The sequence below is a fragment of the Acidovorax sp. FJL06 genome (genome assembly GCF_003852545.1).
Classification (GTDB): domain Bacteria; phylum Pseudomonadota; class Gammaproteobacteria; order Burkholderiales; family Burkholderiaceae_C; genus Acidovorax.
Map to the genome: position 1 here is coordinate 13,056 of NZ_QAJR01000017.1, position 111,919 is coordinate 124,974.

Genomic DNA, 111,919 nt, shown 5'->3' on the forward strand with positions numbered 1-111,919 from the left:
GCCCTGGGGCGCGATCTGGCCGGCACGGCGCTCCAGCAGCAGCGCCACAGCGCCCACCGCAAAGTAGAGCAGGACCAGTTCCAGCAGTCGTCCCACCAGCGGCTTGGCAGGGGCCGCCACCGGCCCCGCCACCAGCCAGCGCTGGTTGACAAAGGGCAGGTTGGCGGCCACGAAGGCCGCCACGATGATGAGCCAGACCGATCCGGTAAGAGACACGAAAGAACGAGCCCGCGATCGGTCAGCGACCGAAGAAAGCAGAAGCAGCGCGCGGCTGCAGCGTCAGCATGTGGATCAGCGCCAGATCAGGTCGCCAACGCACGCACCACGGCGTCCGCACACAGGGCCATGAGGCCGCCAGGCAGCAGGCCCAGCCCCAGGACCAGGGCGCCGTTGATGGTCAGCACCACGCGCACATCCACGGGGGCCGACACGTTGGTGGCCGTCAGGGGTGCATCGAAATACATGACCTTGACCACGCGCAGGTAATAGAAGGCGCCGATCAGCGACATGATGACGGCAAACACGGCCATGGCGATGTACAGGCCCTGGCCCGAGGCGACCAGCGCCTGCAAGACCGACAGCTTGGCATAGAAGCCCACCATGGGCGGGATACCGGCCATCGAAAACAGGCATACGGCCATCACGCCGGCATACAGCGGGCTGCGCTGGTTCAGGCCGGCGAAGTCGGAAATCTCTTCGCTCTCGAAACCTTCACGCGCCAGCAGCAGGATCACGCCGAACGCGGCCAAGGTGGTCAGCACGTAGGTGATGACATAGAACATCGACGCGCTGTAGGCGTTTTCGACCGCCGTGGCATCCACATTGCCGTTGATAACACCCGACATCAGGCCCAGCAGCACGAAGCCCATCTGCGAAATGGTCGAGTACGCCAGCATGCGCTTGAGGTTGGTCTGTGCAATGGCTGCCAGGTTACCCACCAGCAGCGAGCCAATGGCCAACACCGCCAGCATTTGCTGCCAGTCGATGGCCAACGGCAGCAGGCCGTCCACCAGCAGGCGGATGGTGATGGCAAACGCCGCCAGCTTGGGCGCGCCGCCGATCATCAGCGTCACGGCCGTGGGAGCGCCCTGGTACACGTCGGGGATCCACATGTGGAAGGGCACCACACCCAGCTTGAAGGCCAGGCCCGCCACCACAAACACGAGGCCGAACACCAGCACCTGGTGCTTGATCTGACCGGAGTTGACGGCCTTGAACACCTGGCCGATATCGAGCGAACCCGTAGCACCGTAGACCATCGACAGACCATACAGCAGGAAACCGCTGGCCATGGCGCCGAGCACGAAGTACTTCATGGCGGCTTCCGTGGCGGTGGCGTTGTCGCGGCGCAGGGCCACCAGCGCATAGCTCGACAGCGTGAGCAGCTCCAGGCCCAGGTAGATCACTAGGAAGTTGTTGCCCGAGATCATGATGAACATGCCCAGCAGCGCAAACATCGACAAGGTGAACATCTCGCCGCCGCGCATCATGTCACGGTCGGCCGCATAGGGGCGGCCATAGACCAGCGTGACCATCATGGCCACGGTGGCAAAACACTTGAGCCAGTTGCCCATGGCGTCGCTCACCACCATGTTGCCGAAGCCATAGAAGGTGTTGCCGCTGCTGGCATACATGGCCTGCAGGGCGGCCACCACGGCCAGCGTGAGCATGGTCAGCACATAGGTGCCGGTGCGGCGAGCGCTGTGGACACCCAGATCGACCAGCGCAATGACGCAGGCCATGGTCAACAGCACGATTTCAGGGTAAATCGCGAGCCAGCTGATGTTGTCAATCATCTCGAATCTCTCAGTTCAGTCTGGTCAGTTCAGCTTGGTCAATGCGACATGCTTGAGCAGTTCCGCGACCGAGGTGTCCATCACGTCCGTGAAGGGGCGTGGGTACAGGCCCATGGCCAGGACGGCAATCGCCAGCAGCGACATCACCAGGAACTCGCGGCTGTTGATGTCGGTGAGTTCCTTGACATGGTCGTTGGCCACCGGCCCCAGGTACACGCGCTTGAACATCCACAGGGTGTAGGCGGCACCAAAGATCAGCGCCGTGGCCGAGGCCAGGCCGATCCAGAAGTTGGCCTTGGTCGCGCCCAGAATCACCATCCACTCGCCCACGAAACCGGCAGTGCCCGGCAGGCCGCAGTTGGCCATGGCGAACAGCAGCGCAAAGGCCGTGAAATTGGGCATGGTGTTGACCACGCCGCCATAGGCTGCGATTTCACGCGAATGCACGCGGTCGTACAGCACGCCGATGGACAGGAACATCGCGCCCGACACGAAGCCGTGGGCGATCATCTGCACCAAGCCGCCGGAGACACCCAGGTCATTGAAGATGAAGAAGCCCAGGGTCACGAAGCCCATGTGGGCCACGGACGAGTAGGCCACCAGCTTCTTCATGTCCTTCTGGACCATGGCCACCAAGCCCACGTAGATCACGGCGATCAGCGACAGCGCGATCATCAGCCACGCCCACTCGCGTGCGGCATCGGGAGCGATGGGCATCGAGAAACGCAGGAAGCCGTAGGCACCCAGCTTGAGCATGATGGCCGCCAGCACGGCAGAACCGCCGGTGGGCGCTTCCACGTGCACGTCGGGCAGCCAGGTGTGCACCGGCCACATGGGCACCTTCACGGCAAAGGCAGCAAAGAAGGCAAAGAACAGCAGGGTCTGTGCACGGCCGCTCAGGGGCAGCTGGTGCCAGGCCGCGATGTCGAAGCTGCCGCCCGACTGGTTGTACAGGTAGATCAGCGCGATCAGCATCAAGAGCGAGCCAAGCAGCGTGTACAGGAAGAACTTGAACGCCGCGTAGATCTTGTTGGGGCCGCCCCAGATCCCGATGATGAGGTACATCGGGATCAGCGTGGCTTCGAAGAACACGTAGAACAGGATGCCGTCGAGCGCACTGAACACGCCGATCATCAGGCCCGACAGGATCAGGAAAGCGCCCATGTACTGGTTCACGCGCTCGGTGATGGCCTCCCACGAGGCGATCACCACGATCACCGTGATGAACGCGGTGAGCGGCACAAACCAGAACGAAATGCCATCCACGCCCAGGTGGTAGTGCACATTGAAGCGCTCGATCCACGAGGCCTTCTCGACAAACTGCATGGCTGCAGTGCCCAGCTTGAAGCCATCGTACAAAGGCAGCGTGACCAGGAAGCCCAGCAGCGCCCCCAGCAATGCCAGCCAGCGCACGGCGCGCGCGTGCTCATCCCGCCCAATGGCAAGCAGCAGCACACCGAAGGCAATCGGTGTCCAGATTGCAAGACTCAACAGACCCATTTGTTGTTTTCCTTATTTGATGAGCTGCAGGAACGTATCGCCCCAGACGAACCAGGTCATCAGTGCGAAGACACCCAGAATCATCACCAGCGCATAGTGGAAGATGAAACCCGACTGCACCCAACGGACAGCGCCGGCTACCCCACGCACCAACTTCCACGAGCCGTTCACCAGGGCGCCATCAATGATGGCCTGATCGCCGCCCTTCCAGAGGCCGACACCCAGCGCCCGTGCACCACGGGCCAGGATGTTCTCGTTGATCCAGTCAAGGTAGTACTTGTTCTCGAGCAGCGTGTAGATCGGCATGCAGAGGCGCTTGATGGCCGCAGGCAGCGCAGGGTTGACCATGTACATGTAGTACGACAGCGCCACACCCGACAGTGCCAGCCAGAACGGCGCCGTCTGCAGACCGTGCAGGGCCATGGCCCAGGCGCTGTGGAAATGCTCTGCCATGTGTGCCATCGATGGATGCTTGGCTGCATCCACAAAGATCACATCCTTGAAGAAGTCACCGAACAGCATGGGCTGGATGAACATGAAGCCCACCACCACCGAGGGAATGGCCAGCAGCACCAGAGGCACGGTCACGACCCAGGGCGATTCATGGGGTTCGTGGTGGTCGTCGTGGCCATGGCCGTGGTGGTCGTCATGGTGTGCATCGGGGTTCTGGTCGTAGCGCTCCTTGCCATGGAAGACCAGGAAGTACATGCGGAACGAATAGAACGCGGTGATGAACACCCCTGCCAGCACCGCAAAGTGCGCGAAACCGGCGGCGGGCAGGTGGCTGAAGTGCACCGCCTCGATGATGCTGTCCTTGGAGTAGAAGCCCGAGAACAGGGGCGTGCCGATCAGCGCCAGCGAGCCCAGCAGCGAAGTGATCCAGGTGATGGGCATGTACTTGCGCACGCCACCCATCCAACGGATGTCCTGGTTGTGGTGCATGCCCATGATGACCGAACCGGCACCGAGGAACAGCAGCGCCTTGAAGAACGCGTGGGTCATCAGGTGGAACACCGCGACCGAGTAGGCCGAGGCGCCCAGCGCCACGGTCATGTACCCGAGCTGCGACAGCGTGGAATACGCCACCACACGCTTGATGTCGTTCTGGATGATGCCCAGGAAGCCCATGAACAGCGCCGTAATGGCACCGATCACCAGGATGAAGTTGAGCGCGGTGTCCGACAGTTCGAACAGCGGCGACATGCGCGACACCATGAAGATGCCGGCGGTCACCATGGTGGCCGCGTGGATCAGCGCCGAGATGGGGGTCGGGCCTTCCATCGAATCGGGCAGCCAAACATGCAACGGAAACTGGGCGGACTTGCCCATGGCGCCGATGAACAGGCAGATGCAGATCACGGTGATCAGCAGCCAGTCGGTGCCAGGGAAGGGCAAACCGCCGAGTTCGCCGGACTTGGCGAAGATTTCGCTGTAATTCAATGTGCCGGTGTAGGCGGCAATCAGGCCAATGCCCAGGATGAAGCCGAAGTCCCCCACGCGGTTGACCAGGAAAGCCTTCATGTTGGCGAAGATCGCCGTGGGCTTGTTGAACCAGAAGCCGATCAGCAGGTAGGACACCAGGCCCACCGCTTCCCAGCCGAAGAACAGCTGCAGCAGGTTGTTGCTCATGACCAGCATGAGCATGGAGAACGTGAACAGCGAGATGTAGGCGAAGAAGCGGTTGTAGCCGTCGTCCTCTTCCATGTAGCCAATGGTGTAGATGTGCACCATCAGCGACACGAAGGTCACCACCACCATCATCATGGCCGTGAGGCTGTCGATGAGGAAGCCCACCTCCATCTTCAGGCCGCCCACCACCATCCAGGTGTAAAGCGTCTCGTTGAAACGGGCACCATCCAGGGCCACGCTTTTGAGCGTCATGGCCGACAGGATGAACGCAACGAGCACGCCAAGAATCGTCAGCGTGTGGCTCAGGCGGCGACCAATCCAGTTACCGCCAAAGGTTGTACCGAAGATACCGGCCAGCAGAGCGCCCGCCAGCGGAGCCAGCGGCACGGCCAGGAGCGTTGAAGCAGAGAGGGTTTGACTCATTCTTGAGAACCTTGGGAATACGGGTGGCTCATCAGCCCTTGAGGGTGTTGAGGTCTTCCGCGTTGATGCTGGACTTGTTGCGGAACAGCAGCACCAGGATGGCCAGGCCAATGGCCGACTCGGCCGCAGCCACCGTCAGGATGAAGAACACGAACACCTGCCCATGCATGTCACCCAGGTAGTACGAGAACGCCACGAAGTTCATGTTCACCGCCAGCAGCATCAGCTCGATCGCCATCAGCAGCACGATCAGGTTCTTGCGGTTCAGGAAGATGCCGATCACGGCCAGCGCGAAGAGCATGGCCCCCAGGGAGAGGAAATGGCCCAAAGTCAGCGTCATGCTTTTTTCTCCTCGGCAACAGGTTCGGCAGGCACTTCGGCCGCGGCCTTCTGGGTGACTGCCACCTTCACGACCTCCAGGCGATCACTGGCACGCACACGGATCTGCAGCGAAGGATTGATGGCCTTGCTGTCCTTGCGCTGGCGCAGCGTCAAGGCAATGGCCGCAATCATGGCCACCAGCAGAATCACGGCGGCGATTTCTACCGGGAACAGGTACTGGGTATAGAGCAGCTTGCCCAGGGCCTTGGTGTTCGAGTACTGCACCACCTGCCCTGCGGCATCCAGCACCGCAACGGCGGCCTTGGGCTCGTCCATGCCACGGAAACCGCCCATCAGCACAGCGGCCATTTCCAGGGCGATCATCGCGCCCACAAAGGCGGCGAGCGGGAAATGCTTCCAGAAGCCCTTGCGCACGGTATCGATGTGGATGTCCAGCATCATCACCACGAACAGGAACAGCACCATCACCGCGCCCAGGTACACCAGCACCAGGGCGATGGCCAGGAACTCGGCCTTGAGCAGCAACCACACGGCGGCGGCCTGAGAAAAGGCGAGGATGAGATAGAGCACGGCATGCACGGGATTGCGCGCAGTGATCACCCGGAAGGCCGCAAACAGCAGCACCACCGAGAAGAGATAGAAGAAACCGGTCTTGGCGTCCATGAATCGGGTCTTTATAGAAAGTCTGGCAAAGAGGCCGCGCTCAGCACCGCTCAGCGGTACTTGGCATCCGCAGCCTTGGCCGCCGCAATTTCACCTTCGTACCGGTCGCCCACGGCCAGCAGCATGTCTTTCGTGAAATACAAATCACCACGCTTTTCTCCGTGGTACTCAAAGATGTGCGTTTCAACGATGGAATCGACAGGGCAGCTTTCTTCGCAGAAGCCGCAGAAAATGCACTTGGTCAGGTCGATGTCGTAGCGTGTGGTGCGGCGGGAGCCGTCAGCACGCACATCCGACTCGATCGTGATGGCCATGGCGGGGCACACGGCCTCGCACAGCTTGCAGGCGATACAGCGCTCTTCGCCATTGTCGTAGCGGCGCAGCGCGTGCAAACCACGGAAACGGGGCGACAGAGGCGTTTTCTCTTCAGGGAACTGCACGGTCACCTTGCGGCGGAACGCGTAGCGGCCAGTCAGGGCCATGCCCTTGAGCAGCTCCACGAGCATGAAGCTCTTGAAGAAGTCTTTGATCGAAAAAGGTGCAGCAGCAACAACGGCAGTCATTTGTGATGTCCCGCTTATTTCCAGATGTTCCAGGGCGAGAGCAGCCACCCACCCACAAAGAGCAAGTACACCAGCGTCACCGGGATGAAGATCTTCCAGCCCAGACGCATGATCTGGTCATAACGGAAGCGTGGGAAGGTGGCGCGGATCCAGATGAACATGGACACCACGAGGAAGGTCTTGAGGCCCAGCCAGATCCAGCCAGGAATCCAGTTGAACAGCGCGCTGTCGATGGGCGACAGCCAGCCGCCCAGGAACATGAGCGCGGCCAGGATGGACACGAGCCACATGCTGGCGTACTCGGCCAGGAAGAAGATCGCAAAGCCCATGCCCGAATACTCGACCATGTGGCCCGCCACGATTTCGGCTTCGCCTTCGACCACGTCGAAGGGGTGGCGGTTGGTCTCGGCCACGCCAGAGATCAGGTACACCAGGAAGATCGGCAGCAGGGGCAGCCAGTTCCAGGACAGAAAGGTCAGGCCCTTGTCCGCCGCCATGCCCTTGGCCTGCGACATCACGATCTCTGTCAGGTTCATGCTGCCCGATACCATGATGACCACGAGGAAGCAGAAACCCATCGCGATTTCATAGCTCACCATCTGGGCCGAGGCGCGCAGCGCCCCCAGGAAAGCGTACTTGGAGTTCGAGGCCCAGCCGGCAATGATCACGCCATAGACTTCGATGGAGGTAATGGCCATCACCAGCAGCAGGCCGGCATTGACGTTGGCCAGCGCGACGTCGGGGCCGAAGGGGATCGCCACCCAGGCAGCCAGCGCCGGCATGATGGCCATGACGGGGCCGAGCACGAACAACCCCTTGCTGGCCGCAGTCGGCTGGATGATTTCCTTGGTCAGCAGCTTCAGCGCATCGGCAATAGGCTGCAACAGCCCCATGGGGCCCACGCGGTTGGGGCCGTGGCGCACTTGCATGAAGCCCAGCAGCTTGCGCTCCCACAAGGTGAGGTAGGCCACCGCGCCCATCAGGGGCGCCAGGATGCAGACGATCTTGATCAGGATCCAGAGCACTGGCCAGACGATGCCAGTCCACCAGCCAAAGGAAAGCAGGTTCAGGCCCGCGTTGTAGATCGCGTCGATCATGCGGCCACTCCTTCACGTGCCATGCGCGCGTCGGCAGTGAGCTGCAGCGACGTGGAACGGCGCACCAGGCCGTCCAGTTGATAGATGGAAGCCACCACGGGCTCGCCGGCAGCCGCTGCCGTGGCAGCAGGCACTGCCTTCACAGCATTCGACAGCTGCACGGCCGGCACTTGCGTGACCATGCCTGCGGGGGCATTCGTGGCGCGGGCCAGCACATCCTGCGAGGTTTCGAAGTCGAAGCCCGGCACCCCCAGCAGGTTGGCCAGAACACGCAGAACCTTCCAAGCCGGGCGGGTATCGCCCAGAGGCCGCACCACGGCGTGGAAGCTTTGCAGGAGGCCTTCGGCATTGACGAAGCTGCCAGACGTTTCCGTGAACGGAGCAATTGGCAACAAAACGTCACTGAACTCCAGGTTGGCCTTGAAGGGGCTCAAGGTCACCACCATGTCTGCACCAGACAGCGCTGCGGCAGCGTTGGCACCCGCTGCAGAGTCATGCACCGGCTCGGTGTTCAGCAGCAACGCCGCCTTCAACCCACCGGAGAGCATCTGACCCGCATTCAAGCCACCGTTGACAGGATGAGCACCCGCAAACTGCGCGCCCACCGTGTTGGCGGCTTCCGTGAGGTAGCCCACGGAGGCACCCGTGTGCTCACCAATCCAGTGGGCCAGCGCCAGCAATTGCGTGGCCTGCGCGTGGTGTGCCGCGGCATTGCCCAGCAGCACGGCCTTGCGGTCACCGCTCAGCAAAGAGCGTGCTATGGCTTGGGCAGCGTCACTGGCTGCGGTCGCACCTTGCGGAGCGGCGATACCCTTTTCCAGGGCGATGGCAGAGGCGACGCCTCCGAGCGTCAGGGTCCACTCACCGGCGCCTTGTGCAACGAACGATTGCACGGGCATGGCCCAGTCCTGGGCCGCCGAAGCGATGGCGCTGACCTGGCAGCCATGGCGGGCGGCCTGGCGGATGCGCTGGGCAAACAGCGGATGGTCCTTGCGCAGGTTGGACCCCACCACCAGCACGCGCTGCAGCGTGGACAGGGAGGCGATGGACGTACCGAGCCAGCGGATGCCTTCAGGTGCCGCGAACTCGGCGTTGCGCAGGCGGTAGTCGATGTTGTCGCTGCCGATGCCACGCACCAACGCAGAGGCCAGGTACAGCTCTTCGAGCGTGCTGTGCGGACTCACCAGCGCGCCGATGCTGCCGGCACCATGGTCATTCTTGATGTTCTTGAGGCCATTGGCCACGTACTCGAGCGCGGTCTGCCAATCGACTTCCTTCCACACGCCGCCCTGCTTGAGCATGGGCTGGGTCAGGCGGTCTTCACCGTTGAGGGCTTCGTAGGAGAAGCGGTCACGGTCGGCAATCCAGCATTCGTTGACGGCTTCGTTTTCCAACGGCACCACGCGCATGACCTTGTGGTTCTTGACCTGGACAATCAGGTTGGAACCCGTCGAGTCGTGCGGACTCACCGAGCGGCGGCGCGACAGCTCCCAGGTGCGGGCGCTATAGCGGAAAGGCTTGCTGGTCAGGGCTCCGACGGGGCAGATGTCGATCATGTTGCCCGACAGCTCGGAGTCCACCGTGTCGCCCGTCACCGTGGTGATCTCGGAATGCTCGCCGCGATGGATCATGCCCAGCTCCATCACGCCGGCCACTTCCTGGCCAAAACGCACGCAGCGGGTGCAGTGGATGCAGCGGCTCATTTCCTGCATGGAAATCAGCGGCCCAACGTCCTTGACGGGCACCACGCGCTTTTCTTCTTCGTAGCGCGAAGAAGAGCCACCATAGCCCACAGCCAGATCCTGCAACTGGCATTCACCGCCCTGGTCGCAGATGGGGCAATCCAGCGGGTGGTTGATGAGCAGGAATTCCATGACCGACTGCTGGGCCTTGATGGCCTTGTCGCTCTTGGTGCGCACGATCATGCCCTGCGTCACGGGCGTGGCGCAGGCAGGCATGGGCTTGGGGGCTTTTTCCACGTCCACCAGGCACATGCGGCAGTTGGCGGCGATGGAAAGCTTCTTGTGGTAGCAGAAATGCGGAATGTAGGTGCCAGCCTTCTCGGCTGCATGCATCACCATGCAGCCTTCGGCGACTTCTACTTTCTGCCCGTCGAGTTCGATTTCAACCATATGCGTTTCTCGCGATCAGGCGGAGGTGGAAGCCTGAGGGGTCTTCTCTTTGCGGATCAGCGCTTCGAATTCCGGACGGAAGTGCTTGATCATGGCGCGCACCGGCATGGCCGCGGCGTCACCCAGCGCACAAATGGTGCGGCCCTGGATGTTGTCTGCCACCGAATTGAGCAGGTTCAGGTCGCCATCGCGCCCCTGGCCATGCTGGATCCGGTCAATCACGCGCCACATCCAGCCCGTGCCTTCACGGCAGGGCGTGCACTGGCCACAGGATTCATGCGAATAGAAATAGGACAGGCGCAACAGGCTCTCGACCATGCTGCGGGAATCGTCCATCACGATGACGGCACCCGAGCCCAGCATGGAACCGGCCTTGGCGATGGAGTCGTAGTCCATCGTGCATTCCATGATGACGGACGCGGGCAGCACCGGGGCGGACGAGCCGCCGGGAATCACGGCCTTGAGCTGGCGGCCTTTGCGCACGCCACCGGCCAATTCAAGCAGCTTGGCGAACGGCGTGCCCAGAGGCACTTCGTAGTTGCCGGGCTTTTCCACGTCACCCGAGACCGAGAAGATCTTGGTGCCGCCATTGTTGGGTTTGCCACATTCGAGGTAAGCAGCACCACCGTTGCGGATGATCCACGGCACGGCTGCGAAGGTCTCGGTGTTGTTGATGGTGGTGGGCTTGCCGTACAAACCGAAGCTGGCGGGGAACGGTGGCTTGAAGCGCGGCTGCCCCTTCTTGCCTTCCAGCGATTCGAGCAGCGCCGTTTCTTCGCCGCAGATGTAAGCGCCGAATCCGTGCGCAGCATGCAGCTGGAAGCTGAAATTGCTGCCCAGGATCTTGTCGCCCAGATAGCCCGCAGCGCGTGCTTCTTCCAGCGCGGCTTCAAAGCGGTCGTAGGTCTGGAAGATCTCGCCGTGGATGTAGTTGTAGCCGACGGAGATGCCCATTGCGTAAGCCGCGATGATCATGCCTTCGATGACAATGTGCGGGTTGAACTGCAGGATGTCGCGGTCCTTGCAGGTGCCAGGCTCGCCTTCATCCGAATTGCAGACAAGGTACTTCTGGCCCGGGAACGAGCGGGGCATGAAGCTCCACTTGAGGCCGGTGGGGAAGCCCGCACCGCCGCGGCCGCGCAGGCCCGATTCCTTGACGGTGGCGATCACCTGGTCTTGCGTGAGGCCTGCGCCCTCACCCTGGGCCAGGATCTTGCGCAGCGCGGCGTAACCGCCACGCGCTTCGTAGTCCTTGATGCTCCAGTTTGTGCCATCCAGGCCCGCAACGATCTGCGGATTGATGTGGCGGTCGTGGAAGCAGGTCTGGACGCCCGTGGCCTGAAACTGCGAGAGGATCTGTGCGGCGGTGGTCATGCTTGCCCTTCCGCTGCCTTGAGGCCGTCGACCAACTGATCGAGCTTGTCGTTGTCCATGAAGCTGCACATGGTGCGGTCGTTGACCAGCATCACAGGCGCATCGGCGCAGGCGCCCAGACACTCGCACTGCTGCAGCGTGAACAGGCCGTCGGGCGTGGTTTCGCCCATGGCCACGCCGAGCTTCTTCTCGAGGTGGTGCAGCGCCTTCTGGCCGTCACGCAGCTGGCAAGGCAGGTTGGTACAGACGTTCAGCTTGTACTTGCCCGTGGGCTGCTGGTTGTACATGTTGTAGAACGTGGTGACTTCGTGCACCGCAATCTGGGCCATGCCCAGGTAATCGGCGATCACAGCCTCGCTCTCGGCGCTGACCCAACCCTGCTCCTGCTGCACGATGGACAGGCAGGCCATCACGGCGGACTGCGCCTGCTCGGGCGGGTACTTGGCCACTTCGCGCGCAAAGCGCGCCAGCGTGGCTTCGGTGATCTTGGTATTGCTGTTGCTCATCGGTCGATCTCTCCGAACACGATATCCATGGTGCCGATGATGGCCACGGCATCGGCGATCATGTGGCCGCGGGCCATTTCGTCCAGCGTGGCCAGGTGCGCAAAGCCCGGCGCCCGGATCTTCAGGCGGTAAGGTTTGTTGGCGCCGTCGCTGATCAGATAGATGCCGAATTCACCCTTGGGATGTTCGACCGCCGCGTAGGCCTCCCCTTCGGGCACGTGGAAGCCTTCGGTGAAGAGCTTGAAATGGTGAATCAGCTCTTCCATGTTCGACTTCATGGATTCACGATCGGGCGCAGCCACCTTGTGGTTGTCGGTAATGACAGGACCGGGGTTGGCGCGCAGCCAGTCCACGCACTGCTTGATGATGCGGTTGGACTCGCGCATCTCCTGCACACGCACGAGATAGCGGTCATAGCAATCACCCGTCTTGCCCACCGGAATGTCGAAGTCCATGCGGTCGTAGACATCGTAGGGCTGCGTCTTGCGCAGGTCCCAGGCGATGCCGGAGCCACGGATCATGGGGCCGGTCATGCCCAGGTTGAGCGCGCGCTCGGGCGGCACCACGCCGATGCCCACAGTGCGCTGCTTCCAGATGCGGTTGTCGGTCAGCAGGGTCTCGTACTCGTCCACGCAAGCGGGAAAGCGCTTCGTGAAATCGTCGATGAAATCCAGCAGCGAACCCTGGCGGTTCTGGTTCAGAGCCTCCAACGCCTTGGCGTTCTTGATCTTGCTGACCTTGTACTGCGGCATGGAGTCCGGCAGGTCACGGTAGACGCCGCCCGGGCGGAAATAGGCTGCATGCATGCGCGCGCCGGAAACGGCTTCGTACATGTCAAACAGGTCTTCGCGCTCACGGAAGGTGTAGATCAGGATGGTGGAGCTGCCGCAGTCGTTGCCGTGCGAACCCAGCCACATCAGATGGTTCAGCAGGCGCGTGATCTCGGAGAACATCACGCGGATGTACTGCGCGCGCTCGGGCACTTCCAGGCCCAGCAGCTTCTCGATGGCCAGGCAGTAGGCGTGCTCGTTGGACATCATGGACACGTAGTCCAGGCGGTCCATGTAGGGCAGCGACTGGATGTAGGTCTTGTGCTCGGCCAGCTTTTCGGTGGCGCGGTGCAACAGGCCGATGTGCGGGTCGGCGCGTTGCACGACTTCGCCGTCGAGCTCGAGCACCAGGCGCAGCACGCCGTGCGCTGCAGGGTGCTGCGGTCCGAAGTTCAGGGAGTAGTTCTTGATTTCAGCCATGGTGGGTCACGTGGGGCGCAGGGCGCCTTAGTGCAGGCCTCCGTACTTGTCTTCGCGGATGATGCGTGGCGTGATTTCACGCGGCTCGATCGAGACGGGCTCGTAGACCACCCGGCGTTGCTCGGCGTCGTAACGCATCTCGACATGGCCCGACAGGGGGAAGTCCTTGCGGAACGGATGGCCGATGAAGCCATAGTCAGTCAGGATGCGGCGCAGGTCGTTGTGGCCATCGAACACGATACCAAACAGGTCGAACGCCTCGCGCTCATACCAGTTGGCCGAATTCCACAGGTCAGAGACCGATGCCACCACCGGAAAGTCATCGTCGGCGCAAAACACCTTCACGCGCACGCGCTGATTGAGGCTGACGGACAGCAGGTGTGACACCACACAGTAGCGCGCACCCTCGTTCACCGCATCGCCATACGCGGAGTAGTCCACACCACACAGATCCACCAGTTGCTCAAAGCGGCAACCCTCGGCGTCACGCAACAGGCGCATGGCCTCCAGGTAGTCGGCTGCAGACACCACCACCGTGACCTCATCCAGGGCCACCGTGATCTGACGCACCTTGGCGCCCAACGCCGCAGCAATGTTGTCTTTGAGTTTTTCAGGCCGAATGGCAACAGCAGTCATCATCAACCCTTCAGACACGAGCAATGGTGTTGGTGCGGCGAATCTTCTGCTGCAACTGGATGATCCCGTAGATCAGCGCTTCTGCCGTGGGCGGGCAGCCCGGCACATACACATCCACAGGCACGATGCGGTCACACCCACGCACCACGGAATAGCTGTAGTGGTAGTAGCCACCACCATTGGCGCACGAGCCCATCGAGAGCACCCAGCGGGGCTCGGACATCTGGTCGTACACCTTGCGCAACGCAGGCGCCATCTTGTTGCACAGCGTGCCCGCCACGATCATCAGATCAGACTGCCGGGGGCTGGCACGAAACACTTCGGCGCCGAAGCGGCCGATGTCATAACGGGCCGCCGCCGCGTGCATCATCTCGACAGCACAGCAGGCCAGGCCAAACGTCATCGGCCACAGGGAACCGGTCTTGGCCCAATTCACCACGGAGTCGTAACTCGTGGTGATGAAGCCTTCCTTCATCACGCCTTCAATCATTGCATCGATCCTTGTTGAAGCCCGCTCATTCCCAATCCAGGGCACCCTTTTTCCACTCGTAGGCAAAGCCCACGACCAGGATGGCCAGGAAGATCACGACCGCCACGAAGCCTGCCATGCCCACTTCATGCAGCGTCACCGCCCAGGGGAAGAGGAATGCGATTTCGAGGTCGAACAGAATGAAGAGAATGGCCACGAGGTAGTAGCGCACGTCAAACTTCATGCGCGCATCCTCGAAGGCTTCAAAGCCACATTCGTAGGGGGAGTTCTTTGCGGCATCCGGGCGATTGGGGCCCAGTATGTAGCCGAGTACGAGGGGGACAACGCCTACGGCGATGCCGACCAAGATGAACAAAAGGACGGGGAGGTACTGATCGAGGTTCATCTTGAGGATGTGCTCACCGCTGTGGCCTTGCCCGACATGAGCCCGGATGGGTCATGCGGGGAGGCCTTTGTTTTGGTGCCGTCGGCGAGACTCGAACTCGCACAGCTTTCGCCACTACCCCCTCAAGATAGCGTGTCTACCAATTTCACCACGACGGCTGGTTGCTGTATCTGGATGGCATGAGGAACCTTGCGGTTTTGGCTTTCCAGACAATCCAGAATTCTACTCCGGAAAAACCCTGCTTCAGCTTTCAGGGCCCAAATTAGTGCAGATTATTTGGTCGGAATCTGCGCTGCGCCCGATGCAGGCGCGGCAGGCACCGCAGCAGCCTCCGGAGCTGCAGGCGCGGCGCCAGCAGGGGCCGCAGCAGCAGGCGCTTCCAACACGCTGCCAGAACTGGCAGGACGGGCGTTGCCAAAGTAGGCCAGCGCCAGCGTGGACACAAAAAAGACCGCCGCCAGCACCGCCGTGGTGCGGGACAAAAAGTTGGCACTGCCACTGGCGCCAAACAGGCTGCCAGAGCTCCCGCTGCCAAATGCAGCCCCCATGTCCGCCCCCTTGCCATGCTGAATGAGGATCAGGCCAATCATCACCAGGGCCGCCAACATCTGCACCGCCAAAATCACATTCACGATCACGTTCATTCTCTGTTCACTCCTGATTGAATAGCTTCAGCAGCCTTACCGGGCTGCCGCAATGATTTGCAAAAAGTCGGGGGCCTTCAACGAGGCGCCCCCCACCAACCCACCGTCAATGTCCGGCTGGGCCAGCAGTTGCGCCGCGTTGGCCGCATTCATGCTGCCGCCATAGAGCAGGCGGATGCGGTCGGCGTGCCCGCTCGCCGCCGAAAGCTGTGCACGCAACACGGCGTGGACGGCCTGCGCCTGCTCCGGCGAGGCCGTGCGGCCCGTGCCAATGGCCCAGACGGGCTCATACGCCACCACGATCTCGCTGATGCAATGGCCATTGAGGTGGATCACGGCCGCGAGCTGGCGCTTGACAACCGCTTCGGTCTGACCCGCCTCGCGCTCCTGCAGGGTCTCGCCCACGCACACGATGGGGGTGACACCCGCCGCCAGGGCACGCTGCGCCTTCTCCGCCACCACCACGTCGGTTTCGCCATGGTACTGGCGGCGCTCCGAGTGCCCCACCAAGGCATAGCGCACACCAAAATCCTTGAGCATGGCCACGGAGATTTCACCGGTATAGGCCCCCGACTCGTGCCGGGACACATCCTGCGCCGCTGTAGCGACCACGCTTCCGGCAGTGAGCGCCTGCACCTGCGCCAAATACGGCGCAGGCACGGCCACGGCCACATCGCAGGCCCCATCACCCAAGCCCGCGACGAGCGCTTTCAGCAATGCCTCGTTGGCAGTCAGGCTGCCGTTCATCTTCCAGTTGCCTGCGATGAGTTTTTTCTTGCTGTTCATGATTACCACGTCAAAACAATCTTGCCGATATGCTGATTCGACTCCATCAGGGCGTGGGCCTGCGATGCGTCTGCCGCAGCAAACACGCTGTGGACAACCGGGCGCACCTGGCCCGCCGCCAGCAAGGGCCACACCCGCTCACGCAGCGCGCGGGCAATCGCCCCCTTGAAGGCCACGGGACGCGGACGCAGCGTAGATCCGGTGATGGTCAGGCGGCGCCGCAGAACCAGCCCCGCATTGAAGTCACTCTTGACCCCACCCTGCACCGCGATGATGACCAGGCGGCCATCTTCCGCGAGACACTCCACCTCCCGCGCCACATAGTCGCCCGCGACCATGTCGAGCACCACGTCAACACCCCGCCCTTCCGTGATGCGCTTGGCCTCCGCCACAAAGTCCTGCGACTTGTAGTTGATGGCATGGTGCGCACCCAGCGCAAGGCAGGCCGCGCATTTGTCGTCGCTGCCCGCCGTGGCAATGACCACCGCACCCAGGGCCCGTGCCAACTGGATCGCCGTAACGCCGATGCCACTGGTACCGCCCTGCACCAACAGGGTCTCCCCCGCCTGCAGGCGGCCACGGTCGAAGACATTGCTCCACACCGTGAAGAAGGTCTCGGGCAGCGACGCGGCATCCACATCGCTCAACCCTTCCGGCACAGGCAAACACTGCGCCACCGGAGCGATACACCATTCGGCATAACCACCACCAGCCACCAGTGCGCACACGCGGTCACCCACTTGGATGCCCGCATCGGCCAGCGCCACGGCATCGCCGGACTCCACCACGCCCGCCACCTCCAGACCCGGCAGGTCCGACGTGCCCGGCGGGGGGGCGTAGTGCCCCATGCGCTGCAGCACGTCGGGGCGGTTGATGCCACTAGCGGCAACGCGGATCAGCAGCTCACCCGCGCCAGGCTGCGGCTTGGGGCGATCCCCCAGGGCCAGCACCTGCGGCCCGCCAAAAGATGTGATCTCGACTGCGCGCATATTGCAATCCAATGAAATAAAGCCCCAATGATTCATGCCGCCAGCGCTTTACCCAAAAGCGCCAGCAGCTACAAAATCAATAGCAACCAAGCCGATCAGCCAACCACCTGCTCGGACGCACCATCCGACAGCAGGGATTGCTGTTGTTGCTGCTGCTGTTCAGCCGGCTGGCGGCTGGCATCACGGCCACCGTCACGACCATGGTCGCGGCGCGGCTCGCGCTCACCGCGCTCGGCCGGGGCCGGACGGTCGCTGCCGCCGGCTGGACGCTCGGCCAACACCTTCATCGACAGCTTGATACGGCCCTTTTCGTCGGTTTCCATGACCTTGACCTTCACGATCTGGCCTTCGGTCAGGTAGTCGGACACCCGCTCGACGCGCTCGTGCGCGATCTGGCTGATGTGCAGCAGACCATCCTTGCCGGGCAGCAGGTTGATCAGTGCGCCGAAGTCCAGGATCTTCGTCACAGGGCCTTCGTAGATCTTGCCGATCTCGACTTCGGCCGTGATCTGCTCGATGCGCTTCTTGGCCTCGTCGGCCTTCGCTGCATCGGTGGCGGCGATGGTGATGGTGCCGTCTTCCTCGATGTTGATCTGGCAGCCGGTTTCTTCGGTCAGCGCGCGGATCACGGCACCGCCCTTGCCGATCACGTCGCGGATCTTCTCGGGGTTGATCTTCATCGTGTAAAGCTTGGGCGCGAAGTTGGACACCTCGGTCTTGGCTTCACCCATGGCTTCCTGCATCTTGCCCAGGATGTGCATGCGCGCCTCCTTGGCTTGGGCCAAAGCGACTTGCATGATTTCCTTGGTGATGCCCTGGATCTTGATGTCCATCTGCAGCGCGGTGATACCGCCGGTGGTACCGGCCACCTTGAAGTCCATGTCGCCCAGGTGATCTTCGTCACCCAGGATGTCGGTCAGCACGGCAAAGCGGTTGTCTTCCTTGATCAGCCCCATGGCGATGCCGGCCACGTGGGCCTTCATGGGCACGCCAGCATCCATCATGGACAGGCAGCCGCCGCAGACCGACGCCATCGACGACGAACCGTTGGACTCGGTGATCTCCGACACCACGCGGATGGTGTACGGGAACTCTTCCTTGGTCGGCAGCACGGCCACGAGGGCGCGCTTGGCCAGGCGGCCGTGGCCGATTTCGCGGCGCTTGGTCGAGCCCATGCGGCCCACTTCGCCGGTGGCAAAGGGAGGCATGTTGTAGTGGAACATGAAGCGGTCTTCGAACTCGCCGGCCAGCGCGTCGATGCGCTGCGCGTCGCGCTCGGTGCCCAGCGTGGAGATCACCAGCGCCTGGGTTTCGCCGCGCGTGAACAGCGCGGAGCCGTGGGTGCGGGGCAGCACGGAGTTGCGGATCTCGATGGGACGCACGGTGCGCGTGTCGCGGCCGTCGATGCGGGGCTCACCCGCCAGGATCTGGCTGCGCACGATCTTGGCTTCGATGTCGAACAGCAGGCCTTCAACCTTCACGGAATCAAACTCCACGCCTTCGGCCTTCAGCGAGGCGAACACGGAAGCGGTGGCTTCACGCAAGGCGTGCGTACGGGCTTGCTTGCTGCGGATCTGGTAGGCAGCGCGCAGCTTTTCTTCGGCCAGGCCGGCGACCTTGGCAATGAAGGGCTCGTCCTTGGCGGGAGCCTGCCAGTCCCACACGGGCTTGCCGGCTTCGCGGACCAGCTCATGGATAGCATTGATGGCCGCCTTGCCTTGCTCGTGGCCGAACACCACGGCGCCCAGCATCACGTCTTCGGGCAGTTGCTGCGCTTCGGACTCGACCATCAGCACGGCGGCTTCGGTACCGGCAACAACCAGGTCCATCTGCGAGCTCTTGCGCAGGGTCTGGCCAGGGTTCAGCACGTATTCGCCATTGATGTAGCCCACGCGCGCGGCACCGATGGGGCCATTGAACGGAATGCCGGAGATCGACAGCGCCGCGCTCACAGCGATCATGGCGGCGATGTCAGCGTCCACTTCGGGGTTCAGCGAGATGGTGTGAATGACCACATGCACATCGTTGTAGAAACCTTCGGGGAACAGCGGGCGGATCGGGCGGTCGATCAGGCGGCTGGTCAGGGTTTCGAGTTCACTGGGCTTGGCTTCGCGCTTGAAGAAGCTGCCGGGGATCTTGCCGGCGGCATACGTCTTCTCGATGTAGTCGACCGTCAGGGGGAAGAAGTCCTGGCCTGCCTTGGCGATCTTGGAGCCGACCACGGTGGCCAGCACCACGGTATCCTCGATGTTGACCAGCACGGCGCCGGAGGCCTGGCGGGCGATTTCGCCCGTTTCCATGACGACGGTCTTGCCGCCCCATTGGAAGGACTTGGTGACTTTATTGAAAATGCTCATGTTCAGCTCCTGTTTTAATAGCTGGTAGCGCGCTACCAGATTGTCGCGGAGGGCAATTCAGAACACGATGCCATTCCAGGGAACCTGCCCGCCAGCCTGCGGCGGCAACTTCATTGGAATGACACAGCTTCGCTCTGTTTTGCGGCTCCGAAGTAAAAAACGCCTGAGCTAGCGGACTAACCCAGGCGTTTTCGCATGCAATGAAAATTACTTGCGCAGACCCAACTTGGCGATCAGCGCGGTGTAACGGTCAGCGTCCTTGGCCTTCAGATAGTCCAGCAGCTTGCGACGACGGCTCACCATGCGCAGCAGGCCGCGGCGACCGTGGTGGTCCTTGGCGTGCGTCTTGAAGTGGGGGGTCAGTTCGTTGATGCGGGCGGTCAGCAGGGCCACTTGCACTTCTGGGCTACCAGTGTCATTGGCAGCACGGGCGTTCGCCTTGACGACTTCGGCCTTGATGGAGGATGCGATCATGTTTTTCCTTGAAAGTGACCCACCGTGAAAGCAGGCCATGGTTTTACTTGCGCCAGCAGCTGGAACGGCCGCTGGCGTGCGTCTTGCACCATGCAAAACCTTTGGATTATACCCCGAGCCAGGTTTTCAGCCGCCCAGCCCCCTGGACAAGCCGCTCCGGGTCTTTGGAGGCAAAGCACCATCGCAACCAGCCCTGCGCCTCGGGACCGAATGCACTGCCCGGTGCCAGGCCCAGCCCGGCCTCCACCACCAGCCGCTTGGCCACCTCCAGGGAGTCCCCCTGCCCCACCATGCGAAAGAAGGCATACATTCCGCCGGGCGCCGCAGCCACCTCCACACCGGGTACCGCCTGCAAAAGCGGCACCAAGGTGTCGCTGCAACGCTTCAGATGCGCCACCACCCGCGGCGTGATCTCCTCCGCATGCGCCAGCGCCGCCAGCCCGGCGCGCTGCGTGAACACACTGACGCAGGAGGTGTTGAACTCAATCAGCTTGCCCATGTGAGGGGCCATGGACGCAGGCATGACCATCCACCCCAGACGCCAGCCTGTCATCAAAAAGCTCTTGGAGAAACTGTGCACCACAACCAGCCGGTCTTCCGGCTCCGCAAAGTCCAAAAAGCTGGGCGCACAACCGTGGGAGGAGTCTGCGTAGTAAAGGCGTTCATACACCTCATCCGCCAGGATCCAGGTGCCGGTTTCGCGGCAGCGGGCCAGAATGGCGCGCTGCTCATCGTGCGACAGGGTCCACCCCGTTGGGTTGTTGGGAGCGTTGACAATCAACAGGCGGGTTTGCGGAGTGATGGCGGCCAGCAGTTCCTGCAGATCCAGCCCCCAGGCGCCATCAGGCCGGGGCCGCAGCGAAACACAGCGCAGATTCGCCCCCATGACCAAGGGCTGCGCCGTGAGGTTGGGCCACACGGGCGTCACGGCGACCACCTCATCCCCCGCCTCGACCAAGGCCTGCACAGCCAGCATCAGCGCATTGACGCCACCCGAAGTCACCGCAATGCGATCGGACGCCACGGGCCGGTGCAGCCGACTCATATAGGCCGCGATCTCCGCGCGCAACTCCGGCAGCCCCAGGTTGGGAGAATAAAAAGTCTCCCCCCTCCGCAACGAATCCACCGCAGCCTGCCGGACCACCTCCGGAGTGTCTTCATCGCTCTCGCCGAACCAGAACGCCAGCACACCGTCGCGCCCCATGCCTGCGTTGGCGACTTCACGGATGCGGGATTCTTCGAGATTCAGGACCGTAAAGCGCATGGCAACATCCCAATAGTCACAAGATATACAAGAATCGCCATCGTACCGACTCCAGAAACCGCCATGCACTCATCCGCCCATCCATCCACACAGCGTCATCCACAAATCTGGTTTTTTTGCCTGATCCTATTGCTTGCCATCAGCGTTGGCAGCCCAAAAACCGCATTTGCCAAGCGCAAAAGCAGCCCCAAAACGGCGGTCGCATCAACAAAGACAAAGCAGCCCAAGGCGAAACACCAGCGCAGCCCCTCCGAAGAAAGCACCGCAGAGCGCGACCGCAGGCTACTGCGGGAATGCAAGGGGATACCCAATGCAGGAGCCTGCCTGGGATACGCAAAGCCCTGAAAACCAAAACCTGGCGATGGGCACCCCCTTCAATAAAACCGGCCGTCATGCAACAAAAGCCACTCATCCCCACCAACCCGCCTCTTAGGCAATACACACCTACCATAGTTCAATGCCCGCATCCTCCTCTTTAAAGCCCACTCACATCCGAGGCTTCACCGCCATCGAACTGTTGGTGACGGTAGCCATCATCGCGGTACTGGCCGCCCTGGCGGCCCCGAGCTTTACGCCCATCATCGAACGATGGCGAGTTCGTGACGCCACGGAAAGCCTCACGACCGCGTTGTATTTCGCCCGCTCGGAGGCCATCAAGCTAGGCGGGAACATCATCATCGCCAAAAACTCCAGCGACAGCGGGTGCACATCATCGGGAAATACCGATTGGAGTTGCGGTTGGCATGTGTTCTACGACGCCAACAACAATGGAACGCAGGACACATGCAATACCGCCAGCACTCCAAATGAATGCGATCTAAAAATTAGCTCCAATCCGTCACGGCTAAGCATCACCCTGGCAGGCAGCACCGGGATCATTGCGATCAACCGATGGGGCATGCTGGCCAGCACAGTGAATGCAACAGCCCCGTCCTCCATGGATTTCCTGGTCACCCCCCTGGGCAAAGACTCTACCGCCATCAGCGCGGCACGGCTGTGTGCAGGAACAGGAGGAAGAATCACTCAAAAGAAGGGGAGTGATACGTGCTGATAGCGTCTCCTTCATCCTCAGCACGAGGCTTTACTGCCATAGAGCTTATGGTCGTAGTCGCCACTTTAGGGGCGCTCACCGTGCTGGCGGCCCCCAGATTTACGGCACTTATGGATCGCTGGCGGGTGCGCAATGTAACGGAGACACTGGTCAACACGCTGTATTTCGCAAAATCCGAAGCCATTAGAAGAGGAATAAAAATCGGCATTCAAAAATTGCCCAATATTACTGGTGGCTGCCAACTGGCGGGCACCAATCAAGAGTGGGGGTGCGGCTGGATTGTTTTTGTGGACAGTGACGGAAACGGAAAATACAAAACAGGCGAAGAGATTTTGCAGACCTTTGGCACATCCACCAATATTGATGTTATTCACCAATCCGGCGGCTCCGCGATTGCAGTGGATCGAAATGGGAAGATGGACGGACTGAATGCCAAAGGTTTTGTCATTTCTCCTGCATCCACCGGCATTTCATCCCCTGCTACACGCGGCATCTGCATGGCAGCAGGTGGTCGAATCAGAATTATTGAGGACGTTCCATGCTCCAACTGAAAGCTGCGAGATCAACCCAAGCCCAGGGCGGGTTCAGTCTGATGGAGGCTTTGGTTGCTATCGTTGTCATGACCCTTGGCATTCTTGGCATTCTTGGCGTGCAAATGCGCACACTCACGGACACCCAGGCGGGCGTGCGTCGCGCCCAAGCCATCCGGTTTATTGAAGACCTTGGCGAACGACTGGAAAACAGTCCAGATGCACTGAACAACTTGGATGCTTACAAGATAGCGCTTACTGACGCCCTGCCGACAGATACCAGCGACTGCTGCTCCAGCGCCGTCTGCACCCCCTCTGCTTTGGCAGCCTGCGACATCAGGCTGTGGCGCCTTCGTGTAGACCAGGCTTTGCCTGGCGCAAAGATGGCCGTCTTTGCGCCCCAGGGCGGCCCGCGCCAATTGGGAGTGATGATCGGCTGGAATGAAAACCGCTACAACCAAAATGGCCAGAGTTTTAGCGCCAGTGATGTATCGACGCTGATCGCCCCCCTTTCCGTATCGGGAACAGACTCTACCGGCGCGACCGTTAGCTGCCCAAGCAACTTTATCTGCCACCTTCAATATATCCAGCCTACCCAACGCTGCACCCCCGGGGATGCAGCGGGCACTCTGTACTGCCCCAATTGAGCAGCCAGCCCATGAAACACCAACCCGTCACACTTATGCCTGCAACACCGTCCATGCCACGTCAACGCGGCGTGACACTGGTGGAGCTCATGGTCGGTATCGCCGTAGGGCTGCTTGTCGTCGCCATCGCCTTGGGCGCACTCATGGCATCGCGCGGCGTATCCGGCACGGTCTCAGAAGCCACATCCTTACAGCAACAGGCATCATATGCATTCAGGGTGATAGGACAGCAAATTCGGCAAGCAGGCAGCCTTGAGCTCAGCCTCAGCCCCAGCATCGCGCCCGTAGCCTCAGACGCCAATGCGGCCATGACCCCTGTCGCCTTTGACCCACCGGACCCCGCTGGGGTTCGCCCCCCTTTCAGCCGAGCCTCCAGCACCCTGGTGGCAGACACCGTGCCCAGCTTCACTTTGGGCTACCAAAATTACATTGAAACCGTTACACCGCCAGCACCAGCGTCCACACCGGTTTCATCCTCCCTGCTGCGCGACTGCCTGGGCCAGAACCCCGCACTGGCAGCCAGTGGCAGTGTCGGTGCTACGCCGGTACTCAGCAGCAAATTCCAGCGCAACACCAGCACAAACGAACTGACCTGCGTAGGCTCAGGCGGAACAAGCCAACCCATCATCGGCAACTTGACCGACATGCAAGTGCGGTATGTACAGCAGGCGCCCAATACGACCAACCTGCAATATTTACCGGCATCTGGCGTTATTGCCAATGCGGCCAGCGCAGCAGGCACCTGGACCAACGTCTATGCCGTAGAGGTGTGCCTCGAACTCACTGGCACGGAGCCAGCCCCCACCGCCGGGGCCACCTACACAAACTGCAGCGGCGCATCCACCGCCTATGGAGACCGTATCAAGATGGTCTTTCGCAACATCTACCAAATCCGCAGCCAAGGACAGGTGTGATGGAGCCCTTTCGCCCTACAAAGCATCTCACCATGCACACAACCCCCATGCCCAACCCATCCGCCAGGCGCAACAGCCAGCGCGGCATGGCGCTGTACGTTGTCATCGTCTTTGTGCTTCTGTCCATGCTGCTGGCGCTGTGGGCTGCACGCACTGCACTGTTCAACGAAATCCTCGTGGGCAACGATGCAGATTACCGCCGCACCTTTGAGGCCGCTCAAGCCATGTTGCAGGATGCAGAGTTTGACATTCGCGGGGTTCAACCCAACGGTGGTGCGTGCACGCGTTCGGCCGGCAACAGCGATATTTGTCGCCCCCCGCCATCCCCCGCCATCCCCGCAAGCGGAGCGGCACCGGCCGTGCCCGCAACCATTGGCGCCGACGTGTACTTTGACTTTGAAACCAAAGACCTTGGGAACATGCTGTCTACCGTGCAGACCCTCAGCCCCAACAGCGCTGGTTGCTACAAAGGTATTTGCCCAAAACGAAATGATCCTCAGGATTTTTGGAATAACAGCACCGCAATGACAGCAATGATTGCAACCAACGTGGGAGCCCGGTACGGCCAATTCACGGGGGTCAGTGCCGCAACAACAGCCAACCCCATATTGGCCGAAGCAACCGCCGGCAAAGGTGCTTGGTATTGGGTGGAAATACTTCCCTATCTAGATCCCAATGTATCACTGCTTTCCGGAATGCCGCCTGGCGCCAATGTGGAACGATTCGCACCAATGCGCACAAAATTGTTTGTCTATCGCATTACAGCCATAGCGCGCGGAAACAAGCCTGGCAGCGAAGTGGTTCTGCAGTCTACGTTGTCGCTGCAAGACCCCAACAACGCCAAATAGCCTCAAGATTCATTTATCAATTTTTATTATTGGAGTTCCGCCATGCGAATCACCAATCACCCGCAACGCACGACCCTTGCCATTCTCATCGCAGCCATCTGGGCGCCATTGACTGCTTGGTCTGCACAAATTCCTCTGGTTCAATACCCCGCAGGTACGGCCTACAAGGCTCCGGTCCCCAATGTTATTTTGACTGTTGATACCTCGGGAAGCATGGGAACCGTTGATTCTGGGCAAACAAAAAGCCGACTCAAAAATGTGATTGATGGCCTCAATGGCACACTGATCAACAGCACAAAATACGATGGCCAGTTTCGCCTGGCATGGCAATCTTTCACATGCAACAATATTCCATCCAATGGAGGAAATTGTGCCGGAAAGAATGCCATGGGGAAATTTGAAAGCACACATAAAACAGATTTTGGAACCTGGGTTTCAAAGCTTGTCACGGGCACATCTTCCGGCACCACAAATACACCGTCTCACATGGTTGTTTGGAATGCCGGCGAATACCTGAAAACCACAGGAAGCGACAACCCTTGGAATGCCACCCCCGGCACCGCCGACTCCAGCCCGCTGGCCTGCCGCCGTGCCTACCATATTTTTCTGACCGATGGCGGCTGGAATTACAGCACACCAACAACCTACTACCCAGCCAACCCCCCCAGCAAAGCCGGTGCGGCAGATGGCTTCTCATTCAACACAAAAATCAGAGCCAGCGACCCTCTTGCGCAGAGCATGCAAAATGCCGACGGCAAGGCTGCAACCTTTCCCGATGGCACAACCTACTCCATAGCATCCAACCAAACAAAAATATACAGGGATGCCTATGGCGCAAACAGAACCATCAAAAATACAAATGACAACATAACTTACGCCTATCCAACCCTGGCCGACATGGCGTTTTATCACTGGGCTACAGACCTGCAACCAGGAATTAACAACAGTGTTATTTCAAAAATAAGAAAGACAGGCACCGAAACTTACAACAACGGTACTGGGGCCAGTGCAAAATCAGTCACCTTTGACGAATACTGGAACCCCAAAAACGATCCCGCAAACTGGCAGCATCTGGTGCAATACACCATTGGCTATGGCGATACCGCCGCCAGCTTAACAAAGATCAACACCACATCACCCCAATGGGCGGGAGGGATGTTCTCTATGTACAACACCGACAGCAACGGTGTTGGCTATGCCAGCCTTGCCGTGGGTAACACCACCTGGGATGACGTTACCTCTGCAGCGGCAGATGGCAATTATGATGGCTACCGACCACAAGAAATGTGGCACATGTCCATTAATAGCCGTGGCAAATATTACCCCGTTACCGGCGATCTGACGGCCGTTTTCGCAGATATTTTTGATGATATTGTTGTAGATACAACGGCCCCCATTTCAGGCTTCACCTCTGCATCTGGCTCTGTGAGTCGTGTGGGCACACAATCATTCCAAACAAACTACATCGCAGCAGACGATGGGAATTCGAATGACAATCGCTGGTATGGCCATGTCACATCCAGTTCTATCGACACATCAGGAAATTTCACCCCCAACGCCGATTGGGGGCTGGCGAGCGGCAGCACCACCAAAGGCTTATCCACCGCAGACAAACTGGCAACCGTGGACATTAACACCCGGTTGATACTTTCATACAAAGTTCAAACCACACCTGCCTCCACGGGCATTTCTTTCAAATGGGCCAATTTGAGCACATCGACGACTGGTGCATCGCAGCAGATGTGGCTCAACAACGGAACGGTGGGCTCGACCAGCACCATTGCAGGAGATAGCAGAGGTCAGGATCGACTCGATTTCATTCGCGGCGACCGCACCAAAGAGGCAAGCAACTACAGCGGATCCAATACCACGGCCACATTCCGCAATCGCAAAAACCGCCAGGGGGACATCGTCAACTCGGCGATCTGGTATGTCGGCCCCCCAGCCAGCGGTAACTCCGCAAGTTCTTACAGCACGTTTGCAGCCAATAACCGCGGGCGCTTGCCCATGCTGTATGTAGGCGGCAATGATGGCATGCTGCATGGTTTTTCCGCAAAAGATGGCACAGAGAAAATTGCCTATGTACCCCATGGTGCAGTTCAGAACCTTTCCTCACTGACAAACACCAGCTATGACCACCGCTACTACGTAGATGGATCACCGCTGTCCGGAGATATTAATATTGGCACTACCGCCAGTCCAGACTGGCGCAGTTACCTTGTTGGAACAATGGGGGCCGGTGGCAGAGGATTTTTCGTTTTAGATGTAACAAAGCCCGGGCCATTGGACTCATCCTCTTCGGTACCCTCCCCGGCCACCAACTTCTCAGAAGCCAATGCAGCCAGCCTCGTGGTAATGGACAAAACGGCGGCCCCCATCAGCGATGCAGTCCCCCCCGCAAAACCCGCTGACGCAAATGCAAGCCCTGATATTGGTCACATTTTTGGGGCTCCCGTGGTGGCAGAGAGCAATCAGCAGCTTGCCCTACAAATTACCCGCACCAATGATGGCCGATGGGCCTACATCACAGGCAATGGCTACAACAGCGCCAATGAGCGTCCCGTCTTACTCATTCAGTACCTGGATGGAGACAAGTCGCTCAAGACCATTCCTGCGGTGGCTGTTGGTGCTGCAGAAGCCGTGGGCAATGGCCTCTCGACCCCGCAATTTCTGGATGTGAATGGTGATGGTTCGCCAGACTTTGTCTATGCGGGCGACTTGCGTGGAAACATGTGGAAATTTGACATTTCCAATATCGATGCGACTCAGTGGGGCGTGGCATTCAGCGGCAGCCCATTGTTTACAGCAACTTATACCTCTGGAGGGTCAACGAGTCGACAGCCCATCACAGCACCACCGGTTCTTCGCCCCAATCGCACCGTGGGAGGGTTGATGGTGGCTTTCGGTACTGGGCAGAACTTGACGGAAGGGGACCGCAGTGACACCTCCGTACAAACCGTTTATTCCATACTCGATAACACCAGTTATCTCATTGAAAATACGGGGGCGAATGCAGGCAAGGTAAAGGTCAAAACGTCCGGCCCAACCCCCGCCACAGTGAGCGGCCGCAGTGCCCTGCAGGCAGAAGCCGTGAATGATGGAGCAGACAACACCACCGCGGGAACAGGCTTGGGCACTGCGGGTGCAGGTGTCAGCACTGGCCGTTCTTTCTGGACCCTCACCACCCAGGAGGTGAAATATGTCTGCAAACCCACCGACGCTGGATGCACAGTCAAGATGGGTTGGTATATGGATTTGCCGGTGGCAGGTGAACGCGTTACCTCCAGCTTCGCTTTCTATAATGGTGGCAATACGCTAGAGATCATCAGCGAGAAGCCCGCTTCTGGCAGCGCCACCGCGACAGGGCAGGAAGTGTGCGCCCCCCAGCCAAGCGCTGCAAAAACATACCGGACGCTTGTCAACATTGCCTCTGGTGCGCCTGCCCCGCTGCCCATCATGGATGTGAATGGTGATGGGTTGTACAACAGTTCAGACATGAGCGGCACCACAAACTATGCACGCATGTCTTCCTCCAGCAAAGAATTGCGCTTTACCACGGGGACGAAACAGATCCGCAAGGGCAATGACGGCAAGAGCGATGCTCTTAAAATTTATCCGCCCTTGTTGCTGCGCCCTGGCTGGCGGCAGTTGAAGTAATCATTGCCGTACTAATGAGAAATTTTATGTACTACAGCTCATCACCAAGAAATTCTCGGGGTTTCACACTGATCGAATTGATGATCACTGTGGCGATTGTGAGCGTTCTCTCTGCCATCGCTTACCCTAGTTATCAAGAGTATGTCCGCAGAGGTCATCGCGCAGATGCTCGCGCGGGTCTGCTCCAGGCACAGCAATGGCTCGAGCGAGCGGCGACTGCCACAGGCAGTTACCCTACAGCCTCACTCCCATCAGCGCTAACCTGGTCATCGGACGGTAATAAGCGATACACCATTGCACTTGCGGCAAGCAATACAGCAACGGCCTACACTTTGACGGCAACACCCAAATCCGGCCCCCAAGCCAGCGATAAATGCGGAACCTACACACTAAGCAATGCAGGCCTGCGCGGAGCGGCAAGCAAGACATCCGACCAAGCAGGCTATAACACAGACTGTTGGGGCAAGTAGTCGCGCATGGCGCGCTAACATCGTGGCGCCATGACAGATACCTCTCGCCATATCCACCAAGCGCTTGGGCTCGCCGCCCAGGCGCTTTTTGTTTCCAACCCCAATCCGCGCGTTGGCTGCGTGCTGATGGCACCAGATGGCCAGGAAATAGGCCGGGGCCACACCCAGCAGGCCGGAGGCCCCCACGCGGAAGTGATGGCGCTGCGCTCGGCGCAAGAGGCGGGGCACAGCACACTCGGCGCCACGGCCTATGTGACCCTGGAGCCCTGTGCGCACCAGGGGCGCACAGGGCCGTGCTGCGATGCACTGGTGGCCGCCGGGGTGGGCAAGGTGGTGGCGTCTCTCACGGACCCCAACCCCTTGGTGGCGGGGCAGGGATTTGCCCGGCTGCGCGCTGCGGGCGTGGCGGTGGAGGTGGGCCCGGGGGCGGCCGAATCACGCGAACTCAATATCGGGTTTTTCAGCCGGATGGTCCGGGGCACGCCGTGGGTGCGCCTCAAGGCAGCGGCTTCGCTCGATGGCACCACGGCGTTGCCCAACGGGGTCAGCCAGTGGATCACCTCGCCCATTGCGCGCGCCGACGGCCATGCCTGGCGTGCACGCGCCTGCGCGGTGCTTACCGGCATCGGCACCGTGCTGGACGACGACCCGCGCCTCGACGTGCGCGAAGTGCCCACCCCGCGCCAGCCCCACATAGTGGTGGTGGACAGCCAGCTGCAAACCCCGCTGGATGCTCGCCTTTTCATAGCTGGTCGCGCTTGCTACATATACGCTGCCATTGGAAATGAGGAAAAAAAGGCTGCACTGGAGGCCCGTGGTGCGACCGTGGTCTGCCTGCCCAATGCCCAAGGCAAGGTGGACTTGCCGGCGATGCTGCGTGATCTGGCCGCCCGTGGCGTCAACGAATTGCATGTAGAAGCCGGCCACAAGCTCAATGGCTCATTGGTGCGGGAGGGGCTGGTGGACGAAATGCTGGTCTATGTGGCGCCCCTGCTGCTGGGGCCCGGCCTCGGGCTGGCCCATGTGGGGCCCTTTGAAGCCCTGTCCCAGGGGTTGGCGCTGAACTTCCTGTCCGTGGAACGGATGGGGCCCGACCTGCGCATCGTGGCCCGGGTGCCGGGGCGCGACGCCTTCTGACGACCTGCGCTGGCACGGGGCACATGCCCCTGCACCGCCCCGCCGCCCGATCGGTCCCTGTACCGCCGCGGGATGGGACAGGATAGGGCGCAGCGCCATCCCTTGATCGAGATCGCGTCGAACTCGAGAGCGTTTTGCCAAGCAGGCACTCGTCGCCCCCCCCATCCACGCTCATCGCACCGCGACACCGCCCCATAACAGTGCAACACACCGCACCAATAATTGGCACGACTTTTGCATCAATCTGGTGCAAATCTGCTGCAGACACCCAAAATGCACCAGAGTCGATCAATCTACTAACGCGAGGATGTTATGGAAGCACTCAAACAGGGCACGGACGCCCTGTTCATTCTGCTCGGGGCGATCATGGTGTTGGCCATGCATGCCGGTTTTGCCTTTCTGGAGCTGGGCACGGTCCGCAAGAAGAACCAGGTGAACGCGCTGGTGAAGATCCTGGTGGACTTCTCGGTGTCCACGGTCGTTTACTTCGCAGTGGGGTACAGCGTGGCCTATGGCACGCATTTCTTCATGGGGGCGGAGTCGCTGGTGCAGCAAAGCGGCTATGCGCTGGTCAAGTTCTTCTTCCTGCTCACGTTTGCGGCGGCGATTCCGGCCATCGTGTCCGGGGGGATTGCCGAGCGGGCCAAGTTCTGGCCCCAGCTCCTGGCCACGGCGGTCATCGTGGGTTTTGTGTACCCCTTCTTTGAAGGCATTGCCTGGAACCAGCATTTCGGCGTGCAGGCCTGGATCAAGGCCGTCACGGGCGAAGAGTTTCACGACTTTGCCGGCTCGGTGGTGGTGCACGCCATGGGCGGCTGGATCGCCCTGCCCGCGGTGATCCTGCTGGGCTCGCGCGCCAACCGCTACCGCAAGGACGGCGCGATCTCGGCCCATCCGCCGTCCAACATCCCCTTCCTGGCGCTGGGTGCCTGGATCCTGGTGGTGGGCTGGTTTGGCTTCAACGTGATGAGCGCACAGACCCTGGACAAGATCTCGGGCCTGGTGGCGGTGAATTCGCTCATGGCCATGGTGGGCGGCACGCTGGCCGCGCTGGTGCTGGGCAAGAATGACCCGGGCTTCGTGCACAACGGCCCGCTGGCCGGGCTGGTGGCGGTGTGTGCAGGCTCGGACCTGATGCACCCCCTGGGGGCACTGGTGGTGGGCGCGGTGGCGGGCGCCATCTTTGTGCTGATGTTCACGCTTACCCAGAACAAATGGAAGATTGACGACGTGCTGGGCGTCTGGCCCCTGCACGGCCTGTGCGGCACCTGGGGGGGGCTGGCGGCCGGCATCTTCGGCAGCAAGGCGCTGGGCGGCCTGGGCGGCGTCAGCCTGTCGGCGCAGCTCATTGGCACGGGGCTGGGGGTGGTCTGGGCGCTGGTGGGCGGCACCATCGTGTACGGCATCCTCAAACAAACGGTGGGCCTGCGGTTGACGCAGGAGGAAGAGTTCGACGGGGCCGATCTGTCCATCCACAAGATCAGCGCCACGCCCGACCGCGAAGTGAGCTGGTAAGCCAGCACCGGGCCTCCCAGGTTGCGGCACGCCGATCTGTCGGATGGGCAGACTTCGGCTTCTTCCGGCCGGCTTGGGCCGGAGCCCGGTGGCGGGATACACCTTGGCGCAGCGCTCCCGCGGCGCCAGGGTCACAATCCCCCATCGCGCCATGCCCCACCTGCAACCCCCCCTCCCACCCCTGGCATCCCTGGCCCGCTGCTGTCGGCGGGCCGTCGCCGTGGTGACCACCGTGGCTGTGCTGGGTTGCGCGGGCTTGCCCAAGGATGTGGACCGGCCGGTCTCCACCGCCTTGCAGAACCCCGGCGACACCGCATTGGGTCAGCTGGTGGAAGCCCGCCGGGCAGCCCAGGGGGCGCGGCACCCCTCGGGCTTTGTGCTGCTCAGCGGGCCCCAGGCGGCCTACAGCAGCCGCCTGGCCTTGGTCGATGCCGCCCAGAAAACGCTGGACTTGCAGTACTACGCCATCCATGCCGACGCCAGCAGTGAGCGCCTGCTGCTCAGCGTGGCGGCCGCCGCCCGGCGCGGCGTGCGGGTGCGGGTGCTGCTGGACGACTTCCACAGCACCGGGCGCGACGCGCTGGTGATGCGCCTGGCCTTTGTGCCCAATGTCGAGATGCGCATGTTCAACCCGCTCACCGGCGCACGGGGATCGCCCCTGGTCCGCGTGTTCAGCCTGCTGGGCGACTTTGCGCGCGTGCAGCAGCGCATGCACAACAAGCTCTTCATTGCCGACAACGCGCTGGGCGTGACCGGGGGCCGCAACCTGGGCGATGCCTACTTCGGCAACTCCGAATCCGGCAATTTCGTGGACCTGGACGTGCTGGCGGCGGGAAGCATCGTGCAGGATCTTTCGCGCAGCTTCGACAGCTACTGGAACAACGAGCGCGCCTACCCCGTGCAGTCGCTCATCACCCGCGAGGAACTGAACCGCCTGCGCGAGAGCATCCTCGCCGCCGACGCTGCACAGCGCGAGCGCATTCCGGGCCAGGGCAGCGCCGCGGCCACGCAGCGCGCACGCATCTGGAACCACGAACCCATGGACCTGGAACAGGCACCGTTCGTCTGGGCGCCCGCCGCCGTGCTGGTGGACCACCCTGCCAAGATCCCTGCCGATGGCGCGTCCGCGCCCACGCTGCCCGCACAAGCCCCACCCAAGGCCTCACCGGCCACCATCGCCGCGCTGGTGCGCCCCCGTGCCACGGCAGCGGCCGCTGCCGCTGCAACGACCCCGCCCCCCAGTACCATCCCGGCAGCAGGGCCACCCGCGCCACAGCTCCCAAGGCCTGGGGCGGGCACCGCTCCAGAGCCTCCAAAAACCGGCAATGGCAATGGCAACGGCAGCACGGACAAGCCCACGCCCTTTCCTGCCCCCGACAGTGAACCGTCCGACGCGCAGGCCGATACCGTGGTGGACGGCTTGTTGCAGCTCATGGGCCAGGCCCGGCGCGATCTGCTCATCATCTCGCCCTACTTCGTGCCCGGCCCCGACATGGAGCGCGCCTTCGCCGCCGCCCGTGCGCGCGGCGTGCGCGTGCGGGTGCTCACCAACTCCCTGGCCTCCAACGACGCGCCCATCGCCCATGCCGGCTACGCGCGCCACCGCCCCGCGCTGCTGGCCATGGGGGTGGAGCTGTATGAAATGCGCAGCGAACTCACCGGGGTGCTGCGCGGCGCACTGGGTGCGACCGGGAGCACGGGGAGCATGGGCAGTGCCGGGGCCAGCGGCAGCGCGCGCGCCATGCTGCACTCCAAGCTGCTGATCCTGGACGGCCGCCTGCTCGCCATCGGCTCCATGAACCTGGACATGCGTTCCCAGCGGCAGAACACCGAGGTGGCGCTGTTGATACGCAGCGCCGACCTGTCACGACGGGCCACGGCACAAATCGACGCCGCCCTGCAAAATGCCGCCTGGCAGGTGCAGCAGACGGACAAGGGCCTGGTATGGCGTGCCCCCCAAGGCAGCGGCCTGCCCGATGCCACCACCGAACCCGATGCCAGCACCCCCTTGCGGCTGATGCTGCAGCTGCTGGGCCCCCTCGCGCCCGACCATCTGCTGTAGCGTCCCAGGGGCTGGATGGCGGCTTCATCGGCTCCAGTCCCTGCGCCGATCTCCACGCCGGGGCGAATGCCGCAGTGCCAGCAGGCGCCGCCCACAGCTGGCACCGGGAATCAAACGCCGACGGTAGCCTCGGCCTGCAGTGCAAGCACCCAGGCAGTGATCGCGCGCTGGTCCGTCATGGTGCGCACATGCTGGTAGGCCACCTCGGCCTCCACAAAACGCCTGCGCAGCAGGTTGAGCCACTGCTTGAGGCGCCCCGCGCGCTGGCGGGGCTCCAGGTCATCGCACACCAGTTGCCAGAAGGCTGCCAGATGGGGAATCAAATCGACCCACATCACGGTGTCGGTGCCGGGCTGTCCTGCGTCAAAAGCGCGGATGGCACGGGCCAGGCCCGGGTCGGCCACCATGCCGCGCCCCAGCATCAGCGCATCACACCCGGACACATCCCGGCAGCGCAACGCGTCAGCCACCGTCCATATTTCGCCATTGGCCACCACCGGGATCGCCACGGCGGCACGGATGGCCGGGATGTGTTCCCAATACGCAGGCGGGCGATAACCATCGGCCTTGGTGCGCGCGTGCACCACCAGCTCAGACGCCCCTCCCGCCTGCATGGCCTGGGCACATTCGCGCATCAGCCCGGTGTCGTTGAAGCCCAGGCGCATCTTGGCCGACACCGGCAGGTGCGCCGGCACGGCACGGCGCACAGCCCCCACCACGGCGGCAATGCACTCGGGCTCCTGCAGCAGCGCGGCACCACCGCCGTGGCGGTTGACCACCTTGGCGGGGCAGCCGAAGTTCAGGTCGATCCCCTCGGGGCCCAGCGCGGCCAGGCGCGCAGCATTCTCGGCCATGCTGACCGGATCGGAGCCCAGCAGCTGCGCCCGCACGGGCACCCCGGCCAGCGTGCGGCTGCCGTTGCGCAGCTCGGGCACATAGCGCAAGAACACCTTGTCGGGCAGCAGCGTGCCCGTGATGCGGATGAACTCCGACACGCAGCGGTCCACCCCGCCCACGCGGGTCAACACATCGCGCAGCACAAAATCCAGAAGCCCTTCCATGGGGGCAAGCAGCAGGGTCATCGCAGTCGGGGGCTGTGCAGGGCCGGGCGCAGACCGGGGCACCCTGCATAAATATCAAAACAGGCTACAGCGCTTGACAGACAAGCGCACAAAGCTATCAAAAAATGAGCAACCTCTCATTCGCCCGCTGGGGGTGCCAAGAGCGCCACCCCGGATTGTGCGGCAAAGGGTCATCACGGCGTCATGGCAGGCGGCTGCAATCACGGACATCCATCCGTGACCGGAGCCCCCCCATGCTGCTGCAAAAAACCGACAAAGCCCGCCTGGAGCTCTCGCCCGGTGTGCGCACCCTGAGCCTGCGCGAACGCTCGCTGCTGCTGCTGGCCGACGGCAAGCCGCTGTCCGACCTGCAGGCCATGTACAACGGCATCGGCGCGCAGATCGTGGACAACCTCATGCGCCAGGGCTACCTCACGGGGCCCGCTGAGCTGCCACCACCCACCATGGCCCCCGATCCTCACAGGACCGAGGCCACCAGCCATGGCCCGTCCATCGAGCGGCCGGAACCGGGCGAATCCCTGCGCTCGCTCGCCGGTGCGCGCATGTACCTGTTCGACACCTGCGAACGCTTGTTTGCCCGCCGCGACCCGGTGCTGGCGCAGCATTTCCGCGAGGCCCTGCGCACGGCACGGGACCGCAGCAGCATGCTGGACGTGGGGGACGCCATGTTCGAGGAAGTGGGCCTGACCGCAGGGGCTGAGCGCGCCGCCAGCCTGCGCGAGCGGCTGGAACAACTGCTGCCCCGCTCCCCCGAAGCCGCCCCCGGCCTCTATACCGCCACGCAGCCCGCGCTGCTGGAGGGCTGAGCGCCGGAGGCCGCCTCAGCCGGCCGCAGCCAGCCGCCAGAGCGAAGTCACCTCGGCCGCCCGCGCCGCATGCAAGGCATCGCCCGCATCGGCCGCCTTGGCATGGACCGGTTTGACATCGTGCCGCCCACGGACCACCAGGCCGGCCTCGGCAATCCAGCCCAGCAGCTGCTCGCGCGGGCGCAGGCCCAGGTGCTCGGCCAGGTCCGACAGGATCAGCCAGCCTTCGCCACCGGGCTCCAGGTGCTCGGCCAGGCCCGCCAGAAAACCGCGCAGCATGCGGCTGCCTTCGTCGTACACCGCATGTTCGATGGGCGAGCTGGCGCGCGCCGGCACCCAGGGCGGGTTGCACACCACCAGCGGAGCACGGCCGGGCGGAAACAGGTGGGCCTGCTGCAGATCGACCTGGGGCAGCACGCCCAGGCGCTGCAGGTTGTCGTGCGCACAGGCCAGGGCCCGGGGGTCCTGGTCAGTGGCAACCACCCGCTGCACGCCCCGGCGCACCAGCACGGCAGACAGCACCCCGGTGCCCACACCGATGTCAAAGGCCAGGGCCTGGCTGGGCAGCGGGGTGGTGGCCACCAGGTCCACGTACTCCCCACGCACGGGCGAGAAAACACCGTAATGCGGGTGGATCCGGTCACGCGGCGCGGCCCCCAGCGCGGGCACCTCCACGCCCTTCTTGCGCCACTCGTAGGCGCCCACCAGGCCCAGCAGCTCGCGCAGCGTGGCCACGCAGCGCTGCCCCGTGGCCGGCCCCCAGGCCTGGGTGCAGGCCTCGCGCCAGTCGGGCGCACGGCGCAGCGCAATGCCGTAGTCGCCCTCCAGCGGAATCAGCACCGACGCCAACACCCGCGCGCGCTGCGCCTGGGCCTGGCGGTGCAGGTGAAAAGCCTCGGAGGGCGTGGCCACCACGGCTTTCTGGGCGGCCTTGGCGGCAGCGCGGCGGTGCCTGCCGGTCTTGGAGTCGGTGCGCCGCATGAGCGCCTGCAGCAAATGCCTGGCGTTCTGGAAATCGCCCTGCCACAGCAGGCCGGTGCCCTCGCAGGCCATTCGGTAGGCCGTGTCGGCCGCCAGGGTGTCATCGGCCACCACGACCCGGCGCGGCGCCGGGGCCCCGCTCTCGGAGCGCCACAGGGCTTCTTGGGATTGGCCCTGATGGGTCCAAGGAATCACGGAATGGGGTGTAGGCATCAGGATCTGACAGTGCCGCGCACAGTCCGCAATGTTTGAAACGGGCGCGCGGCAGGCCAGGGATGCCGAGCAAGGGCCGCCCCGCCGCGATGGCATCGTCCCCCTGCCCGCGCAGCGCAGCGCAGCGAGAACGGGGGGAAGGAGCGCAGCAACGCAGGGGGGTGGTGTCGCACTTTATGCGTTGATCGGGCGCTTCAGGCGCACTTCTTCGATCTTCACGCCGCCAATCACGGCGGTCTTGGCGGTGGAGAGTTCTTGCTTGAAGCCTGCCAGCTCGTGGAAACGAATGGCGCGCTCGTTGCGCAGCGGCACCCATGCGGTGACGTTGGTGCAGCCTTCTTCGTGCAGGCCGTCGCGGGCGGCATCCCACAGCGCCAGGCCCACGCCCTGGTTCCAGTGGGTGGGGGCTGCGTAGATGGCCCAGATTTCACCGGTGGTGGGGCGAGACTTCTCATCGCGCGAGCGGTCGTAGCCCACAAAGCCGACGATCTTCTCGCCATCGACCGCCACCTGCACCTGGGGCTCGCAATATTCAATGGCCTCGCGCCAGTAGGCCTGGCGCTTTTCGACCGACGACATGGATTTCAACTGCTCGTCTGGCACCAGCCCTTTGTAAGCCTCATGGGCGGAAACGGTGTGGATCTGGGCGATGGCTTTGGCATCGCGAAGCGTGGCGGGACGAACCTGGATACTGGACATGAAAAAACCGAACGAAAACAGGGAATGAAAATGCGAAAGGACGGCATTGTCGCCGCAAACGGTTTTTCACCCCCCGGAGGGCCCCGCTTTGCCCTCGCCAAACGTTCGGCTTCGCGCCCCAAAATGCGGTCTTTGTGGCAGGCGTCGCCAGGCGCCCGGCCTTGCTGCACAACGGCCCAAGCCCATTGACCGTGTCAGGCCATGGCCATCGAACCCGACAGCGAAGCACCAACCCCCACCGAGGCCGCCGCGCGCTGCACCATGGCCCGCTTGTTGCGCGGGCGCGGCACATGCACCACCGGCGGCGCGCCATTGATGGCCGCCAGGCTGAGCACCAGGGTCACCGTGCGCGAGCCCGCATCCCGCTCGTCGGGGGCATAGGCGCGGTAGCTGCCGTTGCCCGGTCCATGGCTGCGCTGCACCGCATGAAAAGCCACCCGGGCCCCCGTCACCCGGTGGCCGCCAAAGGGCAGCACCCGCAGGCGCGCATCGCGGTCGAGCGCCAGGCCCAGATTGCCCGGGCGGTTGATCAGGTCGGTGCGGATCGCACGCCAGGTCTGCCCCTGGTCGGCAGAAAACTGCCAGGTCCCGGCCTGGGCATCCAGGTGCTCGATCACCACCCCGGCTGCGGCCAGCATGTCGGGGCAATGCTCTTCCACGATCTGTGCCAGCGTATTGCCTCCGAGGCCTGCGCCCGCTGGGGCCATGGCATCAGAGGCGGTGGCCGGTCGCCGGTCTGCCCCCCTGTGGAGGCTGGCTGAAGGGGTGGAGCCGTGGATCAGAGCATGGGTGGTCATGGGAAACCCTTTGAAAACGAAGTGTGAAGACGAAGGTTTGCGCATTGGTGCGCACCCTTAGAACCGGTTCCAAGTGCTTTTCAATGCTTGACGGAAAGTCTAGAAAGTGACCTACCCTGCGTCCATCGCACAAATGGACTAGCCCGCAACACCCCGTTGTGCGCAATACTTGCCCAATGAGTGCCCCCCTGAGTGCCCATCCCAGCGCCCACCTTCTGCTCGTGGACGACCACGCCCTGTTCCGCACCGGGCTGCGCCTGATCGTGCAGGACCACCCCTGCGTGGGCGCGATTGCCGAGGCGGGCTCCATCGCCGACGCCTGCGCGCTGCAGCAGGCCGATATCGACCTGGTGCTGCTCGACATCCAGCTGCCTGGCATGAGTGGCCTGGACGGCCTGCGCCTGCTGCGCCAGGCCTGCCCCCGGGCCCGCATCGTGCTGGTGTCCGCCAGCGTGGCACCCGACGCCATCCACGAAGCACGCGCCCGGGGCGCCGACGGCTTTCTGCCCAAGTCGGCCAACGCCGAAGACATCCTGGAGGCCATCACCTGTGCGCTGTCGGGCCAGCCCTGCTTTCCGATCAACAGCGGCAACAGCGCCACCACGCGCGGGCCCGATGCGCCCTCGCTCACGGCGCGCCAGCTCGATGTGCTCTCGCTGCTGTGCACCGGCAAACCCAACAAGGTGATCGCCCGCGACCTGGGCCTGAGCGAAAACACGGTGCGCGTGCATGTGGCCGCCATCTTTGCGCAGCTGGGCGTGAACAGCCGCAGCGCCGCCCTGCTGGCCGCACAGCGCCTGGGCCTGTCGACACCACAGCTCCATGACACCCTCTGACGCCGCGCCCGAACCCCCAGGCGCCCAGCCCCCCTCCCGCTGGGGCTGGCCGGTGTGGGAGCGCGACGAGGTGCTGCGCGAGCAGGTGGCCCTGCTGCGACAGAACTTTCCGATGACGCTGCTGGCGTCGCTGGCCACCGCGCTGGGCACCCTGTGGGTCATGGCCCGGGTGGCCGACACGCAGGCCACCACCGTCTGGCTGTCCACCCATGCGCTGGTGATTGCGGGCGTCTATCTCACGCTGCGCAGCATCTCCCCTTTTACCGACCCGGCACCCCAGGCCGCGCGCAAGCTCATCGCCTGCATGGCCGCCATGGGGCTGAGCTGGGGCAGCCTGGGCTATGTGGTGCTGTACTGGGGCACGTCCGACAGCGTGATCTATGCCATCGGCATCATCAGCACGGTGTCCTCGGGCGCACTGGGCCTGGGGGCGCCACTGTACCGGGCCTATGTCACCTACCTCACCAGCGCCATCGGCGGGGTGATGCTGGCCGTGGCGCTGGCCGGGGGGCCCGTGATGTGGCCGGCACTGTTCCTGACCGGCGTGTACTACGCGCTGACCTGCCTGCAGGCCCGCACCGCCGACCGGGCCACGCGGCGCAGCATTGCGCTCAAGCTCGAAAACGAGCGCCTGGTGAACGAGCTGCGCGCCGAATCCCAGCGCGCCCTGGCCGCGCAGGGGGCCGCCGAGCAGGCCGACCGCGACAAGTCGCGCTTTCTGGCGGCGGCCAGCCACGACCTGCGCCAGCCCCTGCATGCCATGGGCCTGTTTCTCGAATCGCTGCAACGCAGCCCGCTCAACGACCACCAGCGCACCGTGCTCAAGCACGCGCACGCGGCCTCGGGTGCGGCGGCCGAAATGCTCACCACGCTGCTGGACTATTCGCGGCTGGAAGCGGGGGTGGTGAAGGTGCGGCCCGCGGCCTTTGCGGTGCAGCCGCTGCTGACGGCGCTAGAGCAGGAGTTTGGCGTGCAGGCCGACACCGCCGGGCTGGTGTACCGCACCCGCGAGACCTCGGCCGCCGCCTTTGCCGACCGCTCGCTGGTCGGGCTGGTGATGCACAACTTCATCTCCAACGCGTTGCGCTACACCGCGCGGGGCGGCGTGCTCATTGCCTGCCGCACACGGGGCAAACGGCTGGCGCTGGAGGTGTGGGACACCGGGGCGGGTATCCCCGTGCACCAGTGGGAGGACATCTTCAAGGAGTTCCACCAGCTCGGCAACCCCGAGCGTGACCGACGCAAGGGCCTGGGCCTGGGCCTGGCCATCGTGCAGCGGCTGGCGCGCGAGATGAAGACCTCGGTAGAGCTGCGCTCACACCCCGGCCGGGGCTCCGTCTTTCGGCTGTGGCTGGACCGCTGGCAGGGTGCGCTGGAGGACGACGCCAGCCCCGCCCCCTCCGCCCGCAGCCTGGCCGGGCTGAAGGTGCTGGCCATCGACGACGACGAGGCGGTGCGCCTGGGCATGCAGTCGCTGCTGCAAAGCTGGGGCTGCCAGTGCCTCACGGCCGAGTCCAGCGCCAATGCGCTGGAGGCGCTCGAAGACGTGACCCCCGACATCATCATCACGGACTTCCGCCTGCGCCACGAAGAGACCGGCAAGCAGGTGCTGCAGGCACTGCGCACCTACCTGGGCACGCCCGTGCCGGCGATCATCATGACGGGCGACACCTCGCCCCAGCGCCTGCGCGACGCGCAGTCCACCTCGGCCCTGCTGCTGCACAAACCGGTCTCCACCGGCCAGCTGCGCGATGCCATCGTGCAGCTCATCACCCGGCCCCAGCCCCCGGCCCTGGCGGACGATGGCCCCGGGACGGCGCCCGCGCAGGAGCCCCCCGAGAGCGAGCCCCCCGCAGCCGTTACAGCCAGCGGCGCAACAAACCCATGACCTGGTCGAACCGGGCGCCATAGGGCGGATAAAACAGCGAACCCATCGCCCAGCGCGACTGCACCAGCACCGACTTCTGGTGGCAAAAGCGCAGAAAACCCGGCTCGCCATGGTAGGCGCCCCAGCCGCTGTCGCCCACGCCGCCAAACGGCAGGTTGTCGTGGGCAATGTGCATCAGCGTGTCGTTCACCGTCACGCCGCCGCTCACGGTGCGGCGCAGTATGTCGTCACGCACGGCTTCGCTCTGCCCAAACCAGTACAGCGCCAGCGGGCGCGGCCCGGCATTGATGTGGGCAATGGCATCGTCGAGCCGCTCGTACGAGATCACCGGCAGGATGGGGCCAAAAATCTCCTCCTGCATGAGCTGCATCTGAGAGGTGGCGCCAAACACCAGCGTGGGCAGCATCTGGCGGCTGGCGCCATCGCCCAGCGTGCCCACGGTGTGGACCACGGGCTTGCCTGCGGCCGGGTCGATGGCCTGCACCTCCGCCCCCTGGGTTTGGGCCTGCTGCAGCATGGTGCGCAGACGCGCATGGTGGCGCGGCGTGATGATGGAGGCGTAGTCGGCATTGCCCTCGATGGTGGGGAACAGCCGTGCCACCGCCGCCCGGTAGGCCTGCGCAAACTCGCCCTCGCGACCGCGCGGCAACAGCACGTAGTCGGGCGCAATGCAGGTCTGCCCTGCGTTGAGCAGCTTGCCATGGGCGATCTTGAGGGCCGCATCCGCCATGTCGCAGTGCCCGTCGATGATGCAGGGCGATTTGCCGCCCAGCTCCAGCGTGGTGGGCGTGAGGTGCTGCGCCGCCGCCTGCGCCACCTTGCGCCCCACGGCCGTGGAGCCGGTGAACACCAGGTGGTCGAACGGCAGCGAGGCAAACAGGGCCGACAGGTTGGCGTCGCCCTGCACCACGCAAAACTCGTCGGGCGCAAAGAACTGCACCACCAGCAGGGCCAGCTGGGCCGAGGTGTGCGGCGTCAGCTCGCTGGGCTTGAGCATCACACGGTTGCCCGCTGCCAGCGCCGTGATGGCGGGCGCCAGCGCCAGTTGCACCGGGTAGTTCCAGGGGGCAATCACACCCACCACACCCAGCGGCTGGCGCTGGATGAAGGCATGGGCCGGCTGCAGGTAGATCGGCGTGCGCACCTTCTGGGGCTTCATCCACCGGGCCAGGTGGCGCAGCGTGTGCGACAGCAGCGCGCGCAGCACAAAGAAGTCGGCCACCTCGGTCAGGCGCGGCGAACGCATGCCAAAGTCGGCCTGCACGGCCGCCGCCAGCACGGGGCCATGCTCGTCCAGCATCTTGCGAAGGCGCAGCAGCCGCTCGCGGCGCACCAGCAAGGGCACATCGACCTGCGCGCGGCTGGCCTGGCGTTGAAGTTCGAAATGGGCGTGGATATCGGCGGGTGTCATGGATTGATCATAGAAGACACCCCCACGGGCGCATCCCGAAAAAACAGGCGAAACCGGCACACGGACTCGCTGCGCAAGCAGCTCCGCGCTGGACTGGAAAAGGCGCGGCGCACCGGCCGGCCTGCGCCCCGTCAGCGTACTTCTCGCGCCTCGACGTCCGTGACCTCGGCGGCACCGGGCAGGATGCCACCCCGGCGCGATGCCGTGGCCTCGTCGCTGGTGTCATCCGCCGCTGGTGCAGCACCACGGCGGCCGGACGACCAGCGCTCGGTGGAACGGAACACGGTGCGGAAGCCCGTGCGGGGGTCCATGCGCATGGCCCAAGGGGTTACCGGCTGGCCGGTGAGGCGCGCCCAACCGGCACGCAGCATCCAGACCAGCGCCAGCACCAGGGCCGCGACCACCAGGCTGGCAAACAGCACCAGCCCCATGGCGATGACCACCACCCGCAGCAACAGGCGCAGAACGCCTGCAACAAATTCATTCAAACGTCACCTCTCCTTCACATCTTGGGGAAGGGTTTTGGCCCCCTTCCCCAGCCCCCGGTTATTCCTGCGGAGCGACACCGAACTGGAACACGCCCGGCTCCAGCACCGGGTTGACGGTGACCGGAATCACGCTCTTGGGCGGGAAACGCCCTTCCAGCAGCAGCCTGGACAGCGGGTTCTCGATGCGCTGCTGGATCGCCCGCTTGAGCGGCCGCGCACCAAACACCGGGTCGAACCCCACCTTGGCCAATTCTGCCAAGGCGGCATCGGACACCTGCAACTCCAAATCCATCTTCGCCAGCCGGGATTGCAGCAACTGCAGCTGGATCTTGGCGATCGAGGCGATGTGCTGCGCATCCAGCGCATGGAACACCACGGTCTCGTCGATGCGGTTCAGAAACTCGGGCCGGAAGTGGTTCTTGAGCTCGCCCCACACCGCTTCCTTGATGTCGTCCGAGTCCTGCCCCACCATGGCCTGGATCAGGTGCGAGCCGATGTTGCTCGTCATCACGATCACCGTGTTCTTGAAGTCCACGGTGCGTCCCTGTCCGTCCGTCAGGCGGCCATCGTCCAGCACCTGCAAGAGCACGTTGAACACGTCGGGGTGGGCTTTCTCCACCTCGTCGAGCAGCAGCACGCTGTAGGGCTTGCGGCGCACGGCTTCGGTGAGGTAGCCGCCTTCCTCATAGCCCACGTAGCCGGGCGGCGCGCCGATGAGGCGGGCCACCGAATGCTTCTCCATGAACTCGCTCATGTCGATGCGGATCAGGTGGTCCTCGCTGTCGAACAGGAAGCCCGCCAGCGCCTTGCACAGCTCGGTCTTGCCCACGCCCGTGGGGCCCAGGAACAGGAAGGAGCCCGTGGGCCGGTTCGGGTCGGACAGGCCCGAGCGCGAGCGGCGAATGGCGTTGGCCACGGCCGCAATCGCCTCTTGCTGGCCCACCACGCGCTCGTGCAGCTTGGCCTCCATCTGCAAGAGCTTGTCCTTCTCGCCCTGCATCATCTTGGCCACAGGGATGCCCGTGGCGCGGCTCACCACCTCGGCGATTTCTTCGGCGCCCACTTGCGTGCGCAGCAGGCGGCGCGTGGCAGGGGCGCCGTCCTTGCCCGCCTCTTGCGCCTGGGCTTCTTTCAGCTGCTTTTCCAGCTCGGGCAGCTTGCCATACTGCAGTTCAGCCACCTTGTTGAAGTCGCCCTTGCGGGTAAATTCTTCGATCTGGAACTTGAGCTTGTCGATGGCCTCGCGCACCTGCGCGCTGCCCTGGGCCTGGGCCTTCTCGGACTGCCAGATCTCGTCGTAGTCGGCGATTTCCTTTTGCAGCTTGCCGATCTCTTCTTCAATCAGGGCGAAGCGTTTTTGCGAGGATTCGTCCTTCTCGCGGCGCACAGCTTCGCGCTCGATCTGCAGCTGGATCAGGCGGCGGTCGAGTTTGTCCATCACCTCGGGCTTGGAGTCCATCTCGATCTTGATCTTGGACGCTGCCTCGTCGATCAGGTCGATCGCCTTGTCGGGCAAAAACCGGTCGGTGATGTAGCGGTTGGACAGCTCGGCAGCAGCCACGATGGCGGGGTCCGTGATGTCCACGCCATGGTGTACCTCATACTTTTCCTGCAGGCCGCGCAGGATGGCGATGGTCGCCTCCACGCTGGGCTCTCCCACCAGGATCTTCTGAAAGCGGCGCTCCAGCGCCGCGTCCTTCTCGATGTACTTGCGGTATTCGTCGAGCGTGGTGGCGCCCACGCAGTGCAGCTCGCCGCGCGCGAGGGCCGGCTTGAGCATGTTGCCCGCATCCATCGCGCCTTCGCCCTTGCCCGCGCCCACCATGGTGTGCAGCTCGTCGATGAAGACGATGGTCTGGCCTTCGTCCTTGGCCAGTTCATTGAGCACGGCTTTCAGGCGCTCCTCGAACTCGCCACGGAACTTGGCGCCCGCCAGCAGCGCTGCCATGTCGAGCGACAGCACGCGCTTGCCCTTGAGCGACTCGGGCACCTCGCCCGCCACGATGCGCTGGGCCAGGCCCTCCACAATGGCTGTCTTGCCCACGCCGGGTTCGCCGATGAGCACGGGGTTGTTCTTGGTGCGGCGCTGCAGCACCTGGATGGCGCGGCGGATCTCGTCGTCGCGGCCGATCACGGGGTCGAGCTTGCCAATGCGCGCACGCTCGGTCAGGTCCAGGCAGTATTTGGCGAGCGCGCCGCGCTGGCCCTCGGCCTCGGCGCTGTCCACCTTCTGGCCGCCGCGCACGGCGTCGATGGCAGCCTCCAAGCTCTTGCGCGTGAGGCCGTTGTCCTTGGCAATTTTGGCGGCATCGCCCTTGCTGTCGATCACGGCCAACAAGAACAGCTCGCTCGCGATGAACGGGTCACCGCGTTTGATGGCCTCCTTCTCGGTGGCCTGCAGCACGCGGCCCAGTTCGGGCCCGCCCTGCACCTGCTCATTGCCCTGCACCTGCGGCAGGCGCTTGACGGCCGCCTCGGCCGCTGTCAGCAAGCCCGGCACCTGGGCGCCTGCGCGCTGCAGCAACGCCTTGGGGCCGTCGTCCTGCTGCAGCATGGCCAGCAGCACGTGCACGGGTTCGATGTAGGCGTTGTCGTGGCCCAGCGCAATGCTCTGGGCGTCGCTCAGGGCTTCCTGGAACTTGGTGGTGAATTTGTCGAGACGCATGGGTGATGTCCTCCGAATTGCAGAACACTTGGGGCAGGGTGTGCCTGATTTCAAGACAGCCCCTTGGCCCACCCCCTGGCCTGCCATTGACCTGCGTCAGTGATTCACCACGGCGCACGGCCCACCGCCGCTACCATTTCAATAGCTGATACCGCTTTACCTGAGGGCGATAGAGCCCTATTTCACTCACATCCACGGCAGCAGCGCGGCCCCTGCAGTCTCAGGCGGCATTGCCCAGCGCAATGCCCCAGCGCGCCAGCGCGGCGTCGTCGCTCACCCGCGCGTCCACCCAGCGGGCGCCCTGGGCGGTTTCTTCCTTCTTCCAGAACGGTGCCTGGGTCTTGAGGTAGTCCATCAGGAACTCGCAGGCCTGAAAACTCTGGCCCCGGTGGGCGCTGGTCACGGCCACCAGCACGATCTGGTCCAGCGGCTGCAGCAGCCCGACGCGGTGGATGACCCGGGCGCCGAAGATGTCGAAGCGACGGAAGGCCTCATCCACCATGGCCTCGATGGATTTTTCGGTCATGCCCGGGTAGTGCTCCAGCTCCATGGACGCCACCTGGTCCCCTTCATTGCGGTCACGCACCGTGCCCACAAAGCTGCACACGGCGCCCACGCCCTTGTTTTCGCGGCGCAGCGCCGCCACCTCGGCGGACAGGTCGAAGTCTTCGGTCTGGATGGAAACGCGGGGCACGGTCATGGCGAAAAACTCTCTACTGGACGGACGACGGCAAAGGCGAACGGGCAATCAGGGCGAACGGTGCAGCCGGGGCGCGGCCAGCAGCGCGCGCTCTTCCTCGACCACCTTGTGCAGCTGTGCCAACGAAGGGGACGGTGGCAATTCGGCCAGCAGGGTTTGCAGGCGGGTGACATCACCGACCGTGGGCGCCACCTTGATCTGCGCGATGGCGGCGGCCACATTGCCGCCTCGCACCAGCGCCAGCACTTTGGCCGGCCATTCGCTTTTGTTTCGTGCCATAAATAGGTAAAAAGGTTTGTCTGTAGGATTCGCCCGCACTGTACCCGCACTGCAGCCCCCTTTGAACAGGCTCGCACCAACGACCATGGCCACACAAACGATTCAGACCGATCTGTACAAGCTCTACCCCTCGCCGCGCAACCAGCACCGCGACGTTTTCGAGCACCAGGTTTTTGTTCCCTACCCCTACGCCATCATCGACCTGGAGGTGATGGAGCTGGCCGGCAAGACCACGCTGTTTGCGGCCTGCCGGCTGTCGGACATGAAGATGGGCCAGCTGGTGAGCTTCGAGCTGGCCGCAGACCAGGCCAGGTTCGAGCGCCTGTTCACCCCCGACTGAAGGGCGCCCATGGACGACGACAACCAGATCCACGTGCCGCCTTCGTTCATGGCGGTGTACAGCGACACGCGCCAGCGCCTGACTGAAAAGCCCGCCGTGGTGCGCACCCGCTACGAGCTGTGCGAAGACCTGGCCGGCCACCTGGTCGAGCATGCGCAGACGCTCTACCACGTGCAGGCGCCGTCCGAGGCCGAGATCCTGCGGCGCATCCACGCCGGGCTGTGCACGGCCGAATCGGGCGTCTCGGTGCCCGAGGCCACCTGGATCACCACCCGCCTGGCCGAGCTGCTGAACTGGCCCTGCCCCGAGCTGCTGGTGCCGCTGCCCTCACCCACCGACGCCACGGGCTGAGGCCTCCCGGGGCCTTATTTGGTGAACCGCCCGTCGCGCCCCATCATCAGCAGGTCCACAAACTTGCCGGAGTTGTGCTGGCTGGCGGACAGTTCCACGGGATAGCCGCCCAGGCTCACGCTCTTCATCGACTCCATGGCCTGCACCAGGCTGGCCCGCGTGGGCTTGGCCCCGGCGCGCTGCAAGGCCTCCACCAGAAAGCGGGCCGCGATGAACCCCTCCATCTGGCTGAACGTGAACTCGGTGAGGCCCCGGGCCTTGGCCAGCCCCTGGAATTCCCGCGAGATGGGCATGCTCAGGTTCCACGGCGACGGCACGACCTGGGAGACCACCACGCCCCGCGCCCGCTCGCCCAGCGCCTGCACGAGCTGGGCATTGCTGATGGCCGACAGCATGTAGAACGTGCTGCGGTGGCCTGCGTTCAGGTAGGCGTCCACAAAGTCCACGCTGGGCTTGCCAGCGCTGATCACTACGATGGCCTGCGGCGACTGCCTGGCCACCACCGCCACTGCATCGGCCATCTTCGAGCCGTCCACCTCCAGCGGAGCCTGGGCAAGCAGGGCCACGTTGTGCGCTTTCACGGACTTCTCGACGGCGGCCAGCCCGCCCGTGCCGAACGGGTTGTTCAGGTACACCGCTGCAATGCGCGAGATGCCGACCGAGGCCAGCTGCTTCACGGTGGCATCAAGCTCAGCCGCGTAACCCGCCTTGATGTTGAAGACATAGCGGCTGTTCGCTTGCCGCAAGGCATCGGACCCGGTGAACGGCGCAATGAACGGCACCCCCCGCGCCTCGGCGATCGGCAAGGCCGCCAGCGCCGGTGGGGTGCCGGCGTACTGGAACAGCGCGAGCACCTTGTCCTCGTCGATCAGCCTGCGGGTGTTGTCTGCGGCCTGCTTCGGGTCGTAGGCATCGTCCAGGGCCACCACCCGGATCTTGCGCCCCCGCACGCCGCCTGCGGCATTGACCTGGTCGAAGCAGAGGCTCGCCCCCAGGCGCACCTCGTGGGTCAGCGCCGACAGCGGCCCGCTGAGCTGGCCCGACTGGCCTATGACGATCTCGCTGTCCGTCACGCCCGCCATGTCTTGCCCCTGGGCCGGAGCGCCCGCCAGGCCCAGGGCCAAGGCAGCCGCAACAAGGCCGGCACGGACGCCGTTGGAGGACGATGGTAAAAGTCGAAATGCTGCCCGCAGCTTGCGCATGTTGTCTGTCTCCGGGTGTTGATGTGGTTTCGCTTTGATCGCCCCTTGCACTGCGCATGCCCCCGAGGGAGAAAGGCGCGCAGCGGCCCCGGGGGCCCGGGCCTCACACCCCGCCCATGCACAGGTACTTGGTGTCCACGTACTCCTCAATGCCATGCGCCGAGCCCTCGCGCCCCATGCCCGACTGCTTGACGCCGCCGAACGGGGCCACCGCCGTGGAGATCACGCCCGCATTGATGCCCACCATGCCGTACTGCAGCGCGCCGCTGACCCGCCAGACCCGCCCCACATCGCGCGAGTAGAAGTAGGCCGCGAGACCAAACTCGGTGTCGTTGGCCATCTGGATCGCCTCGGCCTCGGTGCCAAAGCGGAACAGCGGCGCCACCGGGCCGAAGATTTCTTCGCGCGCCATGCGCATCTCTGGCGTGATGTCGGCCAGGATCGTGGGTTCGTAGAACGTGCCGCCCAGCGCGTGGCGCTGCCCGCCCGTGACAACGCGGGCGCCCCGGGCCTTGGCATCGGCCACCAGCTCCTCCACCTTGGCCAGCGAGGCCTCATCGATCAGTGGGCCCTGGTCCACACCCTCCTCCAGGCCGCTGCCCACCTTCAGCGCAGCCACGGCGCGGGCCAGCTTGTCGGCGAAGGCGTCGTAGACGCCGTCCTGCACCAGCAGGCGGTTGGCGCACACGCAGGTCTGCCCCGTGTTGCGGTACTTGGAGGCCATGGCCCCCTGCACGGCCGCGTCCAGGTCCGCGTCGTCGAACACGATGAAGGGGGCGTTGCCCCCCAGTTCCAGCGACATCTTCTTGAGCGTGGGCGCACATTGCGCGGCCAGCACACGGCCGATTTCGGTCGAGCCCGTGAACGTGAGCTTGCGCACCACGGAGCTGGCCGTGAGTTCCGCGCCGATGGGCCGCGCATCGCCGGTGATGACACTGAACACCCCCGCCGGCACGCCGGCCCGCGCCGCGAGTTCGGCCATGGCCAGCGCCGACAGCGGCGTCTGCGTGGCCGGCTTGACGATGATGGTGCACCCCGCCGCGAGCGCCGGCGCCACCTTGCGCGTGATCATGGCGGCCGGAAAGTTCCAGGGCGTGATGGCGGCGCAGACGCCCACCGGCTCGCGCGTCACGACGATGCGCTTGTCCAGCCAGGGCGAGGGAATCACCTCGCCATAGATGCGGCGGGCTTCTTCGGCAAACCACTCGATGTAGGACGCCGCGTAGGCGATCTCGCCCCGGGCTTCGGCCAGGGGCTTGCCTTGCTCGCTGGTCATGATCAGGGCCAGGTCCTCCTGGTGCTGCAGCACGAGCTCGAACCAGCGGCGCAGGATGCGCGCGCGGTCCTCGGCGGTGCGCGCCTTCCACGGGCCAAACGCCCGGTCGGCAGCCGCGATGGCGGCCCGGGTCTGGTCGGCGCCCGCGTTCGGGATGGTGCCAATCAGCGCGCCATTGGCGGGGTTGTTCACATCGAGCGTGGCGCCGTTGGCGGCATCGACCCATTGGCCGTCGATGTAGCAGCGGGCCTTGAGCAGGCTGGGGTCCTGGAGTGCAATGGTGTGCATGGTGGCGTAGCGGTCTGGGGGCGGTGGTGTGAGGGGCATGGCGGGAGTGGCGGGCGTGGCTGGCGTGTGGGTCACTCCAGCTTCAGGCCGATGTCCTTGATGAGCTTGCCCCAGCGCGCGCGCTCGGCCGCGGCAAAGGTGTTCATCTGCGCGGGCGTGCCGGGCATGGCTTCCACGCCCAGGGCCTGGAAACGTGCCTTCACCGGCGTGGAGTTCAGCGCGGCCTGCAAGGCCGTGCTCAGGCGCTTGATTTCTTCGGGCGGCGTGGACGCATGGACCGACATGCCCTGCCAGGCAAACGCCTCGAAGTCCTTGAGGCCCTGCTCCATCAGCGTGGGCACCTCGGGCAGCGTGGCCATGCGCAGGGCGCTGGCCACGCCAATGGCGCGCAGGTTGCCGCCCACGATGTTCGGCATGCCCCCTGCCGACTCGACGAACATGAACGGAACCTGCCCGCCCATGATGTCCTGGATGGCCGGCGTGACTCCGCGGTAGGGCACATGGGTCATGTTCAGCCCGGTCTGCTGGCGCAGCAGCTCCATGGTCAGGTGGTGGGGCGTGCCCGCGCCGGGCGATGCATAGTTGACGCCGCCGGGCTGCGCCTTGGCCCAGGCCAGGAACTCCTTGAAGTTCTTGACGGGCAGCTTGGGCGACACCACCAGGATCAGCGGGAAGCGCACCAGCATGCCCACCGACAACAGGTCCCGGTCGGCGTTGTACGACAGCTTGCTGTACAGCCAGGGGTTGGTGGCCAGCACGGCATAGTCGCCCGTGAGCAGCAGGTTGGCCGGGGTGGACGAGCGCGCCACATAGTCCGCGGCGATGTTGTGCGCTGCACCGGGCTTGTTGACCACTACGATGGTCTGGTTCAGCGTCTTGCTCATCTGGTCGGCCACGGTGCGCGCCACGATGTCGGTGCCGCCTCCGGCCGCCATACCGACCACCCATTCAAGGGGGCGCTTGTCCTGCGCCAGGGTGGCCAGCGGCAGGCCGCTGAGGGACATCGCAGCGGTGCACAGGGCCGCGCGGCGGGAGAGATTGAATGTGGACATGGGGTGTCTCCTCACAGGGGATGGTTGAAAAAACAGGCCGGCTTGGTGGCTGGCTCGGGGGAAACCGGAAAAAGGCTGCGCTGCGGGCGCTGCCTGCTGCAGTGCCCGGTGCGGGGTTGTCTGTGTGTGGATGGGCCTGTCAGTAGGGGTTGCCGCCGCCGGCCAGGGGCACTGGCGCTGACACCGGGTTGCGGCCAAAGCTGCGCGCCAGCTCGGTGGCGCTGCGCACCAGCAGCGTCGTATCCACGCCCACCGCCACGAACAAGGCACCCGCATCCAGGTAGCTCTGGGCCAGCTGGCGGTCCGCCATCAGGATGCCGGCCGCCTTGCCGGCCGCACGCACGGTGGCAATGCCCTCCAGGATGGCGCGTTGCACGGCGGGGTGGCTGGCCTGGCCCCGGTAGCCCATCGCGGCCGACAGGTCCGCCGGGCCGAAGAACACCCCGTCCACGCCGTCGGTCGCGGCGATGGCCTGCAGGTTCTGCATCGCCAGCGGGGTCTCGGCCTGCACCAGCAAGCACATCTCGCCGTTGGCGCGGTTCAGGTAGTCCTCCACCTGGTTCCAGCGCGAGGCCCGCGCCAACGTGGCGCCCATGCCCCGGATGCCTTCGGGCGCATAGCGCATGGCGCGCACCATCAGGGCCGCCTGCTCGGGCGTATCGACCATGGGGATGAGCAGGGTCTGTGCGCCCACGTCCAGGTACTGCTTGACCAGCGCCACATCGGCCTGCACCGGGCGCACCACGGGGTGCACGGGGTATGGCGCCACGGCCCGCAGCTGGTCGAGCACGCTGCGCACGTCGTTGGGCGCATGTTCGCCGTCCAGCAGCAGCCAGTCAAAGCCGCAGCCGGCCAGCGCCTCGGCGGCGTTGGCATCGGCCAGTCCGACCCACAGGCCAATTTGTGGCCGGCCCTCGCGCAGCGCGTTGCGAAACCGGTTGTTGGGGATCTGCATCATGGCAAAGGCCTCAGACAAAGCGGAAGGACACGGAGCCCAGCGGGCCATAGTCGGCGTGGAAGCTGTCGCCCGCCACCGCCGCCGTGGGGCGCGTGAACGAGCCCGCCAGCACCACATCGCCCGCGTTGAGCTGCTCGCCGTAGGGCGCGATCTTGTTGGCCAGCCAGGCCACGCCATTCGCTGGGTGGTTGAGCACGGCGGCGGCCAGGCCGCTTTCCTCGATCACGCCGTTCTTGTGCAGCAGCGCGCCCACCCAGCGCAGGTCCACGTCCAGGGGCTTGACGGGGCGACCGCCCAGCACGATGCCGGCATTGGCGGCAAAGTCCGAGATGGTGTCGAAGACCTTGCGCATCACGCGGGTCTCGCGGTCGAACTGTTCGATGCGCGAATCGATGATCTCGATGGCGGGCACCACGTAGTCGGTGGCCGAAAGCACGTCGAACAGCGACACGCCTGGGCCTTTCAGGGGCTTGCCCAGGATGAAGGCCAGCTCCACCTCCACGCGCGGCGCGATGAAGCGCCCTGCGGGGATGTCGCCGCCGGCATCGAAGAACATGTCGTCCATCAGCGGCGCATAGTCGGGCTCGGTGATCTGGCTGGCGATCTGCATCGCCCGCGAGGTCAGGCCGATCTTGCGGCCCCTAATGGTGCGGCCCTCGGCCAGCTCCAGCCGCACCCATTCGCGCTGGATGGCGTAGCCGTCCTCAATGGTCATCTCGGGGTATTGCAGCGAGAAGTGGCGCAGCTGCGTGCGGGTCTTGCGCGCCTCTTGGAGCGCGCGCGCCAGGGCGCCCACGGTGTCTTGTGAAAGCATGGTGTTGTGCCTAGCCATGGGCCGGCTTGTGGAACAGGGGGTGGATGGAGCTGTGTTTGGCGTCGAACACCTCGGGACCTTCATCGATCTGCAAGGTGATGCCGATGTGGCGCGACGCCAGCAGCGCGGAAAAATGGGCCTGTGCCGCCGCCTCCAGCGCGCGGCCCACGGACAGGTGGGTGGCGCTGCCACGGCCACGGCCCATGCGCAGGTTGAGGTAGACGAAGGCATAACCCGCACCGTCCCCCGCCGCCAACCCGGCGGCCCCGTCATCGGCCACGGCATAGTGCGCCGCCGGGTAGGCCAGCACGCGCACGCCGCCCGTGGGGAACACCGGCTTGCCGGCTTCGTCCACCTGGGCGCACAGGGTCTGGGCCAGCGCGCAGCACAGCGCCGCCATGTCGCTGCCGCCTTGTGCAGCGGGCTGGTCCAGATTGGGGGTGTAGAGGATGACCAGGTGGGGCATGGCGCGGCTCCGGCTCAGTTGCGGATCACAGGCGGCTGAAAGCCTGGTAGCCCGAGGCCGAGGAGGCCTGCGCCGCCGGAATCGCACGCCCCGTCTGCGGCGTGACCGGGAACACGGCGTTGATCTGCCCCGTGCCCGAGGCGCCGAAGTACGGCGTCACCACCTCCGCCTGGCCCGCGTACTCCGACCAGCCCAGTGCGCCCACCAGCATGGCGGTGTCGTGCATGAACCCTTCGCCGTGGCCCTTGGCCGCGTACTCGGGCAGCATCTCGCAGAACGTGGCCCAGTCGCCCGCCTGCCACATCTCGATGACGCGGTGGTCCAGCGTCTCCAGAAAAGGGCTCCAGATCTTCTGGGCAAACTCGGGGGCCAGGCCGTTCTGGGCGAAGCGGTGGCTCAGGCTGCCGCTGGCCAGGAAGGCCACGGTGCCGTCGTACTGCTCCTCGATGGCCCGGCGCATGGCCCAGCCCAGGCGCGCGCTGTCGGCCAGGTAGTGCACCTGGCACAGGGCCGACACCGACACCACCTTGAAGTACTGGTCGGCGTTCATGTAGCGCATGGGAACCAGCGTTCCGTACTCGGGCGCCAGCGTGGTCGCGGGGTGGGCCAGGGTCTCCACGCCCTGTGCGCAGCAGGCTTTGGCCAGCAATTGCCCCAGCTCCGGGTTGCCGGGGAACGCATAGTCCAGGTTGCTGATGAAGTGGGGCAGCTCGTTGCTGGTGTACACCCCCTGGAACTGCGGCGCGCAGTTGATGTGGTAGTTGGCATTCACCAGCCAGTGCGTGTCGAACACCACGATGGTGTCCACGCCCAGCTCCCGGCAGCGGCGGCCAATTTCGATATGGCCGTCGATGGCGGCCTGGCGGAACCCTTTTTGCGGGCCCTCCAGTTCGCTCAGGTACATGGAAGGTACGTGGGTGATTTTGGCTGCCAGTGCGAGTTGTCCCATTCTTGGTTCCTGCCTTTCTCAGTTGTCCAGTTGGATGTTGGCCTTGCGGGCGATGGCCGCGTACTTGGTGATCTCGCTGCGCAGGAAGTCCGCAAACTGCCCCGGCGTGCCGGGCTGTGCGGCAATGCCGCCCTGCGCAAACGCCTGCACGACGGCGGGGCTGGCCAGGGCCTTGCCGACCTCGGTGTTCATGCGCTGCACCACGGCGTCGGGCGTGCCGGCGGGTGCCAGCAGCCCGCTCCAGGAGTTGGATTCGAGCGGCGTGCCTTGTTCGGCCAGGGTCGGGATGTCGGGGGCATGGGCCGAGCGCTGCGCCGTGGCCATGCCCAGCGCCACCAGCTTGCCCGACTGCACATGGCTGCGAAACTCCGGCCAGTTGCCGAACATCACGCTCACCTGCCCACCCAGCAGGTCGGCCAGCGCCGGCCCCTGGCCCTTGTAGGGCACGTGGATCAGGTCCACGCCCAGCTGCTGCTTGAGCAACTCGCCCGACAGGTGCGCAGACGTGCCGTTGCCAAACGAGGCATAGCTGAGCACGCCGGGGCGCCGCAGGGCCTGCTGGCGCAGGTCCGCCAGCGTGCGCAGGCCGCTGCCCGGGTGGGTGGCCAGCACATGCCCCGACAGACCCATGAGCGCCACGGGGCGCAGGTCTTCTAGCGTGTTGTAGGGCAGCCGCTTGACCAGGCTCTGGTTGGCCGCGAAGCTGTTGGCCACGGTCACGAAGCTGTAGCCGTCGGGCGCCGCCTTGGCCACCGCATCCACGCCGATCACGGTGCCGGCGCCGGGTTTGTTGTCCACCACCACGGGCTGCGCGAGGGACTTGGCCAGCTCCAGCGCGACCAGGCGCGTCACGAAGTCGGTGGTGCCGCCGGGTGCGAAGGGCACGACGATCTTCAGCGCCCGCGTGGGCCAGGCAGCCTGGGCTTGGGCCCGCCAGGGCATGGCGGCCCATGTGGCCGCGGCGCCCAGCAGGGTGCGTCGGTGGATGGCGGTCATGGGGGTGTTGTCTCCGTTGTCGTGGTTCTTTTCTGCAGCGGGTCGGCGCGGTGGCATCTCAGTTATCCATAGCGCTCGCTGCGCACACCCACAGCCCATGAAACTGGCGCGACCCAGGCCAGTGCCCCCGTGCAAGGGCCGCCCCGCCGCACCGGGGGCGTCCCCCTCCCGTATTGCGCAGCAATACGAGAGAGGGGGGAAGGCGCGAAGCGACTCAGGGGGTGCTTCATCTCAGACGCCCCAGTGCGGAATGTGGTGGCTGCCCATCGACACCGCAATGTTTTTGGGCTCCAGGAACACCTCGTAGCTCCAAGTGCCGCCTTCGCGCCCCGTGCCGCTGCCCTTGGTGCCGCCGAAGGGCTGGCGCAGGTCGCGCACGTTCTGGCTGTTGACGAAACACATGCCCGCCTCGATGCCGGCCGCCACGCGGTGCGCCCGGCCGATGTTCTCGGTCCAGACGTAGCTCGACAGGCCGTACTGGATGTCGTTGGCCAGGCGGATGGCCTCGGCCTCGTCCTCGAACGGGATCAGGCAGGCCACGGGGCCGAAGATCTCGTCCTGGGCGATCTTCATGCGGTTGTCCACGTCCGCGAACACCGTGGGCAACACGAAGTTGCCCTTTTGCAGGTGGGCCGGCAGCTCGGGCGTGCCGAGGCCGCCGCACAGCAGGGTGGCGCCCTCCTTGGGGCCCAGCTCGATGTAGCTGCGCACCTTGGCCAGATGGGCCTGGCTGATCATCGGGCCGACGATGGCTTTTTCATCGAGCGGGTCCCCCACCACGATGCGGCGCGCGCGCGCCGCGAACTTCTCGGCGAAGTCGGCATAGATGGACTTCTGCACCAGGATGCGCGAACCGGCGGTGCAGCGCTCTCCGTTGTTGGAGAAGATCATGAAGAGGGCAGCGTCGAGCGCACGATCAAGGTCGGCATCGGCAAACACCACGAAGGGGCTCTTGCCGCCCAGTTCCATGCTGAACTTCTTGAGGCCGGCGGCCTGCACGATGCGGTTGCCCGTTGCGGTGGAGCCGGTGAACGAAATCGCGCGCACATCGGGGTGGGTGCACAGGGGCTCGCCCGCGTCCTTGCCATACCCATGCACCACGTTCAGCACACCGGCCGGAATGCCGGCTTCGAGCGCCAGCTCGCCCAGGCGCGCGGCCGTCAGGGGCGACAGCTCGCTCATCTTGAGCACTGCCGTGTTGCCGAAGGCGAGCGCGGGGGCCACCTTCCAGGTGGACGTCATGAAGGGCACGTTCCAGGGCGAGATCAGCGCGCACACGCCCACGGGGTGGAACAGCGTGTAGTTCAGGTGGGTGGGCGTGGGGTAGGTGTGGCCGTCCACGCGGGTGCACATCTCGGCAAAGTAGTAGAAGTTGTCGGCGGCACGCGGAATCAGCGCCTTGCCGGTCTGGCCGATGACCTGGCCCGTGTCCTTGGTTTCGGTCAGTGCCAGCGCGGGCACCTCGGCCGCGATCAGGTCGCCGAGCTTGCGCACAAGCTTGGCGCGTTCGGGGGCGGGCAGGCCGGCCCATGCGGGAAAGGCGTCCTTGGCAGCGGCCACGGCGGCATGGACTTCGGCCTCGCCACCACGGGCCACCTCGGCCAGCACCTCCTGCGTGGCGGGGTTGACGGTCTCGAAGTATTCGCGGCTTTCGACGGGTTTGCCGCCGATCAGGTGTTGGATGCGCATGAAAGGAATCTCCAGGATGCAGGGATTTTTTAGGGAGGGAAATCAGCGGCCGAAGGTTTCGTCGCCCACGATGGTGTTCACCAGCCGGCCAATGCCGTCGATCTCGGTGACCACCTCGTCGCCCACGTTGACGTTCACCACGCCTTCGGGCGTGCCCGTCAGGATCACGTCGCCCGCGCGCAGCGTCATGAAGCTGCTCAGGTACTCGATCAGCTCGGCAATGTCGTTGACCATGTTGCCGGTGCGCCCCTGCTGCACCACCTGGCCGTTGACCAGGGTGCGCAGCCGCAGATCGTGCGGGTCGGGCACATCGGCCGCATCCACGAACCAGGGGCCCAGCACGGTGCAGGTGTCGCGGTTCTTCACGCGCAGGTTGGGTCGGTACCAGTTCTCCAGGTAGTCGCGGATCGCGTAGTCGTTGCACACCGTGTAGCCCGCCACATGCCGCAGCGCGTCGGCCTTCTTCACGCCCCGGGCGGTCTTGCCGATCACCACCGCGAGTTCACACTCGTAATGCATGAAGGCCACATCGGCCGGCCGGCGTGTCTGGCCGTTGTGGCCGATCAATGCGCCCGGGCCCTTGAGGAACACCAGGGGTTCGTCCTTCGTGGTCACGGTCAGCTCGCCCGACAGCTCCTTGAGGTGGTCGGCATAGTTCAGGCCCAGCGCGATGACGGTGCCCACCTCGAACGGTGGCAGCCAGATCACCTCGCCCTGCTCCAGCACGCGGCCATCGGCCAGGCGGATCTGCTCGCCGTGGGGCGTTGCCTCGTGAATCGCGCCTGCATAGGCCACCCTTGCCTTCTTCATGGCGAGACTCCTTCTTTCACAAACCGGTTGTCGAGCTGGCCCAGGCCCTCGATCTCGATGCGCACCTGCTGGCCTGCGCGCACGCGCGGGGCCCCGGCGGACACCCCCAGCAAAAGCACGTCGCCGGGCGACAGGGTCATGAACTCGGTGACATCGGCCAGCAGGCGCGCCACCGTGCGCCGCCGCTCGCCCGTGGTGGTGCTGTGCACGAGGGCATCGTCCACCCAGACACGCACCTCCAGGACATCGGGGTTGCCCACCGCGCCGCAGGGCACCACCGCAGGCCCGGTGGGGCAAAAACCATCGCGCGCCTTGAAACGGATCGAGGGCCGGTAGAACAGGTCATGCGGCACGCTGATGTCGTTCACGATGGTGTAGCCCGCCACATGGGCCAGCGCCTGCTCCGGCGCCACGCGGCACGCGGTGCGGCCGATGACGATGCCCAGTGAAGCACCGATCTCCAGCTCGGGGGCATCAGCGGGCACCACCACGGCATCCCCATGGCCCGCCAAGGTGTTGCGCGGCTTGATGTACAGCACCGGCGCCTGGGCAGGCGCCTTGTAGGGCGGCTGCTCGGCAGCAGCCCCGAGCGCGGCAATGGCGGGCCCGTGGTTGAGCAGGGTTCCGTACACCACCCCGGACAGCCGGTAGGGCGCTACGTCGAACTCCAGATGGCGTGGGTCTGAATGCATGGCGATTAATTGCTAATATGTGAGTATCTTATTTGCTAACATGTTAGTAAGTCAACGCCTGTCGCTTGTTTTTTGTCCGGGTTTACACGGGTGCCCAGGCCCCCGGCCCGTTTCGAGGATGATTCACGTTTATGGACTCACAACCACTGGACCTCGTCCACCACCGCAACCTGCCACTGCTGTTCCTGCAGGCCCGCGAGAGCGTCTTTGCACGCTTCAAGCCCATCCTCAACACGGCCGGCCTCACCGAGCAACAGTGGCGCGTGGTCCGTGCGCTGCTGGACCATGGGCCGCTGGAGCCCCGCCAGATCGGCGACATCTGCCGCCTGTCGAGCCCCAGCCTGGCCGGCATCCTGGCGCGCATGGACGACCTGGGCCTGGTGCTGCGCGAGCGGCTGGAAAACGACCAGCGCCGGGTGCGGGTGTCGGTCACCCCCAAAGGCCAGGCCCTGGCCGCCAGTCTGGCGCCCACCATCGAGGCCACCTACCGCGAGCTGGAAAACCAGCTGGGTGTCGAGTTCATTGCGCACCTCTACACCACGCTGGACGAAGTGATTGCCAAGCTCGGCACGGCCGCCGACAGCGAAGACGGCAACTGGTAGCCCGGCGCGCCACGCCGTTGCCCGGGGGCGATGCGCCTGGACCTGCCTCTCCCTGCCCGGCCCGCTCGAAAACCCGCAGTCCGCAGCGGGTGGTTTTGTGATGGAATCACGCGCTCTTTTCCGAGCGCTGCAAGCCCGCGAAGAATGGGCCCCAATGGAGACACAGCATGAAATGCGCGACCCACGAAACCCATGGTTTGCCGCTGCGGCAACAGCTCCAGCAATGGCAGTCGGCCTCGGACCATTACTTTGGCCCCTTGCAGGCGCAGGCCATGGGCGACGAGCCCTTTGATGCGCGCATGAAGGCCTGGGAGGCCGGTGCATTGCGCATGCTGACCATCGACGCCCCCGCCCACCGCATCCTGCGCGACCGCGCAGCCAGCGACCCGCGCCACGACAGTTTCAAGCTGCTGCTGCAGCTCAAGGGCGTAAGCGAAATCCGCCAGCGCGACGCGAATTTCAGCCTGCAACCCGGCGACTGGAGCCTGTACGACCCGCGCGTGCCCTACACCATCACTTCGCAGGAATCGATCCGGCAGCTGGTGGTGCAGATTCCGCGTGGCAAGCTCGGTCACCTGCCGCTCGGATCGCTGCACACCTGCGAAGCCGATGCCCCCGAACTGCGGGCCCTGCACCAGGTGCTGTCGTCGTTTCTGGGCGCATTGGCAGCGCAGCTGAGCACCCTGCCCGACACCGTGGGCGAGCCCCTGTCGGAAACCACGCTGGGCCTGCTCGCGCAGGCGCTGCAGGCCCAGCGCGGCGATGCGCCCGAACGCATGCCGCTGCCCGAGGCGATGCGAGCGCGCGTGCGGCAGTACATCCAGAGCCACCTGGACGACGCCGACCTGACCGTGGAGCGCATCGCGCAGGAAATGCGCTGCTCCAAGCGCTATCTGCATACCCTGTTCCAGGGTGAAGCCCACACGCTGGATCGCCAGATATGGCTGTCGCGGCTCGAACGCTGCAAACAGGCCCTGGTGGGTGCCAACACGTCGAAGGTCTCTATTTCAGCGCTGGCCTATCGCTGGGGCTTTAACAGCAACGCGCATTTCTGCCGCCTGTTCAAGCAGGAGTTCGGCTGCACACCGAGCGAGTTTCTGAAGCGCGGCATTCACTGAGCCCTTCCTCCCCGCCACGGGGCGCGCTGCCTCGCTGCGCGCGGGTGGTCGGCGCGCGTGTCGAAGGGAAGTTGACCCGTTGCCCAGACAGCTATTCCGGCACCACGATCCAGCTATGGTGCGCGATACGCCAGCGGCCGTTGTCCAAGCGTACCGGCAGCGTCGCCCGGTTCGGGTTGTGGGTGTCGCCCTCACCGAACTGGAACGGCGTGCCGGCTGAGGCCAGCTCCATCGGGGGCATCTGCTTGAAGGCTTCGGTAATGCTCGCGCGGGTGATCTCGCCCTGGATCCCGCGCAGCACGCGCACGAACACCTGCGCCGCCATGTAGCCGCCCTGCGAGAACGACGACAGCGGCACCTTGCCGCCTCGCATCACCGCCCGCCAGTCGCTGAGCCAGCCCGAGCGGCTGGACCAGGGCTCGAACTCCGACATCGCGTAGATGGGGCTGGCGGTGGCATCGCCGAGCACGCTGGCCACCCGGTCGGTATAGGCCGGTGTGAGAAAAATCCGTGGCATCACGGTCACGTCGTGCAGACCGCGGCCAGCCTGCATCCATCCGATGACCATGGGTTCGACCCCGGTGTAGACGACGGCGTCACAACGCTCGCGCACGACCTGCTGCCACAGCAGAGCGGGGTCGGTGCCACCAGTGAAGACAGCCACCAGCGCTGGCTTTCGGCCGACACGCTGCGACCAGTCCGCGATCACACGCTGGTACGCGGGCACCGTGCCCTGCAGTTCGAGCAGCAGTACGCAGGGCCGCTGGCGCTTCAGGACGTCGACGGCAAACTGCAGTGCCGTGGCGACCGACAGATACGGCCCCGTGTTGACGGGGGCAATGTTCGCCGACTCAAAGCAGGCCGGCTCCACACCCGTGCCCTGGATCGACACAACGCCACGGCGTGCATATTCCGCGGCATTGGCGGCGCAATCGACGATGCTGGCACTGCCCACCTGCGCCACCACGTTCAACGTGCCAACCAGCTTGCGCGCCGCCTGCCGCGCCTGCTCGGGCTCCCCCTTGTCATCTTCGACAACCAGCTTCAGGGGTCGGCCCTGCACGCCGCCTGCGGCATTGATCACCTCGAAATATGCGCGCACCGCGTCGGTGGATTCCGGGAAGGCCACCGGGCCGCTGAGGCTGCTGATCGCACCGACCACGATGGGTGGCCGAGGTGCGGCCTGCGCCAGTGCCCGGTCCGTACACAGCAGCAGAGATACGGCCAGCGACAGCCCCCTCCATGCGCTTGGGTACGCAGGCACCGATCGGCCCGTTGGCTTGTCTTTCATGCTGTTCCCTCGTGGACGGGTTGCCTTGTCGGGGCGGGCTCAGGCCGCCAGATAGCTGCTGTGCAGGATGTCCGGCTGCTCGCGCAGGGTCTGTGCGGGGCCGCCAAACGCCACCCGCCCCCGCTCAAGCACATAGGCATCCTGCGACACCGCCAGGGCCACACTGGTGAACTGCTCGATCAGCAGCACCCCCACGCCCTGCGCCGCCACCTGCTGCACCAGCGCCACCAGCCGCTTGACCACCGTGGGCGCGAGCCCCAGCGACAGCTCGTCGAGCACCAGGTAACGTGGCCGCGCGATCAGGGCCTGCGCCACACACACCATCTGCTTCTGCCCCCCAGAGAGCGAGCGGCCCAGTGCGTTCAGCTTCTCCGAGAGCTCAGGCATCACCGCCAGCACACGGTCTACCTCTGCCTGCACCTGGCGTGCGGGCCAGGCCGTGGCTGCGGCGCGCAGGTTGTCGCGCACCGACAAGTCCCCGAGCACGCGGTGCCCCTCGGGCACCACCGCCACCCCCGCGGCGCGCACCGCCTCGGGCCTGCGCCCCGACAGCGCCGCCCCGTCGAGCTCGATGCTGCCGGACACCAGGGGCAGCGCCCCCGCCAGCGCCATGACCAGGCTGGACTTGCCCGCCCCGTTGGCCCCCACCAGCGCGGTGATCTGCCCGGGCGCCACCTGCAGCGACACCCCATGCAGCACGTTCTTGCCACCACGCTGCACCACCAGATTGTTCATACTCAGCATGGTTTTCACTCCTCCGTACCGAGGTAGGCGCGGCGCACCGCAGGGTCTTCAAGCACCTCATGCGTCGGGCCCAGTGCCAGGCGCTGGCCGAAATCCAGCACCAGGGTCTGCGTGCAGGTCGCCTTGATGAGGTCCACGTCATGGTCGATCAACAGCACCTGCGCACCGCAGAAATCCTGGATGCCCAACAGCGCACGGCGTAGGAAGACGGCCTCCTGTTCGGTCAGGCCCGCACCGGGTTCGTCGAACAGCAGCAGGCGGGGTGCGCCCACCAGGGCCTTGGCCACCTCGACCATGCGCCGCTGGAACAGGTTCAGCCGGGCCCCCAGCACCGTGGCCACAGGGGTCAGACCCACGTAGTCGATCACGCGCCCCACCTCGGCCTTGGCGCGCGCGCGCTCGTGCGGCACATGGTCCAGCATGGCCAGCACATTGCTCCACACATCCAGATCCTCCACCACCTGCTCGGTCTGGAACGAACGCCGCAGCCCGAAGCGCACACGCTGCGCCGGCGTGAGGGCCAGCAGGTCAGCGCCGTCCACCGCGATGTGGCCGGTGCGCGGCTGCACCAGCCCGCTGAGTACATTGACCAGCGTCGTCTTGCCCGCACCGTTGGGGCCGATGAGGCCACACACCGGGTGGTCCAGCACCGCATCCAGCTGTGTGAGGGCCTTGACGCCGCCAAACTGCACCGTCAGGTTGCCGATGGCGATCATGGGGCGCTCCCTGCAGCCCAGCGGGCCCGCACGCAGTTCAGAAGGCCGAGCACCTGCCCGGCCACGCCCTCCTGCGCCGTGATCAGCGCATGCAGCAAGGCCGCGCCAAAAAAGACCATGGCCAGAAAGCCGTTGACGTTGAAATCGGTCAGCAGCGACGGCACCGCACGCAGCAGCAGGCCCGCGATGAGGGCGCCCAGCCAGTGGTGCACGCCCCCCACCACCGACAGCGCGAACAGCATCACCGACTCGCTGGCCCCGAAGGCCCGCCCGTCCAGCTGCCCCACCCCACCTGCCAGCAGGGCACCGCCCACACCGGCACAGAAGCCGGCCAGCGCGAAGGCCCAGGTCTGGTAGAGCAGCACGTTGACCCCGGCCCCCACGGCGGCGGCCTCGCCCCGGCGGATCAGCGCCCAGGAGCGGCCCGCGCGCGTGCGGCGGTGCAGCTCGATGAGCGCCAGCACGGCCGCCAACCACAGCGCCACGTAACGCAGGTAGGCAGAGTCGGAGGTGGCCACCGCCGGGCGCGCCATCAGCAGGCGCTCGCTCCCCTCCACCCGGCCCAGCCAGCCCGGGCCGCCGTCCGGAAAACCCACGACCGTGATCACCACCTGAAAGCCGCCGGCGAGCATGAGGGTGACCAGGGCCAGGTACAGCCCCTTCAGGCGCAGCGCCGGCAGGCCCGCCAGCATGCCCACCAGTGCCGACACCAGGCCCGCCGCCAGCACACACAGCTCGAACGGCAGCCCGCTGCCGTGGCTGATGCGCAGCGCCACCCAGCCGCCGATGCCCAGCAGTGCGAACTGGCACAACGACACCAGGCCCAGCTGGCCGTAGAGCAGCCCCACGCCCGCAGCCGCCACCGACAGCGCAAGGGCTGAGCTGAAGGTCTTGGTCCAGTAGGCGTTGGCCAGCCAGGGCAGCACGGTGCCGAGCACCAGCAGCGTGCCCAGCATCACCAGCAGCGCGCGCAGCCGCTGGCGCCGCACCCGGTCCAGCGCGGCCTCCAGCGCATCGAGAGGGGGACTTGTCATGGGACTACTTGCAATCAAGGAGATGGGCGTCATGCCTAGGCCACGCGGGTGTTCGATGGATGGAAAGCGATCATGAGCAGCGCGACCAGGAAGGGCGTCGCGCTGCGGAAGGCGGCAAGGCCGGGGACCACGATGGCCACAGCCTCCAGCACGCCGATGAGGATGCCCCCCACCACCGTGGCGGGCAGCGACTCCAGCCGGCCGATGATGGCGGCGGCAAATGCGGGGATCACCAGGAAGGTCAGCAGCGTGGCCTGCAGGCGCACGATGTTGGCCAGCAGCAGGCCACACACGCCCGCGAAGGCGCCGCTGAGCACCCAAGCCACCGTGTCCACCTGCAGCACGCGAATGCCCAGCAGCGCGCTCAGGTCGCGGTCGGTGGCCAGCGCCCGCATCTTCAGCCCCACCCGCGTACGCGCCAGCAGCAGGCCGATGCCCGCCATCATCGCCACCGCGAGGGCCAGGCCGATGACCCGGGTATAGGTCAGGCGCACGTCGGCCAGCTCCAGCGCCCCGGCATCGGTGGGCAGCACCAGGCGCCGGGGCTGCTCGCCCCAAAACCATTCGGTGAAACCCAGCACCACCAGCGCAAACCCCAGCGTGCCGATGCCCCGGATGGTCGGGTTGCGCTGCGCCAGGTGCGGCGCGATCAGGCGGCCGTAGGCCAGCGACAGCGCCATGGCCACCACCATGCTGGCCACCCAGGCCAGCACCTGCGGCCAGCCGGCCTCCAGCATCGACCAGGCGACATAGGCCCCCAGCGCACCGAGTGCGCCGAACGCAAAGTTCAACACCCCGGACGAGCGGTACAGCACCACCAGCCCCACCCCGGACAGCGCGTAGACCGCGCCCACACCGAGGCCGGAGATCACAAAAGGCAACAAGTCAGGCATGGCAAGCAATCCTGGTCACATCACAGTGCGGTGTCACTTCAGGCCGAGCTTTTTCTCGTCGGCGCGCACATCGACCAGCTCCGGGTCGTCGGCCGTCAGGCAGCCCTTGGAGACGGCGGTGAAGCCGTTGCCATCGACCACCACCATGGGCCCTGCGTTGTTGGCGTTGTGGCGGCTGCCGGCGCCCACGTAGAAGGGGTTGCACAGGATGTCGCTGCGGAAGTCGCCCACCTTGCGCAGCGCCTCGGTGACGGAGGCGCGGTCGATCTTCTTGGGGTCCATCTTGAGCAGCGTTTCCGTGAGCAGCCGGGCCGCCAGGTAGCCGGCCTGCGAGAAGGTGTCGCGCGGATCGGTCTTGGCGCCATGGGAGTTCATGACGGCCTGCCAGTTCAGGTTGTCGGGCCCCTGGGACTCCAGCGGGTTGAACTCCAGGTTGACGGCGAAGTTCTTGTTCCAGTACGGGCCGATGGCCTTGGGCACATCGGCGCTGTAAGCCGGCGCCGCGGAGACGAAGTGGATCTTCTTGCCCAGGTTCTGCTGCTCCGCTGCAGCCAGCATGGGCACGAGGATGCCCTTGGGCACGTTCATGATGATGGTGTCGGGCTTCTTGGACGCCGCCTGCAGCATCACCGAGGTGGCGTCGGCCGAGCCCGGGTCGATGGCGATGGTCTCGACCTCGACGCCATGGGCCTTGCCCCAGGCCTTGGGCCCTTCGCAGGCCCAGTTGCCCAGGCTCGGGATGTTGGGGATGATGCAGACCATCTTCTTGCTTTGGTAGGCCTGCGCGGCATACATCGCGGCGATGGTGGCGCTGATGCGCGGGCCGGAATTGACGGGCACATAGTTCTTCGCGTTGAAGCATTCGCGCGGCACGCCGGTGCCGGCCACCACCATCACGCCTTCGTCGGCGTACATCTTGGCGTTGGCGCCGCACTCCACAAAGCTGGTGTTGCCTGCCAGCGCCACCACCTTGCGGTCCTTGACGAGTTTGCTGGCCACCTGCGCGGCCGTCTCCGGGTTCCACTGGTCGTCGGCAACGAGGTACTCCACCGGGCGGCCGTGGATGCCGCCGTTCTCGTTCACGCACTTGAAATAGGCTGCGGCCGCCTGTGCCGACGAACTGAAATCGTCCGGCCCCGTCTTGCCGACCACGGCCCCGATGGCAATGGGTTCGCCGCTGGCTTTTTTGCCATTGCCCAGGCCGCACTTGGATTGTGCGAAGGCGCCCGAGGACGCGAAGGATGCGGCCAGGGCCACGGCCGACAGCGCGGCGATGCGATGGATGTTCATGGTGTTTGTCTCCTTGGTTTGTGGTTTGTCGTCTGTCATTTCGTCAAGGCCTTACGGCCTGGTGCATGCCAGTCACATGGCCCATCACACGGCCATGCACACGCTCTTCAATTCGGTGAAGCCTTCGACGGCCGCACGCCCGAGGTCGCGCCCCGTCCCCGACTGCTTGATGCCGCCCAGGGGCAGCCCGGCGTCCAGCACGTTGTGCGCGTTCACCCACACCACGCCCGCCTGCAGGCGGGGCACGATGCGGTGGGCATGGGACAGGCTCTGGGTCCACAGGCTGGCGGCCAGCCCGTAGGGGGTGTCGTTGGCGGCGGCGATGGCGTCTTCCACGTCGTCGAATGGCGCCACCGCCAGCACGGGGCCGAACACCTCTTCCCGCACCACACGCATCTGCGCCGTGGTGTCGGCAAAAATCGTGGGTTGCACAAAACAACCGGCGTCGTGAACGCGCGCACCGCCAGCCACCAGCGTGGCGCCCTCGGCCTTGGCCGATGCGATGAAATCCATCACACGCGCGAAATGCGTCTTCGAGGTCAGCGGCCCGAACTGCGTGGCCGCATCGAAGCCGGAGCCGATCTTCATGCCCTCGGCAATGCCGGCCAGCTCGTCCAGCACGCGGCGGTACAGGCTGCGGTGCACCAGCAGGCGCGAGCTGGCGGTGCACACCTGCCCCTGGTGGAAAAAGATGCCCATGGCAATGCCCTGCGCCACCTGCGACGGGTCGGCGTCCTCCATCACCACGGCCGGGCTCTTGCCGCCCAGCTCCAGCGTGAAGCGCGCCATGTGCTCCACCGCCGCATGCCCCACCACCTTGCCCACGGCCGTGGAGCCGGTGAAGCTGAGCTTGCGCACGCCCGGGTGGGCGATCAGCGCCGCACCGGCCGTCGCGCCGCGCCCGCACACCACGTTGAGCACCCCTTCGGGGATACCGGCCTCCAGCGCCAGGTGCGCCAGGCGCAGGGCCGTGAGCGGCGTGTCTTCCGAGGGCTTGAGCACCACCGTGCAGCCGGCGGCCAGCGCGGGGGCGATCTTCCACAGCGCGATCGCGAGCGGGAAGTTCCAGGGCACGATGGCGCCGACCACCCCCACCGGCTCGCGGCGCGTGTAGGTGACCCACTGCGGGCCGGGAATGGGGATGGAGTTGTCGAGCGTCTGGCCTTCGAGCTTGGTGGCCCAGCCCGCCATGTAGCGCACGAACTCGGCACCGGCATCGACATCGATCGCACGCGCAACCACTTGCAGCTTGCCGCTTTGCAGCGTCTCCAGCGCGCTCAGCTCGTCGGCATGGCGCTCGATCAGCTCCGACAGCTTGAACAGCAGCTTCTCGCGGTCGGCGGGGCGCAGGCCGCGCCAGGCATCGCTGCCAAACGCACGCTGGGCGCTGGCCACGGCGCGGGCTATGTCTGCCGCATCGCTGTCGGGCGCCTCGGCCACCACCATCTCGGTGGCTGGGTCGGTCACGGGAAGCCAGCGGCCCGACAGCGCAGGGCCGCTCACACCGCCGATGACGTTGCCGACACGGCGCTCGGACAGGAACTTGGCGCCTTGGAGCTGCTGGCTGGAAAGATCAAATGGGTTCATGGTGGGGGTGGTGGTGGGTGCGGCAAAAAAGAGAAGTTCAGTCTAGGCAGCACCGGCCTTGCGCCCTTGCCCCAGAGCGCAGCCGGTGTTGCCTGTGCGCGCATGTTCAAGCGGCCTGCAGCGCAAACTCCGCGCAGCGCTCGGCCAGCATGATGGTGGGCGCGTTGGTGTTGCCGCTCACGATGCGCGGCATGATGGACGCATCCACCACGCGCAGGCCNNTGGGCATCACCGATGCATCACACACACGCAGCCCCGCCACACCCCGCACGCGCAGCTGTGTGTCCACCACCGATGCGGCATCGCCGCCCATGCGGCAGGTGCCTGCGGGGTGGTAGACGGTCTTGGCATGCGAGCGCACATGGGCCTCGATCTGCGCGTCGCTGAGCGTGGCCTCGGCACCGGGCAGCAGTTCGTGCTCGACCACCTCCGCGAGCGCCGGCGCCCGCAAGATCCTGCGCGCCAGCTTCACGCCGCGCACCAGCGTGTCCACGTCGGCCTGTGCGCGCAGCGCCCCCGCATCGAACAGGATGGGTTGCGCCGGATCGGGGCTGCGCAGCGACACCGAGCCCCGCGACTGCGGGCGCAGAAAACACGGATTGATCGACAGGCCGTGGCCCGGCAGGGGCTCGCGCTCCACATCGCCCACCAGCACCGGCAGCACGTGGAACTGCACGTCGGGGCGGCCCGTTCCCAGGGTGTCCACAAACCCGCCAGACTCGACGACATTGGAGGTGAGCAGCCCGCGCCGCAGCAGCTGCCACTGCAGCCCATGGCGCAGCGCGCGCAGCCCCCGGTCCTGCCCCAGCAGGCTGATGGGCCTGCGTGTGCGCGCATAGACGCTCACTTCCAGATGGTCCTGGTAGTTCTGCCCCACGCCCGGGCTGTCGGCGTGCACCGGGATGCCCAGCCTGTGCAGGTCCTCGCCCGGGCCGATGCCCGAGAGCATGAGCAGCTGGGGCGATGCCAGCGCGCCCGCGCACAGCAGCACGTCCCGCGCGCAGCGCAGCTGCTGCAGTTGCCCCGCCTCCAACAACTCGACGCCCACGGCCCGCCCCGCCTCCACCAGGATGCGGCGCACCTGCACGCCCGTGCGCACCACCAGGCGTTCGTCGCGCCGCACCGCCGCCAGGTAGGTGGCCGCCGTGGAGCCGCGCTCGCCCCGGAAGGTGGTGGACTGGTAGAAGCCCACCCCAGCCTGCTCGACCCCATTGAAGTCCGGATTGGCGGGCAGGCCCGCCTGCTGCGCGGCGGCCACGAAGGCCGCGCTGAGCGGGTGGCGAAAACGCGGCTCGCTGACCTGCAGCGGCCCGTCGCGTCCGTGCAGGGGCCCGGCATACCGCTCGTTCGACTCCGCCCGCACAAAGGCGGGCAACACGTCGCTCCAGCCCCAGCCCGCGCAGCCAGCGTCGCGCCAGCTGTCGTAGTCGGCCGCCTGGCCACGGATGTACACCATCGCATTGAGCGAGCTGCCGCCCCCCAGCATGCGCCCCTGTGGCACATGCATGCGGCGCCCGTCGGCATGGGGCTGGGGCTCGCTGGTGTAGTCCCAGGAGCGCTCGGTGCCGATGACCCGCACAAAGGCGGCGGGCATGCGCACGAAGGGGTGCTCGTGGGTCGGCCCGGCCTCCAGCAACAGCACGCGCCGCCCCGCGCGCACCAGGCGGTGCGCCAACACACAACCGGCGGAGCCGGCACCAATGATGATGTGATCGAAGTTCATGGCGGCCAGTGTGGGCCGGCCCCTGCGCGCCGTAAACGGCGAACGCTGCTGCGTGCGTTGCCGGTCAACAGTTTGTGCGCTGACAGCGAACCGCGCTGCGAGGGGGCGTTACTAGACTCGATCCGTTCCAACTCACACAAGGTGTTCAGCCCATGTCAATCAACGAGTTCGAAGGCAAGGTGGCCTTCATCACCGGTGGCGGCACCGGCATCGGCGCGGCGGTGGCGCGCCAGTTCGTGGCGGCCGGCGGGCGCGTGGTGCTCATGGGCCGCCGGCGCGAGCCCCTGCTCGCGGTGGCCGAGCCGATCGGTGGGCTGGTGGTGGCCGGCGATGCCGCCAACGCGCAGGACGTGCGGGCCGCCCTGGCCGAGGCACGCGCGCATTTCGGCGGCATCGACGTGCTGGTGGCCAACGCCGGCGGCCATGGCGTGGGCGAGCTCACGGCCACCGACGACGAGGCCTGGCACATGGCCACGCGCCTGAACCTGGATACCGCCTTTGTCTGCGCCCGTGAGCTGATGCCCGGGCTGATCGAGCGGCGCGGCAACGTGGTCGTGCTCTCGTCCCTCGCCGGGCATTTCGCCGGGCCCGGCGTGGTGGGCTATGTGACGATGAAACACGCGCTCATCGGTTTCACGCGCTCGCTTGCACGGGACTACGGCCGGCATGGCGTGCGCACCAACGCGGTCTGCCCGGGCTGGGTGCGCACCGCGATGGCCGATGAGCAGATGCAGGTGCTCATCGACAAACACCAGCTCGCCGATGTCGATGCGGCCTACGCCCTGGTGGCGCGCGACGTGCCGCTGGGCCGCGCGGCCGAGCCCCACGAGGTGGCCGATGCCGTGCTCTACCTCGCCTCCCCGCGCGCGAGCATGGTCAACGGTACCTTCCTGATGGTGGATGGCGGCGCCTCCGCCGTCGACCTTCCCACCGTTGCCTTCGCCCACTGAAAGTCCGCCATGACACCGCTTGCATCCCCTGCGCCCACCCCTGCCGGGTGGAAGACCTACGACCAGTTCGCCGCAGGCATCGCCACCAACCGGCTGCCGCAGAGCGAGGCCCTGCAGGGCCAGACGCTGCACATCGACCTGCCTGCGCGCACCCTCCGTCTGCACTTCCCGCAACCGCACCAGGTGGCCTGGACGGACACCGTGCATGGCGAAGGCCGCGACGCGTATGAAGCCGTCGAAGTGGCGCCCGGCACCTTCTTCATCGACATCACGTTCGCGTCGCGCCCGCTGTCTGCGCTGACGGTGATCGTGAACCTGCACACCCGCCGCGTGCTGGCCATCGAATGCCGCGTGCGCAGCCCCGAAGAGGCCGGCGCCGAACCCCGCGTGGCCCAGGACTTCCTGGTGGGCACCCTGGCGGGCGGCCCGGCCAGCGGCCTGGTGCCACACGAAAGCCGCGACCTGATCGGCCTGCGCACCTGGCAGACCTACAGCCCCAACCACACCTACGAACACACCTACCTCAGCTCCGAACGCTACTGCTGGCAGTGCCTGGTGGGCGTGCAGCGCGGCCACGGCGACGTGGACATGGCGACCTACTACCAGTTCGGCGAGCAGCAGTACATCTTCACCTTCCGCGAGTTTTTGATTCCGGTTGCGTCGGTGTTCTTCTTCAACTTCGAAAGCCAGCGCTCCACCGGCAAGTTCCTCGGCCTGGCCGGGGACGGCTCGGTCGCCAACAACCCCGCTGGGGCCTTCATGCAGACCGCCTCCACCACCACCTACCCACCCACCCACGCCCCCATCTGAGCCCACCATGCCAAGCAACTACGAAATCATCCAGGCCCACTACGCAGCCTCTGACCGCAAAGACATCGCGGGCATGATGGCCCACGTCTCCCCCGAGGTCCGCTGGACCGAAATGGCGGGCTTTCCCTGTGCCGGCACCTGGGTGGGGCCAGAGCAGGTCATCGACAACGTGTTTGCCGTCCTGGGCTCGGCCTGGGAAGACTACCGCTTCACACTGGAGCGCCTGATCGACGGCGGCGACCGCATCGTGGGCGTGGGCGACTACCGCGGCACCTACCGCGCCACAGGCAAGCCCCTGCACGCGCGCGTGGTGCATGTGTGGCGGCTCCAGGACCAGCAAGTGGTGGCGTTTGAGCAGTTCACCGACACGCTGCTGGTGGCCCAGGCGATGGCCTGAAGCCCACCAGCGACCGCTTCGCTATACTGCGCCCCATGCCCACGCACACCCTCTTTGCCATGACTGCCGCACCTGCGGCGGCATTGCAATGTGTGGGCAAAGCCAAAAAACCAGAGCTCATCTGACCGGAGCTGTGGTTCCGTCCGGATGAGCGACGGAACCACCTGGTAGAGAAATTCCCTTCTTACTTTTCTCTTTTCCCTCCCCGGCATTCCGCGCGCATTCCCTCCGGACGGTTCTTCCCCTGGTCGAACCCTGAAAGGATGTTTCGCATGTCTGCCACCGTTATCACCACCTCTCGCCAGCCGCTGTTCAGCGGGCTCTGGATCGCCCTGGTCACGCCCTTCAAGGGCGGCGCCGTGGACCACCCGGCGCTGGCCGCCCTCACCGCCCGGCTGCGTGCCGACGGTGTTGCAGGCTTCGTCGCCTGCGGCTCCACCGGCGAGGCCGCCGCGCTGGACAAGGCCGAGCAGCGGCAGGTGCTGGAGACGGTGCTCGAAGCCGCCCAGGGCCTGCCCGTGGTGATGGGCGTGTCGGGCTACCACCAAGGCCAGGTGCTGGAGCAGGTGCGGGCCCTTGCGCCCTACCCGCTTGCGGGCCTGCTGGTGTCCGCCCCCCACTACATCCGCCCCTCGCAGGAAGGCCTGCTGCACTGGTTCCGCACCCTGGCCGACGCCAGCGCTGTGCCCGTGGTCCTCTACGACATCCCCTATCGCACGGGCGCCACGCTCACCACCGAGACGCTGCTGGCGCTGGCGGCGCATCCACGCATAGAGGCCATCAAGGACTGCGGCGGCAACCCCGCCAAGACGCAGGCCCTGATCGCCGATGGCCGCCTGCAGGTGCTGACGGGCGAAGACGCGCAGATCTTCCACACGCTGGCCCTGGGCGGCGCAGGCGCGATCTCCGCCGGTGCGCACTGGCAGACACCGCGTTTTGTCGAACTGGTGGAGTTGCTGCGCGTGGGCGATCTGCCCGAGGCCCGCCGCGTGTGGCAGGCCCTGCAGCCCTGGGTCGAGGCCTGCTTTGCCGAGCCCAACCCGGCACCGCTCAAGGCCATGCTGGCCCATGCGGGCGAGATGCGCAACGAGCTGCGTGCGCCGATGATGGCAGCCTCCGGGGCGCTGGTGCAGCGCCTGCAGGCACTGGCCCCGTCCCGGGCCGGACTCAGCCCCCGGTAACCGGTGGGAAGAACGCCACCTCGGCCCCATCGGCCAAGGTGGCGGATTCATCGCTCAAGGTCTGGTTGAGCGCCATGCGCACGGCCCGGCCGCGCGCCAGGCTGGCGGCATGGGCGCCGCCGCGCGCGATGAGTTCGTCGCGCAGGGCACTCAGGGTGGCGGCGTTCGTTTCGACCGGCTCGCTGCCTTGGCCGATGGCCTCGCGGATGGAGGCGAAATAGCGAACGGTGATCTTCATGCCAAAAGCTCCGAGAAGGCGATGTACTGCACGGTGTCGCCCACAGCGATGGTCTGGCCTGCGGGGTTATCCACCACGCCATCGCCCCAGGCGGCCGAGGTCAGCACGCCCGAACTCTGGTTGCCAAACAGGTCCAACCCACCCGCCGCGTTGTGGCGCACGCGCAAAAATTCACGGCGTTTGTCGGCCTTGGGCCAAGCGAAATGGGCGGCAGCCGCTATGGATTGAGGAGCAACGTCCTGCACGCCCTGCAGCCGCAGCACAAAGGGGCGCACCAGCAGCGCAAAGGTCAGAAAGCTCGACACCGGGTTGCCGGGCAGGCCCATGAAATGCGCCGCCCCAATGCGGCCATACGCGAAGGGCTTGCCGGGCTTCATGGCGATTTGCCACAGGTCCAGCGTACCCAGCGTCTCCACGGCGGGCTTGATGTGGTCTTCCTCACCCACGCTCACGCCACCGCTGGTCAGGATCAGGTCGTGGGCGGCACTCGCATCGCGCAGGGCCGTGATGGTGGCGTCGCGCCGGTCGGGCACGATGCCGAAGTCCGTCACTTCGCAGCCCAGGCGCAGCAGCATGGCGCGCAGGAAGAAGCGGTTGCTGTTGTAGATGGCGCCAGCGCGCATCTGCTCGGGCGGCACCTCGCCGGGCATGACCAGTTCGTCGCCCGTGGAGAACAGCGCCACGCGCGGGCGGCGGGCCACTTGCAGCTGGTGCAGGCCGATGCTGGCGGCCAGGCCCAGTTCGGCGGGCGACAGGCGCGTGCCGGCGGCCAGCACCACGGCGCCGCGCGTGATGTCTTCGCCCGCACGGCGAATCCACTGGCCCACCCGGGGCGCGGCGTTGATGCGCACCTGGCCCAGGCCCTGCTCCCCGTCTGCGGCAGGCAGGGCTTCGCAGTCTTCCTGCATCAGGATGGCATCCGCGCCTGCGGGCACAGGCGCGCCGGTGAAGATGCGCGCCGCCGTGCCGGGCGCAAGCGACTCGCCCGCGCTGCCGGCGGCGATGCGCTGCGATACGGGCAGCTCCGTGCCCACGGCCGCCACATCGGCGCAACGCACGGCATAGCCGTCCATGGCGCTGTTGTCCTGCGGCGGCACCTGCAAGGCCGAGATGCAGTCCTGCGCCAGCACGCGGCCGTCGGCGTTAAAGGTGGTGACTGTGTCCGTGCCCTGCAGGGGCGCGGCGTGCGCCAGCAGCTCGGCCAGCGCATCGTCCAGCGCTTTGAGGGGCTTCATTGGGGGGCGCATGGCAACGGCCCTCCGTGCAGTTCCCAGTTGTATTCAAACCGGTGTTGGTATTCGATCAGCCAGTCCACCACCCGGGCGGGCGCGTTGAGGTCCAGCAACGGCAGCTGGGTGGGCACGGGCAGGCTCTCGGGGGCATCGGTGGCCACGGCCACCACAAAATCGTCCTCGGGGTAGCGCACGGACTTGGCCACCTGGCCGGGCTCGGGCGCACGCCACACCTCGACCTTGAGCAGGTCGCTGTCCTTGAAGCCTTCCACCAGCACCCAGTCCACGCCCTGGTACAGCTCGGCCAGCAGGTGGTGCACGCTGAGCGTGGCGGGCTGCTCGAATTCGCGCACCAGCATCAGGCGCTTGTCCGAGGCAGCCACGACTTCGAAGGCCCCCGCCTCGCGGTGGCGGTAGGTGTCCTTGCCCGGGTGGTCGATGTCGAAACTGTGGTGCGCATGCTTGACCACCGACACGCGCAGCCCGCGCAGCCGCAGCTCGGGGATCAACTGCTCGACCAGCGTGGTCTTGCCACTGCCGGAGAACCCGGCAAAACCGACAACCTTCATTCGCTGTTCCTTGATTAGCTACTGTATTGATAGCTGATAGCGCTTATCCATCAAGCGATTGGGGCGATTTTTACGATTACCCCCAATTGCCCATCGCCAGAGCCGTTCGGGCGGAGCCTGCCAAAGCCAGGGCAGCGCCCACGGACAGCCCTGCAACCGGCGCAGGGCAAGCGGGTTGATCGGAGGCAAGCCCCCACCACCCGCCTTCGTCCGGCTGGTTACCCTTGCGCGGCCGGAGCGCAATGGCGCTCAATGTAGGCCTTGACCTGCTCCACATCCGCAGGCATCACCTGCACGCGCTTGGGCAGGTCTTCGATGCCGGCAAACTTGGCGGGCCGCTCGGGCGCGTGGCCCAGGGCCTCGACAATGGTCTCGGCGAACTTGATGGGCAAGGCGGTCTCCAGCACGATCATGGGCACCTTGCCGTCCTTGTGGTGCTCACGGGCCACCTTCACGCCGTCGGCGGTGTGGGTGTCGATGGTGACGCCATGGCGCTCGTAGTTGTCCTTGATGGTGGCCAGGCGGTCGGCATGGGTGCTCTTGCCACTTTCAAAGCCGTATTTTTTGGCGGCATCTGCAAACAGCGGTTCGGCGCTCAGATCAAAGCGGCCATAGGTTGGCAATGCGGCGCCGAACAAGGCCTTGGTACGCTGGCCGTTGCGGCCCAGCAGGTCAAAAATGAAGCGCTCGAAGTTGCTGGCCTTGCTGATGTCCATCGAGGGGCTCGATGTCTCGTGCGTATCGGCCGCGCCGCGCACGCGGTACACGCCAGTGCGGAAGAACTCGTCGAGCACATCGTTCTCGTTCGTGGCCACCACCAGCTTGGCGATGGGCAAGCCCATCATGCGCGCCACATGGCCTGCGCACACGTTGCCAAAGTTGCCCGATGGCACCGTGAAGCTGACCTTCTGGGTATTGGACTCGGTGGCCTGGATGTAGCCCGCGAAATAGTACACCACCTGCGCCAGCAGGCGTGCCCAGTTGATCGAGTTGACGGTGCCGATCTTGTACTTGGCTTTGAAGGCATGGTCGTTGCTCACGGCCTTGACGATGTCCTGGCAGTCGTCAAACACGCCTTCGATGGCGAGGTTGTGGATGTTCTCGTCCTGCAGGCTGAACATCTGCGCCTGCTGGAAGGCGCTCATGCGGCCATGGGGGCTGGTCATGAACACGCGCACGCCGGCCTTGCCGCGCATGGCGTATTCGGCCGCGCTGCCGGTGTCGCCACTGGTGGCGCCCAGGATGTTGAGCTGTTCGCCACGGCGCGCCAGTTCGTACTCGAACAGGTTGCCCAGCAGCTGCATGGCCATGTCCTTGAAGGCCAGCGTGGGGCCGTTGGACAGGGCTTCGAGCCACAGGCCGTCTTCCAGGTGGCGCAGGGGCACGATCTCTCCAGTGCCAAACACTTCGGCGGTGTACGTCTTGGCGCACAGGGCCTTGAGGTCGGCGGCGGGGATGTCGTCGATGTAGAGCGACAGGATCTGGAACGCCAACTCGGCGTAGCCCTGCTCGTGGTAGGCCTTGCGCAGGCGGGTCAGGGCCCGAGCATCGACCTTGGGGTAGTGCTCGGGCAGGTACAGGCCGCCATCGGGGGCCAGGCCTTCGAGCAGGATGTCGCAGAAATGCTTGCGGTCGGCGTGGCCGCGGGTGGAGACGTACAGCATCAGTTCAGTTCCTCCTTGCGGATGCGCGTGATGGGCGCCAGCACGGTGGGCAGGGCCTGCATCTGGGCAATCACGGCATCCATGGTGCCTTCGCGCGTGTCGTGGGTCAGGATGATGAGGTCGGTCTGGGTGGAGCCCTCGCCACCCACTTCGTCGGCTTCGCGCTGCAGCACAGCGTCGATGCTCACACCCGCCTCGGCCAACAGGCCGGTCACCTTGGCCAGCACGCCGGCCTGGTCAGCCACGCGCAGGCGCAGGTAGTAGCTGGTGACCACTTCGCTCATGGGCAGCAGCGGCAGCGTGCCCATGGCATCCGCGAGCGTGTTGGCCTGGAAGGCCAGGTGCGGCACGCGGTGCTCAGGGTCGGCCGTGTGCAGGCGGGCGATATCCACCAGGTCGGCAATCACGGCGCTGGCGGTGGGCTCGCTGCCCGCGCCCTTGCCGTAGTACAGCGTGGTGCCCACGGCATCGCCCTGCACCACCACCGCGTTCATCGCGCCTTCAACATTGGCGATCAGGCGCTTGGACGGCACCAGGCTGGGGTGCACGCGCAGCTCGATGCCTTTGTCGGCCCGCTTGGTGATGCCCAGGAGCTTGATGCGGTAGCCCAGTTGCTCGGCGTACTTGATGTCGGCGGCGGAGAGCTTGGTGATGCCCTCGACATAGGCCTTGTCGAACTGCACCGGGATGCCGAACGCGATCGCGCTCATCAGCGTGACCTTGTGGGCGGCGTCCACGCCTTCGATGTCGAAGGTGGGGTCGGCCTCGGCGTAGCCCAGGCGCTGGGCCTCTTTCAGCACCACGTCGAAGTCCAGGCCCTTGCTGCGCATCTCGGACAGGATGAAATTGGTGGTGCCGTTGATGATGCCGGCGATCCACTGGATGCGGTTGGCGGTGAGGCCTTCGCGCAGCGCCTTGATGATGGGGATGCCACCGGCCACGGCAGCCTCGAAGGCCACCATCACGCCCTTGGCCGATGCGGCTGCAAAAATCTCGGTGCCATGCACGGCCAGCAGCGCCTTGTTGGCGGTGACCACATGCTTGCCGGCGGCAATGGCTTCGAGCACCAGCGCACGGGCAATGCCGTAGCCACCGATGAGTTCGATCACGATGTCAATGTCGGGGTTGGCAATGATAGCGCGGGCGTCACCCACGACCTGGATACCGTCGCCCACCACCGCCTTGGCGCGCTCCACGTCCAGGTCGGCCACCATGGTGATTTCGATGCCACGGCCGGCACGGCGGCTGATTTCGTCCTGGTTGCGTGCGAGCACGTTGAACACGCCGCTGCCGACGGTGCCGATGCCCAGAAGGCCTACTTGGATGGGTTTCATAGCGATGGGAGGGGAGAAGTAACTAGGGTAAAAAGAAAGTGGAGTGCCATGCGGCGCGGCATGCACTCACCGGGTGACGTAGGTCGGCAATTGCCAGGCGCCGCCGGCAAAGCCACGGCACATGCTGTCGCCGGACTCGCCGGTCCGCACAAAGCCCTGGCCATCGAACTGCCACTGGCGCACCCACCAGCAGTCGCCAATGCCACGCCCCTTCATGGCCGAATGCACCGTGCCTGCAGCCGGATCGAAATCTCCGTCCACATCCTCCAGCACCTCGGGCTTGTACGGAGGCCGGTCGTTGGCGATCCACAGCAGGCTGCTGAAGTTGTAGGCGCCCATGCCGCAGGGCACGGACAGCAGCACCTTGCGCTCCGTCAGGCGATAGACCTGCACGTTGGCCGGGTTGAAGGGGTCGTCACCGTTGCACTGGCCGTCCACGCTGGCGCGGTCCAGCGCCGCAACCAAGGGCTTGGCCAGCGCAGCATCGCCCTTGCGCGCGGGCAGCGGGGCCACGGCCTTGACGACCGGCGCCAGCACGGCCGGCAGCACCGCCGTTTCAGGCCGCGCGCCCCGGCGCACCAGCGCGCCCGGTGTACCGACGCGGCCCTGGGCCTCGTCCATCTTCAGCAGCACGGCACTGGCACCGGCGAGCGACAGCGTCCACTGGTCCTTGCCCGCCGACACGGTCGCCTCTTCGTTCTTGAGCAGCTCCTGCAGCAGGCGGGGCACCTGGCCCGCAGGCACACGCGGGGTATCGCCCTGGAGGCCCGGCAAAGAGAGTTTGCCAACCTTGAGATGCAGCGCGGCAGGGCTGGCCTTTTCAGTAGAGACCTGCAAGTCCACCCGCACCGGGGTGTCGGGCCCCGCTTCGCGGGTCAGGAGGATGGAGACGGGCTCGGAGTCGCCCCCCTCGGACTGGTAGCCCACGGCCCGGCAGGTGCGGGTGTTGTCGCACTGCAGCGCCCAGTCCTTGTGCTGGAAGCCGACAGGCTCCTTGTCCTTCGCCTCCTTGCCGGCGGCCTGCACCAGCGAAGGCTTCACAGCGAAAGCCAACACGCACAACACACACGCCAGGAAGCCCCCGGCACGGTCAGTCAATGAAGGCATGCGCATGGAACCTGCGTCTCGCGGCAACAGGCCGGCTCAGGCCGCCGCCAAGGCGGCCGCAGGCTGCTGGCGCTTGCGGTACTGCTCCAGGAAGCGCGCCACGCGGCCGATGGCGTCGCGCAGGTCGTCCTCATGGGGCAGGAACACGATGCGGAAGTGGTCCGGCGACGCCCAGTTGAAGCCCGTGCCCTGCACCAGCATGACCTTGGTCTCCTGCAGCAGCTCCAGGAAGAACTGCTGGTCGTCCTTGATGGGGTAGACGGCCGGGTCCAGGCGCGGAAACATGTACAGCGCGGCCTGCGGCTTCACGCAGGTCACGCCGGGGATAGCGGTGATCAGCTCATAGGCCAGGTCGCGCTGCTTGCGCAGGCGGCCGCCTTCGTTCACCAGCTCGTTGATGCTCTGGTAGCCGCCCAGCGCGGTCTGCACGGCCCACTGGCCGGGCACGTTGGCACACAGGCGCATGTTCGAGAGCATGTTCAAGCCCTCGATGTAGTCCCGGGCGGGCTTCTTGTCGCCCGACACCACCAGCCAGCCCGCGCGGTAGCCGCAGGAGCGGTAGCTCTTGGAGAGCGAATTGAAAGTGAGCGTGAGCACATCCTCGCTGAGCGAACCGATGGCCGTGTGTTTTGCGCCGTCGTACAGCACCTTGTCATACACCTCATCGGCAAAGATCACCAGGCCATGCTCGCGTGCGATGGCGACAATGCCCCGGAGCAATTCGTCGGAGTACAGCGCGCCCGTGGGATTGTTGGGGTTGATGACCACGATGCCCTTGGTGTGGGGTGTGATCTTGGCGCGGATGTCGTCCAGGTCGGGCATCCAGCCATTGGCCTCGTCGCACAGGTAATGCACGGGCGTGCCGCCCGAGAGGCTGGCCGCCGCCGTCCACAGCGGGTAGTCGGGCGAGGGCAGCAGCAGCTCGTCGCCCGTGTCCAGCAGCGCATTCGTGGCCATCACGATGAGTTCACTGGCGCCATTGCCCAGGTAGATGTCGTCCAGCGCCACGCCCTTGATGCCCTGCTTCTGGGTCTCGTGCATCACCGCCTTGCGCGCGGCGAAGATGCCCTTGCTGTCCGAGTAGCCCGCCGAGTTGGGCAGGTTGCGGATCATGTCGAGCTGGATCTCCTCGGGCGCATCGAAGCCGAACACGGCCAGGTTGCCGATGTTGAGCTTGATGATCTTGTGGCCGTCCTCCTCCATCTTCTTGGCCGCGTCCATGATGGGCCCCCGGATGTCGTAGCAGACGTTGGCGAGCTTGGCGGATTTCTGGACGGTTTTCATGCGCTGACGGAGATGGAGTGGGGTCAGGTGGCAGCCCTGGCGACGGGCCCCCTTGGCGAAACCTATAATTTGACCACAGAACAGGCGCCCCCCCCCGGGCGCGCCCCCATTGCAGCCGCCCTGCCGCCGGCCCAGCGCCACGCCCATCCCCATGAAATTCCAACCCGACCGCTCGAACGCTCAAACCATCAGCGGCTACGGCCCCGGCTGGATTGGCGTTGACGCAGAGAAAATCACCCACAGCGTCATCATTGGCTCCGGGGGGCTGCGCCAGGCGTGGCCCTGCGCGCGCTTCGAGGACCTGACCCCGGAGCATTTCGTGCAGCTGGCCGGCCTGGAAACCGAGCTGGTCATTTTTGGCAGCGGCACGCGCAACCGATTCCCGCCGCCGGCCTGGCTCGCTCCGCTCATCGCCCGCCGACTGGGCCTGGAAGCCATGGACACGCCCGCCGCCTGCCGCACCTACAACATCCTGGCCAGCGAAGGCCGGAACGTGGTTGCCGCATTGATTCTGGAAACCTGAGCGGCAACGCAAGCCGCCGCACCGGCACCTATGCAAAGCCGTGCCAACGTGCCCCGGCCCCAAGCGAGACACACTGTCTTACATTTGGCCGGGAACCGATTTCAGGGTAAAATTACGGGTTGCGGTCGGGGGCACCACCAAGAGCAATAACACACCCCATTCCCCCGGCTTACCAACGACTACATCCTGAGAGATTGAAGTGATATGGCGATCGTTGTCAACAAACCCCTCCCTGAATTTGAAGCCAACGCGACCGGTGGAATCAAGGTCTCCAACACCTCCCACCTTGGCCAGATTCTGGTTCTGTACTTCTATCCCAAGGACAACACGCCTGGCTGCACCACGGAGGCCATGCAGTTTCGCGACAAGTACAAGGATTTCGTGAAGGCTGGCGCCGCCGTGTTCGGCGTGTCGCGCGACAACATGAAGTCGCACGACGATTTCAAGGAAAAGCTGGAACTGCCTTTCGAGCTGATCGCCGACACGGAAGAGAAGATGTGCCACATGTTCGGCGTGGTCAAGAACAAGATCATGTACGGCAAGAAGGTCAAGGGCATCGAGCGCAGCACCTTCCTGATCGGCCCCGACGGCATCCTGGTGCAGGAATGGCGCGGCCTCAAGGTGCCCGGCCATGTGGACGAAGTCCTCAAGACCGTCAAATCCATCAAGGCCCTGAAAAAGGCCGCCTGATCCTCCACCGCCTTCGTGCCCGGATCAACCCCCTGGAGCATCGACGCGACACCCCATCGGTTTTGCCCCGGCAGGACATCCAGAGTAGGCATAATGGATTGATGCCCCTGGTTATCGCGACGTTTGCTCCACCCCAAAAAGCCGCCTTGGCCTCCAGGCGGCTTTTTGCTTTCTGACCCGTCTTTCTTCATTTACCGACCGAGGCCCCGCCACCATGCCCCTGCCCCCCGCACCCAGCCGGCGCGCTGCACTCCTCGCGCCCGAAGCCTTTGAAGTCACGGCCCGTCCACGGGTATCCCAATCCTCCGCCAACGAACCTGTCGCTGCGCCAGAACGCACCGCACCGGCAGCCCGCACCCGACGCAAAGTAGACAGCACCGCACCAGCGGCACCCATCGCCCTGGTGGGCACCCCCCTGATCCAGGTCGAAACCCAGGCCCGCGCCCCCGACCCCGCAGCCACCCCCATCGCCCGTGCCACCAGCACCCGCAAGGCGCGCACCACCAGCACCGCCCCAACAACCCCCAGCACTGCGGCACCCGCCCCGGCCCCGCGCGGCAGAAAGGCCGCCCCCCAGGGCCCGACCAAGCTGTTCGTGCTGGACACCAATGTGCTGCTGCACGACCCGACCAGCCTGTTCCGCTTTGAGGAACACGACATCTTCCTGCCCATGATCGTGCTGGAGGAACTGGACGGCCACAAGAAAGGCATGACCGAAGTCGCGCGCAACGGCCGCCAGGCCAGCCGCACACTCGATGCGCTGGCCGCCGCCCAGGGCGCCGACATGGCCAAGGGCCTCAAGCTCGACACCACGGGCCAGCGCGCCGCCGGTGGACACCTGTTCTTCCAGACGGTGCCGCTCGACTACCACCTGCCCACCAGCCTGCCCCAGGGCAAGGCCGACAACCAGATCCTGGGCGTGGTGGAGGCCTTGCGCAAGCTGCACGCACCGCGCGACGTGGTTCTGGTGTCCAAGGACATCAACATGCGCGTCAAGGCGCGTGCCCTGGGCCTGCAGGCCGAGGACTACCAGAACGACAAGACCCTGGAAGACGGAGACCTGCTGTACGCCGGCGTGCTGGCCCTGCCGCCCGACTTCTGGGCCAAAAGCGGCAAGAACGTGGAGAGCTGGCAGAGCGGCGCCCACACCTACTACCGCATCGGCGGGCCCATCGTGCCGCAGCTGATGATCAACCAGTTTGTGTACTTCGAGGCGCCCGGCGAGCCCAGCCTGTTTGCGCGCGTGAGCGAGATCCGCGAAAAGACGGCCGTGCTGCAGACCCTCAAGGACTACGGCTCGACCAAGCACGCCGTGTGGGGCGTGACCACGCGCAACCGCGAGCAGAACTACGCCATGAACCTGCTCATGGACCCTGAGATCGACTTCGTGACGCTCACGGGCACCGCCGGCACCGGCAAAACCTTGCTGGCCCTGGCCGCAGGCCTGACCCAGGTGCTGGACGACCGCCGCTACACCGAGATCATCATGACCCGCGCCACCGTGAGCGTGGGCGAGGACATCGGCTTCCTGCCCGGCACCGAGGAAGAAAAGATGGGCCCCTGGATGGGCGCGCTGGACGACAACCTGGAGTTTTTGGCCAAGGGCGACGGCGGCAACGCGGGCGAATGGGGCCGCGCCGCCACTAACGAGCTGATCAGGAGCCGCATCAAGATCAAGAGCATGAACTTCATGCGCGGGCGCACCTTCCTCAACAAGTACGTGATCATCGACGAGGCGCAGAACCTCACGCCCAAGCAGATGAAGACGCTGATCACCCGTGCCGGCCCCGGCACCAAGATCATCTGCATGGGCAACCTGGCGCAGATCGACACGCCCTACCTCACCGAAGGCTCCTCGGGCCTGACCTACGCCGTGGACCGCTTCAAGGGCTGGCCGCACAGCGGACACATCACGCTGGCGCGCGGCGAGCGCTCGCGCCTGGCGGATTTCGCGAGCGAGGTGCTCTGAGTTGGCGGCAGGCTGGGTCACGGCACTGAAGCTGGTGCCCTGGGGCGATGTCATCGAGGCCACACCCCAGATCCTGCAAGCGGCCAAGAAGCTGCTGGGCACCGCGCGCAAAGGCAACGCAGAGACCACCGCACTCGGCGCCACGGAAGGCGCAGAGGGCGAGGCCGCACCCCCTGTGGGCGTGCAGCTGCAGCATCTGCGCAGCCGGGTCGCGCAGCTGGAGCAGGAACAGCAGGCATCGGCCCAGCTCATCCAGTCACTGGCCGAACAGAATGCCCAGGTGGTGCAGGCCGTGGAGGCACTGCGCCAACACAATCGGCGGCTCACCCAGGCGGTCGCAGTGCTGGCCGCATTGTGCGCTGGCCTGCTGGTGTGGGCGCTGCGGCCGTAAAGGGCAGAAGAACGCCCCACTGGCGCCGGGTACCGCGTGGACACCGGCCGAGCCTGCAACGCAGGCACTCTTAATTTGATAGCCGCTAGCGCTTTCCCATCAAGCGCTAGCAGCTATTTTTTTAAAAGTCGTCGCCCCCGCCCATGGCCAGGTTCTCAAAGCGCGTCTGGTTCTTCTGGAAGAACAGCTTCACGGTGCCGGTGGGGCCATTGCGCTGCTTGCCAATGATGACCTCGGCCACGTTGGGCTCCTTGGAGTCCTTGTTGTAGTAGTCATCGCGGTAGATGAACATGATGATGTCCGCGTCCTGCTCGATGGCGCCCGATTCGCGCAGGTCGGACATCATGGGGCGCTTGTCGGTGCGCTGCTCCACTGATCGGTTGAGCTGCGACAGCGCGATCACCGGGCACTGCAGCTCCTTGGCCAGCATCTTGAGGCCCCGGGAGATTTCGCCCAGTTCGGTCGCACGGTTGTCCGCGCTCGCCGCCGAACCCGAGCCACTCATGAGCTGCAGGTAGTCCACCACGATCAGGCCCAGCTTGCCGCACTGGCGCGCCAGCCGGCGCGCGTTGGCGCGCAGCTCGCCCGGGGACAGGCCGGGGGTTTCATCAATGTGCAGCGAGACGGTACGCAGCCGTTCGATGGCCTCGGTCAGACGCGGCCACTCATCGTCGGTGAGCTTGCCGGTGCGCAGGTTGCCCTGGTTCACCCGCCCGATGGAGCCCACGATACGCACCGCCAGCTGGGCCGCGCCCATTTCCATCGAGAAGATGGCGACCGGCAGGCCTTCATTGAGCGCCACATGCTCGGCGATGTTCACCGCGAACGAGGTCTTGCCCATGGACGGGCGGGCCGCCAGCACGATCATGTCGCCCGCCTGCAGCCCCGAGGTCATGCGGTCCAGGTCGGCAAAACCGGTGGGCACACCCGTCACATCGGCCGGGTTGTCGGCCATCTCCTGCACCTTGTCGAGCAGGTCGATCACCAGGTTGTCGAGCGACTGGAAGCCCTGCTTGTTGCGCGAACCCTCTTCGCCGATGGCGAAGATCTTGGCCTCGGCCTCATCCAGGATGCGCTCCACCGTCTTGCCCTGCGGGTTGAAGGCATTGGTGGAGATCTCGTCGCTGGCGGTGACCAGCTTGCGCAAGATGCCCCGCTCGCGCACGATCTCTGCGTAGCGGCGGATGTTGGTGGCGCTCGGAACATACTGCGCCAGGCTGTTCAGGTAGGTGAGCCCCCCCGTCTCCTGGGCCTTGCCCTGGTTCTTCAACTGCTCGAACACCGTGATCACGTCGGCAGGCTTGCTGGCATTGATCAGCGCGCCGATGGCCGCATAGATGGCCTGGTGTTCGTAGCGGTAGAAATCGCCTTCCTTGAGCAGGTCCCCGACCCGGTCCCAGGCGTTGTTGTCCAACAGCAGGCCGCCCAGCACGCTGGACTCGGCTTCGATGGAGTGCGGCGGCGTGCGCAGCTTGGCGATTTCCCGGTCCTCGCCAGCGGATGGCAGCGAGCCCTGTTCGTCGAGCGGAGGGAAAACAGCGGACATGGATTTCTCCGGGACAGGTCTGAAAATCGGCCACCCCGTGGCCCCAGGGGGGGGCCGCCAGGATGGATAAGCCTTGGGGCAATCTGTGGATTACCGGTGGGCAACCCTGTACAAATGGCCGGCTCGAAAACACGAAAGCCGCCCGAAGGCGGCTTTCGCAGCGAGTCGCGCAGATTATCTACGCGCTGGCGATCAGGCGGTTTCGCCGTAGACCGACACGGTCACTTCCACCACCACGTCGGTGTGCAGAGCAACGTTCACGGTGCTTTCGCTCACGACCTTGATGGGGCCGTTGGGCAGGCGGATCTGGGCCTTGGCGACCTTGTAGCCTTGCTTGTTCAGCTCTTCAGCGATGTCGTGGTTGGTCACCGAACCAAACAGACGGCCGTCCACGCCAGCCTTTTGCGTCAGCTTGACGGTGGTGCCAGCCAGCTTCTCGCCTTGGGCCTGGGCTTCTGCCAGCTTGGCAGCGGCAGCCTTTTCGAGTTCAGCGCGCTTGGCTTCGAACTCAGCCTTGGCGGCTTCCGTGGCGCGGCGGGCGCGGCCAGCGGGGATCAGGAAGTTGCGGGCGTAACCGTCTTTGACCTTGACGATTTCACCGAGGTTGCCGAGGTTCACAACCTTGTCGAGCAGAATGATTTGCATGGGTTGTGCTCCTTAGATCTTGTGCTGGTCGCTGTAAGGCACCAGGGCCAGGAAGCGGGCGCGCTTGATGGCGGTGTTCAGCTGACGCTGGAAGATGGCGCGCGTGCCGGTCAGGCGCGCGGGGATGATCTTGCCGTTTTCGGCGATGAAATCGCGCAGCGTGTCGACATCCTTGTAGTCGATTTCTTCAACGCCCGTCACCGTGAAGCGGCAGAAGCGCTTGCGCTTGAACAGCAGGGACTGGGTGTTGCGCTTTGGGCGCTTGTCTTTGTTGAACTTCTTGAACGTGGCCATTGCGGACCCCTTGAAAATTAATTTTGTTGAATATCCTGGACGTGGAGCACTGCGGTCTTGCCATTGCGCGGGTTGGCCAGAAATCCATGGAAAGTCCAGAGACTTCCGATGTTCTGCCTTGCCAGACGCTCGGCCATTGCACCAAAGGCAACAGCCTTGATGGCAGCCCTGACTTCGCGGGGGTGGCCTGCCTCGGTTTGCTGGGACTCGTGTTCGAGCCGCAGGGTGATGGCAGGCAATCCGGCGGGCGTGTAGCGCAGGGCTTCAGCCTCTGCGATACAAGCGGTCAAGACAACGCGGTTCTCCACTCCAACGAGGATGGATCAGCGCTCGCCGCGCTCGCCGGCCGCTGCGTATTCCGCTTGGCTGGCCTTGCGGGCTTCTTCGCGCTCGACGGTCTTCATCATGGAAGATGGGCCCGTGTCGGCCTTCTTCTTCTGAACCGTCAGGTGGCGCAGCACGGCGTCGTTGAACTTGAAGGCATGCTCCAGTTCAGCCATCACGGCCTGGTCGGCTTCGATGTTCACGCACAGGTAGTGGGCCTTGGCCAGCTTGTTGATCAGGTACGCCAGTTGACGGCGGCCCCAGTCTTCCACGCGGTGCACCTTGCCACCGCCAGCGGTGATCATGCCCTTGTAGCGCTCCAGCATGGCTGGAACTTGTTCGCTTTGATCCGGATGGATCAACAAAATGATTTCGTAATGACGCATGCAGACTCCTTTTGGATGACACCACCCGTTGCGTCTCAACCCCCGTAGGTTGTGCGGTGTGGCAAGGGAAAGCCTGCGATTATAGCCCGGCCGCTGTGGCTTGTACACTCAACACCCGCCACCACCCCTTCAGGTGCGCGCAAAAGGGCACCCGATCGGGCCCAATGGCGTGCACATGGGCAGGCTGCCCTTGCAAAACCCGGGGTTGGGCCGACATGCCTAGCACCACGGCGCGCGGCGCGCAGGGTCCGCAAGGACAAATCCCTGGTGCAGACCTTGATTTGTGGCGGCATGCCCCCAACTCCCGCGCGTACTGTTTCATTCACCTTCAGACCAAGACATGTCAGACCACAGCCAAACCACCCCGCCCCAAAGCGCCCCCGCCCCCGAAGAAGTCGAAGCCGCCATGGCTGCCCACGCCTCCGACGAGCTGGCCCGCCTGCAGGGCGAGCTGGCCGAGCTGAAGGCCAAGAGCGCCGACCTGGCCGACCAGTTCCTGCGCGCCAAGGCCGAGGCCGAAAACGCCCGCCGCCGCGCTGACGACGAAGTGACCAAGGCCCGCAAGTTCGGCATCGAGAGCTTTGCCGAAAGCCTGCTGCCCGTGGCCGACAGCCTGGACGCCGCCCTGGCCATCAAGGAAGCCACACCCCAGCAGCTGCGCGAAGGCGCCGACGCCACCCTGCGCCAGTTGACCTCAGCCCTGGAGCGCAACAAGGTGCTGGCCATCAATCCCGCCGCTGGCGCCAAGTTCGACCCGCACCAGCACCAGGCCATCAGCGTGGTGCCCGCCGACCAGGAAGCCAACACCGTCGTGGCCGTGCTGCAAAAAGGCTATGTGATCGCCGAACGCGTACTGCGTCCGGCCCTGGTCACCGTCACGGCCCCGAAGTAAATCGTCAAATAAACCCGCACGGATGACTTGAACCCCCACGAGTTATCCACAAGTTACTAGCCATCCACACATTCAAGCATTCGGAGAAAAATCATGGGAAAAATCATCGGCATTGATCTGGGCACCACCAACAGCTGCGTGTCCATCATGGAAGGCAACACCACGCGCGTGATCGAGAACAGCGAAGGCGCGCGCACCACGCCCTCCATCGTGGCCTACCAGGAAGACGGCGAGATCCTCGTCGGCGCCTCGGCCAAGCGCCAGGCCGTGACCAATCCCAAGAACACGCTGTATGCGATCAAGCGCCTGATCGGCCGCAAGTTCACCGAAAAAGAAGTGCAAAAGGACATCGACCTGATGCCCTACTCCATCGTGGCCGCCGACAACGGCGACGCCTGGGTGGAAGTGCGCGGCAGCAAACTGTCGGCCCAGCAGGTGTCGGCCGACATCCTGCGCAAGATGAAGAAGACCGCCGAGGACTACCTGGGTGAGCCCGTCACGGAAGCCGTGATCACCGTGCCGGCCTATTTCAACGACGCCCAGCGCCAGGCCACCAAGGACGCTGGCCGCATTGCGGGCCTGGAAGTCAAGCGCATCATCAACGAGCCCACCGCTGCGGCCCTGGCTTTTGGCCTGGACAAGCAGGAAAAGGGCGACCGCAAGATCGCCGTGTATGACCTGGGCGGCGGCACGTTCGACGTGTCCATCATCGAAATCGCCGACGTGGACGGCGAAAAGCAGTTCGAAGTGCTGTCCACCAACGGCGACACCTTCCTGGGCGGCGAAGACTTCGACCAGCGCATCATCGACTTCATCATCAGCGAGTTCAAGAAGGAACAGGGCGTGGACCTGTCCAAGGACGTACTGGCCCTGCAGCGCCTGAAGGAAGCCGCCGAAAAGGCCAAGATCGAACTGTCGAACTCGGCCGCCACGGACATCAACCTGCCCTACATCACGGCCGACGCCTCGGGCCCCAAGCACCTGAACATCAAGCTGACCCGCGCCAAGCTGGAAGCCCTGGTGGAAGAGCTGATCGAGCGCACCATCGCGCCTTGCCGCACCGCCATCAAGGATGCCGGCGTGTCCGTCTCCGACATCCATGACGTGATCCTGGTCGGCGGCATGACCCGCATGCCCAAAGTGCAGGAGAAGGTCAAGGAATTCTTCGGCAAGGACCCCCGCAAGGACGTGAACCCCGACGAAGCCGTGGCCGTGGGCGCCGCTATCCAGGGCCAGGTGCTGTCGGGCGACCGCAAGGACGTGCTGCTGCTGGACGTGACCCCCCTGTCCCTGGGCATCGAGACCCTGGGCGGCGTCATGACCAAGATGATCACCAAGAACACCACGATCCCGACGAAGTTCGCACAGACCTTCTCCACGGCCGACGACAACCAGCCCGCCGTGACCATCAAGGTGTTCCAGGGCGAGCGCGAGATGGCCTCGGGCAACAAGGCCCTGGGCGAGTTCAACCTCGAAGGCATCCCACCCGCAGCACGGGGCGTGCCGCAGATCGAAGTGTCGTTCGACATCGACGCCAACGGCATCCTGCACGTGGGCGCCAAGGACAAGGGCACGGGCAAGGAAAACAAGATCACCATCAAGGCCAGCTCCGGCCTGTCGGAAGAAGAAATCCAGAAGATGGTGAAGGACGCCGAGCTGAACGCCGCGGACGACAAGAAGAAGCTGGAACTGGTGCAGTCCAAGAACCAGGGCGAAGCCGCCGTGCACAGCGTGAACAAGAGCCTGGCCGAGCATGGCGACAAGCTGGACGCCGGTGAAAAGGACGCGATCACGGCCGCCGTGAAGGCCCTGGAAGAAGCCTTGAAGGGCGAGGACAAGGCCTCCATCGACGAGAAGACCACGGCCCTGATGGCCGCCAGCCAGAAGCTGGGCGAGAAGATGTATGCCGAATCCCAGGCAGCGCAAGCCGCCCAGGCCGCCGGTGGCGCCGATGCAGCAGGCGCCTCGGCCTCCGCTTCGTCGGCCAAGCCCGCTGACGACGACAACGTCGTCGATGCCGAAGTGAAGGAAGTCAAGAAGGGCTGAGCAGGCCTCCGTTGACCCCAGCCGCCGCGCGGTGCCGCTCTCGGTGCTTGCGCGGCGTTCCTGCTCCAACCGGGTTCTGAATCACTATGTCCAAACGAGACTTTTACGAAATCCTGGGCGTTCCCAAGAACGCCTCGGACGAAGAAATCAAGAAGGCCTATCGCAAGCTGGCGATGAAGCACCACCCTGACCGCAACCAGGGGGATGCGGCCAAGCCTGCCGAAGAGAAGTTCAAGGAGGCCAAGGAGGCCTACGAGATGCTCTCCGACCCGCAAAAGCGCGCGGCCTACGACCAGTACGGCCATGCGGGGGTGGACCCCAACATGCGTGGCCCCGGAGGCCCGGGCGCGGAAGGTTTCGGCGGTTTTGCCGAGGCCTTTGGCGACATCTTCGGCGACATGTTCGGCCAGCAGGGCGGGCGTGGGCGCGGCACGGGCGGGCGCCAGGTGTACCGGGGCAGCGACCTCAGCTACGCCATGGAGATCACGCTGGAAGAGGCCGCCCGCGGCAAGGACGCGCAGATCCGCATCCCTTCGTGGGAGAGCTGCGACACCTGCCACGGCAGCGGCGCCAAGCCCGGCACCAGTGCCAAGACCTGCTCGACCTGCTCGGGCTCCGGCACGGTGCAGATGCGCCAGGGCTTCTTCAGCGTGCAGCAGACCTGCCCGCACTGCCGCGGCACGGGCAAGATCATTCCCGAGCCCTGCACCACCTGCCACGGCCAGGGCAAGCTCAAGAAGCAAAAGACGCTGGAAGTGAAGATCCCTGCGGGCATCGACGACGGCATGCGCATCCGCAGCACCGGCAATGGCGAGCCGGGCACCAATGGCGGACCGCCGGGCGACCTGTACATCGAGATCCGCCTGAAGAAGCACGACATCTTCGAGCGCGACGGCGACGACCTGCACTGCCAGGTGCCGGTGAGCTTCATCACGGCCGCCCTGGGCGGCGAGATCGAGGTGCCGACGCTGGCCGGCAAGGCCGCCATCGACATCCCCGAAGGCACCCAGGCCGGCAAGCAGTTCCGCCTGCGCGGCAAGGGCATCAAGGGCGTGCGCGCCAGCTACCCCGGCGACCTGTACTGCCACATCGCGGTCGAGACGCCGGTCAAGCTCACCGAGCACCAGCGCAAGCTGCTGCGCGAGCTGGAAGATTCGCTCAAGAAGGGCGGCGCCCGCCACTCGCCCAGCGGCGAGAGCTGGACGGACCGGCTGAAGAACTTCTTCAGCTGATCCGGCCTCCGAACGCCCCCTCAACCGCCCTCGGCCTCACGGCCCGGGCGGTTTTTTCATGCGCCCCGCCGGCTGCGTGACCACACCCGTGGCCTTGCTCGGCCGCTCGTGCTGGGTCGCACGGTAAAAGCCCAGGATGCGGCGCACGTACTCGCGCGTCTCGGTGTAGGGCGGCACGCCGCCGTGGCGCTCCACGGCTTTCTCGCCCGCGTTGTAGGCGGCCGAGGCCAGCGCCACATCCCCCCCAAAGCGGTCCAGCAGCCAGCGCAGATAGGTCAGCCCGCCGCGCACGTTCTGCTCGGGGTTCCACACATCGCGCACGCCAAAGCGCTCGGCGGTTTCGGGGATGAGCTGCATCAGCCCCTGCGCATTCTTGGGCGACAGCGCACGGGCCTGGAAGTTGGATTCGGAGCGCACGATGGCCAGCGCCAGGCGCGGGTCCACCTCGAAGCGGGGTGCGAGCCGTTGCACCAGCTCGGCGTGGCGGCGTTTGTCGTCGGGCAGGTTGCGAACATAGCGGTCCACCACCTCCTGGGGCACGACCTCCTGGGCAGAATCGCGCACCTCCAGCCGGGGCGCCTCGCCCGTGGTGAGGCAGTCCGGCAGGCGGTCTCCCGGCACCAGGCCTTCGGCCAGGCCGCGCGCCTTTTCGTGCCCCCGCTGCGCGGCCAGGGCCAGCAGGGTGGCAGCGGCCGCCGGGTCGGGCACCACATCGCGCCCCCGCATCAGCAGGCGGCCCAGGCGGTATTGCGCCTCCACGCTGCCATAGCGCGCGGCATCGCAGTACCGCTGCGCGGCGCGGTGCGGCTGGCGCCGCACTTCGGCGTCATAGCCCTCTTCCAACCAGCGCGACAGCACGGGGGGTTCATCGGCCCATTCGGGCGGGTCGTCCAGGGGCTGCGCACGCAGCTGCGGCCCGCCGGCCAGCAAAACTGCGGCCAGCAAGGCGCGATGCGCGTGACAGGAAGACCTGGGTTGCATGTCCCACCTGTTGGAAAGTCCGTCAGAACGGCCCATCGGAACGAAGGAGCCGACCACTGTAGTCCCGCCGGGGGATTTGCAACAGAAAAACATTGCCGACGGCAGTTTCTTGATCTGAGGCAAGAACCCACCCGCCAGCCGCAGCCCCCAGGCACCTGCGCAGTAGCATGAAGGCCCGCACAGCGACCATGGAGAGCCGCCGTGCTGGGGCACAAGGGCACAAGGGCAAAAGGAAAAAAAGGGGGCATCGGCATGAACGTCAACATCACCTTCCTGGGCGGCTCGGGCACGGTCACCGGCTCCAAATACCTGGTGCGCCACAACGGCAAGAGCCTGCTCGTGGATTGCGGGCTCTTCCAGGGCTACAAGCAACTGCGCCTGCGCAACTGGCAGCCGCTGCCCGTCGCGCCGCACCAGATCGACGCGGTGGTGCTGACCCACGCCCACCTGGACCACAGCGGCTACCTGCCCCTGCTCACCCGCGATGGCTACACCCACGCCATCCACAGCACGCCGGGCACGCGCGACCTGTGCACCATCTTGCTGCCCGACAGTGGGCACCTGCAGGAGGAGGACGCCGCCTTCCTCAACCGCCACCAGCTCAGCAGCCACAGCCCGGCCCTGCCGCTGTACACCCGGCTGGATGCGCTGCATTGCCTCAAGCACTTTCAGATCCACGCCTTCCGCAAGGCGTTCGAGCCCCTGCCCGGCTGGCGCGTGACGCTCTCCCCTGCCGGCCACATCCTGGGCGCGGCCAGCGTGCTGCTGGAGGTGGGCGGCCGGCGCATCCTGTTCTCGGGCGATCTGGGTCGGCCCGATGACCTGCTGATGAACCCGCCCGATGCCCCGCCCCCCGCCGACACGGTGCTCATCGAATCCACCTACGGCGACCGCGAGCACCCGCCCGAGGGCCTGCTCGATGAGCTGGGCCCCGCCCTGCAGCGCCTGGCCGCACGCGGCGGCACGGCCGTGGTGCCGGTATTTGCCGTGGGCCGTGCCCAGGTGGTGCTGCACGCCATCGGCCTGCTCAAGGCGCAGGGCGTGGTGCCCGCGTCGCTCAAGGTGTTTTTGGACAGCCCCATGGCCGTGAGCACCACGGGCCTGTTCCAGCACCACATGCAAGAGCACCGCCTGAGCGCCCGCGAGGTCCAGGCGCTGGAACATGGCGCCACCATGGTCCAGACACCCGAACAATCCAAGGGCTTGGCCCGGCTGCATGGCCCCATGGTCATCCTGTCGGCCAGCGGCATGGCCACCGGGGGGCGCGTGCTGCATCACCTGGCGCTGCATGCGGGCGACCACCGCAACATGGTCATCCTGACCGGCCACCAGGCGCCGGGCACACGCGGCGCCCGCCTGGCCGAGGGCGAAAAGACCCTCCGCATCCATGGCCAGGACGTGGCCGTGCGCGCTGAGGTGGTGCGGCTGTCGTCCGCCTCGGCCCATGCCGATGGCAACCAGCTCATCGCCTGGCTGCGCAGCATGGGCCACGCGCCCGACCAGGTGTACGTGGTGCACGGCGAAATGGGTGCGGCCGACCACCTGCGCCAGCGCATCGCACACGAACTGCGCTGGCAGGCGGCAGTGCCCGAGCACGGCAGCACCTGCGCAGCCTGAGTCCTTTGCCCCCGGTGGGTCCGGCAACACGCGGACGGGCAGCAAAGCCATCGCGTATGGCGATGACAATCCATTCATAATGGGGAGAAAATAGACAACCTTCTCGTTTCGAGAAGACAAACATCCCATGAAAAGCTCCGAGCGCAGTTTTGCGCGCCGTATCGACCTCACCTCGCTGCAACTGTTTGTGGCGGTGTGCGAGCTTGGCAGCATCGGCCGCGCGGCCGAGCGCGAATTCATTGCCGCATCGGCCGTCAGCAAGCGCCTGTCGGATCTGGAAACCGCTGTAGACACCGCCCTGCTCTACCGCCACAGCCGGGGCGTGACCCTCACACCCGCGGGCGAGAGCCTGCTGCACCACGCGCGCACCGTGCTATTTGGGCTGGAACGCATGCAGGGCGAATTGAGCGAATACGCCGACGGCGTGCGCGGCCATGTGCGCATGCACGCCAACATCTCGGCCATCTTTCAGTTTTTGCCCGAAGACCTCGGCGCCTTTGCGCGCGAGCACAACCAGATCAAGATCGACCTGCAGGAGCACCTCTCCAGCGACGTGCTGCACGCCGTGCAAGAGGGCGCCGCCGACCTCGGCATCTGCAACATCGGCACCGCCAGCCTGGGGGGCAGCCCCGCCCTGCAAAGCCGCCCCTACCGCTCCGACCGTTTGGTGCTTGTCGTGCCTGCAGGGCACACCCTGTCTGCCCAAGCAGCTATCAATTTTGAAGAAGTCCTGGACTGGGACATTGTGGGCCTGCACGCCAACAGCAGCATCAGCCTGGCCATGCGCGCGGCCGCTGCGGCCGCCGGGCGCCCGCTGCGCCAGCGCATCCAGGTCACGGGGCTCGATGCCATGTGCCGCATGATCGACAACGGCCTGGGCGTGGGCCTGCTGCCCGACCGGGCCTTTGCCCTCATGCGCGGCGTGGGCCACCTGCAAGCCATCCCGCTGACCGACGCCTGGGCCCACCGCGAACTGCGGGTGGTCGCCCGCGACTTTGAGGCCCTGCCCATCACGGCCCGCTTGCTGGTGGAACACCTCGCGCCACAGTCCGCCCCGGCACCAGTGAACCCGGCCCCCGACACTAAAATCCAATCACCCACCTGAAAGCAGAAAGAAAGCCACGCCATGGGACGCACCCTGTACGACAAGATCTGGGACGAGCATGTCGTCCACACCGAAGAGGACGGCACCTCCATCCTCTACATCGACCGCCACCTGGTGCACGAAGTCACCAGCCCGCAGGCGTTCGAAGGCCTGCGCCAGGCGGGCCGCAAGGTCTGGCGCATGAGTTCCATCGTGGGCACGGCCGACCACAACACGCCCACCACGGGCTGGGAAAACGGCTACGACGGCATCACCGACCCGATCAGCAAAGAGCAGATCACCACGCTGAACGACAACATGGCGACGATCTCGCCCGCCGCGTTCTTCCCCTTCATGCACAAGCGCCAGGGCATCGTGCACGTGATCGGCCCCGAAAACGGCGCCACCCTGCCCGGCATGACGGTGGTGTGCGGCGACAGCCACACCAGCACCCATGGCGCGTTCGGCGCGCTGGCCCACGGCATCGGCACGTCGGAGGTCGAGCACGTGATGGCCACGCAGACCCTGCTGGCCAAGAAGGCCAAGAACATGCTGGTGCAGGTGGACGGCACGCTCGCCAAGGGCGTGACCCCCAAGGATGTGGTGCTGGCCATCATCGGCAAGATCGGCACGGCGGGCGGCACGGGCTACACCATCGAGTTTGCAGGCTCCGTCTTCCGCGCCATGAGCATGGAAGGCCGCATGACCGTGTGCAACATGGCCATTGAAGGCGGTGCGCGCGCAGGCCTGGTGGCGGTGGACGAGAAGACCATTGAATACGTCAAGGGCCGCCCCCTGTCGCCCACCGGCGTGGAATGGGACCAGGCCGTGGCGTACTGGAAGACGCTGCACTCTGACGCCGACGCGCAGTTCGACACCGTGGTCAAACTCGACGCGGCCGAGATCCAGCCCCAGGTCACCTGGGGCACCTCGCCCGAAATGGTGTTGGGCATCGACGCCCGCGTGCCCGACCCGGACAAGGAAAAGGACGCCAACAAGCGCGGAGCCATCGAACGCGCACTGACCTACATGGACCTGCAACCCGGCAAGCCCATCAACGACATCACCATCGACAAGGTGTTCATCGGCAGTTGCACCAACAGCCGCATCGAAGACATGCGCGAAGCCGCCGCCGTGGTCAAGAACCTGGGCCGCAAGGTGGCCAGCAATGTGAAGCTGGCCCTGGTGGTGCCCGGCTCGGGCCTCGTCAAGGAGCAGGCCGAGCGCGAGGGCCTGGACCAGATCTTCAAGGCCGCCGGCTTTGAGTGGCGTGAACCCGGCTGCAGCATGTGCCTGGCCATGAATGCCGACCGCCTGGAGCCCGGCGAGCGCTGCGCCAGCACCAGCAACCGCAACTTCGAAGGCCGCCAGGGCGCTGGCGGCCGCACCCACCTTGTCAGCCCCGCCATGGCCGCCGCCGCTGCCGTGCACGGCCACTTTGTGGACATTCGTCAATTTGCCTGAAGGAGCCCTGTCATGAAAAAGACCGCAACCCTCATCGTGCTCGCCATCACCTTCGTGCTGGCCGGCTGCAACACCGTCAAGGGCGTGGGCCAGGACGTACAGCGCGCCGGTGGTGCCCTCGAACGCGCCGCCAAATAAAAGAACGCCATGCAGAAATTCACCTTGCTCAAGGGCCTTGTGGCCCCCATGGACCGCGAGAACGTCGACACCGACGCCATCATCCCCAAGCAGTTCCTCAAGTCGATCAAGAAGACGGGCTTTGGCCCCAACCTGTTTGACGAATGGCGCTACCTGGACAAGGGCGAGCCCGGCATCCCCGAAAGCCAACGCAAGCCCAACCCCGACTTCGTGCTGAACCAGCCGCGCTACCAAGGCGCCAGCATCCTGATCGCGCGCAAGAACTTCGGCTGCGGATCGAGCCGCGAACACGCGCCCTGGGCGCTGGACCAGTTCGGCTTTCGCGCCGTGATCGCGCCCAGCTTTGCCGACATCTTCTTCAACAACTGCTTCAAGAACGGCCTCTTGCCCATCGTGCTGCCCGAGGCCACCGTGGCCCAGCTGTTCGACGAAGTGGCGGCCTTCCCGGGCTACCAGCTCACCATTGACCTGGAACGCCAGGTGGTCGTGCGCCCGCAGGGCGAGGAAATCCCGTTCGACGTGATCGCCTTCCGCAAATACTGCCTGCTCAACGGCTTTGACGACATCGGCCTGACCCTGCGCCAGTCCGACAAGATCCGGGCGTTTGAAGCAGAGCGCCTGGCCACCAAGCCCTGGCTGGCGCACACCATGGTGTCCTGAAAACACCCATCAAATCGGCCTCTTGCGCTTGATGGACAAGCGCTACCAGCTATCAATAGAGAAGCAAAATCAATGAAAATCGCAGTTCTGCCGGGTGACGGCATTGGCACAGAAATCGTGGCCGAGGCCGTCAAGGTCCTGAAGGCGCTTGACCTGAAATTCGAAATGGAATCCGCCCTGGTCGGCGGCGCTGCCTACGAAGCCCATGGCCACCCGCTGCCCGAATCGACCCTGAACCTGGCCAAGAGCGCCGACGCCATCCTGTTCGGCGCCGTGGGTGACTGGAAATACGACAAGCTCGACCGCCCCCTGCGCCCCGAGCAGGCCATCCTGGGTCTGCGCAAGAACCTGGGCCTGTTTGCCAACTTCCGCCCCGCCATCTGCTACGAGCAACTGGTGGGTGCATCGAGCCTCAAGCCCGAGCTGATCGCAGGCCTCGACATCCTCATCATCCGCGAGCTGACCGGCGACATCTACTTCGGCCAGCCGCGCGGCCGCCGCGTGGCCACCGATGGCCACTTCCCCGGTGCCGAGGAGGCCTTCGACACCATGCGCTACAGCCGCCCCGAGATCGAGCGCATCGCCCACGTCGCCTTCCAGGCCGCCCGCAAGCGGAGCAAGAAGGTCACCAGCGTGGACAAGGCCAACGTGCTCGAAACCTTCCAGTTCTGGAAGGACGTGGTCACCGACGTGCACAAGGAATACCCCGACGTCGAACTGCAGCACATGTACGTGGACAACGCGGCCATGCAACTCGTGAAGGCGCCCAAGGCGTTTGACGTGGTGGTCACCGGCAACATGTTCGGAGACATCCTGTCGGACGAGGCCTCCATGCTCACCGGCTCCATCGGCATGCTGCCCTCGGCCAGCCTGAACAGCAGCAACCAGGGCCTGTACGAGCCCAGCCACGGCAGCGCCCCCGACATCGCCGGCAAGGGCGTGGCCAACCCGCTGGCCACCATCCTCTCGGCCGCGATGATGCTGCGCTTCAGCCTGAACCAGGAAGCCGCCGCCCAGCGCATCGAAGCCGCCGTGCAAAAGGTGCTGGCCCAGGGCCTGCGCACGCCCGACATCTACAGCGAAGGCACCACCAAGGTGGGCACGGCGCAAATGGGCGATGCCGTGGTGAAGGCGCTGGCCGCCTGAAGATCGCCCCTCCGGGCCCTCATCGCCCGTACACAGAAAAGCGCCGGCATCCGGCGCTTTTTTCATGGTGGCGGGGGCCTACAACCAACCTTGGTGCACGAACTCCATGACGGAGTAACACCGGCACTCCAGCACCCGCGCCTGCACCGCAGCCACGATCTGCGCCACCCCCTGCGCATACGGGGCGTCGCCATAGACGCGCGTCTCCAGCTTCAGGCTGCACAGGCCGTCCTCCACCAGGATCTGGTGGTAGGCATGGCGTGCCAGATGTGCGTCAGGAATCTGCAGCTCTGTGCGCTGCACGTCGGCAGAGCGCACGGACTCGATCTCTGCCACAGGCAGCCCCAGCGACTGCGCCATGCTGACCGCCGTGCCAGGCACCGAGGACTTTTGCGCCTGGTGCGACTCGATGAGCCGGACCCGCTGGTTGTGGAACAAATGGCCGCTGCGCTCCAGCATGCCCATGAACTTGAGCATCAGGATGTTGGTGTTGGGGCACACCACCACCGGGAAACCCGGCACCATCTGCTCCAGATCGGAGCCCGTGGCCAGCTCGATCAATGGCGACTGGGTGGCCGCGCAAAAGGCCACCGCCGCCGCCAGCTCCCGCCCCGAACCCGCATGGACCACGATGGATTTTTCGGCTCTGTGCGCCACGGCATCGGACCAGGGCACCACCACCCCCGCCCCGCCCTCGGCCCCATCGCCCACCGTCAACGCGCCCAGCAGCTCCTGGGCCAGCTTTCCAGCCCCTACAACAATGACTTGCATCTCACCCTTCGACCCATGGCCAACAACCGCAGAACCGCAGGCACCGGCACAAACCCAACGGCAGCCGCGGCACCTGCACAAGACCCCGCACTGTAGACGCTCGGCACAAGCCGCGCTCACTGCGGCACCCCGCATGCACGGGGACGGGCCACCGCCTGTCGCTCGCCCGGCATCGAACGCAGACGCCCCTTGCAGCCAGTGCCCCACCGTTGGTTTCGTGCACGGCACAAGGGCTGCAACGCACATGGCCCATTGCGCCGCAGCGGCATCCGCTACAATGTCACCTCATGTTTGCCGCCCGCCCGTTCGCCCTGAACATCGCATCCGCCGCCCTGGCCGGTGTGGCTGCGCGCGCAATCATCACCAAAACCACGACCATTAAGGGCTGACTCAGCCTGGTTCGTCGTGCGCCCCTCCTGGCCAGACGAGCCAGGCGAGCAGTCCGGTCTGGCACTGTTTCTTAATCTGAAAGGGGCGTTGAAATGAGCAAGTTGGTAGGTTTGGTTGGCTGGCGCGGCATGGTCGGCTCGGTGTTGATGGACCGCATGATCGAAGAAAAAGACTTCGACCTGATCGAGCCATTGTTCTTCTCCACATCCAACGCCGGCGGCAAGGCCCCTGCGCAGGCCAAGAACGAAACCACCCTGCAGGACGCGTTCAACATCGACGCCTTGAAGCGCTGCGAGATCATCATCACCGCCCAGGGCGGTGACTACACCAACGAGGTGTACCCCCAACTGCGCGCCGCGGGCTGGAACGGCCACTGGATCGACGCCGCATCCTCCCTGCGCATGGAGAAGAACGCCGTCATCGTGCTCGACCCGGTGAACATGCCCGTGATCAAGAACGCCCTGGCCCACGGCGGCAAGGACTGGATCGGCGGCAACTGCACCGTGAGCTGCATGCTGATGGGCGTGGGCGCGCTGTACAAGGCCGGCCTCGTCGAGTGGATGAGCACCCAGACCTACCAGGCGGCTTCCGGCGGCGGCGCCCAGCACATGCGCGAGCTGCTCACGCAGTACGGCACGCTGAACGCCGAAGTGCGCTCGCTGCTGGACGACCCCAAGAGCGCCATCCTGGAAATCGACCGCAAGGTCATTGCCAAGCAGCGCGCCCTGACCGGCGCTGAAACCGCCAACTTCGGCGTGCCGCTGGGCGGCTCGCTGATCCCCTGGATCGACAAGGACCTGGGTATTGGCAAAAGCCAGGACGAGCCTGGCTGGGGCATGTCCAAGGAAGAATGGAAGGGCATGGCCGAGACCAACAAGATCCTTGGCATGGGCGAGGGCTTCGACTCCGCCGCCATCCCGGTCGATGGCTTCTGCGTGCGCGTGGGCGCCATGCGCTGCCACAGCCAGGCACTGACCTTCAAGCTCAAGAAGGACGTACCCGTGGCCGACATCGAGGCCATGATCGCTGCCGACAACGAGTGGGCCAAGGTGGTTCCCAACACCCGCGAAGCCACGATCAAGGACCTGACCCCCGTGGCCGTGACCGGCACCATGACCATCCCGGTCGGCCGCATCCGCAAGCTGGCCATGGGCCCTGAATACGTGGGCGCATTCACCATTGGCGACCAGCTGCTGTGGGGTGCTGCCGAGCCCCTGCGCCGCATGCTGCGCATCCTGCTGGACGCCTGATCCCCCCGCCCCCGGCCGGGCCGCCCCAAAGCGCGCGCACACCCTGTGCGCGCGCTTTTTCACGTCCGGCCCCGGGACACACTCCGTTACGGGACGTTGGCAATTGGCAACAACCGAATGCCCCAAGTTGGGGCACCAACACCCCTCTCAAAGCTTCGGAGCCACCTCAGCTTGTCAGTGCAAAACATTGATGCTATGGTGCTTTTTACATATTTTCACGCGCCGGGGCGGGACCAGACCATGACAAGAAAAGCACCGCTCGTCCGAGCCGCACAAAATCCTCATCAGTTGTTGGCAAACATGCATCGTTGGAAATTCTCTGTCCTGGCGGCTGCGGCCGTGGCTTGCTCCGGTTTTTATGCCAGCGATGCCTCGGCCCTGGCACTGGGCCGTATCACCGTGCAGTCGGCCCTGGGCGAGCCCCTGCGTGCAGAAATCGACCTGCCCCAAATCACCCCCGCTGAAGCCGACACGCTGCGCGCCACGGCAGCCGCCCCCGAAGTATTCCGCGCCCAGGGCATGGAATACACCCAGGCCATGAACAACCTGCAGATCCAGCTGCAGCGCCGCCCCGATGGCACGGCCGTGCTGCGCCTGTCGAGCGACCGCCCCGTGAACGAGCCTTTCCTCGACCTGGTGCTGGACGCCAACTGGGGATCGGGCCGCATCGTGCGCAGCTACACCATGCTGTTTGACCCGCCCACAATGCGCCGCCCAGCGCCTGCGGTCACGGCCTCGCCCCAAATTTCTGCGCCATCGGTTGCATCTGCCGCCCCCGCGCCCGCGCCTGCCGTGCGGGCCCCCGCAGCGCCGCAGGCCCGCCAGGCCGAACCTGCGCCAGCCCCACGCCCAGCCGCAGCACCCCGCCCCACCCCCGCCGAAGGAGTGACCGTGCAGGCGGGCGATACCGCCGGCCGCCTTGCCAACGCCTACAAGCCCGCAGGCGTTTCCCTCGACCAGATGCTGGTCGCCATGATGCGGTCCAATCCCGACGCCTTCATCCACGGCAATGTGAACCGCCTGAAGGCTGGTGCCGTACTGCAAATGCCCGACCAGGCCGCAGCCCAGGCCACCACCGCCCCCGAGGCACGCCAGATCCTCTCTGCGCAAGCGCGCGACTTCAACGACTTCCGCCGCAAGCTCGCAGGCGCAGCCCCCACCACCGAGGTCGCAGCCGCCCAACGCTCGGCCTCCGGCTCTGTGCAAACCCGGGTGGAAGACAAGAAACCGGCCACGGCCGCCCCGGACAAGCTCACGCTGTCCAAGGGCTCCGTGAAGGGCCAGAAGGCCGCCGAAGAACAGGTCGCCAAAGACAAGCAGGCTGGCGAAGCCGCCACCCGGATGGCCGAGCTGTCCAAGAACATCACCGACCTGAACAAGCTGGGCGCCGCCTCCACGGCCGCCGGCAGCGGCACAGCCCCTGCGGCAGCCAGCACCGCCAGTGCGCCTGCGGGCGTGGCCGTGCAAGCGCCCGCCGTGCCCGCCACGCCCACCGCCCCTCCCGCGCCACAGCCCGCTGCATCGGCGCCAGCCCCTGCGGCCAGCGCCCCGGCAGAAGCCACGGTGCCCGCCGAGGCGGCCGCCTCGGCACCTGCTCCGGAAGCGTCCGCGCCGGCCCCTACGCCAGCGCCAGCCCCCAAACCAGCGCCCGCCCCCGCACCAGCCGAAGAGCCCGGCTTCCTCGCAAGCCTCATGGACGATCCGCTGCTGCCGATTGGCGGCGGTATCGCGCTTGCAGGCCTGCTGGGGTTCGGTGCCTACCGCGTCATCCAGCGGCGCCGCCAGAACAACGGCGTGGACAGCTCCTTCCTCGAAAGCCGCATCCAGCCCGACTCCTTCTTTGGCGCCAGTGGCGGCCAGCGCGTGGACACGGCCAACAGCGACATGACCACCGGCTCTTCCATGGCCTATTCGCCGAGCCAGCTGGACGCGGGCGGCGATGTGGACCCCGTGGCCGAAGCCGATGTGTACCTGGCCTATGGCCGTGACCTGCAGGCCGAGGAAATCCTGAAAGAAGCTGTCCGCCACAATCCGGGCCGTGTGTCTGTGCACGTCAAGCTGGGCGAAATCTATGCCAAGCGCCAAGACCGCAAGGCTCTGGAGGCCGTGGCCGGCGAGGTCTTCAAACTGACCCAGGGCGAAGGCCCAGATTGGGCCCGCATTGCCGAGTTGGGCCGCGACCTGGAGCCCGAGAACCGCCTGTACCAGCCGGGTGGCCGCCCTGGCCAGGGCGAGGACGAGTCCCCATCGCTCCCTCCTGGCGGCTTCCCCAGCACCTTCACCGGGGCAGGCAGCCCCGAAGCGGCATTGCCCCCGGATCTGGACCTCGATCTCGACCTGGACCTGCCCGACGACGCGCTGACCGACGCCCCCCCCGCCGCCCCCGGTGGTTTTGCCGCAGCAGCGGCAGCCGCCACCAGTGCCCTCCATGCAGCCCCCGAGGCCGACGAGCCCCAGACGCTGCGCCCGGAGCTGGATCTGCCACCTCCCCCTTCCGCAGAACCCCCCGCCTGGAGTGGCCAGGACACGGCGCCCAGCCCCGTGATGGATCCGCCCCCGGTAGCCAGCCTCGACTTCCCGAGCATGGATGATCTGAGCATGGCTCCGTCGGGGCCCATGCCTCTGGTGGGTGACACCCAGGACGCGAGCCCCATGGAGTTCGACCTGGGCGACCTCTCACTCGACCTGAATGCACCGTCCAAACCCATGGCAGCCCCCGCAGCCAAGGCGGCGCCCGCCCCCGCTCTGGATGAGTCTGCCGACGATGGCTCGGCAGCGGCCCAGGACGATCCACTGGCCACCAAGCTGGCGCTGGCCGAAGAGTTCAACGCCATTGGCGACACCGACGGCGCCCGCACGCTGATTGAAGAAGTGGTTGCTGAATCCAGCGGCGCACTCAAGACCCGCGCCCAGCGCATGCTGGCCGAACTGGGCTGATGCAGCCCGCAGGGGCAAGCACCTCCCCACCCACCCCGTCCCCAGGCCACCCCATGACGCGGGTGGCCCTGGGTGTCGGCTACAACGGCCAGGCTTACAGCGGCTGGCAAAGCCAGCTGTCCGGCAACACGGTTCAGGACAAACTCGAAGCGGCCCTGGGCCGCTTTGCCACGCACCCTGTGAGCACCCTGTGCGCCGGCCGCACCGATGCGGGGGTGCACGGGTTGATGCAGGTGGTGCACTTTGACACGCCGCTGCAGCGCCCTGCATCGTCGTGGGTGCGCGGCACCAACACCTTTCTCCCCGCCGATATTGCCGTTCAATGGGCACAGCCTGTGCCCCCGGATTTCCATGCCCGCGCCAGCGCCGTGGCGCGGCGCTACGCCTACGTACTGCTGCAATCGCCCGTGCGGCCCAGCGTGGATGCCGGGCGCGTGGGCTGGGTGTTCCACCCGCTGGACCATGGCGCCATGCGGCAGGCTGCCGACATCCTGCTCGGCGAGCATGACTTCACCTCCTTTCGTGCATCGGCCTGCCAGGCCAAGTCTCCCGTCAAGACGCTGCAGCGCATCGACATCACCCGCCGGGGCCTGAGCGCCCCCCACCCCGAGCTGGGCTGGAGCCCCTGCTACTGGCGCTTCGAGTTCGAAGCCAACGCCTTCCTGCACCACATGATCCGCAACATCATGGGCTGCCTGATTGCCGTGGGCCGGGGGGACCAACCGCCCGAGTGGATGGCGCAGGTGCTGGCCGCCCAATCACGCGACGCGGCCGCGCCGACGTTCTCCCCGGACGGACTGTATTTCCAGGGCCCGGTCTACGAAGCCCGCTGGGGCCTGCCCCAGCGCACGGCTGCGTATGATTGGCTGCCATGAAAGCCCAAGACACCCCCCTCCCTCCTCCGGCCCGCACCCGCATCAAAATCTGCGGCCTGACCCGCGAGGAAGACGTGGACGCCGCCGTGGCGGCAGGTGCCGACGCGATCGGCTTCGTGCTCTATGCCCCCAGCCCCCGTGCGGTCACGCCCGCACGTGCGGCGCAACTGGCCCGACGGTTGCCGCCTTTCGTGACGCCGGTGCTGCTCTGCGTGAACGAATCCGCTACGAATGTGATAGCTGCCAGCGCTTTGATAGCGGGCGCCACCATCCAATTTCATGGTGATGAAACTCCCGAGGACTGCCTCGCGGCCACCGGCCAGGGCGCGCGGCCCTACCTGCGCGCAGCGCGGATTCCCCTGGGTGATGGTGCCGCCCGCTTCGACCTCGTAAAATACGCCCACGATTATTCTCACGCCCAGGCCATCCTGCTCGACGCCCATGTCGAAGGTTATGGCGGTGGCGGCAAAGCATTCAATTGGTCACTCCTTCCACCAAGCGTAGCCTCTCACCTCGTTTTGTCTGGTGGACTCACGCCTGCAAACGTGACCGATGGCATTTTGCAAGTCCGCCCGCGTTGCAAAACGCTGGCGGTTGATGTCAGCTCCGGCGTCGAGGCCACGGACCCGAACAGTCCCGATGGCCAGCCCCTGAAGGGCATCAAGGACGCCGGAAAGATCGAGCGCTTCATCGCCGCCGTGCGCGCGGCCGATGCCCAACTTGCAAAGAACCCCCATGAATTCCTATCAGCAACCTGATTCCTCGGGCCATTTCGGCCCCTACGGCGGCAGCTTCGTCAGCGAAACCCTCACCCACGCGATCCAGGAACTGCGCGAGGCCTACGCCCGCTACCAGCACGACCCGGAGTTCCTCGCCGAATTCCACTACGAGCTCAAGCACTTCGTGGGCCGCCCTTCGCCGGTTTACCACGCCGCCCGCACCAGCCGCGAGCTGGGCGGCGCGCAGATCTACCTCAAGCGCGAGGACCTCAACCACACCGGCGCCCACAAGATCAACAACGTGATCGGGCAGGCCATGCTGGCACGCCGCATGGGCAAGCCGCGCGTGATTGCCGAAACCGGCGCGGGCCAGCACGGCGTGGCCACCGCCACCATCTGCGCGCGCTATGGCCTCGAATGCGTGGTCTACATGGGCAGCGAAGACGTGAAGCGCCAAAGCCCCAACGTCTACCGCATGAAGCTGCTGGGCGCCACCGTGGTGCCGGTCGAGTCGGGCAGCAAGACACTCAAGGACGCGCTCAACGAAGCCATGCGCGACTGGGTGGCCAACGTGGACAACACCTTCTACATCATCGGCACGGTGGCAGGCCCCCACCCTTACCCGATGATGGTGCGCGACTTCCAGAGCGTGATCGGCAAGGAATCCATCGAGCAAATGCCCGCCATGCTGGCCGAGCAGAAGATCGCGGCCGAGCAGCCCGACGCCGTGATCGCCTGCGTGGGCGGCGGCAGCAACGCCATGGGCATCTTCCACCCCTACATCCCGTTCGAGAAGACGCGCCTGATCGGCGTGGAGGCGGCCGGCGAAGGCCTGGACAGCGGCAAGCACTCGGCGTCGCTGCAGCGTGGCAGCTCCGGCGTGCTGCACGGCAACCGCACCTTCATCCTGCAGGACGCCAATGGCCAGATCACCGAGACGCACAGCATCAGCGCGGGCCTGGACTACCCCGGTGTGGGGCCGGAGCACGCCTGGTTGCAGGAGATCGGGCGCGCCGAATATGTGGGCATCACCGACCAGGAAGCGCTTTCAGCCTTCCACCACCTGTGCCGCACCGAAGGCATCATCCCCGCACTCGAGTCCAGCCACGCCTTTGCCCATGCCCTCAAGCTCGCGCCCGCCATGCGGCCCGACCAATCCATCCTGGTCAACCTCTCGGGCCGGGGCGACAAGGACATCGGCACCGTGGCCGACCTGTCGGGCGAGGATTTCTATGACCGCCCGTCCATGCGCGGCCTGACCGTCAAGGGCGCCACCGGAGACGCCAAGCCATGAGCCGCATCCAGACCACTTTTGAACAGCTGAAAGCCCAGGGCCGCAAGGCGCTGATTCCCTACGTCACAGCGGGCTTTCCGTTTGCCGACATCACGCCCGCCCTCATGCACGGCATGGTCGAGGCCGGCGCCGACGTGATCGAGCTGGGCGTGCCCTTCTCCGACCCCATGGCCGACGGCCCGGTCATCCAGAAGGCGGGCGAAAAGGCCCTGAGCCTGGGCGTCGGCATGGTGCAGGTGCTCGACCATGTGCGCGAATTCCGCAAGCGCAACGGCACCACGCCCGTGGTGCTCATGGGCTACGCCAACCCGGTGGAGCGCTATGACCAGATCCACGGTGAAGGCGCGTTCGTGCGCGACAGCGCCGAGGCCGGTGTCGACGGCGTGCTCATCGTGGACTACCCGCCGGAAGAATGCGAGGCCTTCGCCGCAAGCCTGCGCGCGCACAACATGGACCTGATCTTCCTGCTGGCCCCCACCAGTACGGATGAACGCATGGCCCAGGTGGCGCGCGTGGCCAGCGGCTATGTGTACTACGTATCGCTCAAGGGCGTGACCGGCTCGGGCGCGCTCGACACCTCGGCCGTGGAGCAGATGCTGCCCCGCATCCGCCAGCATGTGCACATCCCCGTGGGCGTGGGCTTCGGCATCCGCGACGCGGCCACGGCCCAGGCGATCGGCAAGGTCGCGGACGCCGTGGTCATCGGCAGCCGCATCATCCAGCTCATCGAGGACCAGGAGCACGCCAAGGTGGTGCCCCTGACCATCGACTTCCTGCGCGGCATCCGCAAGGCGCTGGACGCCTAGTCGCATAATGCAGCCCGGCGCGCCCGCCTCACCGGGTGCGGCGCGCCACAGATTCCACCCGGCCTGCCCCGGGCGCGCCCCGCGCCCCCGCATGCCGAGCCACTGAAGAGGAGAACACCATGTCCTGGCTCGAAAAACTTCTGCCCTCCAAGATCCAGCAAACGGACCCCACCGAGCGCCGCCAGGTGCCCGAAGGCCTGTGGATCAAGTGCCCGAGCTGCGAGACGGTGCTCTACAAGGCAGACCTGGAACACAACCAGAACGTCTGCCCCCACTGCAGCCACCACCACCGCATTGGTGCCCGTGCGCGCCTGGACTACTTCCTGGACGCTGAGGGCCGCTACGAGATCGGTCAGGAAGTGCTGCCCGTGGATGCCCTCAAGTTCAAAGACAGCCGCAAGTACCCCGAGCGCCTGAAGGAGGCCCTGGAAAACACCGGCGAAACCGATGCCCTCATCGTCATGGGCGGCGCGGTCAAGAGCATCAACGTGGTCGCTGCGTGCTTCGAGTTCGACTTCATGGGCGGCTCCATGGGCTCCGTGGTGGGCGAGCGCTTCGTGCGCGGCGTGGAAACCGCCATCGAGCAGAAGGTGCCTTTCATCTGCTTCACCGCCACCGGCGGCGCGCGCATGCAGGAAGGCCTGCTGAGCCTTATGCAGATGGCCAAGACCAATGCAGCCCTCACCCGCTTGGCCAAGAAGGGCCTGCCCTACGTCAGCGTGCTGACCGACCCGACCATGGGCGGCGTCTCCGCCGGCTTCGCCTTCGTGGGCGACATCGTGATCGCCGAGCCCAAGGCCCTGATCGGTTTTGCCGGCCCCCGCGTGATCGAATCCACCGTGCGCGTGACATTGCCCGAGGGTTTCCAGCGCGCTGAATTTCTGCAGACCAAAGGCGCCGTGGACTTCATCTGCGACCGCCGCGAACTGCGTAACACCGTGTCCAGCAGCCTGGCCATGCTGCAGCGCCTGCCAGCCGACGCGGTGATGTAACCCCTCCCCACGGAGTACATGGTTCGCGCATCCTGCTCCGCGCCATTTACTCCGTTTTTGATAGCTGCTTGCGCCTACCCAGCGCGCGGAAGAGCCGCTTTCATATGTGTTTCTGCTCAGCGCATGACACTGGCCTGCAGGTGACCCAGCACAATCATCGCCACCTGCAGCAGCACCAGCACGGCCAGGGGCGACAGGTCGATCCCCCCCACCAGCGGGATGACGCGGCGAAACGGCCGCAGAACCGGCTCACACAAACGGGCAATCACGTCGGACAGCGGGGAACGGGCCTGCACCCACGACATCACGGCGTGGACGATCAAAAGGCCGATCAGCCCCGACACCGCCACCCGCGCCAGACCGAACAGGGCCAACCACGGCAACCAAGCCCAGGCGGAGGCAGCCCCAAGCAACAAGGTCAACAGAAAGTACTGCGCCAGTTGCAGCAACGCAGCAGCCACCAGGCTCGACACATCCCAGCGCCCCACCGGAGGGATCACCCTGCGCAGCGGCATGATCAACCAGTCTGTCAGGGCAAACACCAGCCCTCCCACCGGATTGGCAAACGGAACACGCTGCCACTGCATGTACAAGCGCAAGAGACAAGCACCCGTGAGCAAGCCACCGATAACATCGAGCAAGAAAGAGACGATCTGGTAGAGCATGGATGAGACAAAAACAATGGAGTGCAGCGAAAGCTGACGGTGTCATGGGATGATAGCGGGCCAAGGTATTCCCCCTTCATGACACAGCCCCTCACCCTGTCCTCCTTACCGCTTTTTCCCCTGGGCTCCGTGCTGTTCCCGGGCGGCGTGCTCGCCCTGCGCGTGTTCGAGGTGCGGTATCTGGACATGGTGCGCAAATGCCACCAGGCCGGCGCCCCCTTCGGCGTGGTGGCGCTTACCCAAGGCCATGAGGTGCGCCAGGCTGGCGCGCCGGAAGAACGCTTCCATGACATCGGAACCTTGGCCGTCATCGAGCACATCGAGCACCCGCAGCCCGGGTTGATCACCCTGCAGTGCCGAGGCAGCCAGCGCTTTCGCATCACCCGGCGCCACCACCTGCCCCACGGCCTGTGGACTGCCGACGTGGGCCACATAGACCCGGACCTCACAGTCCCCATCCCCGACGATCTCAAGAAGGCGGCAATTGCACTGGCGCAGGTGCTGTACACCCTTCAGCAACGCGACCCCGCCCCCCACAGCGCCATCACCCCCACCGCCGCACAACTGGACGACTGCGGCTGGGTAGCAAACCGCTGGTGCGAACTGCTCCCTGTGCCGCCGGAACTCAAGCAACGGCTGATGGAGCTTGACAACCCGTTGGTGCGGCTGGAGTTGGTGGGGGATGTGTTGGAGCGGACGGGGATTGCGCAATAGACGCGGAAGCCAGCGCTTGCCTTAGCGGGCGGTGTACTCCGGCACTTGCGTCTGCAACCATGAACGGAGTGCAGACGCCGATGGCTCCACTCCCAGGTCCGCAATACTCTGACACACCGCCTCAGGATTCACACCACCGAAAGCATCGGTTTTGGCGACATGCAACTTGGGGTGAGGCGTAGGCTCGGTGGTCTCCCCGTTGGCCAGCAACTCCTCGTACAGCTTCTCACCGGGCCTCAGGCCCGTGAAAACGATAGGAATCTCCTGCTCGGTTTTTCCCGACAAACGAACAAGAATTCTGGCCAGCTCCACGATCTTGACCGGCTCCCCCATATCCAGCACAAAAATTTGCCCCGACTGCCCCATCAGACCGGCCTGCAAGACCAGCTGGGCGGCCTCTGGAATGGTCATGAAGTAACGGACGATATCGGGATGGGTCACGGTCAGCGGCCCACCGCGCGAAATCTGCTCGGTAAACAAGGGGACGACCGACCCGCTCGAACCCAACACGTTTCCAAATCGCACCGCCACAAAGCGCGTCCCAGGGTGCTCGGAAGCCACCGCTTGCATCACCCGCTCCGCAAGCCTCTTGGTGGCCCCCATGACATTGGTTGGGTTCACGGCCTTGTCCGTAGAGATCAGCACAAAACGCGCAGCCCCAACCGAAGCCGCCACACGAGCGGCATTCATGGTGCCCAAGACATTGGTGCGCAATGCCTCGATTTCGTTGAGCGATTCCATCAGCGGGACGTGCTTGTAGGCTGCCGCATGGAACACCACCGTCGGCCGATGAAGACGCGCAATGGCATGCAGGCGCTCAACCTCACGCACGTTAGCGGTGTAGTACATGCCCTGCATCTGCGGGTGTGCTTCGCGCAGTTCCTGCTCCAACTGGTAGATAGCGAACTCAGACACATCCACACAAACCAGACGCGCCACACCAAAACGCGCAATCTGGCGGCACAGCTCGGAGCCAATGGAGCCGCCAGCACCGGTCACAAGTACACATGTACCAGCAAACAGATCTGACAAGCCCTTGGCGTCCAGTTGCACCTGAACGCGACCCAACAGGTCTTCCAACTCTATGCGACGCGGCCCGACACTCTCGGTTCGAAGCCATTCATCGGGTCGAGGCATGGCCAGCAGCGCGAGACCCGCATCGCTGGAATACTTCAGGACCTCACCACGCCCCTCAGATCCCGCAGGGCTGGCCAACAAGGCCGTGCGCACATCAACGGAGCGCGCAATAGAGTCGATGTTGGCGGTGGTGCCAAGCACTGGCACCCCCTGCAACGAGCGCCCTTGCTCGGACTCTAAGTGCGACACGATACCCACGGGGTGCCAATGACCCGAGCCTTTGAGCGCCCGCAGTGCATCGGCAGCATCCTGGAGCGCCCCCACGATCAGAATGGGCCGAGTGCCCGTCGGCAAAACGGCCCGCTCGAAGAGCGTGCGCCAAGCTGCGCGTGCAGCCACCAAAAGCATCAAAACTATCAGGGGATGGAGCAGCAAGACAGAACGGGGAAAGCTCGGCACACGCAGCATCAGCACCGCGGCTGAGGTCAAAAGAGACGCGAGAAGTACAGCGATCGCCAACTGACGCAACTCAGACAACCCGATGTAGCGCCAGACTTGTCGATGTACTCCCATACCAACGAAGGCGACCCCGTATGACCCCACAGCTAGCAAAGCCGACTCAACAGCCATAGAGCTGAACTCATCAGGCACATCCAGATTGAAACGCAGCCAGAACGACAACACCCAAGCTAGAAGAATGAGTGCAGTGTCCAGGGCAAGCAGGACTAGCGAAGACAAGCGGACAGCGGTACGGTTTGGCAGCACAGTGAGGGAGGGC

General features: G+C 65.2%; 108 protein-coding genes and 1 tRNA gene. 43 read left to right on the forward strand and 66 right to left on the reverse strand.

Annotated features, from left to right (window positions below):
• The 22 genes from DBV10_RS10190 to DBV10_RS10295 form a co-directional block, all read right to left on the reverse strand.
• Positions 1–216, reverse strand: a 216-nt coding sequence (locus DBV10_RS10190; RefSeq protein WP_124513601.1) for a DUF2818 family protein, incomplete at its 3' end; no start/stop codon positions are given.
• Positions 217–302: 86 nt separating this feature from the next.
• Positions 303–1,796: an NADH-quinone oxidoreductase subunit NuoN gene (gene nuoN, locus DBV10_RS10195; protein ID WP_124513209.1), complete on the reverse strand. Its 1,494-nt coding sequence runs from the start codon at positions 1,794–1,796 to the stop codon at positions 303–305.
• A 24-nt stretch (positions 1,797–1,820) separates the two neighbouring features.
• A complete protein-coding gene (locus DBV10_RS10200; protein WP_124513212.1) occupies positions 1,821–3,296 on the reverse strand; it encodes an NADH-quinone oxidoreductase subunit M in 1,476 nt (491 codons plus the stop codon).
• 12 nt (positions 3,297–3,308) lie between these two features.
• Positions 3,309–5,348, reverse strand: a complete 2,040-nt coding sequence (gene nuoL / locus DBV10_RS10205; RefSeq protein WP_158616816.1) for an NADH-quinone oxidoreductase subunit L — start codon at positions 5,346–5,348, stop codon at positions 3,309–3,311.
• A 31-nt stretch (positions 5,349–5,379) separates the two neighbouring features.
• Positions 5,380–5,688, reverse strand: coding sequence for an NADH-quinone oxidoreductase subunit NuoK (nuoK, locus tag DBV10_RS10210; RefSeq protein ID WP_094285673.1), 309 nt, complete (start codon positions 5,686–5,688; stop codon positions 5,380–5,382).
• Positions 5,685–6,353 (reverse strand): NADH-quinone oxidoreductase subunit J, encoded by a 669-nt coding sequence (locus DBV10_RS10215; RefSeq protein WP_124513213.1) that lies wholly within the window; start codon positions 6,351–6,353, stop codon positions 5,685–5,687. Before DBV10_RS10215 ends, nuoK begins: the two co-directional genes overlap by 4 nt.
• Before the next feature lie 50 nt (positions 6,354–6,403).
• Positions 6,404–6,916, reverse strand: a complete 513-nt coding sequence (gene nuoI, locus DBV10_RS10220) for an NADH-quinone oxidoreductase subunit NuoI (protein WP_124513215.1) — start codon at positions 6,914–6,916, stop codon at positions 6,404–6,406.
• 14 nt (positions 6,917–6,930) lie between these two features.
• The gene (nuoH, locus tag DBV10_RS10225; protein ID WP_063461095.1) at positions 6,931–8,013 is read right to left on the reverse strand and encodes an NADH-quinone oxidoreductase subunit NuoH; all 1,083 of its coding nucleotides are present in this window, start codon (positions 8,011–8,013) and stop codon (positions 6,931–6,933) included.
• A complete protein-coding gene (gene nuoG / locus DBV10_RS10230) occupies positions 8,010–10,145 on the reverse strand; it encodes an NADH-quinone oxidoreductase subunit NuoG (RefSeq protein ID WP_124513217.1) in 2,136 nt (711 codons plus the stop codon). The genes nuoH and nuoG overlap by 4 nt, the downstream gene beginning before the upstream one ends.
• Positions 10,146–10,160: 15 nt before the next feature.
• A complete protein-coding gene (nuoF, locus tag DBV10_RS10235) occupies positions 10,161–11,519 on the reverse strand; it encodes an NADH-quinone oxidoreductase subunit NuoF (RefSeq protein WP_124513219.1) in 1,359 nt (452 codons plus the stop codon).
• Positions 11,516–12,025 (reverse strand): NADH-quinone oxidoreductase subunit NuoE, encoded by a 510-nt coding sequence (nuoE, locus tag DBV10_RS10240; protein ID WP_124513221.1) that lies wholly within the window; start codon positions 12,023–12,025, stop codon positions 11,516–11,518. Before nuoE ends, nuoF begins: the two co-directional genes overlap by 4 nt.
• Positions 12,022–13,275, reverse strand: a complete 1,254-nt coding sequence (locus tag DBV10_RS10245) for an NADH-quinone oxidoreductase subunit D (RefSeq protein ID WP_124513223.1) — start codon at positions 13,273–13,275, stop codon at positions 12,022–12,024. The genes nuoE and DBV10_RS10245 overlap by 4 nt, the downstream gene beginning before the upstream one ends.
• Before the next feature lie 27 nt (positions 13,276–13,302).
• The gene (locus DBV10_RS10250; RefSeq protein ID WP_124513225.1) at positions 13,303–13,911 is read right to left on the reverse strand and encodes an NADH-quinone oxidoreductase subunit C; all 609 of its coding nucleotides are present in this window, start codon (positions 13,909–13,911) and stop codon (positions 13,303–13,305) included.
• A 10-nt stretch (positions 13,912–13,921) separates the two neighbouring features.
• The gene (locus DBV10_RS10255) at positions 13,922–14,401 is read right to left on the reverse strand and encodes an NADH-quinone oxidoreductase subunit B family protein (RefSeq protein ID WP_007849129.1); all 480 of its coding nucleotides are present in this window, start codon (positions 14,399–14,401) and stop codon (positions 13,922–13,924) included.
• A gap of 25 nt (positions 14,402–14,426) precedes the next feature.
• Complete coding sequence (locus tag DBV10_RS10260) at positions 14,427–14,786, reverse strand: NADH-quinone oxidoreductase subunit A (RefSeq protein ID WP_124513227.1); 360 nt, start codon at positions 14,784–14,786, stop codon at positions 14,427–14,429.
• 73 nt (positions 14,787–14,859) lie between these two features.
• Positions 14,860–14,944, reverse strand: a tRNA-Leu gene (locus DBV10_RS10265).
• Positions 14,945–15,058: 114 nt separating this feature from the next.
• Entirely contained in the window at positions 15,059–15,430 is a 372-nt protein-coding gene (gene secG, locus DBV10_RS10270; protein ID WP_124513229.1) for a preprotein translocase subunit SecG, read from the reverse strand.
• 36 nt (positions 15,431–15,466) lie between these two features.
• Positions 15,467–16,216, reverse strand: a complete 750-nt coding sequence (tpiA, locus tag DBV10_RS10275) for a triose-phosphate isomerase (RefSeq protein WP_124513231.1) — start codon at positions 16,214–16,216, stop codon at positions 15,467–15,469.
• A 2-nt stretch (positions 16,217–16,218) separates the two neighbouring features.
• Positions 16,219–17,205 carry an NAD(P)H-quinone oxidoreductase gene (locus tag DBV10_RS10280; protein WP_124513234.1) on the reverse strand — a complete coding sequence of 329 codons (987 nt, stop codon included), beginning with the start codon at positions 17,203–17,205 and terminating at the stop codon, positions 16,219–16,221.
• Between the two features lie 95 nt (positions 17,206–17,300).
• The gene (pnp, locus tag DBV10_RS10285; RefSeq protein WP_124513236.1) at positions 17,301–19,562 is read right to left on the reverse strand and encodes a polyribonucleotide nucleotidyltransferase; all 2,262 of its coding nucleotides are present in this window, start codon (positions 19,560–19,562) and stop codon (positions 17,301–17,303) included.
• Between the two features lie 207 nt (positions 19,563–19,769).
• Positions 19,770–20,036, reverse strand: coding sequence for a 30S ribosomal protein S15 (gene rpsO / locus DBV10_RS10290; protein WP_005793232.1), 267 nt, complete (start codon positions 20,034–20,036; stop codon positions 19,770–19,772).
• A gap of 106 nt (positions 20,037–20,142) precedes the next feature.
• Entirely contained in the window at positions 20,143–21,300 is a 1,158-nt protein-coding gene (locus DBV10_RS10295) for a pyridoxal phosphate-dependent aminotransferase (protein WP_124513238.1), read from the reverse strand.
• Positions 21,301–21,363: 63 nt separating this feature from the next.
• Between DBV10_RS10295 and DBV10_RS10300 the strand changes: the two genes are divergently transcribed.
• The 11 genes from DBV10_RS10300 to DBV10_RS10350 all read left to right on the forward strand — a co-directional run bounded on the left by DBV10_RS10300 (position 21,364) and on the right by DBV10_RS10350 (position 34,131).
• Positions 21,364–21,645: a hypothetical protein gene (locus DBV10_RS10300; RefSeq protein ID WP_124513240.1), complete on the forward strand. Its 282-nt coding sequence runs from the start codon at positions 21,364–21,366 to the stop codon at positions 21,643–21,645.
• 112 nt (positions 21,646–21,757) lie between these two features.
• On the forward strand, positions 21,758–22,351 hold the full coding sequence (locus DBV10_RS10305; RefSeq protein ID WP_124513242.1) for a GspH/FimT family pseudopilin: 594 nt from the start codon (positions 21,758–21,760) through the stop codon (positions 22,349–22,351).
• A 47-nt stretch (positions 22,352–22,398) separates the two neighbouring features.
• Positions 22,399–22,902, forward strand: coding sequence for a GspH/FimT family pseudopilin (locus DBV10_RS10310; RefSeq protein WP_124513244.1), 504 nt, complete (start codon positions 22,399–22,401; stop codon positions 22,900–22,902).
• Entirely contained in the window at positions 22,890–23,528 is a 639-nt protein-coding gene (pilV, locus tag DBV10_RS10315) for a type IV pilus modification protein PilV (protein WP_124513246.1), read from the forward strand. The genes DBV10_RS10310 and pilV overlap by 13 nt, the downstream gene beginning before the upstream one ends.
• 11 nt (positions 23,529–23,539) lie before the next feature.
• Positions 23,540–24,442 carry a prepilin-type N-terminal cleavage/methylation domain-containing protein gene (locus DBV10_RS10320; protein ID WP_233589882.1) on the forward strand — a complete coding sequence of 301 codons (903 nt, stop codon included), beginning with the start codon at positions 23,540–23,542 and terminating at the stop codon, positions 24,440–24,442.
• 32 nt (positions 24,443–24,474) lie between these two features.
• Positions 24,475–25,290 (forward strand): PilX N-terminal domain-containing pilus assembly protein, encoded by an 816-nt coding sequence (locus tag DBV10_RS10325; protein ID WP_233589883.1) that lies wholly within the window; start codon positions 24,475–24,477, stop codon positions 25,288–25,290.
• Positions 25,291–25,332: 42 nt separating this feature from the next.
• Positions 25,333–28,947 (forward strand): pilus assembly protein, encoded by a 3,615-nt coding sequence (locus tag DBV10_RS10330; RefSeq protein WP_124513249.1) that lies wholly within the window; start codon positions 25,333–25,335, stop codon positions 28,945–28,947.
• Between the two features lie 26 nt (positions 28,948–28,973).
• The gene (locus DBV10_RS10335) at positions 28,974–29,417 is read left to right on the forward strand and encodes a type IV pilin protein (RefSeq protein ID WP_124513251.1); all 444 of its coding nucleotides are present in this window, start codon (positions 28,974–28,976) and stop codon (positions 29,415–29,417) included.
• A 30-nt stretch (positions 29,418–29,447) separates the two neighbouring features.
• Positions 29,448–30,554, forward strand: a complete 1,107-nt coding sequence (gene ribD, locus DBV10_RS10340) for a bifunctional diaminohydroxyphosphoribosylaminopyrimidine deaminase/5-amino-6-(5-phosphoribosylamino)uracil reductase RibD (RefSeq protein WP_124513253.1) — start codon at positions 29,448–29,450, stop codon at positions 30,552–30,554.
• Between the two features lie 312 nt (positions 30,555–30,866).
• On the forward strand, positions 30,867–32,069 hold the full coding sequence (locus tag DBV10_RS10345) for an ammonium transporter (protein ID WP_124513255.1): 1,203 nt from the start codon (positions 30,867–30,869) through the stop codon (positions 32,067–32,069).
• A 151-nt stretch (positions 32,070–32,220) separates the two neighbouring features.
• Complete coding sequence (locus DBV10_RS10350) at positions 32,221–34,131, forward strand: phospholipase D family protein (RefSeq protein ID WP_124513257.1); 1,911 nt, start codon at positions 32,221–32,223, stop codon at positions 34,129–34,131.
• Between the two features lie 110 nt (positions 34,132–34,241).
• Here the strand turns inward: DBV10_RS10350 and DBV10_RS10355 are convergent, their stop codons facing one another.
• Positions 34,242–35,213, reverse strand: a complete 972-nt coding sequence (locus tag DBV10_RS10355) for a tRNA-dihydrouridine synthase (RefSeq protein WP_124513259.1) — start codon at positions 35,211–35,213, stop codon at positions 34,242–34,244.
• Between the two features lie 233 nt (positions 35,214–35,446).
• On the opposite strand from DBV10_RS10355, the gene DBV10_RS10360 reads away from it, so the two are divergent.
• Complete coding sequence (locus tag DBV10_RS10360) at positions 35,447–36,019, forward strand: hypothetical protein (protein WP_124513261.1); 573 nt, start codon at positions 35,447–35,449, stop codon at positions 36,017–36,019.
• A 15-nt stretch (positions 36,020–36,034) separates the two neighbouring features.
• Here the strand turns inward: DBV10_RS10360 and DBV10_RS10365 are convergent, their stop codons facing one another.
• From DBV10_RS10365 to DBV10_RS10380, 3 genes are all read right to left on the reverse strand, one after another.
• Entirely contained in the window at positions 36,035–37,213 is a 1,179-nt protein-coding gene (locus DBV10_RS10365) for a methyltransferase (RefSeq protein ID WP_370451147.1), read from the reverse strand.
• A 174-nt stretch (positions 37,214–37,387) separates the two neighbouring features.
• Complete coding sequence (locus DBV10_RS10375; RefSeq protein ID WP_124513265.1) at positions 37,388–37,912, reverse strand: GNAT family N-acetyltransferase; 525 nt, start codon at positions 37,910–37,912, stop codon at positions 37,388–37,390.
• A gap of 194 nt (positions 37,913–38,106) precedes the next feature.
• Positions 38,107–38,709, reverse strand: a complete 603-nt coding sequence (locus DBV10_RS10380; RefSeq protein ID WP_124513268.1) for a hypothetical protein — start codon at positions 38,707–38,709, stop codon at positions 38,107–38,109.
• A gap of 176 nt (positions 38,710–38,885) precedes the next feature.
• On the opposite strand from DBV10_RS10380, the gene DBV10_RS10385 reads away from it, so the two are divergent.
• Both DBV10_RS10385 and DBV10_RS10390 read left to right on the forward strand, forming a co-directional pair.
• Positions 38,886–39,545, forward strand: coding sequence for a response regulator transcription factor (locus DBV10_RS10385; RefSeq protein ID WP_124513269.1), 660 nt, complete (start codon positions 38,886–38,888; stop codon positions 39,543–39,545).
• Positions 39,532–41,433, forward strand: a complete 1,902-nt coding sequence (locus DBV10_RS10390) for an ATP-binding protein (protein WP_233589884.1) — start codon at positions 39,532–39,534, stop codon at positions 41,431–41,433. The genes DBV10_RS10385 and DBV10_RS10390 overlap by 14 nt, the downstream gene beginning before the upstream one ends.
• Here the strand turns inward: DBV10_RS10390 and DBV10_RS10395 are convergent.
• From DBV10_RS10395 to DBV10_RS10415, 5 genes are all read right to left on the reverse strand, one after another.
• A complete protein-coding gene (locus DBV10_RS10395; protein WP_124513271.1) occupies positions 41,405–42,844 on the reverse strand; it encodes a coniferyl aldehyde dehydrogenase in 1,440 nt (479 codons plus the stop codon). The genes DBV10_RS10390 and DBV10_RS10395 overlap by 29 nt on opposite strands.
• Before the next feature lie 131 nt (positions 42,845–42,975).
• Entirely contained in the window at positions 42,976–43,332 is a 357-nt protein-coding gene (locus tag DBV10_RS10400; RefSeq protein WP_124513273.1) for a hypothetical protein, read from the reverse strand.
• Between the two features lie 58 nt (positions 43,333–43,390).
• Positions 43,391–45,997 carry an ATP-dependent chaperone ClpB gene (gene clpB / locus DBV10_RS10405; protein WP_124513275.1) on the reverse strand — a complete coding sequence of 869 codons (2,607 nt, stop codon included), beginning with the start codon at positions 45,995–45,997 and terminating at the stop codon, positions 43,391–43,393.
• Positions 45,998–46,217: 220 nt separating this feature from the next.
• Positions 46,218–46,697, reverse strand: a complete 480-nt coding sequence (locus DBV10_RS10410; RefSeq protein WP_199740083.1) for a molybdenum cofactor biosynthesis protein MoaE — start codon at positions 46,695–46,697, stop codon at positions 46,218–46,220.
• A 48-nt stretch (positions 46,698–46,745) separates the two neighbouring features.
• Entirely contained in the window at positions 46,746–46,976 is a 231-nt protein-coding gene (locus tag DBV10_RS10415; RefSeq protein ID WP_063461120.1) for a hypothetical protein, read from the reverse strand.
• Between the two features lie 85 nt (positions 46,977–47,061).
• Between DBV10_RS10415 and DBV10_RS10420 the strand changes: the two genes are divergently transcribed.
• Together DBV10_RS10420 and DBV10_RS10425 are read left to right on the forward strand one after the other, a co-directional pair.
• Positions 47,062–47,316 carry a hypothetical protein gene (locus tag DBV10_RS10420; RefSeq protein WP_124513277.1) on the forward strand — a complete coding sequence of 85 codons (255 nt, stop codon included), beginning with the start codon at positions 47,062–47,064 and terminating at the stop codon, positions 47,314–47,316.
• 9 nt (positions 47,317–47,325) lie between these two features.
• Positions 47,326–47,667 carry a hypothetical protein gene (locus DBV10_RS10425; protein ID WP_124513279.1) on the forward strand — a complete coding sequence of 114 codons (342 nt, stop codon included), beginning with the start codon at positions 47,326–47,328 and terminating at the stop codon, positions 47,665–47,667.
• Positions 47,668–47,681: 14 nt separating this feature from the next.
• Here the strand turns inward: DBV10_RS10425 and DBV10_RS10430 are convergent, their stop codons facing one another.
• The 11 genes from DBV10_RS10430 to DBV10_RS10480 form a co-directional block, all read right to left on the reverse strand.
• Positions 47,682–48,869, reverse strand: coding sequence for an ABC transporter substrate-binding protein (locus DBV10_RS10430; RefSeq protein ID WP_158616817.1), 1,188 nt, complete (start codon positions 48,867–48,869; stop codon positions 47,682–47,684).
• 103 nt (positions 48,870–48,972) lie between these two features.
• Positions 48,973–50,433: an NAD-dependent succinate-semialdehyde dehydrogenase gene (locus tag DBV10_RS10435; RefSeq protein ID WP_124513609.1), complete on the reverse strand. Its 1,461-nt coding sequence runs from the start codon at positions 50,431–50,433 to the stop codon at positions 48,973–48,975.
• 71 nt (positions 50,434–50,504) lie between these two features.
• On the reverse strand, positions 50,505–51,485 hold the full coding sequence (locus tag DBV10_RS10440; protein WP_124513283.1) for a tripartite tricarboxylate transporter substrate binding protein: 981 nt from the start codon (positions 51,483–51,485) through the stop codon (positions 50,505–50,507).
• A gap of 139 nt (positions 51,486–51,624) precedes the next feature.
• On the reverse strand, positions 51,625–52,440 hold the full coding sequence (hpaI, locus tag DBV10_RS10445; RefSeq protein ID WP_148090339.1) for a 4-hydroxy-2-oxoheptanedioate aldolase: 816 nt from the start codon (positions 52,438–52,440) through the stop codon (positions 51,625–51,627).
• Between the two features lie 13 nt (positions 52,441–52,453).
• On the reverse strand, positions 52,454–53,257 hold the full coding sequence (gene hpaH, locus DBV10_RS10450; protein WP_124513287.1) for a 2-oxo-hept-4-ene-1,7-dioate hydratase: 804 nt from the start codon (positions 53,255–53,257) through the stop codon (positions 52,454–52,456).
• A gap of 10 nt (positions 53,258–53,267) precedes the next feature.
• Positions 53,268–53,723, reverse strand: coding sequence for a 5-carboxymethyl-2-hydroxymuconate isomerase (locus tag DBV10_RS10455; RefSeq protein ID WP_124513289.1), 456 nt, complete (start codon positions 53,721–53,723; stop codon positions 53,268–53,270).
• Between the two features lie 25 nt (positions 53,724–53,748).
• Complete coding sequence (gene hpaD, locus DBV10_RS10460) at positions 53,749–54,672, reverse strand: 3,4-dihydroxyphenylacetate 2,3-dioxygenase (RefSeq protein ID WP_124513291.1); 924 nt, start codon at positions 54,670–54,672, stop codon at positions 53,749–53,751.
• An 18-nt stretch (positions 54,673–54,690) separates the two neighbouring features.
• Positions 54,691–55,668, reverse strand: a complete 978-nt coding sequence (locus DBV10_RS10465) for a tripartite tricarboxylate transporter substrate binding protein (RefSeq protein ID WP_124513294.1) — start codon at positions 55,666–55,668, stop codon at positions 54,691–54,693.
• A gap of 231 nt (positions 55,669–55,899) precedes the next feature.
• Complete coding sequence (gene hpaE / locus DBV10_RS10470; RefSeq protein ID WP_124513296.1) at positions 55,900–57,357, reverse strand: 5-carboxymethyl-2-hydroxymuconate semialdehyde dehydrogenase; 1,458 nt, start codon at positions 57,355–57,357, stop codon at positions 55,900–55,902.
• 42 nt (positions 57,358–57,399) lie between these two features.
• Positions 57,400–58,167, reverse strand: a complete 768-nt coding sequence (locus DBV10_RS10475; protein WP_124513298.1) for a fumarylacetoacetate hydrolase family protein — start codon at positions 58,165–58,167, stop codon at positions 57,400–57,402.
• Complete coding sequence (locus tag DBV10_RS10480) at positions 58,164–58,859, reverse strand: fumarylacetoacetate hydrolase family protein (protein ID WP_124513300.1); 696 nt, start codon at positions 58,857–58,859, stop codon at positions 58,164–58,166. The genes DBV10_RS10475 and DBV10_RS10480 overlap by 4 nt, the downstream gene beginning before the upstream one ends.
• Positions 58,860–58,990: 131 nt before the next feature.
• Between DBV10_RS10480 and hpaR the strand changes: the two genes are divergently transcribed.
• Both hpaR and DBV10_RS10490 read left to right on the forward strand, forming a co-directional pair.
• A complete protein-coding gene (gene hpaR / locus DBV10_RS10485) occupies positions 58,991–59,461 on the forward strand; it encodes a homoprotocatechuate degradation operon regulator HpaR (protein WP_124513302.1) in 471 nt (156 codons plus the stop codon).
• A 167-nt stretch (positions 59,462–59,628) separates the two neighbouring features.
• On the forward strand, positions 59,629–60,579 hold the full coding sequence (locus DBV10_RS10490) for an AraC family transcriptional regulator (RefSeq protein WP_124513304.1): 951 nt from the start codon (positions 59,629–59,631) through the stop codon (positions 60,577–60,579).
• Positions 60,580–60,670: 91 nt separating this feature from the next.
• Here DBV10_RS10490 and DBV10_RS10495 read toward each other — a convergent pair whose 3' ends face one another.
• The 8 genes from DBV10_RS10495 to DBV10_RS10530 form a co-directional block, all read right to left on the reverse strand.
• A complete protein-coding gene (locus tag DBV10_RS10495) occupies positions 60,671–61,870 on the reverse strand; it encodes an ABC transporter substrate-binding protein (RefSeq protein WP_124513306.1) in 1,200 nt (399 codons plus the stop codon).
• 39 nt (positions 61,871–61,909) lie between these two features.
• Complete coding sequence (locus DBV10_RS10500) at positions 61,910–62,614, reverse strand: ABC transporter ATP-binding protein (protein ID WP_124513308.1); 705 nt, start codon at positions 62,612–62,614, stop codon at positions 61,910–61,912.
• Between the two features lie 5 nt (positions 62,615–62,619).
• Positions 62,620–63,330, reverse strand: a complete 711-nt coding sequence (locus DBV10_RS10505) for an ABC transporter ATP-binding protein (protein WP_124513310.1) — start codon at positions 63,328–63,330, stop codon at positions 62,620–62,622.
• On the reverse strand, positions 63,327–64,364 hold the full coding sequence (locus DBV10_RS10510) for a branched-chain amino acid ABC transporter permease (RefSeq protein WP_124513312.1): 1,038 nt from the start codon (positions 64,362–64,364) through the stop codon (positions 63,327–63,329). The genes DBV10_RS10505 and DBV10_RS10510 overlap by 4 nt, the downstream gene beginning before the upstream one ends.
• Before the next feature lie 35 nt (positions 64,365–64,399).
• On the reverse strand, positions 64,400–65,257 hold the full coding sequence (locus DBV10_RS10515; RefSeq protein WP_124513314.1) for a branched-chain amino acid ABC transporter permease: 858 nt from the start codon (positions 65,255–65,257) through the stop codon (positions 64,400–64,402).
• Positions 65,258–65,290: 33 nt separating this feature from the next.
• Positions 65,291–66,547 carry an ABC transporter substrate-binding protein gene (locus tag DBV10_RS10520; protein WP_124513316.1) on the reverse strand — a complete coding sequence of 419 codons (1,257 nt, stop codon included), beginning with the start codon at positions 66,545–66,547 and terminating at the stop codon, positions 65,291–65,293.
• A gap of 84 nt (positions 66,548–66,631) precedes the next feature.
• Positions 66,632–68,134 (reverse strand): aldehyde dehydrogenase, encoded by a 1,503-nt coding sequence (locus tag DBV10_RS10525; RefSeq protein ID WP_124513318.1) that lies wholly within the window; start codon positions 68,132–68,134, stop codon positions 66,632–66,634.
• 106 nt (positions 68,135–68,240) lie between these two features.
• Positions 68,241–69,857: a GMC family oxidoreductase gene (locus tag DBV10_RS10530; protein WP_124513321.1), complete on the reverse strand. Its 1,617-nt coding sequence runs from the start codon at positions 69,855–69,857 to the stop codon at positions 68,241–68,243.
• Positions 69,858–70,009: 152 nt separating this feature from the next.
• On the opposite strand from DBV10_RS10530, the gene DBV10_RS10535 reads away from it, so the two are divergent.
• From DBV10_RS10535 to dapA, 4 genes are all read left to right on the forward strand, one after another.
• Entirely contained in the window at positions 70,010–70,807 is a 798-nt protein-coding gene (locus DBV10_RS10535) for an SDR family NAD(P)-dependent oxidoreductase (protein WP_370451148.1), read from the forward strand.
• A gap of 9 nt (positions 70,808–70,816) precedes the next feature.
• On the forward strand, positions 70,817–71,617 hold the full coding sequence (locus DBV10_RS10540; protein WP_124513323.1) for a MoaF C-terminal domain-containing protein: 801 nt from the start codon (positions 70,817–70,819) through the stop codon (positions 71,615–71,617).
• A 7-nt stretch (positions 71,618–71,624) separates the two neighbouring features.
• Entirely contained in the window at positions 71,625–72,014 is a 390-nt protein-coding gene (locus tag DBV10_RS10545) for a nuclear transport factor 2 family protein (protein WP_124513325.1), read from the forward strand.
• 272 nt (positions 72,015–72,286) lie between these two features.
• Entirely contained in the window at positions 72,287–73,195 is a 909-nt protein-coding gene (dapA, locus tag DBV10_RS10550) for a 4-hydroxy-tetrahydrodipicolinate synthase (protein ID WP_124513328.1), read from the forward strand.
• On the opposite strand, the gene moaD is transcribed toward dapA, so the two are convergent.
• From moaD to DBV10_RS10585, 7 genes are all read right to left on the reverse strand, one after another.
• Positions 73,182–73,433, reverse strand: coding sequence for a molybdopterin converting factor subunit 1 (moaD, locus tag DBV10_RS10555; RefSeq protein WP_124513330.1), 252 nt, complete (start codon positions 73,431–73,433; stop codon positions 73,182–73,184). The genes dapA and moaD overlap by 14 nt on opposite strands.
• Positions 73,430–74,680 carry a gephyrin-like molybdotransferase Glp gene (glp, locus tag DBV10_RS10560; protein ID WP_124513332.1) on the reverse strand — a complete coding sequence of 417 codons (1,251 nt, stop codon included), beginning with the start codon at positions 74,678–74,680 and terminating at the stop codon, positions 73,430–73,432. The genes moaD and glp overlap by 4 nt, the downstream gene beginning before the upstream one ends.
• Positions 74,665–75,234 (reverse strand): molybdopterin-guanine dinucleotide biosynthesis protein B, encoded by a 570-nt coding sequence (gene mobB / locus DBV10_RS10565; RefSeq protein WP_124513334.1) that lies wholly within the window; start codon positions 75,232–75,234, stop codon positions 74,665–74,667. Before mobB ends, glp begins: the two co-directional genes overlap by 16 nt.
• Before the next feature lie 218 nt (positions 75,235–75,452).
• On the reverse strand, positions 75,453–76,898 hold the full coding sequence (thrC, locus tag DBV10_RS10570; RefSeq protein WP_124513336.1) for a threonine synthase: 1,446 nt from the start codon (positions 76,896–76,898) through the stop codon (positions 75,453–75,455).
• Positions 76,898–78,232, reverse strand: coding sequence for a homoserine dehydrogenase (locus tag DBV10_RS10575; RefSeq protein WP_124513338.1), 1,335 nt, complete (start codon positions 78,230–78,232; stop codon positions 76,898–76,900). Before DBV10_RS10575 ends, thrC begins: the two co-directional genes overlap by 1 nt.
• Before the next feature lie 66 nt (positions 78,233–78,298).
• On the reverse strand, positions 78,299–79,339 hold the full coding sequence (locus DBV10_RS10580; RefSeq protein ID WP_124513340.1) for a DUF1176 domain-containing protein: 1,041 nt from the start codon (positions 79,337–79,339) through the stop codon (positions 78,299–78,301).
• A gap of 36 nt (positions 79,340–79,375) precedes the next feature.
• Entirely contained in the window at positions 79,376–80,623 is a 1,248-nt protein-coding gene (locus DBV10_RS10585) for a pyridoxal phosphate-dependent aminotransferase (RefSeq protein WP_124513342.1), read from the reverse strand.
• A gap of 151 nt (positions 80,624–80,774) precedes the next feature.
• On the opposite strand from DBV10_RS10585, the gene DBV10_RS10590 reads away from it, so the two are divergent.
• The 4 genes from DBV10_RS10590 (at position 80,775) to DBV10_RS10605 (ending at position 84,196) form a co-directional block, all read left to right on the forward strand.
• Positions 80,775–81,146 (forward strand): Mth938-like domain-containing protein, encoded by a 372-nt coding sequence (locus tag DBV10_RS10590; RefSeq protein ID WP_124513344.1) that lies wholly within the window; start codon positions 80,775–80,777, stop codon positions 81,144–81,146.
• Positions 81,147–81,350: 204 nt separating this feature from the next.
• Positions 81,351–81,836 (forward strand): peroxiredoxin, encoded by a 486-nt coding sequence (locus tag DBV10_RS10595; protein WP_124513346.1) that lies wholly within the window; start codon positions 81,351–81,353, stop codon positions 81,834–81,836.
• Positions 81,837–82,050: 214 nt separating this feature from the next.
• Positions 82,051–83,805, forward strand: coding sequence for a PhoH family protein (locus DBV10_RS10600; protein WP_124513348.1), 1,755 nt, complete (start codon positions 82,051–82,053; stop codon positions 83,803–83,805).
• Between the two features lies 1 nt (position 83,806).
• Positions 83,807–84,196: a hypothetical protein gene (locus DBV10_RS10605; protein WP_124513350.1), complete on the forward strand. Its 390-nt coding sequence runs from the start codon at positions 83,807–83,809 to the stop codon at positions 84,194–84,196.
• 121 nt (positions 84,197–84,317) lie between these two features.
• Here DBV10_RS10605 and dnaB read toward each other — a convergent pair whose 3' ends face one another.
• The 5 genes from dnaB to rpsF form a co-directional block, all read right to left on the reverse strand.
• Entirely contained in the window at positions 84,318–85,742 is a 1,425-nt protein-coding gene (gene dnaB, locus DBV10_RS10610) for a replicative DNA helicase (protein WP_124513352.1), read from the reverse strand.
• Between the two features lie 192 nt (positions 85,743–85,934).
• Positions 85,935–86,387, reverse strand: coding sequence for a 50S ribosomal protein L9 (rplI, locus tag DBV10_RS10615; RefSeq protein WP_010463838.1), 453 nt, complete (start codon positions 86,385–86,387; stop codon positions 85,935–85,937).
• Positions 86,388–86,399: 12 nt separating this feature from the next.
• The gene (gene rpsR, locus DBV10_RS10620) at positions 86,400–86,681 is read right to left on the reverse strand and encodes a 30S ribosomal protein S18 (protein WP_005795932.1); all 282 of its coding nucleotides are present in this window, start codon (positions 86,679–86,681) and stop codon (positions 86,400–86,402) included.
• Between the two features lie 17 nt (positions 86,682–86,698).
• Positions 86,699–86,989: a primosomal replication protein N gene (gene priB / locus DBV10_RS10625; protein ID WP_124513354.1), complete on the reverse strand. Its 291-nt coding sequence runs from the start codon at positions 86,987–86,989 to the stop codon at positions 86,699–86,701.
• Positions 86,990–87,004: 15 nt separating this feature from the next.
• Positions 87,005–87,391 (reverse strand): 30S ribosomal protein S6, encoded by a 387-nt coding sequence (gene rpsF / locus DBV10_RS10630; RefSeq protein WP_124513356.1) that lies wholly within the window; start codon positions 87,389–87,391, stop codon positions 87,005–87,007.
• A 340-nt stretch (positions 87,392–87,731) separates the two neighbouring features.
• On the opposite strand from rpsF, the gene grpE reads away from it, so the two are divergent.
• The 3 genes from grpE to dnaJ all read left to right on the forward strand — a co-directional run bounded on the left by grpE (position 87,732) and on the right by dnaJ (position 91,561).
• Complete coding sequence (gene grpE, locus DBV10_RS10635) at positions 87,732–88,283, forward strand: nucleotide exchange factor GrpE (RefSeq protein WP_124513358.1); 552 nt, start codon at positions 87,732–87,734, stop codon at positions 88,281–88,283.
• Between the two features lie 93 nt (positions 88,284–88,376).
• Positions 88,377–90,329 carry a molecular chaperone DnaK gene (gene dnaK / locus DBV10_RS10640; RefSeq protein WP_124513360.1) on the forward strand — a complete coding sequence of 651 codons (1,953 nt, stop codon included), beginning with the start codon at positions 88,377–88,379 and terminating at the stop codon, positions 90,327–90,329.
• An 86-nt stretch (positions 90,330–90,415) separates the two neighbouring features.
• The gene (gene dnaJ, locus DBV10_RS10645) at positions 90,416–91,561 is read left to right on the forward strand and encodes a molecular chaperone DnaJ (protein ID WP_124513362.1); all 1,146 of its coding nucleotides are present in this window, start codon (positions 90,416–90,418) and stop codon (positions 91,559–91,561) included.
• A gap of 36 nt (positions 91,562–91,597) precedes the next feature.
• Here the strand turns inward: dnaJ and DBV10_RS10650 are convergent, their stop codons facing one another.
• Positions 91,598–92,506, reverse strand: a complete 909-nt coding sequence (locus DBV10_RS10650; RefSeq protein WP_233589885.1) for a lytic transglycosylase domain-containing protein — start codon at positions 92,504–92,506, stop codon at positions 91,598–91,600.
• A 288-nt stretch (positions 92,507–92,794) separates the two neighbouring features.
• Here DBV10_RS10650 and DBV10_RS10655 point away from each other — a divergent pair, with 288 nt between their 5' ends.
• From DBV10_RS10655 to leuB, 6 genes are all read left to right on the forward strand, one after another.
• Positions 92,795–94,159, forward strand: a complete 1,365-nt coding sequence (locus DBV10_RS10655) for an MBL fold metallo-hydrolase (protein ID WP_124513366.1) — start codon at positions 92,795–92,797, stop codon at positions 94,157–94,159.
• A gap of 127 nt (positions 94,160–94,286) precedes the next feature.
• Positions 94,287–95,264: a LysR family transcriptional regulator gene (locus tag DBV10_RS10660; protein ID WP_124513368.1), complete on the forward strand. Its 978-nt coding sequence runs from the start codon at positions 94,287–94,289 to the stop codon at positions 95,262–95,264.
• Positions 95,265–95,285: 21 nt separating this feature from the next.
• Positions 95,286–96,707, forward strand: a complete 1,422-nt coding sequence (leuC, locus tag DBV10_RS10665) for a 3-isopropylmalate dehydratase large subunit (RefSeq protein ID WP_124513371.1) — start codon at positions 95,286–95,288, stop codon at positions 96,705–96,707.
• Positions 96,708–96,719: 12 nt separating this feature from the next.
• Positions 96,720–96,845 carry an entericidin A/B family lipoprotein gene (locus DBV10_RS10670; protein WP_010463809.1) on the forward strand — a complete coding sequence of 42 codons (126 nt, stop codon included), beginning with the start codon at positions 96,720–96,722 and terminating at the stop codon, positions 96,843–96,845.
• A gap of 9 nt (positions 96,846–96,854) precedes the next feature.
• Positions 96,855–97,505, forward strand: a complete 651-nt coding sequence (gene leuD / locus DBV10_RS10675; RefSeq protein WP_124513373.1) for a 3-isopropylmalate dehydratase small subunit — start codon at positions 96,855–96,857, stop codon at positions 97,503–97,505.
• A 72-nt stretch (positions 97,506–97,577) separates the two neighbouring features.
• The gene (gene leuB, locus DBV10_RS10680; protein ID WP_124513375.1) at positions 97,578–98,651 is read left to right on the forward strand and encodes a 3-isopropylmalate dehydrogenase; all 1,074 of its coding nucleotides are present in this window, start codon (positions 97,578–97,580) and stop codon (positions 98,649–98,651) included.
• Positions 98,652–98,729: 78 nt separating this feature from the next.
• Here leuB and DBV10_RS10685 read toward each other — a convergent pair whose 3' ends face one another.
• Positions 98,730–99,422: a dihydrodipicolinate reductase C-terminal domain-containing protein gene (locus tag DBV10_RS10685; protein ID WP_124513377.1), complete on the reverse strand. Its 693-nt coding sequence runs from the start codon at positions 99,420–99,422 to the stop codon at positions 98,730–98,732.
• Between the two features lie 482 nt (positions 99,423–99,904).
• Here DBV10_RS10685 and asd point away from each other — a divergent pair, with 482 nt between their 5' ends.
• From asd to accD, 7 genes are all read left to right on the forward strand, one after another.
• The gene (gene asd, locus DBV10_RS10690) at positions 99,905–101,062 is read left to right on the forward strand and encodes an aspartate-semialdehyde dehydrogenase (protein ID WP_124513379.1); all 1,158 of its coding nucleotides are present in this window, start codon (positions 99,905–99,907) and stop codon (positions 101,060–101,062) included.
• 300 nt (positions 101,063–101,362) lie between these two features.
• Positions 101,363–103,999, forward strand: a complete 2,637-nt coding sequence (locus DBV10_RS10695; protein WP_233589886.1) for a FimV/HubP family polar landmark protein — start codon at positions 101,363–101,365, stop codon at positions 103,997–103,999.
• A gap of 53 nt (positions 104,000–104,052) precedes the next feature.
• Positions 104,053–104,874, forward strand: a complete 822-nt coding sequence (gene truA, locus DBV10_RS10700; protein ID WP_124513383.1) for a tRNA pseudouridine(38-40) synthase TruA — start codon at positions 104,053–104,055, stop codon at positions 104,872–104,874.
• Positions 104,871–105,632 carry a phosphoribosylanthranilate isomerase gene (locus DBV10_RS10705; protein WP_124513385.1) on the forward strand — a complete coding sequence of 254 codons (762 nt, stop codon included), beginning with the start codon at positions 104,871–104,873 and terminating at the stop codon, positions 105,630–105,632. Before truA ends, DBV10_RS10705 begins: the two co-directional genes overlap by 4 nt.
• Positions 105,610–106,887 (forward strand): tryptophan synthase subunit beta, encoded by a 1,278-nt coding sequence (trpB, locus tag DBV10_RS10710; protein WP_124513387.1) that lies wholly within the window; start codon positions 105,610–105,612, stop codon positions 106,885–106,887. The genes DBV10_RS10705 and trpB overlap by 23 nt, the downstream gene beginning before the upstream one ends.
• On the forward strand, positions 106,884–107,693 hold the full coding sequence (gene trpA, locus DBV10_RS10715) for a tryptophan synthase subunit alpha (RefSeq protein WP_124513389.1): 810 nt from the start codon (positions 106,884–106,886) through the stop codon (positions 107,691–107,693). Before trpB ends, trpA begins: the two co-directional genes overlap by 4 nt.
• A gap of 119 nt (positions 107,694–107,812) precedes the next feature.
• Positions 107,813–108,685: an acetyl-CoA carboxylase, carboxyltransferase subunit beta gene (accD, locus tag DBV10_RS10720; protein WP_124513391.1), complete on the forward strand. Its 873-nt coding sequence runs from the start codon at positions 107,813–107,815 to the stop codon at positions 108,683–108,685.
• A 116-nt stretch (positions 108,686–108,801) separates the two neighbouring features.
• Here the strand turns inward: accD and DBV10_RS10725 are convergent, their stop codons facing one another.
• The gene (locus tag DBV10_RS10725) at positions 108,802–109,350 is read right to left on the reverse strand and encodes a YggT family protein (RefSeq protein ID WP_124513393.1); all 549 of its coding nucleotides are present in this window, start codon (positions 109,348–109,350) and stop codon (positions 108,802–108,804) included.
• Positions 109,351–109,428: 78 nt separating this feature from the next.
• On the opposite strand from DBV10_RS10725, the gene DBV10_RS10730 reads away from it, so the two are divergent.
• A complete protein-coding gene (locus DBV10_RS10730) occupies positions 109,429–110,064 on the forward strand; it encodes an LON peptidase substrate-binding domain-containing protein (protein WP_124513395.1) in 636 nt (211 codons plus the stop codon).
• A 21-nt stretch (positions 110,065–110,085) separates the two neighbouring features.
• On the opposite strand, the gene DBV10_RS10735 is transcribed toward DBV10_RS10730, so the two are convergent.
• A complete protein-coding gene (locus DBV10_RS10735) occupies positions 110,086–111,879 on the reverse strand; it encodes a nucleoside-diphosphate sugar epimerase/dehydratase (protein ID WP_233589887.1) in 1,794 nt (597 codons plus the stop codon).
• Positions 111,880–111,919: the final 40 nt, after the last annotated feature.

What these genes read in the sequence shown, in the direction of transcription:
- nuoN (WP_124513209.1), bottom strand. Translation starts at nt 1,796, where the DNA reads ATGATTGACAACATCAGCTGGCTCGCGATTTACCCTGAAATCGTGCTG.
- DBV10_RS10200 (WP_124513212.1), bottom strand. Translation starts at nt 3,296, where the DNA reads ATGGGTCTGTTGAGTCTTGCAATCTGGACACCGATTGCCTTCGGTGTG.
- nuoL (WP_158616816.1), bottom strand. Translation starts at nt 5,348, where the DNA reads ATGAGTCAAACCCTCTCTGCTTCAACGCTCCTGGCCGTGCCGCTGGCT.
- nuoK (WP_094285673.1), bottom strand. Translation starts at nt 5,688, where the DNA reads ATGACGCTGACTTTGGGCCATTTCCTCTCCCTGGGGGCCATGCTCTTC.
- DBV10_RS10215 (WP_124513213.1), bottom strand. Translation starts at nt 6,353, where the DNA reads ATGGACGCCAAGACCGGTTTCTTCTATCTCTTCTCGGTGGTGCTGCTG.
- nuoI (WP_124513215.1), bottom strand. Translation starts at nt 6,916, where the DNA reads ATGACTGCCGTTGTTGCTGCTGCACCTTTTTCGATCAAAGACTTCTTC.
- nuoH (WP_063461095.1), bottom strand. Translation starts at nt 8,013, where the DNA reads ATGATCGACGCGATCTACAACGCGGGCCTGAACCTGCTTTCCTTTGGC.
- nuoG (WP_124513217.1), bottom strand. Translation starts at nt 10,145, where the DNA reads ATGGTTGAAATCGAACTCGACGGGCAGAAAGTAGAAGTCGCCGAAGGC.
- nuoF (WP_124513219.1), bottom strand. Translation starts at nt 11,519, where the DNA reads ATGACCACCGCCGCACAGATCCTCTCGCAGTTTCAGGCCACGGGCGTC.
- nuoE (WP_124513221.1), bottom strand. Translation starts at nt 12,025, where the DNA reads ATGAGCAACAGCAATACCAAGATCACCGAAGCCACGCTGGCGCGCTTT.
- DBV10_RS10245 (WP_124513223.1), bottom strand. Translation starts at nt 13,275, where the DNA reads ATGGCTGAAATCAAGAACTACTCCCTGAACTTCGGACCGCAGCACCCT.
- DBV10_RS10250 (WP_124513225.1), bottom strand. Translation starts at nt 13,911, where the DNA reads ATGACTGCTGTTGCCATTCGGCCTGAAAAACTCAAAGACAACATTGCT.
- DBV10_RS10255 (WP_007849129.1), bottom strand. Translation starts at nt 14,401, where the DNA reads ATGATTGAAGGCGTGATGAAGGAAGGCTTCATCACCACGAGTTACGAC.
- DBV10_RS10260 (WP_124513227.1), bottom strand. Translation starts at nt 14,786, where the DNA reads ATGAACCTCGATCAGTACCTCCCCGTCCTTTTGTTCATCTTGGTCGGC.
- secG (WP_124513229.1), bottom strand. Translation starts at nt 15,430, where the DNA reads ATGAACGTGATCGTGAATGTGATTTTGGCGGTGCAGATGTTGGCGGCC.
- tpiA (WP_124513231.1), bottom strand. Translation starts at nt 16,216, where the DNA reads ATGAACAGCAAGAAAAAACTCATCGCAGGCAACTGGAAGATGAACGGC.
- DBV10_RS10280 (WP_124513234.1), bottom strand. Translation starts at nt 17,205, where the DNA reads ATGCGCGCAGTCGAGATCACATCTTTTGGCGGGCCGCAGGTGCTGGCC.
- pnp (WP_124513236.1), bottom strand. Translation starts at nt 19,562, where the DNA reads ATGAGCATTTTCAATAAAGTCACCAAGTCCTTCCAATGGGGCGGCAAG.
- rpsO (WP_005793232.1), bottom strand. Translation starts at nt 20,036, where the DNA reads ATGATCGCATCCTCCATCAAGGCCGAAGTCGTCAAGGCGAACGCCCGT.
- DBV10_RS10295 (WP_124513238.1), bottom strand. Translation starts at nt 21,300, where the DNA reads ATGCGCTTTACGGTCCTGAATCTCGAAGAATCCCGCATCCGTGAAGTC.
- DBV10_RS10300 (WP_124513240.1), top strand. Translation starts at nt 21,364, where the DNA reads ATGCACTCATCCGCCCATCCATCCACACAGCGTCATCCACAAATCTGG.
- DBV10_RS10305 (WP_124513242.1), top strand. Translation starts at nt 21,758, where the DNA reads ATGCCCGCATCCTCCTCTTTAAAGCCCACTCACATCCGAGGCTTCACC.
- DBV10_RS10310 (WP_124513244.1), top strand. Translation starts at nt 22,399, where the DNA reads ATGGTCGTAGTCGCCACTTTAGGGGCGCTCACCGTGCTGGCGGCCCCC.
- pilV (WP_124513246.1), top strand. Translation starts at nt 22,890, where the DNA reads ATGCTCCAACTGAAAGCTGCGAGATCAACCCAAGCCCAGGGCGGGTTC.
- DBV10_RS10320 (WP_233589882.1), top strand. Translation starts at nt 23,540, where the DNA reads ATGAAACACCAACCCGTCACACTTATGCCTGCAACACCGTCCATGCCA.
- DBV10_RS10325 (WP_233589883.1), top strand. Translation starts at nt 24,475, where the DNA reads ATGCACACAACCCCCATGCCCAACCCATCCGCCAGGCGCAACAGCCAG.
- DBV10_RS10330 (WP_124513249.1), top strand. Translation starts at nt 25,333, where the DNA reads ATGCGAATCACCAATCACCCGCAACGCACGACCCTTGCCATTCTCATC.
- DBV10_RS10335 (WP_124513251.1), top strand. Translation starts at nt 28,974, where the DNA reads ATGTACTACAGCTCATCACCAAGAAATTCTCGGGGTTTCACACTGATC.
- ribD (WP_124513253.1), top strand. Translation starts at nt 29,448, where the DNA reads ATGACAGATACCTCTCGCCATATCCACCAAGCGCTTGGGCTCGCCGCC.
- DBV10_RS10345 (WP_124513255.1), top strand. Translation starts at nt 30,867, where the DNA reads ATGGAAGCACTCAAACAGGGCACGGACGCCCTGTTCATTCTGCTCGGG.
- DBV10_RS10350 (WP_124513257.1), top strand. Translation starts at nt 32,221, where the DNA reads ATGCCCCACCTGCAACCCCCCCTCCCACCCCTGGCATCCCTGGCCCGC.
- DBV10_RS10355 (WP_124513259.1), bottom strand. Translation starts at nt 35,213, where the DNA reads ATGACCCTGCTGCTTGCCCCCATGGAAGGGCTTCTGGATTTTGTGCTG.
- DBV10_RS10360 (WP_124513261.1), top strand. Translation starts at nt 35,447, where the DNA reads ATGCTGCTGCAAAAAACCGACAAAGCCCGCCTGGAGCTCTCGCCCGGT.
- DBV10_RS10365 (WP_370451147.1), bottom strand. Translation starts at nt 37,213, where the DNA reads ATGCCTACACCCCATTCCGTGATTCCTTGGACCCATCAGGGCCAATCC.
- DBV10_RS10375 (WP_124513265.1), bottom strand. Translation starts at nt 37,912, where the DNA reads ATGTCCAGTATCCAGGTTCGTCCCGCCACGCTTCGCGATGCCAAAGCC.
- DBV10_RS10380 (WP_124513268.1), bottom strand. Translation starts at nt 38,709, where the DNA reads ATGACCACCCATGCTCTGATCCACGGCTCCACCCCTTCAGCCAGCCTC.
- DBV10_RS10385 (WP_124513269.1), top strand. Translation starts at nt 38,886, where the DNA reads ATGAGTGCCCCCCTGAGTGCCCATCCCAGCGCCCACCTTCTGCTCGTG.
- DBV10_RS10390 (WP_233589884.1), top strand. Translation starts at nt 39,532, where the DNA reads ATGACACCCTCTGACGCCGCGCCCGAACCCCCAGGCGCCCAGCCCCCC.
- DBV10_RS10395 (WP_124513271.1), bottom strand. Translation starts at nt 42,844, where the DNA reads ATGACACCCGCCGATATCCACGCCCATTTCGAACTTCAACGCCAGGCC.
- clpB (WP_124513275.1), bottom strand. Translation starts at nt 45,997, where the DNA reads ATGCGTCTCGACAAATTCACCACCAAGTTCCAGGAAGCCCTGAGCGAC.
- DBV10_RS10410 (WP_199740083.1), bottom strand. Translation starts at nt 46,697, where the DNA reads ATGACCGTGCCCCGCGTTTCCATCCAGACCGAAGACTTCGACCTGTCC.
- DBV10_RS10415 (WP_063461120.1), bottom strand. Translation starts at nt 46,976, where the DNA reads ATGGCACGAAACAAAAGCGAATGGCCGGCCAAAGTGCTGGCGCTGGTG.
- DBV10_RS10420 (WP_124513277.1), top strand. Translation starts at nt 47,062, where the DNA reads ATGGCCACACAAACGATTCAGACCGATCTGTACAAGCTCTACCCCTCG.
- DBV10_RS10425 (WP_124513279.1), top strand. Translation starts at nt 47,326, where the DNA reads ATGGACGACGACAACCAGATCCACGTGCCGCCTTCGTTCATGGCGGTG.
- DBV10_RS10430 (WP_158616817.1), bottom strand. Translation starts at nt 48,869, where the DNA reads ATGCGCAAGCTGCGGGCAGCATTTCGACTTTTACCATCGTCCTCCAAC.
- DBV10_RS10435 (WP_124513609.1), bottom strand. Translation starts at nt 50,433, where the DNA reads ATGCACACCATTGCACTCCAGGACCCCAGCCTGCTCAAGGCCCGCTGC.
- DBV10_RS10440 (WP_124513283.1), bottom strand. Translation starts at nt 51,485, where the DNA reads ATGTCCACATTCAATCTCTCCCGCCGCGCGGCCCTGTGCACCGCTGCG.
- hpaI (WP_148090339.1), bottom strand. Translation starts at nt 52,440, where the DNA reads ATGCAGATCCCCAACAACCGGTTTCGCAACGCGCTGCGCGAGGGCCGG.
- hpaH (WP_124513287.1), bottom strand. Translation starts at nt 53,257, where the DNA reads ATGCTTTCACAAGACACCGTGGGCGCCCTGGCGCGCGCGCTCCAAGAG.
- DBV10_RS10455 (WP_124513289.1), bottom strand. Translation starts at nt 53,723, where the DNA reads ATGCCCCACCTGGTCATCCTCTACACCCCCAATCTGGACCAGCCCGCT.
- hpaD (WP_124513291.1), bottom strand. Translation starts at nt 54,672, where the DNA reads ATGGGACAACTCGCACTGGCAGCCAAAATCACCCACGTACCTTCCATG.
- DBV10_RS10465 (WP_124513294.1), bottom strand. Translation starts at nt 55,668, where the DNA reads ATGACCGCCATCCACCGACGCACCCTGCTGGGCGCCGCGGCCACATGG.
- hpaE (WP_124513296.1), bottom strand. Translation starts at nt 57,357, where the DNA reads ATGCGCATCCAACACCTGATCGGCGGCAAACCCGTCGAAAGCCGCGAA.
- DBV10_RS10475 (WP_124513298.1), bottom strand. Translation starts at nt 58,167, where the DNA reads ATGAAGAAGGCAAGGGTGGCCTATGCAGGCGCGATTCACGAGGCAACG.
- DBV10_RS10480 (WP_124513300.1), bottom strand. Translation starts at nt 58,859, where the DNA reads ATGCATTCAGACCCACGCCATCTGGAGTTCGACGTAGCGCCCTACCGG.
- hpaR (WP_124513302.1), top strand. Translation starts at nt 58,991, where the DNA reads ATGGACTCACAACCACTGGACCTCGTCCACCACCGCAACCTGCCACTG.
- DBV10_RS10490 (WP_124513304.1), top strand. Translation starts at nt 59,629, where the DNA reads ATGAAATGCGCGACCCACGAAACCCATGGTTTGCCGCTGCGGCAACAG.
- DBV10_RS10495 (WP_124513306.1), bottom strand. Translation starts at nt 61,870, where the DNA reads ATGAAAGACAAGCCAACGGGCCGATCGGTGCCTGCGTACCCAAGCGCA.
- DBV10_RS10500 (WP_124513308.1), bottom strand. Translation starts at nt 62,614, where the DNA reads ATGCTGAGTATGAACAATCTGGTGGTGCAGCGTGGTGGCAAGAACGTG.
- DBV10_RS10505 (WP_124513310.1), bottom strand. Translation starts at nt 63,330, where the DNA reads ATGATCGCCATCGGCAACCTGACGGTGCAGTTTGGCGGCGTCAAGGCC.
- DBV10_RS10510 (WP_124513312.1), bottom strand. Translation starts at nt 64,364, where the DNA reads ATGACAAGTCCCCCTCTCGATGCGCTGGAGGCCGCGCTGGACCGGGTG.
- DBV10_RS10515 (WP_124513314.1), bottom strand. Translation starts at nt 65,257, where the DNA reads ATGCCTGACTTGTTGCCTTTTGTGATCTCCGGCCTCGGTGTGGGCGCG.
- DBV10_RS10520 (WP_124513316.1), bottom strand. Translation starts at nt 66,547, where the DNA reads ATGAACATCCATCGCATCGCCGCGCTGTCGGCCGTGGCCCTGGCCGCA.
- DBV10_RS10525 (WP_124513318.1), bottom strand. Translation starts at nt 68,134, where the DNA reads ATGAACCCATTTGATCTTTCCAGCCAGCAGCTCCAAGGCGCCAAGTTC.
- DBV10_RS10535 (WP_370451148.1), top strand. Translation starts at nt 70,010, where the DNA reads ATGTCAATCAACGAGTTCGAAGGCAAGGTGGCCTTCATCACCGGTGGC.
- DBV10_RS10540 (WP_124513323.1), top strand. Translation starts at nt 70,817, where the DNA reads ATGACACCGCTTGCATCCCCTGCGCCCACCCCTGCCGGGTGGAAGACC.
- DBV10_RS10545 (WP_124513325.1), top strand. Translation starts at nt 71,625, where the DNA reads ATGCCAAGCAACTACGAAATCATCCAGGCCCACTACGCAGCCTCTGAC.
- dapA (WP_124513328.1), top strand. Translation starts at nt 72,287, where the DNA reads ATGTCTGCCACCGTTATCACCACCTCTCGCCAGCCGCTGTTCAGCGGG.
- moaD (WP_124513330.1), bottom strand. Translation starts at nt 73,433, where the DNA reads ATGAAGATCACCGTTCGCTATTTCGCCTCCATCCGCGAGGCCATCGGC.
- glp (WP_124513332.1), bottom strand. Translation starts at nt 74,680, where the DNA reads ATGCGCCCCCCAATGAAGCCCCTCAAAGCGCTGGACGATGCGCTGGCC.
- mobB (WP_124513334.1), bottom strand. Translation starts at nt 75,234, where the DNA reads ATGAAGGTTGTCGGTTTTGCCGGGTTCTCCGGCAGTGGCAAGACCACG.
- thrC (WP_124513336.1), bottom strand. Translation starts at nt 76,898, where the DNA reads ATGCTGTACGTCTCCACCCGCGGCCACGCCGACCGCAAGCATTTCTGC.
- DBV10_RS10575 (WP_124513338.1), bottom strand. Translation starts at nt 78,232, where the DNA reads ATGAAACCCATCCAAGTAGGCCTTCTGGGCATCGGCACCGTCGGCAGC.
- DBV10_RS10580 (WP_124513340.1), bottom strand. Translation starts at nt 79,339, where the DNA reads ATGCCTTCATTGACTGACCGTGCCGGGGGCTTCCTGGCGTGTGTGTTG.
- DBV10_RS10585 (WP_124513342.1), bottom strand. Translation starts at nt 80,623, where the DNA reads ATGAAAACCGTCCAGAAATCCGCCAAGCTCGCCAACGTCTGCTACGAC.
- DBV10_RS10590 (WP_124513344.1), top strand. Translation starts at nt 80,775, where the DNA reads ATGAAATTCCAACCCGACCGCTCGAACGCTCAAACCATCAGCGGCTAC.
- DBV10_RS10595 (WP_124513346.1), top strand. Translation starts at nt 81,351, where the DNA reads ATGGCGATCGTTGTCAACAAACCCCTCCCTGAATTTGAAGCCAACGCG.
- DBV10_RS10600 (WP_124513348.1), top strand. Translation starts at nt 82,051, where the DNA reads ATGCCCCTGCCCCCCGCACCCAGCCGGCGCGCTGCACTCCTCGCGCCC.
- dnaB (WP_124513352.1), bottom strand. Translation starts at nt 85,742, where the DNA reads ATGTCCGCTGTTTTCCCTCCGCTCGACGAACAGGGCTCGCTGCCATCC.
- rplI (WP_010463838.1), bottom strand. Translation starts at nt 86,387, where the DNA reads ATGCAAATCATTCTGCTCGACAAGGTTGTGAACCTCGGCAACCTCGGT.
- rpsR (WP_005795932.1), bottom strand. Translation starts at nt 86,681, where the DNA reads ATGGCCACGTTCAAGAAGTTCAACAAAGACAAGCGCCCAAAGCGCAAC.
- rpsF (WP_124513356.1), bottom strand. Translation starts at nt 87,391, where the DNA reads ATGCGTCATTACGAAATCATTTTGTTGATCCATCCGGATCAAAGCGAA.
- grpE (WP_124513358.1), top strand. Translation starts at nt 87,732, where the DNA reads ATGTCAGACCACAGCCAAACCACCCCGCCCCAAAGCGCCCCCGCCCCC.
- dnaK (WP_124513360.1), top strand. Translation starts at nt 88,377, where the DNA reads ATGGGAAAAATCATCGGCATTGATCTGGGCACCACCAACAGCTGCGTG.
- dnaJ (WP_124513362.1), top strand. Translation starts at nt 90,416, where the DNA reads ATGTCCAAACGAGACTTTTACGAAATCCTGGGCGTTCCCAAGAACGCC.
- DBV10_RS10655 (WP_124513366.1), top strand. Translation starts at nt 92,795, where the DNA reads ATGAACGTCAACATCACCTTCCTGGGCGGCTCGGGCACGGTCACCGGC.
- DBV10_RS10660 (WP_124513368.1), top strand. Translation starts at nt 94,287, where the DNA reads ATGAAAAGCTCCGAGCGCAGTTTTGCGCGCCGTATCGACCTCACCTCG.
- leuC (WP_124513371.1), top strand. Translation starts at nt 95,286, where the DNA reads ATGGGACGCACCCTGTACGACAAGATCTGGGACGAGCATGTCGTCCAC.
- DBV10_RS10670 (WP_010463809.1), top strand. Translation starts at nt 96,720, where the DNA reads ATGAAAAAGACCGCAACCCTCATCGTGCTCGCCATCACCTTCGTGCTG.
- leuD (WP_124513373.1), top strand. Translation starts at nt 96,855, where the DNA reads ATGCAGAAATTCACCTTGCTCAAGGGCCTTGTGGCCCCCATGGACCGC.
- leuB (WP_124513375.1), top strand. Translation starts at nt 97,578, where the DNA reads ATGAAAATCGCAGTTCTGCCGGGTGACGGCATTGGCACAGAAATCGTG.
- DBV10_RS10685 (WP_124513377.1), bottom strand. Translation starts at nt 99,422, where the DNA reads ATGCAAGTCATTGTTGTAGGGGCTGGAAAGCTGGCCCAGGAGCTGCTG.
- asd (WP_124513379.1), top strand. Translation starts at nt 99,905, where the DNA reads ATGAGCAAGTTGGTAGGTTTGGTTGGCTGGCGCGGCATGGTCGGCTCG.
- DBV10_RS10695 (WP_233589886.1), top strand. Translation starts at nt 101,363, where the DNA reads ATGCATCGTTGGAAATTCTCTGTCCTGGCGGCTGCGGCCGTGGCTTGC.
- truA (WP_124513383.1), top strand. Translation starts at nt 104,053, where the DNA reads ATGACGCGGGTGGCCCTGGGTGTCGGCTACAACGGCCAGGCTTACAGC.
- DBV10_RS10705 (WP_124513385.1), top strand. Translation starts at nt 104,871, where the DNA reads ATGAAAGCCCAAGACACCCCCCTCCCTCCTCCGGCCCGCACCCGCATC.
- trpB (WP_124513387.1), top strand. Translation starts at nt 105,610, where the DNA reads ATGAATTCCTATCAGCAACCTGATTCCTCGGGCCATTTCGGCCCCTAC.
- trpA (WP_124513389.1), top strand. Translation starts at nt 106,884, where the DNA reads ATGAGCCGCATCCAGACCACTTTTGAACAGCTGAAAGCCCAGGGCCGC.
- accD (WP_124513391.1), top strand. Translation starts at nt 107,813, where the DNA reads ATGTCCTGGCTCGAAAAACTTCTGCCCTCCAAGATCCAGCAAACGGAC.
- DBV10_RS10725 (WP_124513393.1), bottom strand. Translation starts at nt 109,350, where the DNA reads ATGCTCTACCAGATCGTCTCTTTCTTGCTCGATGTTATCGGTGGCTTG.
- DBV10_RS10730 (WP_124513395.1), top strand. Translation starts at nt 109,429, where the DNA reads ATGACACAGCCCCTCACCCTGTCCTCCTTACCGCTTTTTCCCCTGGGC.